Below are 111934 nucleotides of genomic sequence, written 5' to 3'. Positions count from 1 at the left end.
TGCTCGCGATGGTCGTCAACGATAACCCTGGAAGCCTGATGCTCCGCGGCGTTCTCAGGTCTATCGCGAGCAGGCTCGCTCCTACAGTCTCAGCAGCTGAGTTATCGCTGAAATAAAAAAATGCCCCGAACCGAAAGGTCCGGGGCATTTTTTTGATCAGTGCAAAAACCTGTGGGAGCGAGCTTGCTCGCGATGGTCGTCAACGATAACCCTGGAAGCCTGATGCTCCGCGGCGTTCTCAGGTCTATCGCGAGCAGGCTCGCTCCTACAGTCTCAGCATTACTTCGCTTTTACACCTTCAAAGGTCACGTACATCTCAACCGCATCGGACGATGGGCCCAGGTCTTTCTGCTTGCCGAAGTCGGAACGCTTGAGGCTGAAAGTACCCTCGAAGCCTGCACGGTAGCCGCCCCATGGATCCTTGCCTTCACCCAGGAAAGTAGCCTTGACCACGATTGGTTTGGTTACACCGAGGATAGTCAGGTCGCCAGCTACATCGGCAGTGTCCTTGCCAGCGGCGTTTTTGCCGGTGGGTTTGACGCTGGTGGAAACGAACGTGGCTTTGCTGCCGTTCAGGAAGTCTTTGCTGGAGATGTGCTTGTCACGCTCGGCGTTGTTGGTGAAAACGCTGGCGGTGTTCACGTTGAACTCGATCTTGCTGTCTTCAGGCTTGGCAGCGTCGAAGCTGAACTTGCCGTCGATGTCCTTGAAAGTACCGGTGATGAAGCTGTAGCCCAGGTGGCTGATCTTGAAGTCAACGAAGGCGTGCTGGCCTTCTTTGTCGACCACATAGTCAGCGGCCATTACGTTACCGGCGGACAACAGGGCGGAACCGATTGCCAGAGCGGCCAGAGACTTTTTCAACATGCTTTGTTTTCCTTTGGAGTCGAGGTTGAACTTCAGGCTTTGCGACCCAGCATTCGCTTGAGGGTCACATCACGGTCGATAAAGTGGTGCTTCAATGCTGCCAACGCATGGAGGCCGGAAAAAATTACCAGCACCCACGCCAGGTAGAGGTGGATCACGCCAGCGGTATCTGCCTGGTCCGGCAGTCCGGATACCAGCGCAGGGACTTCAAACAAGCCAAACACCGGGATACCGACACCTTCTGCGGTGGAAATCAGGTAACCGGCAATCAACACGGCAAACAGACTGAGGTACAGAAAGCCATGGCCGAACCTGGCGCCGAGGCGCGTCATGCGGCTGTAGCTGGCCAGGGTTGGCGGCGGTGGACTGATGAAGCGCCACAGCACCCGCAGCAGCATCACACCCAGCAACACCAGGCCGATACTCTTGTGCAGGTCCGGCGCGTCTTTGCGCCAGGTGCTGTAGTAGTCGAGCCCGACCATCCACAGCCCAAGCGCGAACAGACCGAAGACCGCCAGTGCCACAACCCAGTGAATGACGATACTGACCCAGCCATAGCGGGAGGTAGAGTTACGTAGCTGCATTGCCTAGATCCTGTAAGTGCTGGCCCAAGACTATCGAGTTATCTATCGAATTAAAGCGGAAAAATTTGCTTTGAAATATCGAAAAATGCGATCAAGAGTCTGAAGCCTGCGAGTTAAGGAAAGATTAAAGGCGAAATTGTGAGAAAAAGTGAATACAAACCGGAGAACACCTGTATCAAAAGGTTTATTCGATTCTGGTCCCGGTTTTTCTCCAGGCAAAAAAAACGCGGCCCTTGAGCCGCGTTTTTTTCGCCTGAACGTTGCTGAGTCTTGGTGTCAGTGGCCCCACTGCTCTCCGGTTCAACATTTTTGACCGGTGCCGTCCTGGCAGGCTCCGCCCTCCCCGATCCAGACACCTGATGGCTGCCGCTTATCATTTAGCTCCGAATCTTTTGTGAGAAGCTTCTGATGCATCGCAGCAGCATGTAGGACCGCACAGCCAAACCGGATGGTTGATGTTTGATGGCAAAAAAAAGCGCGACCCTGGGGCCGCGCTTTTTTACACCTGAACGTTACTGAGCCTTGGTCACAGTGTCCGTTGCAGGTTTGGCCGCTGGCTTCTTCGCCGTCTCGGCTTTCTTAACCGGAGCCTTGGCCGGGGCCTTTTTCGTTTCGGTCTTGGCTGGGGCCTTGGCCGGTGCCTTCTTCGCAGGCTCGGTTTTCACCGGTGCCACAGGCTTCGGTGGTTCGACCGGTGCCGGTGCAGCAACCGGTGCTGGAGCAGGTGCCGGAGTTACCGGTGCTACCGGCTCAGGTGCCTTGACTGGTTCTGGTTTTTTCTCGTCATCCGAGCCGCCGAACAGGTTGCTGAAGAAATTGCCTTTCTTCGCCACCACCGCACCAGCGCCCGCCGCTGCGGCGGCCGGACCCACTTTCGCCGGTTCGAACGACTTGCCCGCCGCCAGGTCTTCAACCTGGCTGGCCGCACGCTGACCGGTGCGCAGCGCGCCTTCCAGGGTGCCCGGGTACAGGGTGTCGGTGTGTTCGCCAGCGAAGGCTACGCGCTGAATCGGGCGTTCCCACAGGCGCCAGAACTTGCTGATCTGGCCCGGGCCGAAGGCCAGGTAGGCACCGCCAGTCGACGGGTCGGTGCTGTAGCGACGGATTTCATAACCGGTGAACGAACCACGGGCCTGTGGATAAAAAGCGTGCAGGCGAATCAGTACCTGATCGGCCATCTGCTTGTCGCCGAATGCCTGCATGACGCGGGCGTTGTCGCCGGACAGGTTGATCACCACGTTGGCACCGCCCTTCAGGGCAGGCTCGACCCACAACATCCCCAGGCCGGTGTTGCTGTAGATCTCGCCGGACATACGCGCCTTGCTTTCCCACACCGGCGTCTTGAACTTGAGCATGATCTGGTCGCGCCAACCGTAGTTGGTGCCCTTGATCGCCGCCAGGTGCTGTGCGTCCAGCGCCGGGGTCATCTGGATCTTGTTCAGGGCGCGCAACGGCACAGCCAGCACCACGTAGTCGGCCTGGTAGCCGACGCTGCCGACCTTGACGGTGACGCCGTCCTTGTCCTGGCTGATGGCCGAGACCGGGGAAGCGGTCTTAATGGTTTTCAGCTGCTTGACGAAGGCCTGGGCCAGCACCGGGCTGCCACCAACCAGGCGCGAAGCACGCAGGTCACGATCGGAGACGCCACGGTAGACGCGACTCTGCTGCGCGAAGTACAGCAGCGACAAGCGCGAAGGTTCGTCGTAGCGGGTACGGATCTGCTGGTTGATCAACTGGCGGGCGGTGGCCGGCAGGTTCTGCTTGTCGAGCCAGCTCGACACGTTGATCTGATCCAGCGCGTGCAGGGTGTTGTTGGCGGCCGGGTTCAGCGGGTCGTCGATCGAGCGCGCCAGATCGTCCACGGTCTTGTCGAAACGCTTGAGCGCCTCGGCGGTGGCTGGCTGCTTGGTCGCCAGATCGGCGGCGGAGAAATACTCCCCATCGATCAGGTAGCTTGGGGTCCGCACGAATTCAGGGGCCGGCGTGGTGCTCAGCTTGAAGTTCGAGACGTACTTGTTCAGCACCGGCTGGGCCTTGTCATTGCCGATCCATTCGCTGGTGGCCATGCCGGAACGGCCGCCCAGGCTCGACTTGGCTTCCAGCAGGGTGACCTGCCAGCCCTTGTTCTGCAGCTCGTACGCGGCAGTCAGGCCCGACAGGCCGCCGCCGATCACGATCGCGGTTTTATCCTTGGCCAGCGCAGACACGCTGAACAGCCCCAACATCACCAGCGCACAGGCGCGCAGCCAACCGACAGACATTCAGCGAACTCCGGAATCACACGAGGAAAACAGTAGTTTTTGCGAGCCAGACGGCTCAAGAGCCGCGAAGGATACGTCAGCCTTCAGACGCCCGCCAGCAACGTCTATCGGCCTGTACAAAGTAGCTCATTCGACACAATGGGTTGTCCCCGCGGCACGCATTGCATAGGCTTGCGCGATTGTTTGTCCGCGCAGGTAACGGACCGCCTCCAGGAGAGTGAAAATGGGCCTGAATAATCAGTGGATGCAACGCGATCTCGCCGTGCTGTGGCATCCCTGCACCCAGATGAAAGATCACGAGCAACTGCCGCTGATCCCGATCAAGCGCGGGGAAGGCGTGTGGCTGGAAGACTTCGAAGGCAAACGCTACCTCGATGCGGTCAGCTCCTGGTGGGTCAATGTGTTCGGACACGCCAACCCGCGGATCAACCAGCGCATCAAGGACCAGGTCGACCAGCTCGAACATGTGATCCTGGCCGGCTTCAGTCATCAACCGGTGATCGAGTTGTCCGAGCGTCTGGTGAAGATGACGCCGGAAGGCCTGACCCGGTGCTTCTACGCCGATAACGGCTCGTCCTGCATCGAAGTCGCGCTGAAAATGAGCTTTCACTACTGGCTCAATCGCGGTCAGCCGAACAAGAAGCGCTTCGTCACCCTGACCAACAGCTACCACGGCGAAACCATGGCGGCGATGTCGGTGGGTGATGTGCCGCTGTTCACCGAGACCTACAAAGCGCTGTTGATGGACACCATCAAGGTGCCGAGCCCGGATTGCTACCTGCGCCCCGAAGGCATGAGCTGGGAAGAACACTCGCGCAACATGTTCGCCGCCATGGAGCAGACCCTCGCCGAAAACCACGACACGGTCGCGGCGGTGATCGTCGAGCCGCTGATCCAGGGCGCCGGTGGCATGCGCATGTACCACCCGGTGTACCTCAAATTGCTGCGAGAAGCCTGCGACCGCTACGGCGTGCACCTGATCCACGACGAAATCGCCGTCGGCTTCGGCCGCACAGGGACGATGTTCGCCTGCGAACAGGCTGGCATCCGCCCTGATTTCCTGTGCCTTTCCAAAGCCCTGACCGGCGGCTATCTGCCGCTGGCGGCGTGCATGACCACCGACGAGGTCTACAGCGCCTTCTACGACGACTACCCGACCCTGCGCGCCTTCCTGCACTCCCACAGCTACACCGGCAACCCGCTGGCGTGCGCGGCGGCCCTGGCGACCCTGGACATCTTCGAAGAAGACAACGTCATCGAGAACAACAAGGCCCTGGCGCAGCGCATGGCTACGTCGACGGCGCATCTGGTCGACCACCCGAACGTGTCCGAAGTGCGCCAGACAGGCATGGTGCTGGCCATCGAGATGGTCAAGGACAAGGCCAGCAAAGAGGCTTGGCCGTGGCAGGAACGTCGCGGCCTGAAGGTGTTTCAGCACGCCCTGGAGCGCGGTGCCTTACTGCGTCCATTGGGTAGCGTGGTGTATTTCCTGCCGCCGTATGTGATCACCCCGGAGCAGATCGACTTCCTTGCCGAAGTGGCCAGCGAAGGAATCGACATCGCGACCCGTGACAGCGTCAGCGTGGCGGTGCCGAAGGACTTCCACCCGGGGTTCCGTGATCCGGGCTGATGATGCGGTCAATGTGGGAGCGAGCTTGCTCGCGATAGCGGTCTTCCAGCCACCATCAATGGTGAATGTCAGATCGTCATCGCGAGCAAGCTCGCTCCCACAGAAGTCCCCACCGTTCCATGACCAACACCCTTTTTCAGAGACCCAGCATGAGACTGTCCCGCTTCTTCATCGACGCCCCCCTGAGCATCGGCGAGCACGAGTTGCCCGAAGCCCAGGCCCACTACATCAGCCGCGTGCTGCGCATGGCCGAGGGCGATGCGTTGCAGTTGTTCGACGGTTCGGGCCAGGAGTTTCGCGCCAGGCTGGTCGACGTCGGCAAAAAGCGCGTCGTGGTGCAGGTCGATGAATGCTTCGCCGGGCAGATCGAGTCGCCGCTGCAAATCCATCTCGGCCAGGGCCTGTCCCGGGGTGAACGCATGGACTGGGCGATCCAGAAAGCCACGGAACTGGGCGTCACTGAAATCACCCCGATCTTCACAGAGCGCTGCGAAGTCCGACTCAAGGACGAGCGCGCCGACAAACGCCTGCTGCACTGGCGCCAGGTGGCGATCAGCGCATGCGAACAGTGCGGGCGTTCAAGGGTGCCGGTGATTCATCCGCCGCTGTTGCTGACTGACTGGTTGAAGCAGACACAAGCCGAGTTGAAATTGGTGCTGCACCCGGTGGCCGAACCGTTGGTGAGCCACGCCAAACCTTCAAGTCTGGCATTCCTGATCGGCCCGGAGGGTGGTTTGTCCGATGCCGAAGTCGATCAGGCCAAGGCCGGCGGCTTCCACGCCGCCCGCCTCGGTCCACGGGTGCTGCGCACCGAAACCGCGCCGGTTGTTGCACTGGCGGTGGCCCAGCAACTCTGGGGTGATTTCTAGGCTACTGCACCGGATCACTCACCGGTTTGGCAATGATCGCCTTGAGTTCGCTGGTCATCGGGAACTCAAGGTTCAAACCCTTCGGCGGGATCGGCTGCTCGAACCAGCGTTTGTAGATGCCATTGATCTCGCCCGAGCTGTACAGATCCGCCAACGCGCCGTTGACCAGCGCCAGGAACTGCGGATCGTCCTTGCGCACCATGCAGCTGTAGATCTCCCGCGATTGCTCCTCCCCGACCACCACCCACTTGTGCGGGTCATTGGCCTTGGCGCGCTCACCGTAGAGCAGCGCGTCGTCCATGTAGAACGCCGCCGCCCGGCCCGACTGCAGCATCTGGAAGGCTTCGCCGTGGTCCTTGGCGCTGATCACGAACATGTCGATCTTGTGATCGACGTTGTAGCTTTTCAGGAAGCGCTCGTTGGTGGTGCCGGCGGTAGTCACCACGTTCTTGCCGCGCAGGTCAGCGAAGTTCTTGATCCCGCTGTCCTTCGCGGTCAGCAACTGGCCTTTGACATAGATGAAGCCATAGGAGAACGCCACCTGCTTCTGCCGTTCGGCGGTCACGCCGGTGGAGCCGCACTCCAGGTCCACGGTGCCGTTCTGCACCAGTGGAATGCGGGTCTGCGAGGTCACCAGGTTGTACTTCACCTTCAGGTCCGGCAGCGCCAGTTGCTGCTGGATGCGCTCGACGATCTTGCCCGCCAGATCCACCGAGTAACCCATCGGCTTGCCGCTGTGATCACCCACGTAGGAGAACGGCACCGAAGCATCGCGATAGCCCAGGGTGATGCTGTTGGCGCTGGCGATCTTGCTCAGGGTGCCGGTCAGTGGCGCTTCATTGGCCTGAACCTGACTGCCAAGCAACAGGCCAAGCGTACAAGCGAGCAACGTGATTTTTTGCATTGTTATTCTCCGTTGTGAGTGTTGGTTTATCAGACGCGTGCAGCGATGACGGTGATTTCCACCAGCACCTGCGGGCGGGCCAGTTCGGCCTGCACGGTGGTGCGGCTCGGTGCCTGCCCCGGCGATAGCCAGGCCGACCAGACCTCGTTCATCGCGGCGAAATCCTCTGTGATGTTCTTCAGGTAAATGGTCGCGCTGAGCAGATGATCCTTGTCGCTGCCCGCCTCCGCCAGCAAGGTATCGATTTTCGCCAGCACTTCGCGGGTCTGGCCGGTGGCATCCAGGGCATCGCCCGGCACCTGCCCGGAGAGAAACACCAGGTCGCCAAAGGTCACGGCGCCAGACAGGCGCGGGTTGCTGTGCAGTCGGGTAATGGTCATTGCAGTGTCCTTTTCAGAAATCAGTATTCAGGCGGCCCGGTGGCTGAAACCCTGAAGGTCAATGGAAGGCCGGCGCTCGCCGATCAGCTCGCTGAGCAAGCGCCCGCTGCCGCATGCTAGGGTGAAACCCAGCGCGCCGTGGCCGAGGTTGAGCCACAGGTTGCGATACGCCGTCGCGCCCAGTAGCGGCACGCCGCTGGGGGTGGCCGGGCGCATGCCGGCCCACTCGACGGCTTCGTCATAGGCGCCGGCATTTGGAAAGGTGTCATGGGCCTGACGCTTGATCAGCGCCAGACGCTTGGGGTCCAAAGCAGGGTCGAAGCCGACGATGTCGACCATCGCCGCCACTCGCAATTGCTTACCGATGCGGGCGTAGACGATCTTGCGGTCGTAGTCGGTGATGCTCACGTCCGGTGCCCGGTGACCGGCGCCGATCGGCACGGTCAGGCTGTAGCCCTTGAGCGGATAAAGCGGCAGTTGCAGCCCGGGTAGCGCCAATAACGGACTGCGGTGACCGGCGGCGATCACCAGTTGATCGACCGACAGCAATTGCCCGCCCAGTTCGATGGCGTTGACACTACCGTTGCTGTGGCGAATGCCGGTCACCGCTTGCCCGAGACGAAACTCGCAACGGCCGGATGCTTGCAGCCGCGCGGCCAGTTGCTGGCAGAAGCCGTGGCAGTCACCAACCTCTTCGTCCGGGGTGTAGATCGCCCCGACAAAGGGCGCATCGATCAGCGCCGGTTCCAGTTGCGCGCATTCGGCCGGCGACAACACTTGCTGTTGCTGCGGGTCGGCCAAGCCTTGGCGCGCATGCTCGAAGCTGCTGTTCTGGCGGAAAGTCACCAGTTTGCCATTTCGTCGCCACTGGAATCCCGCCAGTCCATCATCCTCGCGCCAGGACTTCAATGTGTCCTGGCTGAACAATGCCAGGCGCAGCAAGTGCGCGGCGTTCTCGCGGTTGACCGAGCGGCGGCAGGCGCCGAGGAACGACGCCATCCAGCGCCACTGGGCCGGGTCGAAGCGCGGGCGCAGCTTCAGCGGTGAGTCTCCGCGCAACATCCAGCCGATGGCTTGCAAAGGCACACCGGCGTCGGCCAGGGGCGCGACATAGCGATAGGACAACTGGCCGCCGTTGGCAAAGCTGGTTTCGCTGCCCAGCGAGTCCCGTGCCTCGACCACCGTCACCTCGAAGCCGTCGCGCACCAGCGCATAGGCCGTTGCCAGGCCAATCACGCCGCCACCGATGATGCACACACGCTGAGCCATGTCCGTCCTTAAAACCGTTGTGAAGACGACACCAAGGTTAGAGCCAGGTGACAGACGTTGAACAATGCATAAAGATGGCAAACCCATAAACAAAGGTTATGGACTTGCCATGCGCCTTCGCCATATCGAAATTTTCCAGGCCATCCGCCAGACCGGTTCAATCAGCGCCGCCGCGCAATTGCTGCATGTCTCGCAGCCGGCGGTGAGCAAGGTGTTGCAGCACGCCGAGCAGCAATTGGGCTTCCCGTTGTTCCTGCGGGTGCGCGGCAAGTTGCAGGCAACCCCGGAAGCGCTGGAGCTGGAGCGCGAAGTGGACAAGGTCAGCGAAAGCCTGCAAGGCGTACGACGCCTGGCGCAGAGCCTGCGCCGCGAACCTGGCCACAGCCTGCGCATCGGTGCCACCCCGGCGCTGGCCCTGTCATTGCTGCCACCGGCCATTCACGAATGGACCGGGCGTTACCCGGACATCGTTTGCGAACTCTCCAGCGCCCACAGTCGCGAACTGGTGCAGAACCTGTTGATGCGCGAAGTGGATGTCGCCCTGACCCTGCAACGCCCGGATCACCCGGGGCTCAAGGCCCAGGCGCTGGCGTCCGGCGTGCTGGTGGCGCTGGCGCCGAGTGGTTACTGGCCTCAGGAAGAGGTGGGTAAACCGTTGCCACTGATGGCGTTGGCGGATGCACCGCTGATCGGTTTATCCAGCGCCGATCCGCTGGCCGCGCGGCTCGACAGTTACCTGGAAGCGGTCGAACCCCCGCCCCGGGTACGCATCGCCGTGCAAACCTACTCACTGGCACGGGCGATGGTGGAATCTGGCGCGGGCCTGGCGGTGATCGATCCGTTCACCGCCCTTGGCGCCTCTCCCGCCACCACAACGATCCGCCCTCTGGCACCGCCGTTACCCATTACCCTGTACGCAGTGACCCGCGCCGCCGAACCACCGCCCCACACCTTGAACGATCTGTTGCAGGTATTCAGCCGGCGAGCCCGGGAGCAGTTGGATCGCCTGGTCCCGGTACAGCCTTAAAGGACATAAAACAAAATCGCCACAAAGTGCAGCAGGCTCCCGGCGATCACGAACAGATGCCAGATCCCGTGGGCATGGCGCAGGCGATGATCGAGGGCAAAAAAGATAATCCCCACGGTGTACAACACCCCGCCCGATGCCAGCCACGCAAACCCGGCGCCGCCCAGCGCCGCAAGCAGCGGCTTGACCGCCACCAGTACAATCCAGCCCATCACCGCATAAATCACGATCGACAGAATCCGCGCTTCCGAACGCGGCTTTATCTCTTGCAGGATGCCGATCAGCGCCAGTCCCCAGACAATCCCGAACAACGTCCAGCCCCACGGCCCGCGCAGGGTCACCAGACAGAACGGCGTGTAACTGCCGGCGATCAACAGGTAGATCGAAAAGTGATCGACCTTCTGCATGATCGCTTTCTTGCGCCCGCGCACGCTGTGGTACACGGTCGACGCGCTGTAAAGCACCATCAGGGTAAAGGCGTAGATCGCCATGCTGACAATCTTCCACGGACTGCCGTCGAGACTGGCCAGCACAATCAGCCACACCCCGCCGATAAACGCCGCCACGGCCCCGACAAGATGCGTCCAGGCGTTCAGTCTTTCCCCGTGATACATGCGTTGCTCACCTCGAAATTCGTTACCGCAGAGCGCAAGGCTCAGGCTTGAAGCGTAAAAGCGCAATGTTTCTGTACGACGGGCCCGGAGTAATTGGGCACAATCGAGTCATTCCAAAAAGAGTCCGCCCCATGCTGATCGATGAAGAGTTGACCCTGAAAAAACTCGAGGTGTTCCTGGCTTTCATGCGCACCGGCAACCTGGCGCGGGCCGCTGCCGAGTTGCAGACCAGTAACGTCAGCGTGCATCGGGCGATCCATTCCCTGGAAAGCGCCTTGCGCTGCCCCCTGTTCAAGCACGAAGGCCGCAGCCTGACGCCGCTGGAAAGCGCTTATGTGCTGGAAGAGCGGGCGCAGAAGCTGATTCAGGATGTCGTCGAAAGCGTGCGCCTGACCCGCGAAGCCGCCGGGTTCTCCGCCGAACGTTTCAAGCTGGGCTCGCTGTATTCACTGACGGTGAAGACCGTGCCGCAACTGATCATGGGTTTGAAGATCCGCCGCAGCGAGCTCAACATCGACCTGATTCTGGGCTCCAACATCGACCTGCTCTACAAGCTCAAGAACATGGAAGTCGATGCGGCCCTGGTGTCGCTGGACGACAGTGTCAACGACCCGGATTGCGAGCAGATCCCGCTGTTTTCCGACGACATCTTCCTCGCCACCCCCGCCGACTCGAAGTTTGCCCAGCGAACCGAAGTCGACCTGGCCGAGGTCCGCGACGAAACCTTCATCACCCTGACCCAGGGCTTCGCCACACATCAGGACGGCAAGCGGGTATTCGAGCAGGCAGGGTTCGAACCGAAGGTGGCGATGCAGGTCAACGACATCTTCACCCTGCTGAGCATGGTCAGTTCGGGCGTGGGTTATGCGTTGCTGCCGGGGCGGATTGCGGCGGTGTACGAGAACCGGGTGAAGCTGATCCCGTTGCAGGAAAAGTACCGGTTGCAGCAGCACATTGGCGTGGTGTTCCTGAAAGCCAAGGAGCGTGATCCGAATCTGCTGGCGTTGCTGGCGGAGTGTCGGATGTATGCCAATCGGCAGGCTTGAGACCTTATCGACCCCATCGCGAGCAAGCTCGCTCCCACATAGGAATGCGATTCCCTGTGGGAGCGAGCTTGCTCGCGATGACGTCTGAACATTCAATGACGATGCAGCGGACTACCCGACAATCCCGCGAACAATGAAGTACAACAACGAAGGCCCCAGCAAGCACCCAAGCCCGGTGTGGAAGGTCGCGGTCAGCGCGCCATAAGGCACCAGGCGCCGATCCGTCGCCGCCAAACCGGCAGTCACGCCACTGACCGTCCCGGCCAGCCCACCGAACACCATCGCCGAGCGCGGATTGTCCAGGCCCATCCAGCGCGCTGCCATCGGCGTGCCGACCATCACCAGAATCGCCTTGATCAGACCGGTGGCAATCGACAGCGCCACCACATCGGAACTGGCACCAATGGCCGCGCCGGTCACCGGCCCGACAATGTAGGTCACCGCCCCGGCACCGATGGTGGTCATGCTCACCGCATCGCGGTAACCGAAGGCCCAGGCCATGCACGCGCCGACAATAAACGGCAGCACCGTGCCCAACAGCAGCGCGATCACGCCGATCAAGCCGGCTTTTTTCGCTTCAGTGGCCTGCACCTCGAATGCCGTGGCGACGATAGCGAAGTCCCGCAGCATGGCGCCGCCCATCAGCCCGATGCCGGAAAACAGGGTCAGGTCCGCCAGGCCTTTTTGCCCGCCGGTCATCGTGCCGCCGACCCAGGCCAGTACCAGGCCGATGACGATGGCAATCGCCGAGCCGTGGATACGCCCGAAGGTCAGGCGTTTGGAGATCACTACCGACACCCACATGATCACGCCGACAAAGGCGAATGCGGTGACCAGACCGTTGTGTTCCAGACCGTTCTTGATGAGTTCCCACATATCAGCGACCTCCTGCCGGTGCGCCAACCGCCGTTACATCCACCGGTTCATCGGGCAAGGGTTCGCCTCTATGGGTCCGGCTGATCAGGGCAATGGTGCAGCCGCAGATCACCACCGAACCGATCGCTGCCAACACCGCCACCGGACCACCATGCAGCGCCGTGACCACGTTTTGTTGCGCCGCCATCGCCACCACCACCGGGATGTACATCGCGCCCCAGAAGCCGACGCCCATCTCGCAATCCTTGGTCATGCCGCCACGCTTGTGCATCCACAACCGTGCGCAAATCAGCAGGATCATCGCGATCCCGACACCGCCGACGTTTGACTTCACACCCAGCAACACCCCGAGCATGTCCCCCATGATCACCCCTGCCAGCGTACAGATCGCCAACAGCGCCACACCGTAAATAATCATTGCTGTAGTCCTCAAAGTGCATTTCGAATGTTGTTTTTGTTGTGCGAAGCCTTAAGTCAGATGATCTAAGGGTGGCGGCTTCCCTCCTCACGCATCAGCGCCTGCAAGGTGTCGAGCCGTGCACCGTCGAAGGCAATCACGGTGCCCTGCTCGAACACCCGGCGCGCCAGTCCGGTCAGCACCGCACCGGGCGGCAGTTCGATCTGTAGACGTACGCCGCGCTCGTAGCCGCTTTGTACCGTGCCGCGCCAATCGACGATGCGGCACATGTTGAAGGCCAGGTCGTCACGCAAGGCTTCAGGCTTGATCAGCGGACGCGCGCGACTGCCGCTCAGGTAGCCCATCTTCGGGGTGTGCAGCGGCACCTTGGCGAAGGCTTCGGCCAACCGTTGCGCGGGCGCCTCAAGCAATGGGCAGTGGGATGGCACGCTCACTGCCAGACGCTTGGCCAAGCCCGCTCCGCAACCTTTCGCCAACCCCGCCACCGCTTTCATCGCCGCGTCGCTACCGGCAATCACCACCTGGTTATCGGCGTTGATATTGGCCAGATAAACCGGCATTTGCGCGCTGTGCACCCGGGCCAGTAATTCTTCCACCGTGGCCAGGTCCAGACCGATGATCGCGGTCATGCCGTAGCCCTGTGGATAAGCCTGCTGCATCAACTCACCCCGCAGGCTGACCAGATGCAGCGCATCGCTGAAACCCAAGGCACCGGCCACCACCGCGGCCGGGTAAGCGCCGATCGACAAGCCGGCCACGTAGTCCGGGGCCATGCCCAACTGGCGTGAAGCAGCGACGCCGGCGATCAGCAGGCAAAGCTGAACCGCCCTCGTCGACTGCAACGCCTCGGCAGAATCCAGCTGCGTCACATCTTCACCGAGCAGGTCGCTCGCCTCGCTCAATGTCTCCCGAGGCAAACGCGCCAGCATTCCGGGCTGTTGCGCGCCCTGGCCGGGGAACACCAGCAAGCTGCTCATGCTGCTTGCTCCTGTGGATTCCACGGATCAGTCACCAGGGTGGCTTGAATGGCATTTTTCAGCAGGACCCGCGACGAAGCACCGGCCCATTCGCGCAAGGCAACGGCGCCCGACGGTGCCTGCAGTTGCAGGTCCACGCGGCACACGACGGCATCAAGAATGGCCACCAACGCCTGCGCGTCGACACGACTCAATGGACGTGGCGTACGCAGGATCAGGTCGAGGTCGCTGCCCTGGTGCAAAGCGGCAAACCCACTGGCCAACTCGAACCCGGCGCTGCCGCTGACACCCCAGACCCAGCCACTGCCATCGAGGTGCGAACGCAGTTGCGCCAAGGCACGCAGCGCCGGGAAATCGCGCTGGCCTTGAACATGGCGAAGCTCTTCCGGCTGCACCCGCCGGGTGATGGCGGCGACTTCCATCACCGCGGCAAATCGCTGTTCGCGCAACGGCCCGCGCACGCCCACGGCCACCTGCCCTGCCGCGCTCAAGGCGCGACGGACCACCACCGGCTGGCCGGCACTGATCGACTCGATCACCCACGCAGGCGCATCCGCCGGCAACTGCTGCGGGGTCATGCCCCACAGCAGGTCGTGTGCCAGTAGCGTGCTCACCACTGCGCTCTCAGCAATTGACGAACCTTGCTCGACGCCGCCCGATTGGCCGCACCCAGCCGACCGCTCAGATCACGGCCAGCGGTGGCCACATCGTCAATCGCCTGATGCAGGCACTCGGTCACCCGCGCCAGATCCGCCGCCGTCGGCTGCTCGATCTTCTCCACCGCCAAGGTTTCCCACAGCAACCCGAGGCTGGCATAGCTGTCGATGTCATAGGCCATCGGCGGCACGCTGGCAGCCAAGGCTTCGAGCTCTTCGACGCTGCGCAAGGTCACCCGCGCGGCCGACGCCTTGCCCATGGCGTGCACCATCACTCCCGGATCGCGCAGGGCGATCAAGCGATTGGCCTGATAGCCGTGGGCCAGAAACGCGCCCGACATCGCCTTGCCCACCAGCAAACCGATCACCGCATGACCGGCCAGACGGGCACGGGCATAACTGCCCGCCGCAGCGGCCAGCGCCTGATGAATGCCGAGGGCTTCCTCCCGGCGACCGTAAGCCTGGCTCGGCACGTCGACGATGGCGATCAGAGCGCGCTTGCGTGCCTTGTTTTGATCGGCGGCAATGACTTCATCCACGGCCTTGGCCAGGCCCCAGCCTTCGAGCAAACCCACTTCGCCGTTACGTGCACGGACGAAGCGGTTTTCCGGGTCGGCCACCACCGCGAGGAAACGCACAGGCTGATCGCCCAGCACGGCGTCCGCGACCTTCAGCGAAGCCGGCAAACCCTCGACCGCTTTCGCTCCGGCGCTCAAGGCGTTGAACCAGTTCAAGCCTCGCAGGGAATACGAACTCATGGGCGTTCTCCTTGGTACAGATCGCGAACCACGGACGGCTCGATTTGCGGTTCGGCATCCAGACGCGCCAACCGTTGCAGGAACAACCCGGCCTGTTGGCTACGCGGTTGCGTTGGCAATCCTTGCTGGAGTAACTCACCCACCTGCTGGCGGATCTGCGCCACGTCGTCGGCAACATAGCGATCCACCAGACCACTGGCGAAGCGTTGCTCGCCACCGGTCAGGCTCCAGATGAAGGGTCGGTCGCGGGAGTCGTACTCCTCAAGTCCGGCTTCCTGTTCGATCACCTGCGGGCCGTTCAGGCCGAGTCGCGCTTCCTGGGTCACCAACAGGTAGCTGCACAACCCGGCGGCAATCGACATGCCGCCAAAGCAACCGACGCTGCCCGCCACCACACCGACCACGGGTTGGTACTGCTGCAAATCGACAATCGCCGCGTGGATGTCGGCAATGGCCGCCAGGCCGAGGTTGGCTTCCTGCAAGCGCACACCGCCGGTTTCCAGCAGCAGTACGGCGCGGGTCGGGATACCGTTGCGGTTGTCTTCGGCGGCCAGTTCCAGCGCGCCGGCAATTTTTGCTCCGCCGACCTCACCGAGGCTGCCGCCCTGGAACGCGCCTTCGATGGCCGCGATCACCACCGGCAAACCATCGAGATTGCCCTTGGCGATCACCACGCCGTCGTCGGCTTGCGGCACCACGCCCTGGCGCGACAGCCACGGCGACATGATCCGTTGAAAGGGGTCGAGCAGTTCGCGGAAGGTGCCGGCATCGAGCAGGGCCTTGGCCCGTTGCCGGGCACCGAGTTCGACGAAGCTGTGCTTGTTGAGCAAAGATGCGCTGTCAGTCATGGCCGATCTCCTCGAAGCCCTGTTCCAGACGCAGACGCACCACGCCGGGTGTCGCGCCGAAATCGTGGATGTCGATATCCATGGCCGGGGGCGTCTGGCCGTCGAACATCCGTGCAAACAGGTGCCGCCAGCGTTGTTCGCTGCCGTTGACCGAGGTCTGCACATTGATCGTCAACTTGCCGGCCTGACCCGGTTCGATCAGCACTTCCAGATCGCCAGAGCCGACACAACCCACCAGGGTGCGACCGCGTGGCGGCTGCCCGGCGGGGAATTCAAAGGATAAGGTTTCCATCAAAACACTCCCTGGATAAGGCCGTCGCCAGACGCGATACGGTCGATGAACAGGCAGGCTGCGAGCAGGTCGGCAGCGCCACCGGGCGAGGCATTCAACGCGATGAGTTGTTGGTCCAGCTCATGCAGGCGGCGACGTCCGCCGAGGCTGGCGCTGCCGCCCGCATCGAGCACCGCCCGGGCGCCCAGTTGCATGGTGTTCAGGCCTTCTTCACCGGCGCGGTAAAGTACGCAGGTGTCGGCCAGACTCGTCATGATCGCCAACAGCGCGTCGAGCCGGGCGTTCTGCTCGCCATGACCGGCGGCGCGGCTGCGCAGCAGTTGTGGCAGTGCACGTTGGGTCACCGCCGGAAAACCCAGTTGCGCTTCTTCACGGGCGCCGCGAGCGCCGTAGCGTTGGGCGACTTGCGCACCGTGACTGAGCGGACGTGGCGCAAAACGGTCGTCGAGCAGGGCCAGCCGCGCCGCCCGCAACGCCACGCTATTGGCGTTGCAGGATTGAGGTTCCAGTGCAGCGGCAGTGATCAGCAAGCCCAAGGCCCAGATCGCCCCGCGATGGGTGTTCACCCCGCCGGTGGTGTCGAGCATGGCTTGCTCACCTTCGCGACCAATGCGGCCCACGGCTTCGCGCAGGGGCAAGCCGATCTCGCCGAACTCGATGGCGGCTTCCGCCATTTCTTTAAAGGCCGGCCACAAGGACAGAGCCGAGGCGTGCATCAGCCCCAGGTGCAAATCGGTGTGGGCGCCATTGCCGCGACGGTCGACCAGTGCCGGTTTCGGCGACAGATCAGCCTCGTCGATCAACGCATCCACTGCCAGGTCCGCCAGCCGTTCGGCCAGGCTCAGGCTCAGGCTTTTTGGTTGCAGGTTAAGTGCGTGCATTACCAGCTCCTGAACTTGGCGGGCGGGTTGTAGAGGCCACCGGACCACTCCACCAGATCGGCCACGCTTTTCGCCGCGAGCAGTTCGCGGGTGGCGTCGGTGCGGCGGATGCCGAGGTCTTCGGGCAAGGCGATCAGGCCTTCACGGCGCATGCGCGCGGTGTCCTTGGGGTTGTGACGCAGGCCGATGGCAGTCACCCCGGCGACGGCGGCGATCATCGCCTGGCGTTCTTCCAGCGAGCGCGCCTTGTACAGATAGGCGATGCCTTCTTCGGTCAACAGGTGGGTGACGTCGTCGCCGTAGACCATGATGGGCGCCAACGGCATGCCGCTTTTCTTCGCCACATCCACCGCATCGAGGGTTTCAACGAAGGTCGGTTTGCCGCCCTCCTGGAAGGTCTCGACCATCTGCACCACAAGTTTCTTGCCGCGTTCGAGCATCGGCTCGGCCACATCGGTATTGCGCATGTCGAGCCAGGCCGGCGTGCCATGGCGCCGACCGCGCGGGTCGTGGCCCATGTTCGGTGCGCCGCCGAACCCGGCCAGGCGCCCGCGGGTGACGGTGGACGAATGGCCGTCGCCATCGACTTGCAACGTCGCGCCGATGAACAGGTCCACGGCGTATTGCCCGGCCAGTTGGCTGAACATCCGGTTGGAACGCAGGGAGCCGTCGCGCCCGGTAAAGAACACATCCGGCCGCGCCGCAATATAGTTCTCCATCCCCAGCTCGGTGCCGAAGCAATGCACGCTTTCGACCCAACCGCTTTCAATCGCCGGGATCAGGGTCGGGTGCGGGTTGAGCGTCCAATTACGGCAGATCTTGCCTTTGAGGCCGAGGGATTCGCCGTAGGTCGGCAGGATCAATTCGATGGCAGCGGTGTTGAAACCGATGCCGTGGTTGAGCGACTGCACGTTGTGTTTTTCGTAGATCCCGCGAATCGCCATCATCGCCATCAGCACGTGCACAGGCTTGATGTGCCGAGGGTCGCGGGTGAACAGCGGTTCGATATAGAACGGCTTGTCGGCCACCACCACGAAGTCGACCCAGGACGCGGGGATGTCGACGCGCGGCAGGTCGCTGACGTCGTCCACCAACTGGTTGACCTGGACGATGACGATGCCGTCGCTGAAGGCCGCCGGTTCGATCAGCGCCGGGGTGTCTTCGGTGCTCGGCCCGGTGTAGATGTTGCCGGCGCGGTCGGCCATGAACCCGGCCGACAACACGACGTTGGGAATCAGGTCCACCACCAGCCGTGCGTAGAGTTCGATGTAGGTGTGGATCGCGCCGACTTCCAGCAGGCCGTCTTCGAGCAACTGGCTGATGCGCAGGCTCTGGGTGCCGGCGAAAGAGAAGTCGAGTTTGCGGGCGATACCCCGTTCGAACAGATCCAGGTGCTCGGAGCGTCCGACGCTGGGCATGATCATGTGCAGGTCATGCAGCCTCGCGGGGTCGGCCTTGGCCAGGGAGCGCGAAAGAAAATCCGCCTGCTTCTGGTTGTTGCCTTCGAGCACCACGCGGTCGCCGGGCAGAATCAGCGCTTCAAGCGCCGCGACGATGTTGTCGGTGGGCAACACCACACCGTCGGCAAGACCTCGCACCAGCTCGAGGCGCCGCTGCTTTTCGCTGCGCCGCCGCGTCCATCGCGAGTCGGGGGATATTGTTGTTGTCATGACCACTCCACGGGTTCGCTGTCGTGGGGGTCACCTTAGGAGTGTTGGTTGGGGGTATCAATCAAGCAGAGTGGTGGATCGTTACGCTCAGGGTAATGGTTGTCTGGACTGACGCCTTCGCGAGCAAGCCCGCTCCCACTTTGGAATGCGGTCCCCTGTGGGAGCGGGCTTGCTCGCGAAGAGGCCGGTGCAGTCAACGCAAGACCGCGATCAGATGGTCAATCCGGCATCCACCAACAACGCCTCCAGTGCCAACAAGTTCGGCACCTTGGCCACTTGCTCGCCCACCTGCACCGCTGCCTGCTCCAGCGGACACAACGGCACATCCACATAACTCAACTGGCTATCGAGCTTGCAGGAGCGCGGAATCCCCTGCACCAGCAGGGCGATGAATTTCAGCTCGGGGCGCCCGCCCAGGGCGTTGAGAATGACGATCCGCGCGCGTTCGCCGATGACGATTTTCTGCGCGCATGCCGACTCGAAACTCAGCAGCGGAATCTGCCGGTCACGCCATGTCACCAGGCCCAGGTACCACGGCGGCGTGTCGAGGTCGAACGTCCCCGGCTGCTGGTAATCGATCAGCTCGGCAACGGCGACGTTGGGCAGGATCAGGTTGCGGTCGGCCAACGGCAGCAGCAGGCCGGTGAGGTTGCTGGTGCGGTGCTCAAGCATGGGTCTTGCTCCACAAGGCGATGCTTTCGAGCAGCACCGATTCCTGGTACGGCTTGCCAAGGTAGTCGTTGACGCCAATGGCCATGGCGCGATCGCGGTGTTTCTGTCCGGTGCGGGAGGTGATCATGATGATCGGCAGGTGTTGCAGGCGTTCGTCGTTGCGCACCTGGGTCGCGACTTCGAAGCCATCCATGCGCGGCATCTCGATGTCCAGCAGCATCAGGTCGGGCATGTGCTCTTCCAGCAGCAGCATGGCATCGACTCCGTCCTTGGCGGTCAGCACGCTCATACCGTGGCGTTCGAGCAAGCGGCTGGTGACCTTGCGCACGGTGACCGAGTCGTCGACCACCATCACCAGCAGCGGCCGATGCGGTTCGACCTCGACCTCTTGCCCCGCCGGACGCTGGGGCACACGGGCCTGCATGGCGCGGATCGGCGCCAGCAAATCCAGAATCAGCACCACCCGGCCGTCCCCGAGAATCGTCGCCCCGGATACCCCTTGCACCGCCGCAAATTGCGGCCCCAGGCTCTTGACCACGATTTCGCGAGTGCCGGCCATGGCATCCACCAGCACCGCGATGTGCCGTTCGTTGCACTGCACCAGCAACACCGGCAATGGCAGGCTCTGGCCCAACAGCTTCGGGCGCGGGCTGGTTTTCAGCAGCTCACCCAGATAGCACAGCTCGTAATGTTGGCCGGCGTATTCGTAGGTTGGCGAATCGAAGCGGAAATACCCTTCGAGTTCATTGGGCAGAACGCGAACAATGCCGTCGATGGTATTGAGCGGGATCGCGTATTGGTCCTCACCGCACTGCACCATCAACGCCCGGTTGACCGATACGGTAAACGGCAGGCGAATGCGGAAATGCACGCCCTGCCCGGGCACCGAGTCGATGCTCATGGTGCCGCCCAGTTGTCGCACCTCTTCGTGCACCACGTCCATGCCGACGCCGCGCCCGGAGATCTGGGTGATTTTTTCGGCGGTGGAAAACCCCGGTTGCAGGATGAACTGCAACACGTCGTGATCACTGATGATGCTGTCCGGGGCGAGCAGGCCGCGCTTGATCGCCTTGCGCCGCACCGCGTCCAGCGGTACACCGGCGCCGTCGTCGCGGATGTCGAAAATGATGTCGCCGCCTTCGCGCAGCAGATCGAGGGTGATTTTCCCCTTGGCCGGCTTCCCCGCCGCCAACCGCACTTCAACGGACTCCAGGCCATGGTCGACGGCGTTGCGCAGCATGTGTTCCAGCGGCGCGGCCATGCGTTCAAGAACGTTGCGATCCATCTCGCCTTCGGCGTTGTCGACGATGAAGTCCACGTCCTTGCCCAGTTCGCTGGACACCTGCCGGACGATGCGCTGCAAACGCGGGAGCATGCGTTCGAACGGCACCATGCGCGTGCGCATCAGGCCTTCCTGCAATTCGGTGTTGATGCGGCCCTGCTGTTGCAGGAGGTTTTCCGTGTCCTGATTGCGTCGTTCGAGGGTTTCCTTGAGGTCGAGCAAGTCAGAAGCCGACTCGAACAGTGCCCGGGACAGTTGCTGCAACTGTGAGTGGCGGTCCATTTCCAGCGGGTCGAATTCCTCGTAGCCCAGGCGTTCGGCCTCGACTTGCTGGCGGCTGAGAATCCGCCCCTGGGTTTCGGTATCGAGGCGGCGCAACTGGTCGCGCATCCGCTCGATAGTGGTCTCCATCTCATTCAGGGCGATGTGCGCATCGTTGACCTGTTGTTCGATTCGGCCACGGAAGATCGATGTTTCACCGGCCAGGTTGACCAGATCGTCGAGCAGCTCCGCCGAGACCTTGACCATGTCCGCGCCGGCATCGGACGGCGGCGCCAGCGGCTCGGGCTTGGGCGTGGCCGACGGCGCAACCGACGCGGGCGTTTCCGGCACGGCCGGATGCCTAAAGTTCTTGATCGCATCGATCAAGCGATCGGCCGGCGGCATCGGCTCACCGGCGCGGGCCGCATCGAGCATCTGCGCCAGGCGGTCATGGCTGCGCTGCAACAGCGCGAACAACGGCTCCGTCGGTTGCAGCACGCCGGTGGACAGGCCTTCGTAGAGGAACTCCAGTTCATGGGCCAGATCACCAATCGCGGCGATTTCCACCATGCGCGCACCGCCCTTGAGGGTGTGCAGATCGCGCAGCAGGGTTTCCACTTCCTGACGACTCGAAGGCTGGGCCTGCCAGCGCTCAAGCGCCGCCCCGGAGCTTTCGATAATGTCGAAACCTTCCTCGAGAAAGATCTCCAGCAATTCAGTATCGTGCACAGCCGCGTCGCTGCCGGTCGCCTGCCGGGTCCCCTCGGCGACACCCGCATGCCCTTGACGGTAGGCACGAATGGCTTCGATCAGCTCACGGGAATCGTCCAGCGGCTGGTTGAGTTGCAACTGTTCAAGGTACAACGCCAGTCGCTCATGGCTCTGTTTGAGCAGCACCGCCAGTGAATCGCTGAAGGCATAACGACGGTCCACCAGACCCTGGTAAAGGCTTTCCAGCTCATGGGCCAGATCGCCGACCGACCCGACCCCGGCCATGCGTGCACCGCCTGTGAGGGTGTGCAAATCCCGTTGCAGGGACGACAGCGGCGCGGCGTTGTCCGAGTCGCGCAACCAGCGCTGCAAGGCCTGACCGGCGCTTTCGAGGATATCCACCGCTTCTTCAAGGAAGATCGCAACGATTTCCTCGTCCAGCTCGCGCCCCTCTCCTGTAGGAGCCAGCTCGCTCGCGATAGGCGTTAACGATGACGCGTTGTCATTGGATAAGCGCGGCGCATTTGAGTCCATCGCGAGCGAGCTCGCTCCTACAGGGGCAGGGGGTAGCGTGCGCTCAAGTTCCTCGGTGGCAGAACCCAGTTCGCGGATGCTCAGGCTTCGGCTGCCATCGCTGCGGATCAAGCCCATTGCCGACGGGTCAAGGCTCTCGTCGAGCAGCTCGCGCAAGGCCCTGATCCGTAGCGGCTGCGGGCTGACTTCCTGCCCGGCGGCCAGTTCGTCGAGCATGTTGATCAGTGCTTCGTGGGCACCCTGTGCTTCATGGAAAAACCGCTCGCTGACCGCCAGGCTGCTTTCTTCCACGGCACCGTACAGGTCGAGCAACGCTTCGCACAACTCGTCCACCGGGTGCAGGTCGGCCAGATGGGCGCCTTCGCCGAGGGTGGTCAATTCGTCCAGCAGCGCGCTGAGCTCCTGACGTTCGCCGGGGTGTTGCTGCCAACGTTGCAACAGGCTTTCGGCGTCCAGCAGGATGTCCATGCCCTGGGCGAGGAAGTTGTTGATCAGTTGCGGGTCGCGCTTGATTCGCAGCCCGGTGTTCGGTGTGCTCAGGAGGTTTTCCAGGCGCTCGGCCAGCTGCGCCCTGGCTCGCTCGGTCAAACCCCGGGCACCGGGAATTTCCGCCAGCGGATCGCGCTTGAGCTGGCGCAAGCCGAGGCGAAACAGTCCTTCTGCCTCCAGTAACAATTCGACTTCATCCAGATCCAGTGCGATCAGGTGCGCCTTGTATTCCCGAGCCAGTTGATCCAGCGGTGCGGCCAGTTCGGCAATCGGCAACACGCCCGCCATCGAGGCGCTGCCCTTGAGGGTGTGCAACGCGCGCTGCAATTCGTCGCTGGCCTGCAACGGCACATGCTCGGCGGCCTGATCAAGGAAGCGATTGAGGCTGCCCAAGTGGGTTTCGGCCTCTTTGCGAAAGATCTCCAGCAACAGCGGGTCGAGGGCCGCGACATCTTGCGTATCCTCATCGGACACCGGTTCATCGCCCTTGGCCAGGGCATGGGCGCGGGCGGCCAACTGATCGACATCGTTGCGCTGACGCTGGGCATTGGCGGCGTATTCAGCCACCAGCTCCGGCAGCAGATGCAGCACATCGCCGATCAGTTGCTGCACCGTAGCGCCCGGCTCCACACTGTTCTCCAGTACGCGATTGAGCAGGTTTTCCACGGCCCAGGCCAGCTCGCCCAGCACCAGGGCGCGCACCATGCGGCCACTGCCCTTGAGGGTATGGAAGGCGCGGCGCAACTCACTCAGGGCCGAGCGGTTGTCTGGGTTGGCGGACCAGCGCGGCAAGTAATCGCGCAGGATTTCCAGGACTTCGTCGGTTTCTTCGAGGAACACTTCGCGCAGTTCTTCGTCCACCGGCTCTTCGCCTGCGGGTGGCGGCAGCAGGCTGCCCGGAGTGTTCAGCGCGGGCGGATTCAGAGTCGAAACCGGACTGGCGAGCACATCGGCCAAGGTCTGGACGACCTGTGGATCCTCCAGCTCCTGCATCATCTGCATGACCTGCGCCTGGGTCGGGTTGAGCACATCATCAAGCACTGGCACATGCTGCTCACTGGGGAAAAAACCGAGGTTCGCCAGGCTTTTTTCCGCGACATCGAGCAGGTTTTCGCCCTGCGCTTGCGGGTCATCACCGAGGCGTTCGAGATAGTACTCGATGCTGGTGATCACATCGGCCAGGCTGTCCAGTTCCTGCCAGCCCGGTTGACCCGGCTCGAGCAACAGGTGCTCGCGAATAAAGTGGTTGCAGGTTTCGACCAGGCTCGCCGCCCGGCTCAACGGAATCATCGCCAGCGCCCCGCGCACCTGGGTGAGCAAGGCCGGCAGCGCCTGCAAGTGCTGGCGGTCCCAATCGGCGTCGATGTAGTCGACGATCATGTCCTTGGCCTGCTGCAAACAGATACGGGCCTCCTTGATCACGATCTGATGGATCTGCGTCAGGTCGGTGGTGGGCAGGCGGTTGTCGTCCTGGCTCTCCGGCTCCACGGTACCGACCATGCCGGCCAGCGTCGCTTCGACGTACAACAAGGCCCCTGCAACGTCCATGAGGATCGCATCGTTGGGTTCGCGCTGGCCCTGAGCGAGGCTGAGCACCACCGCCAATTGATCGATGATCACCTTGCGCGGCTGGCCGAAGCCCAGGACCGCCAGGGTGTCGGCGATTTGCCGCAGCGGCGCCAGCAGGCTGTCGAGGTCGGAAGTGTGCTGGCGGTCACTGCGCACGAACAGGTCCAGGCGCTCCTTGACCCGCACCAGCTCTTCGCACAGCGCAGCCAGCACCGAGCGCATGGCGTCGCGGTCGGGACCGGCCAGGCGCGCGCGTTCTTCATCGACCATCACGCTGTCGGGCAGCGCGTCGTCCAGTGAGTAGCGTTCTTTCATGGTCAGCATCTGCCCGGTGGGATGTTCGGCCTTGGCAATATAGAAGAGCAAACTCTTGAGCAGCTCCGGCGGGGCCGGCTGGTTGATGCCGGGCATGCCTTGTTCGAGCAGGCGCTTGAGTTCCTTGTCGGCATCCTTGAACAGGCTGCGCAAGGCCGGGCTATTGGCGATCGCACCGCCCTGCATGCCTTCGACCAGCGCCGATGCCACCTGCCATAACGGGCTCAGGGGGGCGTTGTCGCACAGTGCTTCAAGGCGGGTGAATACCTTGGCCAGGTAATCGAGGTTGGTGTCGTTGTCCTGTTCGCGCAAAAATCCGACCAGCGCCATTTGCAGCATCTGCCGCAGCTTTCGCAGCACACCGGGCAATTCGGCCGGTTCCAACTGCGTAAGCGCTTGTGCGTCCAACGCTGGCAACTCGGGCAATTGCGGGCTGAACAGGCTGGTTTCCGACAGCAGGCTTTCGCCGCGGGCGCTGCGCAGATCGTTGATCAGTGGCAACACCACCAGTGGCAGGTCGCGGCGCGCGCCTTGCACCCGGTCCAGGTAGATCGGCAACTGCCCCAGGGCCTGCATCAACAGGTGCAACGCCTCGTCGCGATGGCTGACACGGTTGCCCTGCAAGGCCATGGCCAGCTGTTCCATTTCTTCGGCGAGCAACGCCGCGCCGTAGAACTCGACCATCTGCAAACTGCCGTGAACCTGATGGATGCACGAAAGGCTTGCATCCAGCGCTTGCGTCGCCTGCGGGTCATCGAGCAGGTTTTCAATCGCGTGATGAGCCTGTTTCAGCGTTTCGGCAATCTCGCCCTTGACCCACTCGAGGGCCACATAGTCGTGCCGATCACCCATAACCACTCCAATCACAATTCAGATACCCATGGGCGGTTCAAGCTTTGTCCACAACCTGCGCCTTGGCATCCGGCAAGGTGAAACCGGACACCGAACGACGCAACTGACTGGCCATTTTCGCCAGGTTGCCGATGCTGTCGGCCGTAGCGGTGGAACCCGACGATGTCTGCGAGGTGATCTGCTGGATCACGTTCATTGTCAGGGAAATCTGACCGGCCGACGACGTCTGCTGTTGCGCCGCATTGGAAATACTCTGGATCAACGCCGCTAGAGTCTTGGAGACGCCTTCGATTTCTTCCAGGGCCACACCGGCATCCTGCGCCAGACGGGCGCCACGCACCACTTCGGTCGTCGTTTGTTCCATGGAGATGACCGCTTCGTTGGTATCGGTCTGGATCGCCCGCACCAGGGTTTCGATCTGCCGGGTGGCGGCGGACGAGCGCTCGGCCAGGCGCTGCACTTCATCGGCGACCACGGCGAAACCGCGACCGGCGTCACCGGCCATGGACGCCTGGATGGCCGCGTTGAGGGCCAGGATATTGGTCTGATCGGCAATGTCATCGATCAGGCTGACAATGTCACCGATTTCCTGGGAAGACTCACCCAGGCGCTTGATGCGTTTGGCGGTGTCCTGAATCTGCTCGCGAATGTTGTCCATGCCGTGGATGGTGTTGTGCACCACCTCGTTGCCCTTGTTGGCGATTTCCACCGAGCGTTCGGCAACCGCCGAAGATTCCGCCGCGTTGGCCGACACCTGGTCGATGGACTCGGCCATGTCGTTGATCGCCATCGACGCTTCGGAAATCTGCTGGGCCTGATGTTCCGAAGCTTGGGCCAGGTGCATGGCAGTGGCCTGGGTTTCCTGCACGGCGGCGGCAACCTGGCCGGCGGTGAGGTTGATGGTCGCGACCAAATCGCGCAACTGGTCGACGGAGTAATTGATCGAGTCGGCGATGGTGCCGGTAAAGTCTTCGGTTACCGAGGCCGTCACTGTGAGGTCGCCGTCGGCCAGGTCTTCGATCTCGTCGAGCAAGCGCATGATCGCGTTCTGGTTACGCTCGTTTTTCTCGGCGGTTTCGCGCAACTGACGATTGGTTTCGCGCACCATCACCAAACCGATCAGGATGATCGAAGCCAGCGCCAACAGGCCCAGCACATAGCCGCCAATGGTGTCGGTGGTTCGCCCGCCGACCATGTTTTCAAAACCGCTGGCCAGGTGTGAGGCTTCGTCGAGCAGGGTTTGCGACAGGCTGAAAATGTTCGAGGCCGATTCGCGGACCTTGAACAGTTCCGGCGAGGTTTCGAGGATCTCGTCCACCGAGCCCGAGACGAACTCGAACAGCTCGGAGATTTCCGCGAGTCGCGCACGGGCGTCGCGGTCTTCGACCTGGCTGACCTTGAGCGCCGGGTCGCCCTGGAGCATGCCGTTGAGCACCTTGCCGAACTGCGTTGCGTCACGCCCGAACGCATCGGCGGCCTGCTGTGAATTTTCGTCGCCGGCCAACACCGTGTTGACCGCGCCGAGGATTCGCTCGGCCAGCAGCGATTGGCGCTGAGCCATGGCCACCTGGGCCGCCGGGGCGCCCCGTTGCAGGAGAGTCTCGACGACTTTCTCGTACTCGACCTGCAATTGCGGCACGGTTTCGGCCAGGGTCGCGGCGACCTGATGCAGCGACAGTACGGTTTGCTCGCTGGAGAGAATCGCATCGGTGTTCTTCAGCAGCCGCTCCCAGTCCTGTTGCACCGCGCGCATCTCCGGACGCACGGTGGCGGGGGCCGGCGGCAGGCCCGTGGCCGGGTCACCCTTCTTCAGAAAACCCCAGCGCCGGGCAAAATCGTTGCGCGCATCGCTGAGCAACTTGAACGCGGCAGCCTTGCCGGCGGCGGCTTCGGTGGCGTTCTTGGCGATACGCTGGGACAGCACGCGCAGTTCGCCGGCGTGGCCGATGTACTGTTTGTCGTAGATAGCCTGGGTGTTGAGGTACGCGAAGTTGGCGAACAGCAGCATGATGAAGACGATCAGCGCGATGAACAGCACGATAATCTGCGACCGGCTGCGCGACCCTTCCATTGGCTTGCCTGCTTTTGCTTTTATCATCGGTCCTCGCCTGTTAACCCACACCTTCCAAGACTTGCCGAGGAACCTGTGGGAGCGAGCTTGCTCGCGATAGCGGTGTGTCAGTCGACATTAATGCTGGCTGCAAGTCCGTCATCGCGAGCAAGCTCGCTCCCACAAGGTTCTCTGTTGCTCCAACTACACCGCGACGCTCATGAACCCCTGGGACTGCGTCAACGCAAACGGGCTGAACACCTGCCAGCACTGCTCACGCTGAAACCGGCCTTTGACGAACGTCGCCACCGGCCCCTTCAATTCGTCTGCCGGCACCGGCTCCAGGCTGTCCTGGGCAAAGTGCTGGAGGCCGAAGACTTCATCGACCAGCAACCCGGCGAACACCTCTTCATGTTCCACCACCAATACCCGCCGCTGTCGGCGCACCGCCGAAAGCTCGTGCCCGAAGAAGCCGCACAAGTCCATGACCGGCAGCAAACGTCCGCGCAGGTTGGCGACACCCTTGACCCAGGGTTTGACCCCTGGTAGCTGAGTGCAGCGCGGCTCGTGCAAGACTTCGCTGACTTCGCTCATGGGCGCGACATACCAGTGCTCGCCCAGGCGAAAACCGATGCCGCTCCAACTGTCCCGCCGGGCCGGCTGGGACGGCAAGTCCGCCGCCAGCAAACGACAGCGCTGGTCGATCTGCAGCAGCAGTTCGAAAGCCGTCAGCGACTCGTTCATGGTCTGACGATCAACCGGCCAGCACGTTGTTCAGGGTCTTGATCAGGGTGTCTTCATCGACCGGCTTGGTCAGGTAGTCCTTGGCGCCCTGGCGCGTGCCCCAGACTTTGTCGGTTTCCTGATCCTTGGTGGTGATGATGATCACCGGGATGTGCCCGGTTTCCGGGTCCTTGGTCAACTGGCGGGTGGCCTGGAAGCCATTGAGGCCAGGCATGACGATGTCCATCAGCACCGCATCGGGCTTTTCCTGGCGGGCCAGGGCCACGCCGTCGGCACCGTTTTCGGCTTTCAACACTTCATGACCGTGCTTTTCCAGCATGCCGGTCAGTTTGTACATTTCGGTCGGCGAATCATCGACGATCAGAATACGTGCCATGGTCTTCCCCATTCTTGTCGACGCCTGGCCCGATGGCCGAGCGTCACTGTGCGTGTCCTACTGCGGCAAAACGGCGGCGAAGCCAGGAACATGGGCCTGGATCGCATCAAGCAATTCTTCCTTGCTGAAAGGCTTGGTCAAAAACTGGTCGGAGCCGACGATGCGCCCCTTGGCCTTGTCGAACAGCCCGTCCTTGGACGACAGCATAATCACTGGCGTGGACTTGAACGCGCTGTTGTTCTTGATCAGGGCGCAGGTCTGATAACCATCCAGGCGCGGCATCATGATGTCGACAAAGATGATGCCGGGATGGTTGTCGACAATCTTGGCCAGGGCATCAAAACCGTCGATGGCCGTGATGACCTCACAACCCACGTTCTTGAGCAGCGTTTCGGCGGTGCGACGGATCGTCTTCGAATCGTCGATCACCATGACCTTCAAGGCGCTGGGGTGCTGTTCCATAAAATGCTCTACCGTCGCCTTTGCGAAACAAATTGTCCGTTTGCCGGTTAACGCGGCGCGAAACCCTTGGTGCTCAAGGGCCGGCACGACATGGCAGCCTTTTTAGCACAGTCTCCAACACCAATCTATCGGCCGACCCGCAAGGTGGTTTTTCCTTGACCGGGAACACACTCAGCGCCACTCTGACGCCACTTTTATACGGCCCTTTGTAGGAGCGAGCTCGCTCGCGATGGTCGCTAACGATGACGCGTGCTGGCTGGATGAACGCGGTGCTCTGACATCCATCGCGAGCAGGCTCGCTCCTACAGATCGACACAAGCCCCCAAATTTTCGAGGAAAACCCAATGAGCGTTCGCGTCGGGATTGTCATGGACCCTATCGCCAGCATTTCCTATAAAAAGGATAGCTCGCTGGCCATGCTGCTGGCCGCGCAGAAGCGTGGCTGGGAGCTGTTCTACATGGAACAGCGCGACCTGTATCAAGGCGAAGGCCAGGCCCGGGCCCGGATGCGCCCGCTGCAGGTTTTTGCGAACCCGGAAAAATGGTTCGAACTGGGCGCCGAAAGCGACGCGCTGCTGAGCGATCTGGACGTGATCCTGATGCGCAAGGATCCGCCGTTCGACCTGGAGTTCGTCTACTCCACTTATTTGCTGGAACAAGCCGAGCGCGCCGGCGTGCTGGTGGTCAACAAGCCGCAAAGCCTGCGCGACTGCAACGAGAAGCTGTTCGCCACGCTGTTCCCGCAGTGCACGCCGCCGACCGTGGTCAGCCGCCGCGCCGACGTGTTGCGTGAGTTCGCCGCCAAACACGGCGATGTGATCCTCAAGCCGCTGGACGGCATGGGCGGCACGTCGATTTTCCGTCACCGCGCGGGCGATCCGAACCTGTCGGTGATCCTCGAAACCCTGACCGCCCTCGGCGCCCAGCAGATCATGGGCCAGGCCTACCTGCCGGCGATCAAGGATGGCGACAAGCGCATCCTGATGATCGATGGCGAGCCTGTGGATTATTGCCTGGCGCGGATTCCGGCCCAGGGCGAAACCCGTGGCAACCTCGCTGCCGGGGGGCGTGGCGAAGCCCGCCCGCTGACCGACAAGGACCGCTGGATCGCCGCACAAGTCGGCCCGACCTTACGTGAAAAAGGCCTGTTGTTCGTTGGCCTGGACGTGATCGGCGAGCACCTGACCGAGATCAACGTCACCAGCCCGACCTGCATTCGCGAGATTGATAACGCGTTTGGCACCGACATCGGCGGCATGCTGATGGATGCCATCGATCAGAAGCTCAAGGCACGTTGATTAGCCAAACCAACATTGCGTTATCATGCGCGGCCTGTGAAAACGCGATGTTGGTTTCCTTGTCATGACACTCCCGTCCGATCTGCCTGCCGAACTCGCCCACCGTGGCGTGCGCCCGGTCGATCGCCTCGGTTTTACCCTGTTTCTGGCAGCGCTGATCCACCTGGCCTTGCTGTTGGGTGTCGGGTTTGCAGTGGTCGAGCCCAAACAGATCAGCAAAACCCTGGAAATCACCCTCGCCACCTTCAAAAGCGAAAAAAAGCCCGAGAAAGCCGATTTCCTGGCCCAGGAGAATCAGCAAGGTAGCGGCACCCTGGATAAAAAGGCGATTCCCAAGACCACCGAGGTCGCGCCGTTCCAGGACAACAAGGTACAAAAAGTCACTCCACCGCCGGCTGCCAAGCCTGAAGTGCAGGAAGCCCCGCCCAAGGCTGCCGTGACCACCGTGGCGCCGAAGCCGAAAAAAGCCCCCGCCAAGACCGAGGAGCCCAAGACCGAGGTAAAAACCCAGGTCCAGGCGCCGACCTTCGACAGCGAGCAACTGTCCAGCGACATCGCCAGCCTGGAAGCGGAACTGGCCGCCGAACAACAGCTGTACGCCAAGCGCCCGCGCATTCACCGCTTGAGCGCGGCCTCGACCATGCGCGACAAGGGCGCTTGGTACAAGGACGAATGGCGCAAGAAAGTCGAGCGCATCGGCAACCTCAACTACCCCGACGAAGCGCGGCGCAAACAGATCTATGGCAACTTGCGCCTGATGGTGTCGATCAACCGTGATGGCTCGTTGTATGAAGTGCTGGTGCTGGAATCTTCAGGCCAGCCGCTGCTGGACCAGGCGGCGCAACGGATCGTCCGGCTGGCGGCACCGTTTGCACCGTTTACCGGGGATTTGTCGGATATTGACCGGCTGGAGATTATCCGCACCTGGAAATTTGCCCGCGGCGATCGCCTCTCCAGTAACTGACCACACACCCCCACCTGTAGGAGCGAGCTTGCTCGCGATAAACCTGAGAGCACAGCAGGGTGTCAACCTGGCAGTGTTATCCTTGACGACCATCGCGAGCAAGCTCGCTCCTACAGAATTGCGCTAATTCCTGTGCATCCCCAGCTTGTCAGTTCGCCCCTCGAACGCCACACTAGCGGTCATGAAAAACGTCAGCCCCAGCTACCTCAAGCATCAATTCCTGATCGCCATGCCGCACATGGCCGACCCGAACTTTGCGCACACCTTGACCTACATCGTCGAGCACACGGCCAATGGCGCCATGGGGCTGGTGGTCAACCGTCCGCAAGATCTGAACCTGGCCGATATCCTTGAGCAATTGCGCCCGGAAATCGAACCTCCAGCGCTCTGCCAGCATGTACCGATCTTCATCGGTGGCCCGGTGCAGACCGATCGCGGTTTCGTCCTTCACCCCAAGGGTCAGAGCTTCCAGGCGACCGTTGATCTGGAAGACGAGTTGGCCCTGTCGACCTCCCAGGACGTGCTGTTCGCCATCGCTGACGGCGTCGGCCCGGCAAAAAGCCTGATCGCCCTCGGCTACGCCGGTTGGGAAGCCGGGCAACTGGAGGCCGAACTGGCGCAGAACGCCTGGCTGAACTGCCCGTTCGACGCGGACATCCTGTTCAACACCAGCAGCGAACTGCGTCTGGAGGCGGCCGCCAAACACCTGGGCGTCAACCTCAGCCTGCTGACCAGCCAGGCGGGGCACGCCTGATGGCCCTGAAGCTGATTCTGGGTTTTGACTACGGCACCAAACAGATCGGCGTTGCGGTCGGCCAGGTGATTACCGGCCAGGCCCGCGAGCTGTGCACCCTGAAGGCGCAGAACGGCATTCCTGACTGGAACCAGGTCGAAGCCCTCATCAAAGAGTGGAAACCCGATGCCGTGGTGGTCGGCCTGCCGTTGAACATGGACGGTACGCCCAGCGACATGTGCGCCCGCGCGGAAAAGTTCGCCCGGCGCCTGAACGGCCGCTTCAACCTGCCCTTCTATACCCACGATGAACGTCTGACCACCTTCGAGGCCAAGGGCGAACGCCTGGCTCGTGGCGGCCAGAAAGGCAGTTACCGCGACAATCCGGTCGATGCCATCGCCGCCGCCCTGCTGCTGCAAGGCTGGCTCGACGAAAACACCGCACTGTTTGAATCCTGAAGAGCCGCTGTGCGTCTCTCTTAGCTACAACCCGAGCCACTTCCCGCACAGGCTGGCTCGGGCCCAAGAAGGAGCAACCATGAGCCTGCCCAATCCCGCCGAACTGATCAGCCAGATGGCGACCCGACTTGACGCCTATCTGGCCAAACGAGGCATCAGCGACCCGCGTTTCATCGGCATCCGCACCGGCGGCGTCTGGGTGGCCCAGGCTCTGCTCAAGGAGCTGGGCAGCAATGACCCCCTCGGCACCCTGGACGTGTCCTTCTACCGCGACGATTTCAGCCAGAACGGCCTGCACCCGCAGGTTCGCCCTTCGGCGTTGCCGTTCGAGATCGAAGGCCAGCATCTGGTGCTGATCGACGACGTGCTGATGAGCGGCCGGACCATCCGCGCCGCCATGAACGAACTTTTCGACTACGGCCGCCCGGCCAGCGTAACGCTGGTGTGCCTGCTGGACCTGGACGCCGGCGAACTGCCGATCCGCCCGAACGTGGTTGGCGCGACCCTGTCGCTGGCGGCCCACGAACGGGTGAAGCTGTCCGGTCCCGAGCTCGCGCTCGAACTGCAAGACCTCGCCCTTTAATTCGCCCTATTGAGAGTCCCCCTTGCGATGACGCCTCTAGAAACCAAGCGCCCGCTGCAGCTCAATGATCAGGGCCAGCTGCGCCACTTCCTCTCGCTCGACGGTTTGCGCCGCGAACTGTTGACGGAAATCCTCGACACTGCCGACTCCTTCCTTGAAGTCGGCGCCCGGGCCGTGAAGAAAGTCCCGCTGCTGCGCGGCAAGACCGTGTGCAACGTGTTCTTCGAGAACTCCACCCGTACCCGCACCACCTTCGAACTGGCGGCCCAGCGCCTCTCGGCGGACGTGATCACCCTCAACGTGTCGACATCGTCGGCAAGCAAGGGGGAAACCCTGCTCGACACCCTGCGCAACCTGGAAGCCATGGCTGCCGACATGTTCGTCGTGCGTCACGGCGATTCGGGTGCCGCGCACTTCATCGCCGAACATGTTTGCCCACAAGTGGCGATCATCAACGGCGGTGACGGCCGGCACGCTCACCCGACCCAGGGCATGCTCGACATGCTCACCATCCGCCGACACAAGGGCGGGTTCGAAAACCTTTCGGTGGCCATCGTCGGCGACATCCTGCACTCGCGGGTTGCGCGCTCGAACATGCTGGCCCTGAAAACCCTGGGTTGCCCGGATATTCGCGTGATTGCGCCGAAAACCCTGCTGCCGATCGGCATCGAGCAATACGGCGTGAAGGTCTACACCGACATGACCGAAGGCCTGAAGGACGTTGACGTGGTGATCATGTTGCGTCTGCAGCGTGAACGCATGACCGGCGGCCTGTTGCCGAGCGAAGGCGAGTTCTACCGCCTGTTCGGCCTGACCACCGCGCGCCTGGCCGGCGCCAAACCCGATGCCATCGTGATGCACCCGGGGCCGATCAACCGTGGCGTGGAAATCGAGTCAGCAGTGGCCGACGGCCCGCACTCGGTGATCCTCAACCAGGTGACCTACGGGATCGCCATTCGTATGGCGGTACTGTCCATGGCCATGAGCGGGCAGACTGCGCAACGCCAATTTGAGCAAGGCCAATTCGAGCAGGAGAAAGCCCAGTGAAGCTCAGCATTCTCGGCGCCCGCGTGATCGATCCGGCCAGCGGCCTGGATCAAGTGACCGATATCCACATTGAAGCCTGCAAAGTCGTCGCCCTTGGCGCGGCGCCAGCCGGTTTTGTCGCCGTCGACACGATTGACGCCAAAGGCCTGGTGGCCGCTCCCGGCCTGGTCGACCTCAACGTTGCCCTGCGCGAGCCGGGCTACAGCCGCAAAGGCTCGATTGTCAGCGAAACCCGCGCGGCGGCGGCTGGCGGCGTGACCAGCCTGTGCTGCCCGCCAAAGACCAAACCGGTGCTGGACACCTCGGCGGTGGCCGAACTGATCCTCGACCGTGCCCGCGAGGCCGGCAACACCAAAGTCTTCCCGATCGGCGCCCTGAGCAAAGGCCTGGACGGTGAACAACTGGCAGAGCTCGTAGCATTGCGCGATGCCGGTTGCGTGGCCTTCGGCAACGGCCTGGAGAGTTTCCGCAACACCCGCACCCTGTGCCGCGCGCTGGACTACGCAGCGACTTTCGACCTGACGGTGATTTTCAACTCCCAGGATTACGACCTGGCCGAGGGCGGCCTGGCTCACGAAGGCCCGACCGCCAGCTTCCTTGGCCTGCCGGGCATCCCGGAAAGCGCTGAAACCGTCGCCCTGGCCCGGGATCTGCTGCTGGTTGAACAGACCGGCGTGCGCGCGCACTTCAGCCAGCTCACCAGCGCACGCGGCGTAGAGCTGATCGCCCAGGCCCAGGCCCGGGGCCTGAAGGTGACAGCGGATGTCGCCCTGTACCAGCTGATCCTGACCGACGAAGCCCTGATCGACTTCAGCAGCCTGTATCACGTCCAGCCACCGCTACGCACCCGCGCCGACCGCGACGGCCTGCGCGCAGCGGTGAAGTCGGGCGTGATCTCGGCCATCTCCAGTCATCACCAACCCCATGAGCGTGACGCCAAACTGGCACCGTTCGGCGCGACCGAGCCGGGCATCAGCAGCGTTGAACTGCTATTGCCACTGGCAATGACCCTGGTCGAAGACGGCTTGCTGGACCTGCCGACACTGATCAACCGCCTGAGCGCCGGCCCTGCAGAGGCCCTGCGCCTGCCGGCAGGCAAACTGGCGGTAGGTGGCGCGGCGGACATCGTGCTGTTCGACCCTGCGGCCTCGACCGTGGCCGGTGAAACATGGCTGTCCAAGGGCGAAAACTGCCCGTTCATTGGCCACAGCCTGCCGGGTGTGGTGCGTTACACCCTGGTGGATGGACGGATCAGCCACCAGGCTTAAGACCGCGTCGCCTGCATTCGCGAGCAAGCCCGCTCCCACATTGGTTCTGCGATGAACACAGTATTTGTGTACACCGAAGATCAAATGTGGGAGCGGGCTTGCTCGCGAAGACGATTTAGAAGGCGCCTCTATTCTGAGCATTACGCACAGAAACCTGGTCGTTCAACGTCCAGAAGTCATACAGCACCCCGAGAAAGAACAACCCGCCCGTCAGCAGGTACAGCAACCCGCTGATCCATTTCCCCTGATACATCCGGTGCACGCCGAACACCCCGAGAAACGTCAGCAGGATCCACGCCACGTTGTATTCGACGGGGCCTGCGGTGAACCGCAGGTCCGCTTCACGGTCCATGGACGGGATCAGGAAAAGGTCGATCAGCCAACCGATCCCCAGCAAGCCGAAGGTGAAGAACCAGATCGTCCCGGTCACCGGCCTGCCGTAATAGAAGCGGTGAGCCCCGGTAAAACCGAAAATCCACAGCAGGTAACCGATCACTTTGCTGTGGGTGTCTTGCTGCTGGACAGCCTGTTGATAGGGGTTCATGAATGACCTCGATTCACACGATAGATAAATATTCTTTAATTCTTTGTGACTTTTTTACAGGCACCCGACGTATGGCAAGTGCTACCTTCACTCCCGTCAAAGCCTTGTAACACCGGACTCCTGTCCGACAATTGCACCATTTTGCCGCTTTTTTGCCACCATTGCCCCCCGAATTGAATCGACCAACGGCCTCGGAAGCGGCAAAAAAGCTGTTATAAAGTTGCGCGCTAACCTATTAAGAGCCTTGCCTAATGCGTTCATTTTTCAAGACATGGCTAACCATTTGCCTTTTGATGCCACTGGCCGCCCACGCCACCAATCGTGAGCAACGTCTTCCAAACGTTAATGGTTACACCCCAAAATCCCATGCCTCTGCTCCTTCGAGCAAAGACAAGAAATCCGCTAAATATGCTCCAAGCCTGGCCAGCAGCAAAAGCGGCCTGGTTCCACCGATGGGCACCAAGGAAAGCAGCGACGTGCTTAGCCGCGCGGTGAACGTCCTCGGCACTCCCTATCGTTGGGGCGGCAGCAGCCCAAGCAAAGGCTTCGATTGCAGCGGCCTGGTGAAATACGCGTTCAACGACGCCACGTTCGACCTGCCACGCACCTCCAACGCCATGGCCAGCGGTCATGGGGAGAAAGTCGATCGCAACGACCTGAAGCCGGGCGACCTGATTTTTTTCAACATCAAGAGCCGTCGGGTCAATCACGTTGCCATTTACCTGGGTAACGACCGCTTCATCCACGCACCGCGTCGTGGCAAGTCGGTGTCCATCGACACTTTGAAGAAACCGTACTGGGAAAACCACTACGTGGTTGCCAAGCGGGTCCTGCCGAAAGAACAGAATGCGTTGCGGGTTGTTCAGCGCTGATTTCATCACCCTGAATCTGCATCGAACATGATGGCCCCTTCGCGAGCAAGCCCGCTCCCACTTTGGAATGCACTCCCCTGTGGGAGCGGGCTTGCTCGCGAAGAGGCCCTTGAAAGCACCTCAAATCCTCCTCAAAAATTATCCGGCGACCGCGCCTTCTCCCGCGCATGGTCACGACTGACCAACCCCTTGGTCACCAGATCCTTCAAGCTCATATCCAGCGTCTGCATCCCCAACGACCCTCCCGACTGAATCGCCGAGTACATCTGCGCCACCTTGTCCTCGCGGATCAGGTTCCGGATCGCCGATGTTCCCAGCATGATCTCGTGGGCCGCGACGCGTCCGCCGCCGATTTTCTTCACCAGGGTCTGGGACACCACCGCCAGCAGCGACTCGGAGAGCATCGAGCGCACCATCGACTTCTCGTCCCCCGGAAACACATCGACCACCCGGTCGATGGTTTTCGCCGCCGATGTGGTGTGCAGCGTGCCGAACACCAGATGGCCGGTTTCGGCCGCGGTCAACGCCAGGCGAATGGTTTCCAGGTCGCGCATCTCCCCCACCAGGATCACATCCGGGTCTTCCCGCAGTGCCGAACGCAAGGCGGTGGCGAAACTACGGGTATCACGATGGACTTCACGCTGATTGATCAGGCATTTGCGCGACTCGTGAACGAACTCGATGGGGTCTTCGATGGTGAGGATATGGTGATGGCGATGGGTATTGAGGTAATCGATCATCGCCGCCAGCGTAGTGGACTTGCCGGAACCGGTCGGGCCGGTTACCAGCACCAGGCCACGGGGAGCGTCGGTCATCTTGCGGAACACGTCGCCCATGCCCAGCTCATCCATGCTCTGCACTTTCGCCGGAATGGTGCGAAACACCGCGCCCGCGCCACGGTTCTGGTTGAACACATTGACCCGAAAACGCGCCACGCCGGGTACTTCAAAGGAAAAGTCGGCTTCCAGATGCTTTTCGAAGTCCACCCGCTGGGCGTCATTCATGATGGCATGGATCAGAGTCTGCACCTGTTGGTGATCCAGGGCCGGCAAATTGATGCGTCGCACATCACCGTCGACGCGAATCATCGGCGGCAGGCCGGCGGACAAGTGCAGATCGGATGCCCCCTGTTTGGCGCTGAATGCCAGCAGCTCAGTGATATCCATAGCGCCTCTCAATTCCAGTAGAATGCCGCGAACCTTCAGACCGCTGGCGCCTCTTGATGTCCACCATAGCAGACAACATTCTTCAGGTTAGTTCGCGCATACATGCTGCAACACTTGCCGCGAACCGCGCCGAAAACAGCGTCCAGTTGCTGGCTGTGAGCAAGACCAAACCCGCTCAAGACCTGCGTGAAGCCTACGCCGCCGGCCTGCGCGACTTTGGCGAGAACTACCTTCAGGAAGCGTTGGGCAAGCAACTCGAACTGGCCGACCTGCCCTTGATCTGGCACTTCATCGGCCCCATTCAATCGAACAAGACTCGCGCTATCGCCGAGCACTTCGACTGGGTGCATTCCGTGGATCGCCTGAAAATCGCACAACGGCTGTCCGAACAACGTCCCGCCGATTTGCCGCCTTTGAACATCTGCATTCAGGTCAATGTCAGCGGCGAGGCCAGCAAGTCCGGCTGCACCCCGGCCGATCTGCCGGCCCTGGCCAACGCCATCTGCGCCCTGCCGCGCCTGAAACTGCGCGGGTTGATGGCAATCCCCGAGCCGACGGAAGATCGCGCCAGCCAGGATGCCGCTTTCGCTACCGTGCAAAGCCTGCAAGCCAGCCTGAACCTGCCGCTCGACACACTTTCCATGGGCATGAGCCACGATCTCGAATCGGCCATCGCCCAAGGCGCCACTTGGGTGCGGATCGGTACCGCCCTGTTTGGCGCCCGCGACTACGGCCAGCCTTGAAAAATGGCTGACTCTTCTCTTTATAAGGACCTGACATGAGCAAGACACGTATTGCCTTTATCGGTGCCGGCAACATGGCCGCCAGTCTGATCGGCGGCCTGCGGGCCAAGGGTCTGGAAGCAGCACAGATCCGCGCCAGCGATCCGGGCGAAGAAACCCGTGCCCGCGTGAGCGCTGAACACGGCATAGAAACCTTTGCCGACAACGCCCAGGCCATCGACGGTGCCGACGTGGTCGTGCTGGCGGTCAAACCCCAGGCGATGAAAGCCGTGTGCGAAGCCATTCGCCCAAGCCTCAAGCCCCATCAACTGGTGGTTTCGATTGCCGCTGGCATCACCTGCGCCAGCATGAACAACTGGCTCGGCGCCCAGCCGATCGTGCGCTGCATGCCCAACACCCCGGCGCTGGTGCGTCAGGGCGCGAGCGGTCTATTCGCAACGGCCGAAGTGTCAGCCGAACAGCGTCAGCAAGCCCAGGAACTGCTGTCCGCGGTCGGTATCGCCCTATGGCTGAATGACGAGCAGCAATTGGATGCCGTCACCGCCGTTTCCGGCTCGGGCCCGGCGTATTTCTTCCTGCTGATCGAAGCCATGACCGCCGCCGGCGTGAAACTCGGCCTGCCGGCGGACATCGCTGCGCAACTGACCCTGCAAACCGCCCTGGGCGCCGCACATATGGCGGTCTCCAGCGACGTCGACGCGGCCGAGTTACGCCGCCGTGTCACCTCGCCTGCCGGCACCACGGAAGCTGCAATCAAGTCGTTCCAGGCCAATGGCTTTGAAGCCTTGGTCGAAAAAGCACTCGGCGCTGCCGCGCATCGCTCGGCCGAGATGGCCGAACAACTGGGTCAATAAGGAGCTTTTCATGATTGGATTGAATACTGCAGCGGTCTACGTGCTGCAAACCCTCGGCAGCCTGTACCTGCTGATCGTGCTGATGCGTTTCGTACTGCAACTGGTGCGGGCGAACTTCTACAACCCGATTTGCCAGTTCATCGTGAAGGCCACCCAGCCGCTGCTCAAGCCGCTGCGCCGGATCATCCCGAGCGTATTCGGCCTGGACATGTCCTCGCTGGTGCTGGCGATCCTGGTGCAACTGGCGCTGATGGCCCTGACCCTGCTGCTGACCTACGGCACCATCGGCAACCCGCTGCAATTGCTGATCTGGTCGATCATTGGCGTGACCGCGCTGTTCATGAAGATTTTCTTCTTCGCCCTGATCATCAGCGTGATCCTGTCCTGGGTCGCCCCGGGCAGCCATAACCCGGGCGCCGAACTGGTGAACGACGTCTGCGAACCGGCCCTGGCGCCGTTCCGCAAGTTCCTGCCGAGCCTGGGCGGCCTGGATCTGTCGCCGATCTTTGCGTTCCTGGCACTCAAGCTGATCGACATGCTGGTGATCAACAACCTCGCCGCCATGACCATGATGCCGCAAATCCTCCGCGTGTTGATCTGACCCGGTGAGCTGGTTTCGCTGGGACGGTGACGACCTGATTCTGGAGTGTCACCTGCAACCGGCAGCCCGCAGTGATGACTTCTGCGGGCTGCACGGCGATCGCCTGAAGATCCGCCTGACCGCGCCGCCGGTCGAGGGCAAGGCCAACGCGCATCTGATGGCGTTTCTGGCCAAGGCCTTTGGCGTGTCCAAGAGCCAGGTCAGCCTGATCAGTGGCGAGTTGAACCGGCAGAAACGGGTGCGAATCTGCTCGCCGAAGAAGTTGCCGGACTTGCCTGATCTGGTGCGTCCGGCAGGCTGACCGCGTCATCGTTCATCGCGAGCAAGCTCGCTCCCACATGGACCGCATCAATCCTGTGGGAGCGAGCCTGCTCGCGAATGGCGCACTTCGATCTTATTGAATGAAATCAGGCCCGGCCTTTGCTTGCCGCTAACCCCAGCGGTCTTTAGACTTACGCCTCATTTCAATGAGAGCAGGGTCGATGCCAGCTGCCTTTCCCCCCGATTCTGTTGGTCTGGTGACGCCGCAAGTGGCGCACTTCAGCGAACCCCTGGCGTTGGCCTGCGGTCGCTCGCTCCCGGCCTATGACCTGATCTACGAAACCTACGGCACGCTCAACGCCACGGCGAGCAACGCCGTGCTGATCTGCCACGCCCTGTCCGGCCATCACCACGCCGCCGGCTACCACAGCGCCGACGACCGCAAACCCGGTTGGTGGGACAGCTGCATCGGTCCCGGCAAGCCGATCGACACCAGCAAGTTCTTCGTGGTCAGCCTGAACAACCTCGGCGGCTGCAACGGCTCCACTGGCCCGAGCAGTATCAACCCGGACACCGGCAAGCCGTTCGGCGCCGACTTTCCGGTATTGACCGTGGAAGACTGGGTGCACAGCCAGGCGCGCCTGGCAGATCGTCTCGGCATCGCCCAGTTCGCGGCCGTGATCGGCGGCAGCCTCGGCGGCATGCAGGCGATGCAATGGAGCATCACTTACCCTGACCGCATCCGTCACTGCCTGGCCATCGCCTCGGCACCCAAGCTGTCGGCGCAGAACATCGCGTTCAACGAAGTGGCGCGCCAGGCGATCCTCACCGACCCGGAATTCCACGGCGGTTCATTCCAGGAACACAACGTGATCCCCAAGCGCGGCCTGATGCTGGCGCGGATGGTCGGGCACATCACCTACCTGTCCGACGACTCCATGGGCGAGAAATTCGGCCGCGGGCTCAAGAGCGAGAAGCTCAACTACGACTTCCACAGCGTCGAGTTCCAGGTGGAAAGCTACCTGCGCTATCAGGGCGAGGAGTTCTCCGGGCGCTTTGATGCCAACACCTACCTGTTGATGACCAAAGCGCTCGACTACTTCGATCCGGCGGCGAACTTCGACGATAACCTGGCGAAAACCTTTGAAGGCGCCAAGGCCAAGTTCTGCGTGATGTCGTTCACCACCGACTGGCGCTTCTCCCCTGCCCGCTCGCGGGAACTGGTGGACGCGCTGATGGCCGCGCGCAAGGACGTCTGCTACCTCGAGATCGACGCTCCGCAAGGCCACGACGCCTTCCTGATTCCGATCCCGCGCTACCTGCAGGCATTCGGCAATTACATGAACCGCATTACGTTGTGAGAAAGCCATGAGAGCTGATCTGGAAATCATCCAGGAATGGATCCCCGCCGGCAGCCGCGTGCTCGACCTCGGGTGCGGCGATGGCGAACTGCTGACCTGGCTGCGCGATAACAAGCAAGTCACCGGTTATGGCCTGGAAAACGACGCCGACAATATCGCCGAGTGCGTGGCCAAGGGCATCAACGTCATCGAACAGGACCTGGACAAGGGCCTGGGCAACTTTGCCAGCAACAGTTTCGATGTCGTGGTCATGACCCAGGCGCTGCAAGCGGTGCATTACCCGGACAGGATCCTCGAGGAAATGCTGCGCGTCGGTCGCCAGTGCATCATCACCTTCCCCAACTTCGGCCACTGGCGGTGCCGCTGGTACCTGGCGAGCAAGGGCCGCATGCCGGTTTCCGAGTTCCTGCCGTACACCTGGTACAACACGCCGAACATTCACTTCTGCACCTTCGCCGACTTTGAAGCCTTGTGTCGCGAACGTGAAGCGAAGGTCATTGATCGGCTGGCCGTGGATCAACAGCATCGGCACGGGTGGGCCAGCAAGCTATGGCCTAATCTGTTAGGTGAGATCGGTATCTACCGCGTCAGCAGTCCGGGACTTTCCGACCACAAGGTCGCGGTCTGATCCACCCTACTTCAAGGAGAACGATCATGGGTCGTCTAGCGTTGTTTCTACTCACTGCCTGCCTGAGCGTCACCGCCATGGCCGCCGACGCCATCAAGAGCGAACGCAAGGAAACCTTCGGTGACGTGACGGTGCACTACAACACCTTCAACTCCACCTACCTGCTACCGGACGTTGCCAAGGCTGCCCAGTTGACCCGCAGCAAGGATCAGGGCGTGATCAACATTTCGGTGATCAAGGCCGGCACGCCGATGGCGGCCGACGTCAGCGGCACCGTCAAAGACCTGACCAGCCAAAGCTACACACTGAACTTCAAGCAGGTCACCGAGCAAGGAGCGATTTACTACATCGCCCAATACCCGGTACCGCAGCAGGAAATCCGCACCTTCAACATCAAGGTGCAGACCGGCGACAAGATCAACACCATCAATTTCAACCAAGAGCTCTTCCCTGGCCAATGATCAACTTCACGCAACTCGTACTGGCCAGCCATAACGCCGGCAAACTCAAGGAACTCCAGGCCATGCTCGGCGAGTCGGTGCATCTGCGCTCGATCGGCGAGTTCAGCAGCGTCGAGCCCGAAGAGACTGGTTTGTCGTTCGTCGAGAACGCCATCCTCAAGGCCCGCAATGCCGCGCGCATTTCCGGCCTGCCGGCGCTGGCCGACGATTCCGGGCTGGCGGTGGATTTCCTTGGCGGCGCGCCCGGTATCTACTCGGCGCGTTATGCCGATGGCAAGGGCGATGCGGCGAACAACGCCAAGCTGCTCGACGTGTTGAAAGACGTGCCTGAAGCCGAACGTGGCGCGCAGTTCGTCTGCGTGCTGGCACTGGTGCGCCACGCCGATGATCCGTTGCCGATCCTCTGCGAAGGTTTGTGGCACGGGCGAATCCTGACCCAGGCCAGCGGCGAACACGGTTTTGGCTACGACCCGCTGTTCTGGGTGCCGGAGCGCGATTGCTCCAGCGCCGAACTGAGCCCAGGCGACAAGAACCAGATCAGCCACCGCGCCCGTGCAATGGATCTGCTGCGCCAGCGTCTGGGCTTGAAATGACCCGTGAATCATCCGCGTCGCCGCTGATCTTCGGCGGCGATGCTCTATCGCCTCGGGCGGCCCTGCCTGTGCTGCCGCCGCTGGCGCTGTATATCCACATCCCGTGGTGCGTGCGCAAATGCCCTTATTGCGACTTCAACTCCCACACCGCCAGCCCCGTGCTGCCGGAAGAAGAGTACGTCGACGCATTGCTGGCCGATCTCGATCAGGACCTGCACGCCGTTTATGGTCGTGAGCTGAGCTCGATTTTCTTTGGTGGCGGCACGCCAAGCCTGTTCAGCGCTGATTCGCTGGGTCGTTTGCTCAAAGGCGTCGAACAGCGCATTCCGTTTGCCAGCGACATCGAAATCACCCTGGAAGCCAATCCGGGGACGTTCGAGCAAGACAAGTTCGTGGCGTACCGGAAACTGGGGATCAATCGCCTGTCGATCGGTATTCAGAGCTTTCAGCAAGAAAAGCTCGAGGCCCTGGGACGGATTCATAACGGTGACGAAGCCGTACGCGCCGCCGGTATGGCGCGGCAGGCCGGGTTCGACAACTTCAACCTGGACTTGATGCATGGCTTGCCGAATCAGTCCCTGGACGATGCCTTGGCGGACCTGCGCACAGCCATCGCCCTGAAACCGACTCACCTGTCGTGGTATCAACTGACCCTGGAACCGAACACAGTATTCTGGAACCAGCCACCGACTCTGCCGGAAGACGACACGCTGTGGGACATTCAGGAGGCCGGGCAAGCACTGCTGGCTGAACATGGTTACGTTCAATACGAAGTTTCGGCCTATGCCCTGCCCGGTCGCCCGGCGCGCCACAACCTCAATTACTGGAGTTTTGGCGACTTCATTGGCATCGGCGCCGGCGCCCATGGCAAGCTCAGCCATCCGGACGGGCGCATCATTCGTACCTGGAAGACCCGCCTGCCCAAGGATTACCTGAATCCGGCGAAAAGCTTTAAGGCCGGCGAGAAAGCGCTGACCAATGAAGAGATGCCGTTCGAATTCCTGATGAACGCGCTGCGCCTGACTGAAGGCGTCGAATCGCGGCTGTACCCGGAACGTACCGGCATGACGCTGGAAAGCCTCGCTGAAGGCCGCCGTGAAGCCGAACAAAGCGGCCTGTTGCAGGTCGAACCTTCACGTCTGGTAGCCACCGAGCGCGGACAACTCTTCCTCAACGACTTGCTGCAGAAATTTCTGACATAAGGAAATCGAATGGATTTGGTACTCGACCTGCTTGCCACTGTGTCTCGCTGGAGCCGCAGCAACCTCTCGGAAATCGCCCTGGCCCTGGTGGGCTGCCTGCTGGTGCTGTTTGGTGCGGATTTCAAAGGCTGGGTCGAGCAACGCCTGGGCAGCATCGCCGGCGCCTTGCGCGTGCCGCTGATGTCTCTGCTGTGCATGATCGGCAGCGGCGCGGCGCTGATCTATGCCACACCGTGGGTCGTGCGCGGCTTGAGCCAGTTCAACAACTACAGCCTGGCGCCGGTGTTGCTGGTGGTGCTGGTGTTGATTGGCGTGGTCGCTGACCGCCGCTGATCTCAGCCACACCCTAAAACAACTGTGGGAGCGAGCTTGCTCGCGATGAGGCCATAACATCCAACATCTCTGTTGACTGCCAGGCCGCCATCGCGAGCAAGCTCGCTCCCACAGGTTTTACGCCAGCTTCTCGAACTTCAAATCCCACACCCCATGCCCAAGACGCTCGCCACGGCGTTCGAACTTGGTGATCGGGCGCTCGGCCGGGCGTGGTACGCACTTGCCGTCTTCGGCAAGGTTGCGGTAACCCGGCGCGACGTTCATCACTTCCAGCATGTATTCGGCGTACGGTTCCCAGTCAGTGGCCATGTGCAGAATGCCCCCAACCTTCAACTTGCTGCGCACCAACTCAGCGAAGGACGCCTGAACGATACGACGCTTGTGGTGACGGCTCTTGTGCCACGGGTCCGGGAAAAACAGCATCAGGCGATCGAGGCTGTTATCGGCCACGCAGCGGTTGAGCACTTCGATCGCATCGCAATCGTAGACCCGCAGGTTGGTCAGGCCTTGTGTCAGCACGCCGTTGAGCAGCGCACCGACACCCGGACGGTGAACCTCAACGCCAATGAAATCCTGATCCGGCGCAGCCGCTGCCATTTCCAGCAGCGAATGGCCCATGCCGAAACCGATTTCCAGCGAGCGCGGTGCCGAGCGACCGAACACCTGGTCGAAATCCACCGGCGCATCGGCCAGCGGTAGCACGAACAGCGGAGTGCCCTGCTCCAGGCCCTTTTGCTGGCCTTCGGTCATGCGCCCGGCGCGCATCACGAAACTCTTGATGCGGCGGTGTTGGCGCTCGTCGCCTTCTTCCGTCTGGATAGGCGTGTCGTTCGATTCAGTCATCAATGGCTCTTACTTGATCAGACCATCCAGCGGCGAAGAGGCGCTGGCATAGAGTTTTTTCGGCATGCGGCCGGCGAGGTAGGCCAGGCGGCCTGCGACGATCGCATGTTTCATGGCTTCAGCCATCATGACCGGCTGCTGGGCGTGGGCAATGGCCGAGTTCATCAGCACGGCATCACAACCCAGCTCCATGGCGATAGTGGCGTCGGAAGCAGTACCGACACCTGCATCCACCAGCACCGGGATCTTGGCTTCTTCGAGGATGATCTGCAGGTTATATGGATTGCAGATCCCCAGACCGGAGCCGATCAGACCGGCCAGCGGCATCACCGCGATGCAGCCGATTTCCGCCAATTGACGGGCGATGATCGGGTCGTCACTGGTGTAAACCATCACGTCGAAGCCTTCCTTTACCAGCGTTTCGGCGGCCTTGAGGGTTTCGATCACGTTGGGGAACAGGGTTTTCTGATCCGCCAGCACTTCCAGCTTGACCAGGTTGTGGCCATCGAGCAGCTCACGAGCCAGGCGGCAGGTGCGTACGGCCTCGATAGCGTCATAGCAACCGGCGGTGTTCGGCAGGAAGGTGTAGCGATCCGGCGACAGCACTTCGAGCAGGTTCGGCTCGCCCTCGATCTGGCCAAGGTTGGTGCGGCGCACGGCGAAAGTGACGATCTCGGCACCCGAGGCTTCGATGGCCAGGCGGGTTTCTTCCATGTCACGGTACTTGCCGGTACCGACCAGCAAACGCGACTGGTAAGTACGACCGGCCAGGACGAAAGGCTTGTCGCTGCGAACGATGCTCATGGGAAATCCTCTGTAGGGGTGAGGTACTTGCAGAATTCTGTGGCCACTGGGGCGAGGCTGCTAGCCGCCGCCGATGGCGTGCACCACTTCGACGTTGTCGCCGTCGTTCAACGTGGTGTCTGCGTGCAGACTGCGCGGGACGATATCCAGATTGAGTTCGACCGCCACCCGGCGACCGGTCAGGTCCAGACGGGTCAGCAGGGCCGCAACGGTTTCACCGTCGGGCAGTTCAAAGGATTCGCCGTTCAACTGAATGCGCATGCCGGATGCCGCCATCATTTTTAGGGGCTGGCATTCTAGCCCGATCGTGACCTAAAGGTCAGCAATAAGCGTCAAGTGGTCAGCGGCAAGCGCCAGGCGGCGAGGCCCAGGCAGAGCCAGCCCGCGAGGAAGGCCAGGCCGCCGAACGGGGTGACAATGCCTAGCTTGCTGATACCGGTCAGCGTGAGCACGTACAGGCTGCCGGAGAACAGCAGGATGCCGATGGCAAAGGATGCGCCGGCCCACGTGAGCAAACGGCCGGGAATCTGCGTGGCCAGCAGCGCCACGCCCAGCAGCGCCAGGGTGTGCACCAGTTGGTAAGTGACGCCGGTATGAAAAATCGTCAGATACTCAGGTGTCAGACGGTTTTTCAGGCCATGGGCGGCAAAGGCCCCGAGGCCGACACCGGTGAAGCCGAAAAAAGCGGCCAGCATCAGAAAGCCACGCAGCATGCAGAACTCCAGTCAGTTTCGATCCAAAGGGTCTGTATAATGGCCCGCTCAACGGGTTCGGCCAAGCTATCTCTATGCTGCGTATCTATTTCCGTCATTTCTCCAAGGCCGTGCTCTGGTTCATGGGTGGCAGCGTATTGCTGGTGCTGATCTTTCGCGTGGTGCCGCCACCGGGGACGACGCTGATGGTCGAGCGCAAGATCGAATCCTGGTTTGACGGCGAACCCATCGACCTGCAACGGACCTGGAAACCCTGGGACGAGATCTCCGATGACCTGAAAGTCGCGGTGATTGCCGGCGAAGACCAGAAATTCCCGGAGCACTGGGGCTTCGATATCGGCGCGATTCAGGCGGCGTTTGCCCATAACGAGCGCGGCGGTTCGATCCGTGGCGCCAGCACCCTCAGCCAGCAAGTCTCGAAAAACCTGTTCCTGTGGTCGGGCCGCAGCTGGCTGCGCAAAGGCCTGGAAGCCTGGTTCACCGGACTGATCGAAGTGTTCTGGCCCAAGCAACGGATTCTTGAGGTGTACCTCAACAGTGTCGAGTGGGATGACGGCGTGTTTGGCGCCGAAGCGGCGGCCCGGCATCACTTTGGCGTGAGCGCCAGGAACCTCAGCCGTCAGCAATCGAGTTTGTTGGCCGCCGTGCTGCCCAACCCTCGCGTGTGGAGTGCGAGCCATCCGACCGCTTACGTGGCGCGACGCGCAGGCTGGATTCGGAGACAGATGAGCCAGTTAGGTGGCGACAGCTATCTGGTCGGGCTGAACGATTCGCGCCGGGCGCCTTGGGCCCAATAACTGATCCCAATTTTTCAGACCCTGAAAACCACTGTGGGAGCGGGCTTGCCCGCGATGACGGCCTGACATTCAACTTTTATATTGAATGTTCGGGCCTCATCGCGAGCAAGCTCGCTCCCACAGGATCAATGATCGGGGCGTTTTTTATTGCCTGCTCGCCAGTTACGCAGCGATCGACAACTTGAGCTTGTTCATCGCGCTTTTCTCAAGCTGACGAATACGCTCGGCCGACACGTTGTACTTCTGCGCAAGGTCGTGCAGCGTGGCTTTTTCTTCCGCCAGCCAGCGCTGGTAGAGGATGTCACGGCTGCGGTCGTCCAGCACTTCCAGCGCTTCGTGCAGGTTGTGGTTGGAGTTGTCGCTCCAGTCGGCATCTTCCAGTTGACGGGCCGGATCGTACCGGTGGTCTTCCAGATAGTTGGCCGGCGACTGGAATGCACTGTCGTCGTCCGCTTCGGCAGCCGGGTCGAAGGCCATGTCATGGCCGGTCAGGCGGCTTTCCATCTCGCGTACTTCCCGAGGCTCTACACCCAGGCTTTCCGCTACGCGATGGACTTCTTCGTTGTTCAGCCAGGCCAGACGCTTCTTCTGGCTGCGCAGGTTGAAGAACAACTTGCGCTGGGCCTTGGTGGTCGCGACTTTCACGATGCGCCAGTTGCGCAGGATGAACTCGTGGATTTCCGCCTTGATCCAGTGCACGGCAAAGGACACCAGGCGCACGCCCATTTCCGGGTTGAAGCGCTTCACGGCCTTCATCAGGCCGACGTTGCCTTCCTGGATCAGGTCAGCCTGAGCCAGACCGTAGCCGGAATAGCTACGGGCGATATGTACGACAAAACGCAGGTGGGCGAGCACCATCTGCCGAGCCGCCCCCAAATCCTGCTCATAATAGAGACTCTCGGCCAGTTCACGCTCCTGCTCCGGCGACAGCAATGGAATGCTGTTGACGGTGTGCACATAGGCCTCCAGGTTCGCACCCGGGACCAGAGCATATGCAGGTTGCAAAGAATTGGTCATACGAAAAAACCTCCGACTTACAAACTCGTGCAGTTCAGCACTGCGAAAATTGACCGGAAACCGAAAGACAAGTTCCCTAAAACCCATAAACGCTGAAAGGTCAATACGAGCAAAATGATACTACTTAGGCGCAAGCTCCCTCAGGTGGCGTGCGACTGCAATCCATGCACCGATATACCCCAACAGCACCGCGCCAAGCAAGAGAGACAGACCGTCGGCAACTGGCACTCCAGCCAGCGCAAAATCACTGCCGTACAAACCGGCCAGTCCCACCACTGCGTCGTTCAGCCAATCAAGGCCGAACGCCAGAACGCCCCAGGACAGAATCCCCGCACCGAAGCCATACAGCGCGCCCATATACAGAAAGGGCCTGCGCACATAGCTGTCAGTGCCGCCGACCAGTTTAATCACTTCTATCTCTGTGCGGCGGTTTTCAATATGAAGACGAATGGTATTGCCTATCACCAAAAGTAATGCAGAAACCAGAAGCACGGTCAGACCGAAGACAAAACGGTCACCCAGCTTGAGGATGGCTGCCAGACGCTCGACCCAGACTAAATCAAGTTGCGCCTGTTGTACCTTCGGCAGCTCGGATAGTTTTTGTCTTAATGCTTCAAGGGCCGGCTTGTCGACTTCAGTCGGCGTCACCAGGACCACGCCCGGCAGCGGGTTCTCCGGCAACTCCTTGAGCGCCTCGCCCAGCCCGGACTGTTGCTGGAACTCTTCCAGCGCCTGATCCCGGCCAACGTATTCGGCCTCGGCGACGCCAGGCATGCCCTTGATCTGATCGCGCAGCGCTTCGCCTTCGGCCGGCTTGGCCTCAAGGTCCAGATACAGGGAAATCTGCGCCGCACGCTGCCAGGAACCGCCCAGACGCTCGACGTTACTTAGCAAAAGTGACAGCCCCATGGGCAAACTCAGGGCCACCGCCATCACCATGCAGGTGAAGAAACTGCCGATAGGCTGCTTGCCCAGGCGGCGCAGGCTGTCCACCAGACTGGCGCGATGACTTTCGATCCAGGCGCGGAACAACGTGGCAAAGTCCGGCCCGTCGTCATCGTCGTGTTTTTTCTTTTGCGGCTGCGGATCGGCGGCCTTCGGGGCCACACGCTCGGAAACCTTGGGGCTACGTGTTGCACTCATACCGCAGCCTCCCCGTCACCGATCAATCGACCGCGTTGCAAGGTCAGCATGCGATGGCGCATGCGGGCGATCAGGGCCAGGTCGTGACTGGCGATCAGCACGCTGGTACCCAGGCGATTGATGTCTTCGAACACACCCATGATCTCGGCGGCCAGGCGCGGGTCGAGGTTACCGGTCGGCTCATCCGCCAGCAGCAAGGCCGGACGATGAACGATGGCGCGGGCGATGCCGACGCGCTGCTGCTGACCGGTGGACAGGTCACCCGGGTACAGATCGGTTTTATCCGACAGCGCCACGCGCTCCAGTGCCGAGTCCACGCGCTTGGCGATCTCGGCCTTGGACAGCCCCAGGATCTGCAAAGGCAACGCGACGTTATTGAACACCGTGCGATCGAACAGCAACTGGTGATTCTGGAACACCACGCCGATCTGCCGACGCAAGAAAGGAATCTGCGCGTTGCTGATGGTGCTCAGGTCTTGCCCGGCGAGCAGCAACTTGCCGCTGGTCGGGCGCTCCATCGCCAGCAACAGGCGCAACAGCGTGGATTTACCGGCGCCGGAATGGCCGGTGACAAACAAGAACTCGCCACGACGGACTCGAAAGCTCAGCTCATGCAAGCCGACGTGACCGTTCGGGTAGCGCTTACCGACCTGTTCGAAACGAATCATGAACGCTCCCGCTCGGCAAACAATGCCTGGACAAAGGGTTCTGCTTCAAAGGTACGCAAATCGTCGATGCCTTCGCCGACGCCAATGTAGCGGATCGGCAGGCCGAATTGCTTGGCCAGGGCGAAAATCACCCCGCCTTTGGCGGTACCGTCGAGCTTGGTCAGCGCCAGGCCGGTCAGTTCGACGGTCTGGTTGAATTGCTTGGCCTGGTTGATGGCGTTCTGGCCGGTACCGGCGTCAAGCACCAACAGCACTTCGTGAGGTGCGTCGGCGTCGAGCTTGCCGATCACCCGGCGAACCTTTTTCAGTTCTTCCATCAGGTTGTCTTTGGTGTGCAGGCGGCCGGCGGTGTCGGCGATCAGCACATCGATGCCACGGGCCTTGGCGGCCTGCACGGCGTCGAAGATCACCGAGGCCGAGTCGGCGCCAGTGTGCTGCGCGATCACCGGGATCTTGTTGCGCTCACCCCATACCTGCAATTGCTCCACCGCCGCGGCACGGAAGGTGTCGCCGGCGGCGAGCATGACTTTCTTGCCTTCCAGCTGCAGTTTCTTCGCCAGCTTGCCGATGGTGGTGGTCTTGCCGGCACCGTTGACGCCGACGACCAGAATCACGAACGGCTTGTTTTGCGAGGCGATTTTCAGCGGCTGCTCGACAGGCTTGAGCATCGCTGCCAGCTCGGCTTGCAGGGATTTGTACAGGGCATCGGCATCGGCCAGCTCCTTGCGCGCAACCTTCTGCGTCAGGCGCTGAATAATCACCGAGGTGGCTTCGACACCCACGTCGGCGGTCAGCAAACGGGTTTCGAGGTCTTCGAGCAACTCGTCATCAATGACCTTTTTGCCCAGGAACAGGCTGGCCATGCCTTCGCCGATACTGGCGCTGGTCTTGGACAGGCCCTGCTTGAGGCGGGCGAAGAAACCGGCTTTGGTTTCTTCGGTGCGTACCGGCTCGACCGGGGCTTCGACGGGCGCCGCGATCGGCTCAGGAATCGGAGCGGGTGCCGGTGCTTGAGCAACCGGAGCAACCGGAGCAACCGGAGCAACCGGAGCAACAAATACCGGAACCTCTGGCTGACTGACAACGGGCACAGGCTCGGCCACGACGACTGGCTGAACAATCGGTTCGACCACAGGCGTGTGAACCGGTGCAGGCGTAAACGCTGCCGGAGCCGGAATCGGTGGTGTCACGTGAGGAGCCAGGTCATTTTCGACCAATGCCACGGGTTCTTCGGCCACTGGCAGGGTCAACCACGGTTCGGCCGTCGGGGCCGGAGGCTGTTCGGTGACGATTTCGCTGACTGGTTCGGGAACGGCTTCAACCTTGGGTTGCAGCGACGGCTCGGCAATCGGCAGAACAACCGGCGCGGGCGTTTCTTCTATTACCGGGACCGGCGTCGGCGCTGGTTCAGGAATGGCTTGTGGCTGTTCGACGACGGGTTCCTGCGGCTTTTTGCGCAGCCATCCGAACAGGCTTTTCTTCTCGCCAGCCGCAGCTGGGGTCTTCTTGTCGTCGTTGGAACCAAACATGGAGGACGGCTATCTCACGGTAGCGACGCGCCAATGGCGCCCCGGCAAATAAATATTCGATGCAGAACAGACTGCGATTGACCCAGCTTGTTCACGCGCAACATTTTGTCGAGGTGCGAACGGCACCTCACGGAAACGTTTTTACGAAGGACTAAAGCAGCAAAATCGGCGAAAAAGCAGAGTTTAGTTGATAAATTCCAACCTTCTGCTGCAAACCCATACAACCTGATCAAACGCAAAGGCCTGATAGGCGTGGCCGCCAGTAAAACGGATCAGTATCCTAGCACCCTCTCGCCCGCTGACGCTAAGAACAAGCGGGCAGCCCCAAAGGTTTGAAAACGAATGAATGCTCTTGCCCGCCGCGCCGCAGGCCTGCTGCTCAGCACAGTTTGCCTGCCCCTTTCGGCCCTGGCTGCCGACCCGCAACCCACCCACGAATTCACTCTCGACAATGGCTTGAAGGTGGTCGTGCGCGAAGACCACCGTGCGCCCGTGGTAGTTTCCCAGGTCTGGTACAAGGTCGGCTCCAGCTACGAGACACCGGGTAATACTGGCCTGTCCCACGCCCTGGAACACATGATGTTCAAGGGCAGCGAGAAAGTCGGCCCCGGCGAAGCCTCGCTGATCCTGCGCGACCTCGGCGCCGAAGAGAACGCATTCACCAGCGATGATTTCACCGCCTATTACCAGGTGCTGGCCCGGGATCGCCTGGGCGTGGCCTTCGAACTGGAAGCCGACCGCATGGCCAGCCTGCGCCTGCCGCCCGACGAGTTCGCCAAGGAAATCGAGGTCATCAAGGAAGAGCGTCGCCTGCGCACCGACGACAAGCCGATGGCCAAGGCCTACGAGCGTTTCAAGGCCATGGCTTATCCGGCAAGCGGCTATCACACGCCGACCATCGGCTGGATGGCCGACCTTGAGCGGATGAAAGTCGAAGAGCTGCGCCACTGGTACGAAACCTGGTACGTGCCCAACAACGCCACGCTGGTGGTGGTTGGCGATGTCACCCCGGACGAAGTCAAAACCCTGGCCCAACGCTATTTCGGCCCGATCGCCAAGCGTGAAGTGCCTGCCGCGAAAAAACCGCTGGAACTGGCCGAACCGGGCGAGCGCCAGATCACCCTGCACGTGCAGACCCAACTGCCTAGCCTGATGCTGGCCTTCAACGTGCCGAGCATCGCCACATCCGAAGACAAGCGCCTGGTCAATGCCCTGCGCCTGATCTCGGCACTGCTCGACGGCGGCTACAGCGGACGTATCCCGACGCAACTGGAGCGCGGAGAAGAACTGGTGTCCGGTGGCTCGTCGAGTTACGACGCCTATACCCGTGGCGACAGTCTCTTCACCCTGTCGGCATCGCCAAACTCGCAGAAACACAAGACCATCGCCCAGGCGCAAGCCGGTTTGTGGAAGCTGCTCGACCAGCTGAAAACCACGGCGCCAACCGCTGAAGAGCTGGAGCGCGTACGCGCACAAGTCATCGCCGGCCTGGTCTTCGAGCGCGACTCGATCACCAGTCAGGCCACCGCCATCGGCCAACTGGAAACAGTCGGCCTGTCATGGAAACTGATGGACACCGAACTGGCCGATCTGGAAAGCGTTACGCCGGAAGATATCCAGAAAGCCGCCAAGCTGTATTTCACTCGCGAACGTCTCAGCGTCGCCCATGTACTGCCTCTGGAGACGACTCATGAGTGAGCGTAAACCCTCCCGCCTGGCCCTGATCGGCCTGATCGCCGTCACCGTTATCGGTTCCGCAGCGTTCTATTTGTCGCGCTCTGTCGAAACCAATGCCAGCGAAGCCCTCGACAAGGCCAAGGCCAGTCAGAAACTGCAGTCGCTGACCGAACTCAACGGCAAGGCACCGAACCACCGCAAGCTGGACGTGCAGACCTGGAACACCACCGAAGGCACCAAGGTGCTGTTTGTCGAAGCCCATGAGCTGCCGATGTTCGACATGCGCCTGATCTTCGCTGCCGGTAGCAGCCAGGACGGCGATGCACCGGGCGTGGCGGTGTTGACTAACGCCATGCTCAACGAAGGTGTGGCCGGCAAAGACGTCGGTGCCATTGCCCGGGGCTTCGAAGGCCTGGGCGCCGATTTCGGCAACGGCGCGTTCAAGGACATGGCAATCGCTTCGCTGCGTAGCCTGAGTGCCAAGGACAAGCGCGAGCCGGCCCTGAAGCTGTTCGCCGAAGTCATCGGCAAGCCGACTTTCCCTGCCGATTCGCTGGCCCGCATCAAGAACCAGATGCTTGCCGGTTTCGAATACCAGAAACAGAACCCCGGCAAACTGGCGAGCCTGGAGCTGATGAACCGCTTGTACGGTGATCACCCGTATGCACACGCCAGCGACGGCACGGCGAAAACCGTACCGGCGATTACCCAGGCACAGCTGCGTGCTTTCCACGAGAAAGCCTACGCAGCCGGTAACGTGGTGATCGCACTGGTCGGCGACCTGTCCCGCACGGAAGCCGAAGCGATTGCCGCCCAGGTTTCCGGCGCCCTGCCCAAAGGCCCGGCCTTGCCGAAAATTGCGCAACCCGCTGAGCCCAAGGCCAGCGTCGGCCATATCGAGTTCCCGTCCAAGCAGACCAACCTGATGCTCGCGCAATTGGGCATCGATCGCGATGACCCGGACTACGCGGCATTGTCCATGGGTAACCAGATTCTCGGTGGCGGTGGCTTCGGCACCCGCTTGATGAGCGAAGTGCGCGAGAAGCGTGGCCTGACTTACGGCGTGTATTCGGGCTTTACGCCGATGCAGGCGCGTGGCCCGTTCATGATCAACCTGCAAACCCGCGCCGAGATGAGCGAGGGCACCCTGAAACTGGTGCAGGACGTGCTGGCCGACTACCTTAAAACCGGCCCGACCGAAAAAGAGCTCGACGACGCCAAGCGCGAACTGGCCGGCAGCTTCCCGCTGTCCACCGCCAGCAACGCCGATATCGTCGGCCAACTGGGCGCCATCGGTTTTTACAACTTGCCGTTGAGTCACCTGGAGGACTTCATGCAACAGTCCCAGTCCCTGACCGTCGAGCAGGTCAAAGCCGCCATGAACAAACACCTGAGCACGAACAAGATGGTCATCGTCAGCGCTGGCCCGACCGTGCCGCAAAAGCCGTTACCGGCCCCTACTGATAAACCTTCCGAGCAGCCGCTCGGGGTTCCGGAGCATTAATGGCTACTCATTCGAAAAAACCTGCCCGCAACGTCCACAACGGCGTGAACCAGCTGCGCATCATCGGCGGCGAATGGCGCAGCCGGAAGCTGAGCTTCCCCGACGCCCCGGGCCTGCGCCCGACGCCGGACCGCGTGCGTGAAACCCTGTTCAACTGGCTCGCGCCTTACGTGCCGGGCGCCAAGGTGCTCGACCCGTTCACCGGCAGCGGCGCGCTGTTCCTCGAAGCCCTGTCCCGTGGCGCGGCCATGGGCCAGGCGCTGGACGCCAGCAGCATCGCGGTGTCCAGCCTGAAGGAACACTTGGGCACATTGCGCTGCACCAACGGCCAGGTCCAGACCGCCGACGCCCTGCGCTACCTGGAAACCCAGACCGCAACGGCCTACGACCTGGTGTTCCTCGATCCACCGTTCAACCAGAACCTGCTGCCCGCCGTTTGCAAGTTGCTCGAAGAGCGCCAATGGCTGGCCGAAGACGCCTGGGTGTACACCGAAAGCGAGTCGGCACCGTCGACCCTGGGCCTGCCGCAGAACTGGCGCCTGCACCGGGAGCAGAAATCCGGGCGCGTCTACTACTCGTTGTGGCAACGTATGGCAGAGATCGCCGGTTAACCGACCGGCCTGAAAAAGGTGCGTACCCGCTACGCACCGCTGCATCGAGAATGATCGTGTCTCATCCGCCAGAACGCTTCACCCCCGCCTTCGGCCTCGGCAATCCGCACTTGCAAACCTTGTGGGGGCCGCTGTGGCGTAAAACCGTGCACATCGGTCGCGAGCGCGAGCGTCTTTGGCTTGAAGACGGCGATTTTCTCGATCTCGACTGGCACGGCCCGCACAGCGCCGACGCACCGTTGGTGCTGGTATTGCACGGGCTCACCGGGTCCTCGAATTCGCCTTATGTCGCCGGCATGCAAAAAGCCCTGGGCGACCGAGGCTGGGCGAGCGTCGCACTGAACTGGCGCGGCTGTTCGGGCGAACCCAACCTGTTGCCGCGCAGCTACCATTCCGGCGCCAGCGAAGACCTGGCCGAAACCATCAGGCACTTGCGGGCCAAACGGCCTCTCGCGCCACTGTATGCGGTGGGTTACTCCCTGGGCGGTAATGTCCTGCTCAAGCATTTGGGCGAAACCGGCAGCGACAGCGGCGTGACGGGCGCCGTGGCGGTGTCGGTGCCGTTCCGCCTGGACCAGTGCGCCGACCGTATCGGGCAAGGCTTCTCCAAGGTTTACCAGGCGCATTTCATGCGCGAGATGGTCGCCTACATCAAGAACAAGCAGCGACAATTCCAGCATGACGGACGCGAGGAGGGCCTGGCAGCCCTGGCGGCCCTCGGATCCCTGGAAAACATGCGCACGTTCTGGGATTTCGACGGACGCGTCACTGCACCACTGCACGGTTTCGCCGATGCCGAGGATTACTATCGCCGCGCCTCCAGCCGCTATTTCCTTGGCGAAATTCGTACGCCGACCTTGATGATTCAAGCCGCCGACGACCCCTTCGTGTTTCCCCACAGCCTGCCGCAGGTCGATGAGTTGTCCGCTTGCACGCAGTTCGAACTGCAAGCCAATGGCGGGCATGTCGGCTTCGTCGACGGTACGCTCAGGCAACCGGGTTACTACCTGGAACGACGCATCCCCGAGTGGCTGGCCGCCATAGGGCGCTCTTGAATCATGGACGCTGACCAAGGCGAATCAATCCACTTCTGGCAAACCCCGCCACTGGCCGGGGTCGAGTTATTGTCCGCCCGCTACATCGACCATCGTTTCGCCCCACATGTGCATGACGGCTATGTGATCGGCATGATCATGGCCGGCGCCCAGCGTTATCGCTATCGCGGCGCCGAACACCTGGCGGGCAGCGGCACGCTGGTGCTGATCAACCCTGATGAACTGCACACCGGTCACAAAGGCACCGAGGATGGCTGGCTTTACCGGGCGTTCTATCCGGACAGCGGGCAGATGACCTCGCTGCTGGCCGAACTCGAACTGCCAACCCACCACTTGCCGGCCTTCGGTGCCACGCTGTATCGCGACCAGGATCTGGTGAACGGCTTCTGCCAACTTCACCGCTTGCTGGAAAGCCCCGCCAGCGCATTGCAGCAACAAACGGTCTGGCGTGAACTGGTGCTGTCGCTGTTGCAGCGTCATGCGGCGGTGCCTGATGCCGGAAAACCCGGCAAGGAACACCGGGCCGTGAGCCTGGCCAAGGAATTGCTGCACTCGCAATTGGCAGCACCGCCCTCACTGGAAGCGCTGGCGACGGCGGTCAATCTCTCGCCATTCCATTTCGCCCGGGTGTTCCGCCGGGCCACCGGTATGCCGCCGCACACCTGGCTGATGCAACAGCGCATCGCCCGGGCGCGGGCGTTGCTGCAAAGTGGTTGTCTGCCGCTGGAAGTCGCGATGCAACTGGGGTTTGCCGACCAGAGCCATCTGAGCCGGCAGTTCAAGCAGGTGTATGGGGTTGGACCGGGGGCGTATCGCAGTGCAAAGCGGGGACTTGAGGCTTGATGAGGTCTCACAAACCCCATCCATTCCCGTGGGAGCGAGCTTGCTCGCGATGGCGGCTTAACAATCAGCATCAATATTGAATGTAATGGCCCCATCGCGAGCAAGCTCGCTCCCACAAGGTTTCGTGGCGTTCATTCGCCGGTGGCGATGCCCCGCGCAGGCTCGTTGATCCACTCGCTCCACGACCCGGCATACAACGAACCCAACGGATAACCGGCCAGACACAACGCAAACAGGTTGTGGCACGCCGTCACGCCGGAACCGCAGTACGCCACCAGATCATTTGGCGAACGATCGCCCAGTTTCGCGGCGAAACGCTGCTTGAGCTGATCGGCCGGCAGGAAGCGCCCGTCACTGCCCAGGTTCTCGGTAAACGCAGCACACTGGGCACCTGGGATGTGCCCGGCAATCGGATCGATCGGTTCCACCTCACCCTTGAAGCGCGGCAGTGCGCGGGCATCGAGCAGGGTCAGTTCCGGCCGTGCAAGGCGCTTTTGCAGCTGCTCGGCACTGATCAGCAACGCCGTATCAGGACTGCCGGTGAAGGAACCACAGGGAATCGCTGGCGCATCCAGGCTCAGCGGCAAACCGGCTGCGTGCCAGGCCTTCAGACCGCCATCAAGGATGAACACACCGTCGCGCTTGCCCAACCATGCCAGCAACCACCAGGCCCGCGCCGCATAGGCCCCCGGACCGTCGTCATACAGAACCACTTCGCTATCGGCATTGATGCCGAAGGCTTGCAGGCGTTCGATCAGTTGCGCCGGCTCGGGTAACGGATGACGCCCGGTCACGCCCTTGACCACGGCGCCACTCAGGTCACGCTCGAGGTCGGCATAGCTCGAACCGGCGATGTGCCCTTCGGCATAGCTGCGCTGACCGTAATCCGGGTCTTCGAGGGCAAAACGACAATCCAGAATCACCAGCCCCGGCTGGTCCTTTTTCAGGTCCAGTGCTTGCGGGCTGATCAGTTGCGCAATGGGCATAGCGGGCTCCTGTGATTAACTCGGCCTTGATCCTACTGTACTTCTTCCAGTGCCTGGGCCAGGGGCACGTAAAACTCTTCGAACAAGGCGCTGACCGCATCGCGGGCCTGGTCCGTAACGAACCCGGCCTCCAGCACCAGCACCTGATACACCCCGCGTTTAATGGCCTGCTCGCTCAAGTGGCTGGAGTTCTCCCGCGTGGTGCACAGGAAGCGCACCCAGGACGTGAGGATGATCCAGGCATTGAGCGTCAAGGATTCGATCTGCACCTTGTCCATCTTCAGGATGCCGGCGGCGACGAAACCTTCGTAGATCGCCCCCCCCTGTATCAGGCAGCGCTGGGAGAAGCGTCGATAGCGGTCGGCCAGGTCCGGATCGCTGTCGAGCAAATGTTCGAGATCGCGATGCAGAAACCGGTAGCGCCACATCGCCGACAGCAGCTCCTTGAGGTAGAAGCGTTTGTCTTCCACCGTGGCGGCACGGCCCTGGGGCGGGCGCAGGAAGCTGTCCACCAGGCTTTCGTACTCGCTGAACAGCACGGCGATGATCGCCTGCTTGTTCGGGAAGTGGTAGTACAGGTTGCCCGGGGAAATTTCCATATGGGCAGCGATGTGGTTGGTGCTGATGCTGCGCTCGCCCTGCTGGTTGAACAGCTCCAGGCTGTTCTGCACGATGCGCTCGCTGGTTTTGATCCGTGGGGCCATGGCTTGAGCTTTAATTCAGAGTGCGTTGACGGGCATCTTAGATCTATCCGCGAGCGGATAAAACAAAGCTGTTCCAGGATGTCATTTGACTTTTTAGAGCATAGACTCTAAAAAGTGCTTCATTACAATAAATCCGGAGCCGACCATGACTGCTGAAATTTCCTACCTGCAGAACCTACAGCAGCCGCTGGAAGAGCTTCAGGCCCTGTTCGACGCCCAGCGTGCCGCGTACGCCGCCAACCCGATGCCACCGGCCGCGCAGCGCCAGCAATGGCTCAAGGCGCTAAAGGATTTGTTGAACAATGAACGCCAGGCCCTGATCGATGCGATCAGCCAGGACTTCAGCCATCGCAGCGCCGATGAAACCCTGCTCGCGGAACTGATGCCCAGCCTGCACGGCATCCATTACGCCAGCAAACACCTCAAGGGCTGGATGCGAGCCTCGCGACGCAAGGTGGGCGCCGCTTTCCAGCCGGCTTCGGCCAAAGTGGTTTACCAACCGCTGGGCGTGGTCGGGGTCATCGTGCCGTGGAACTACCCGTTGTATTTGGCCATCGGTCCGTTGGTCGGCGCGCTGTCGGCGGGCAATCGGGTGATGCTCAAGCTCAGTGAGTCGACCCCCGCGACCGGCTTGCTGATGAAGCAACTGCTGGCGCGAATCTTCCCCGAAGACCTGGTTTGCGTGGTCCTTGGCGAGGCTGATATGGGCGTGGCGTTTTCACGCCTGCCGTTCGATCACCTGCTGTTCACTGGCGCCACCAGCATCGGCAAACACGTCATGCGCGCCGCCGCGGAAAACCTGACCCCGGTGACCCTGGAGCTGGGCGGCAAATCCCCGGCCATCGTTTCCCGGGATGTGCCGCTCAAGGACGCCGCCGAACGCATCGCCTTCGGCAAGACCCTGAATGCCGGCCAGACCTGCGTGGCCCCGGACTATGTGCTGGTGCCGGAGAATCGCGTCGGAGGTTTCGTCGAGGCCTATCGCACAGCCGTCCGTGGGTTTTATCCGACGCTGGCCGACAACCCGGACTACACCGCGATCATCAATGAGCGACAACTGGCGCGTCTCAACGGTTACGTCAGTGACGCCACCAGCAAGGGTGCGTTGCTGATGCCGCTGTTCGACCAGGGCCAGGGCCGCCGCATGAGCCATAGCCTGCTGCTCAATGTCACGGACGAGATGACGGTGATGCAGGACGAAATCTTCGGGCCGCTGCTGCCGATCGTGCCGTACAAGGATCTGGAGCAGGCATTTGCCTACATCAACCAGCGCCCTCGCCCACTGGCGCTGTATTACTTCGGCTATGACAAGCGCGAACAACAGCGCGTGCTGCACGAAACCCATTCCGGCGGCGTGTGCCTGAACGACACCCTGCTGCACGTCGCCCAGGACGACATGCCGTTTGGTGGCATTGGTGCCTCGGGCATGGGCCACTATCACGGACATGAAGGGTTCCTGACCTTCAGCAAAGCCAAGGGCGTGTTGATCAAACAACGGTTCAACGCCGCGAAGTTGATCTATCCGCCGTACGGCAAGTCGATTCAGAAGCTGATCCAGAAGCTGTTCATCCGCTAACGATAATCACCGTCGGGTAATAACAATAATGACCCCCAGCCTGTCCGATACACCCGCGCTGTCACGGCGCGGGTTGCTTAAATTCAGCCTCGGCGCCACAGCTTTCCTCGCCACCGCCGGACTCGGAGCCAGCCTCAGCGGCTGTTCGTCGAGCGTCCCGGCCAATGGCTTCGTCACGTTACGCAGCGGCGACCTGCTGTTTTTGCGGGCGTTGATCCCGGTCATGCTCGAAGGTGCCGTGACCGCAGAACGGATGCCCGAGGCTGTCGGTGGCACGCTGAAAAGCCTGGATTACAGCCTGGCCCACCTGTCGCCGGAAATGCTCAAGCTGACTCAACAACTGTTCGATGTGCTGGGAATGGCCGTGACCCGCGGACCGCTGACCGGGATCTGGGGCAGCTGGGAAAACGCCAGTGCCAACGACATCCGAGCTTTTCTCGATCGCTGGGAAAACAGCTCGTTGAGCCTGTTGCGCATGGGCCACAGCTCCTTGCTGCAACTGGTGATGATGGCCTGGTACGGCCGCAAGGAATCGTGGGCGCATTGCGGGTATCCCGGGCCGCCAACCGTCTGAAAGCTCGCGATAGCGTCAGCCGCTTCACCGCCTACTCCAACAATAAAAAGAGAATCCGAAAATGCCCGTACCCGATCCGTTCCGCGAAGGCATGGCCCGAGGCTGGAAAACCTACAACGGCTCGCAACTGACCCAGGACCTGACACTCGAAGCGGACGTGGCGATCATCGGCAGCGGTGCCGGCGGCGGCACCACCGCCGAAATCCTCAGCGCAGCTGGCTACAAGGTACTGCTGATCGAGGAAGGCCCCCTCAAGACCAGCAGCGACTTCAAGCTGCTCGAAGACGAGGCCTACGCCAACCTTTATCAGGAAGGCATTGGCCGCATGAGCAAGGACGGCGCGATCACCATCCTCCAGGGCCGGGCTGTGGGCGGCACCACGCTGATCAACTGGACCTCAAGTTTCCGTACCCCGGAGCCGACCCTGGAACACTGGGCCAAAGAGCACAACGTCAAGGGCCACAGCCCGGCGGAAATGGCGCCGTGGTTCGAGAAAATGGAGCAACGCCTGGGCGTCGCGCCGTGGATGGTGCCGCCCAACGCCAACAACGATGTGATCCGCAAGGGCTGCGAAGCACTGAATTACTCATGGCACGTCATCCCGCGCAACGTTCGCGGCTGCTGGAACCTCGGATACTGCGGCATGGGCTGCCCGACCAACGCCAAGCAATCGATGATGGTCACCACCATTCCGGCGACACTGGAAAAAGGCGGCGAGCTGCTTTACCTGGCCCGCGCCGAAAAACTCACGATCAGTGGCGACAAGGTCACCGGCCTGCAATGTTCGGCGATGGATGAACGCTGCGTCGCACCGACCGGACGCACCATCACGGTCAAGGCGCGGCATTTCGTGCTGGCCGGTGGCGGCATCAACAGCCCGGCCTTGCTGATGCGTTCCGGGGCACCCGACCCGCACAAGCGCCTGGGCAAACGCACATTCCTGCACCCGGTAAACATGTCCGCCGCGTTGTTCGACGAAGTGGTCAACCCCTTCTACGGCGCGCCGCAGTCGATCTATTCCGACCATTTCCAATGGCAGGACGGCACCACGGGCAAAATGTCCTACAAACTGGAAGTCCCGCCTCTGCACCCGGCGCTGGCCACGACATTGCTCGGTGGTTTCGGTCAGGAAAACTCGCAACACATGGCCAATCTGGCCCATACCCACGCCATGCTGGCGTTGCTGCGGGACGGTTTTCACCCGGACAGCCCCGGTGGCAGCGTCGAATTGCGCAGCGATGACACGCCGGTGCTGGACTATCAGCTATCACCCTACGCCTGGGATGGATTGCGCCGGGCGTTCCATACCATGGCCGAGATACAGTTTGCCGGTGGCGCCAAGGCCGTGATGCCGATGCACGCCGACGCCCGCTACGTGAAGACCCTCGCCGAAGCGCGCACGCTGATCGACAGCCTGAGCCTGGAGTTGTATCGCACACGCCTGGGCAGTGCCCACGTGATGGGCGGTTGCGCCATGGGTGAAGACCCGACAATCGCAGTGACCGACAGCCTCGGCCGGCATCATCAACTGGGCAATCTGTCGATCCACGACGGCTCGCTGTTCCCCACCAGCATTGGCGCCAACCCGCAGCTGTCGGTCTACGGACTGACAGCGCAACTGGCGACATACCTGGCGATGCGTTTAAAAAACCCATGAAAATGACGATAATTCTCATCGTCTATAGTGCTTTCTTACCCAACAGGCGACTTGGCCGACCGGGAAGGCTGCGATACCATCCGACTCCCCAACGGATTCCCGCCAGGACGACGCGATGAACCGAGTGTTGTACCCAGGTACCTTCGACCCTATTACCAAGGGCCATGGCGATCTGGTCGAACGCGCCTCGCGCCTGTTCGATCACGTGATCATCGCCGTCGCCGCGAGCCCGAAGAAAAACCCGCTGTTTCCTCTGGAACAACGGGTAGAACTGGCGCGCGAGGTGACTAAACATCTGCCGAACGTTGAAGTCGTCGGCTTCTCGACGCTGCTGGCGCACTTCGCCAAAGAGAAGAATGCCAACGTGTTCCTGCGTGGTTTGCGCGCGGTGTCGGACTTCGAATACGAATTCCAGCTGGCGAACATGAACCGCCAGTTGGCGCCGGATGTGGAAAGCCTGTTCCTGACCCCGTCCGAGCGTTATTCGTTCATTTCCTCGACGCTGGTCCGTGAAATCGCAGCCCTGGGCGGCGATATCACCAAGTTCGTGCACCCTGTGGTGGCGGACGCACTGACCGAACGCTTCAAGAAGTAAACTGTAGGAGCGAGCCTGCTCGCGATGGACGTCAACGATAACGCGGGAAACCCGACACCCCGCGGCGTTCTCAGGTTTTTCGCGAGCAAGCTCGCTCCCACAGCGCCAATGCGGCACAATTAGACGCATTGGTTTATTGCGCCCGGGCCTGCCGCCCCGGCTGGAGTTAGCATGTCCCTGATCATCACCGACGATTGCATCAACTGCGACGTCTGCGAACCCGAGTGCCCGAACGCCGCCATTTCCCAAGGCGAAGAGATCTACGTGATCGACCCGAACCTGTGCACCCAGTGTGTCGGCCACTACGACGAACCGCAGTGCCAGCAGGTCTGCCCGGTGGATTGCATTCCACTGGACGAAGCTCATCCGGAGACTGAAGAACAGTTGATGGAGAAGTACCGGAAAATTACCGGCAAGGCTTGAATGATGCAGTGCTCTTTCGGGCCTCATCGCGAGCAAGCTCGCTCCCACACTGGAATTGCATCGTTCACAAAACCCCTGTGGGAGCGAGCTTGCTCGCGATGACGTCATCAGCCTCACTGAAAATCTGACTGACTGTCAGCTCTGGCAGCGCGGGCAAAAAACGCTGGCACGCTGCCCGAGTTTCACTTCCCGAAGGCCCGTGCCACAGACCTTGCAGTGCTCACCACCACGGCCGTACACGAACAGTTCCTGCTGAAAATAACCAGGCTGACCGTCGCCACCGATAAAGTCCCGCAGCGTGGTACCGCCGCGCTCGATGGCGGCCGCCAGGATGCGCTTGATCTCGATGGCCAGCTTCAAGTAACGCGCACGGGAAATGCTCTTGGCTTCGCGGCGCGGGTCGATCCCGGCAGCGAACAACGCTTCGGTCGCGTAGATATTGCCGACGCCCACCACTACCGCGTTATCCATGATGAACGGCTTGACCGCCATCGAACGCCCACGGGACAGCTGGAACAGGCGCTCGCCGTCGAACAGGTCGGTCAGTGGTTCCGGCCCCAGGCGGATCAGCAATTCGTGATTGAGCGGGTCGAGGCTCCAGAGCATTGCGCCGAAACGCCGTGGGTCGGTGTAACGCAGGGCCAGACCCGACTCCAGTTCGATGTCCACATGCTCATGCTTGGCCGCCGGCAGCCCGGCCTCCACCAGACGCAAATTGCCTGACATGCCCAGATGGCTGATCAAGGTGCCGACTTCGGCATTGATCAGCAGGTATTTGGCGCGCCGCTCCACCAGTACGATGCGCTGCCCGGACAACCGCACATCAAGGTCCTCGGGAATTGGCCAGCGCAAGCGGCGTTCACGCACGATCACCCGGCTGACCCGCTGGCCTTCCAGGAATGGCGCGATACCGCGACGGGTGGTTTCGACTTCTGGCAATTCAGGCATGGTGCTCTCGGATCAGGCGCATGGCCTGGAAGGTTCCGACACTCAGCGATGAGTGCCGAGGTCGCGGATCGTCTGTTTGAGGGTCTCGAAGTCGTAGTCCGAGAGGCCGACATAATCGAGCACCAGCGGCGCGATGCTGTTCCACTCGTGATCTTCGGCCTGATTGCCCAGCACCCGGTACGACGCGCAAATATGCTCGGCCATCTTCAGGATCGCCAACAGATTCTTCAACGAACTGTTGCGCGAAGATTCATCGCTGAATATCGCCAGGGCATTGTGATGATTGGCAATCGCAGCACTCACATGTTCCGGCAGACGCCAGGACTTGGCCGTGTAATACCCGACCACCGAGTGATTGGTATTGAACACCTGATTCTCCGTGTCCACCACCCGGCATTCGGCGCTGGCGTTGGCATAGGCCTGCTCCAGAACGCCCATGTAGTCGGGGAAACGCTGGAGCATCAAGGGCACGCCGCAGTCGTGGAACAAACCCAGGGCGTACGCTTCGTCGCCATTTTCAACGCCGATGCGCTTGGCCAGGGTCAGACAGGTCATTGCCACGTCCTGAGCGGTGTCCCAGAAACGGTTCAGGGTGACTATGGTGTCGTCATTCATCTCGCCCTTGATCGACTGTGCATTGATCAGGTTGATGACCGAGCGGCTGCCCAGCAGATTCACCGCACGCTGGATCGAGGCAATCTTGTTGCTCAGGCCGTAATACGGCGAATTGACGATTTTCAGCAAGGAACCGGAAAGGCCCGGATCCTGGGAGATCAGCTTGGCGATGACTTCCAGATCCGGGTCGGGCATGTACTGCTCCATCTGCAAATCCACCATGATTTGCGGCTGGGCCGGTACGCTGATGCCCTGCAGGGCTTGCTGGATCTGTTCGGAAGTCAGCTCTTGGGACATGTGTGCACACTCTGGGTGAGACGGCGATTCTAACCTTTATGAAGTTGGATCCGACATACCAAATCGCAAGACAACCCTCGCCACATGTCCACTTGCAGGCCAATCCGGGGCCTCAACACGCTATACTCCCGCTCTTTTTTCCGGAGCGACGACATGTCCCTGCCTAGCCTGCGCCTCAAAGCCAACGCCGACCGTCGTCTGCGCAACGGTCACTTGTGGGTCTACAGCAACGAAATCGATGTAGCCGCTACGCCTTTGCACGGTTTCAAGGCCGGCGACCAGGCGATCCTCGAAGCCGCCGGCGGCAAGCCGCTGGGCATCGTCGCCATGAGCCCGAACAACCTGATCTGCGCCCGTTTGCTGTCGCGCGACATCAAGCTGCCGCTGGACAAATCGCTGCTGGTGCACCGCCTGAACGTGGCCCTGTCCCTGCGCGAGCGCCTGTTCGACAAGCCGTTCTATCGCCTGGTCTACGGCGATTCCGACCTGCTGCCAGGCCTGGTGGTCGACCGTTTCGGCGACATCCTGGTGGTGCAGATCGCATCGGCAACCATGGAAGCCCATAAAGACGACGTGATCGCGGCGCTGACCCAAGTGCTCAAGCCAAGCGGCATTCTGTTCAAAAACGACTCCGCTGCCCGTGACGCCGAAGGCCTCAACCGCTACGTCGAAACCGTGTTCGGCCTGGTGCCGGAGTGGGTTGCCCTTGAAGAGAACGGCGTGAAGTTCGAAGCCCCGGTCATCCAGGGTCAAAAAACCGGCTGGTTCTACGACCACCGCATGAACCGCGCACGCCTGGCGCCTTATGCCAAGGGCAAGCGCGTACTGGACCTCTACAGCTACATCGGCGGTTGGGGCGTGCAGGCTGCCGCATTCGGCGCCAGTGAAGTGTTCTGCGTCGACGCATCGGCCTTCGCCCTCGACGGCGTCGAGCGCAACGCCGCGCTGAACGGTTTCGCCGAGAAAATGACCTGCATCGAAGGCGACGTGTTCGAAGCCCTCAAAGAGCTGAAAGCCAGCGAAGAACGCTTCGACGTGATCGTGGCCGACCCGCCGGCGTTCATCAAACGCAAGAAAGACATGAAGAACGGCGAAGGCGCCTACCGCCGCCTGAACGAGCAAGCCATGCGCCTGCTGACCAAGGACGGCATCCTGGTCAGCGCATCCTGCTCGATGCACCTGCCGGAAGACGACCTGCAGAACATCCTGCTGACCAGCGCCCGTCACCTGGATCGCAATATCCAGATGCTGGAACGCGGCGGCCAGGGTCCGGATCATCCGGTGCATCCGGCCATCCCGGAAACCCGCTACATCAAGAGCATTACCTGCCGGTTGCTGCCAAACAGCTAACAACACAGACCACTGTAGGAGCGAGCTTGCTCGCGATGGTCGTCAACGATAACGCGGGGAACCTGATGCCCCGCGGCGTTCTCGGGTTCATCGCGAGCAAGCTCGCTCCTACGGGGTTATTTCCTTCGGGATAATCCCGCATCAAAACGGGAAACTCCCTACAGCGCTTTTGATTGTATTCCCTGCGCCCCAGACTAGTATCGGTTTCTGGTTTCAAGCATGACCGCTTGATCACTCCGGAAAACAAAAACAATGTCTGAGTCCTCTTACCCAGCTCTAAGTGGCGACCTGAAACGCCAACGGGCCTCCCGCTTTATCCTCATTACCAATATTTCGTTAATCAGTTTTTTCCCGCTGAATATCCTCCTGCCTTCTTTTCCTGCCTTGGCCGAGGAATTCAACACTTCAACCGCAGAAATCGCCCTGTCCACCAGCCTGTTCACGCTGGTTTTTGCGATTTCTCAATTAATAACCGGCCCGCTCTCAGATAAGTGGGGGCGTAAGGAAGTTCTTCTTGGTTGCATCGTTGTTTCTACGCTCGGCTCGATAGGGTGCGTGCTGGTTACGAACTATCCGGGCTTCCTGCTATTTCGCGCCATCCAGGCAATCGGATGTGGTTTCTTTGTGCTGGGTCATGCACTGGTGGAAGACTTGTTCGAAGAACAGGATCGGGCCCGAGTGCGAATTTACTACATGACACTGAGCGGCTCCTTTGTTGCACTGTCGCCGCTATTGGGATCATGGTTGCAAACCACGTTCGATTGGCAGGGAAGCTTTTATGGTTTTGCACTCATGGCGCTCGGCATGTTCATCCATGCCCAAGTAATACTGCCCTCCAAAGCAGTCAGCCATCAAAGAACATCCGTTTCCGTGCTACGCACGCTGAAATCCATTGCTGGAAATCGAGACTTCATTCGCTACTGGTGGATTGCCGCATTAGTGTTTGCTTGTTATTTCGCGTTGATCAGCGTAACGCCGCTGATTTTCATGGATGAGTTCAAGTTATCCGAATACCAGTACGCGCTGGTGCTTATGGTGTATGGGTTGGCCTATTTCCTTGGCGGGATAGTTGCCAGCGCCGTGCAGAAACATATCTCCCTCACGCTGCAAATCAACACCGGGCTTGGATTGCTGGGTGTCGCCGGTGTGTTGTTAGCATTGATCGTCCGTTATGAAGCGATGACAACTATCACCCTGCTTATACCGATGCTGATCAGTGCCCTGGCAGTCACCCTGGTGCGACCTGCCGCTATTTCCGCAGCGATGTTGCTGTTCTCAAGCAGCGCCGGAACGGCAGCCTCTGCGGGCAATAGCATTATGTTCATCACCGCCGCGCTCAGCAGTGCTGCGCTCGCACAAACCGGGGACAATTTGCTGATGACCATCGCGGTTAGCTTCATCGCCTTCAGCCTTTTGGGGTTGCTGACGAATGCCAGGATAGGGCACTGACTGCAGGAGCAGCCTGTCGACGCTTGGTTGCTCGTGATGGTCGTCAACGATAACGCGGGATACCTGGCACCCCGTGGTGTTCTCGGGTTCATCGCGAGCGAGCTCGCTCCTACAGGGTGCACGACACATCCAGATCCACTGTCGAAGCGACAACCTCCCACCCCACGCCTACCGTTTCCCTTCTAACCACAGAAGAGGACAACGGAATGTCCAACAACCCGAAAGCCCATCGCTTACGCACAGGCCGCCGCTCGGAATCCGGTCGCATCTATCTCCTGACAGCAGTCACCCATGAACGGCAACCGATCTTCAATGATTTGTACGTTGGACGCTTGGTAGTGAGCGAATTCAGAAGAGCTCATGAAGCCGGCAATGCCACCTCAATAGCCTGGGTTGTCATGCCGGATCACTTTCATTGGCTGGTTGAATTGCACAACGGTGATTTGCCGAAACTGATGCAAGCGGCCAAATCAAGAAGTGCTCGCGCCATCAACCAGCAAAGAGGTCGCCACGAAACGCTATGGCAAAAGGGTTACTTCGACCGGGCCCTGCGTCGCGAGGAAAACCTGAAAGCAGCAGCCCGATACATCATCGCCAACCCTTTGCGTGCCGGACTCGTGACTCGGGTTGGAGACTACCCGCTGTGGGATGCCATGTGGCTCTGATGCACAACGCTAATCCCTGTAGGAGCGAGCTCGCTCGCGATGGTGGTCAACGATGACGCGGGAAGCCTGGCACCCCGCAGCGTTCTCGGGTTCGTCGCGAGCAAGCTCGCTCCTACAGGGGTGGTCGCCGAACGTCTTGTGAATGCTTGCAGCCATTCCCTCCAGCCGCCAGCCGTGTAGAATCGCGAACATTCATCGCCAATCATCCCCGGCGGGTTTATGAGCTCAAGCTGAAGCGCGCGGCGATCCCGCAAAGTTATCGGCAACTTCCGGACACGCGGCCATTTCTGAGTGTTCCAGACGTCAATAGAAGCTCACTTCCCTTTTGATACCTGATTAGCCGCCCGGAGTGCTTCATGCCTGATTACCGCTCGAAAACATCCACCCACGGCCGCAACATGGCCGGCGCCCGCGCACTGTGGCGCGCCACGGGGATGAAAGATGACGACTTCAAGAAGCCGATCATCGCCATTGCCAACTCCTTCACCCAGTTCGTACCGGGCCACGTCCACCTCAAGGACCTGGGCCAACTGGTCGCCCGCGAGATCGAACGCGCTGGCGGTGTTGCAAAAGAATTCAACACCATCGCCGTGGACGACGGCATCGCCATGGGCCACGACGGCATGCTGTATTCGCTGCCGAGTCGCGAGATCATCGCCGACTCCGTCGAGTACATGGTCAACGCCCACTGCGCCGACGCCATCGTGTGCATCTCCAACTGCGACAAGATCACCCCTGGCATGCTGATGGCGTCACTGCGCCTGAACATCCCGGTGATCTTCGTCTCCGGCGGCCCGATGGAAGCCGGCAAGACCAAACTCGCTTCCCACGGCCTCGACCTGGTCGACGCCATGGTGATCGCCGCCGACTCCAGCGCTTCTGACGAGAAAGTCGCCGAGTACGAGCGTAGCGCCTGCCCGACCTGCGGTTCGTGCTCCGGCATGTTCACCGCCAACTCGATGAACTGCCTGGTCGAAGCGCTGGGTCTGGCATTGCCGGGCAACGGTTCGACCCTGGCCACCCACAGCGACCGTGAGCAACTGTTCCTGCAGGCCGGCCGCACCATCGTCGAGCTGTGCAAGCGTTACTACGGCGAGAACGACCAGTCGGTACTGCCGCGCAACATCGCCAACTTCCAGGCGTTCGAAAACGCCATGACCCTGGACATCGCCATGGGCGGTTCCACCAACACCATCCTGCACTTGCTGGCTGCCGCCCAGGAAGCCGAGATCGATTTCGATCTGCGCGACATCGACCGTCTTTCTCGCAACGTGCCACAACTGTGCAAGGTCGCGCCGAACATCCAGAAGTACCACATGGAAGACGTGCACCGTGCCGGCGGGATCTTCAGCATCCTCGGTTCGCTGGCCCGTGGTGGCTTGCTGCACACCCAGCTACCGACCGTGCACAGCCGCAGCATGGAAGAAGCCATCGCCAAGTGGGACATCACCCAGACCAACGACGAAGCCGTGCATCACTTCTTCAAGGCCGGTCCTGCGGGCATCCCGACGCAAACCGCATTCAGCCAGTCGACCCGCTGGGAAACCCTGGACGACGACCGTGAAAACGGCTGCATCCGCAGTGTCGAGCACGCTTACTCGCAAGAAGGCGGCCTGGCCGTGCTCTACGGCAACATCGCGCTGGATGGCTGCGTGGTGAAAACCGCTGGCGTCGACGAATCGATCCACGTGTTCGAAGGCAACGCGAAGATCTTCGAAAGCCAGGACAGCGCCGTACGCGGCATCCTCGCCGACGAAGTGAAAGAAGGCGACATCGTCATCATTCGCTACGAAGGCCCGAAAGGCGGCCCGGGCATGCAGGAAATGCTCTACCCGACTTCGTACCTGAAATCCAAAGGCCTGGGCAAAGCCTGCGCCCTGCTCACCGACGGCCGTTTCTCCGGCGGTACTTCCGGTCTGTCCATCGGTCACGCTTCGCCTGAAGCGGCTGCCGGCGGCGCAATCGGCCTGGTACAGGACGGCGACAAAGTGCTGATCGACATTCCGAACCGCTCGATCAACCTGTTGGTCAGCGACGAAGAACTGGCCGCACGCCGAGTGGAGCAGGACAAGAAAGGCTGGAAACCGGTGGAAGTGCGCCCACGTAAAGTGACCACCGCGCTGAAAGCCTACGCCCTGCTGGCCACCAGCGCCGACAAAGGTGCGGTGCGCAACAAGGCGATGCTTGACGGGCTGTAAGGCTTAACCGTCGGACAAAAAATGCCCCGCCAAGTGCGGGGCATTTTTGTTTCTGCCGGTCACCTTTCACCTGTAGGAGCGAGCCTGCTCGCGATGGACTGGAGAACGCCGCTGGGTGTCAGGTTTCCAACGTTATCGTTAACGACCATCGCGAGCAGGCTCGCCCCTACAAGGGCAGAACTATTCCTGTGGATCGAGACTATCGAGCGCCTGGTTCACCGCCAACTCGCCAGCATGATGACCTGCGCAATCCCCAGCATCGTGCTGCGTTGAGAGCCTTCCAGCAGGCCGGCAAAATCGTTGGCCATGACATTGGCCGAGGCGAGTGATTCGCAGGCGTGGGCCAACAGGGTTTCGGTGTCGAGGCCCGGTGCGATGAGGAATGTTCGGCTGGGTTTTCGTGGGGTGGCGTTGATTTGGGTGGAAAGGTTGTTGGTGTCCGGCGGATCGGGGGTGATTTTCAGCATTGATGAAACTCCCAAATGTATAAAGAGGAGCCATCGACCTCGCTACCAAACGAAGGGTGATGGCCATACGCAGGTTGGTAGACCGGACATTTGGAAACCGGCGCACCCGAAGGCGCCCTACGCATGGCCACCATAAATCACGGGCTTCAAAGAAACCCTATATGAGGTGACGCAATGCGCCGAATGTCCGGGCTACCAAACCCGATCGCTGATGTTCAGCGACAGGTAGACGGTAGAGTCCGGGAGTAAGGCGCACAAGCCGGCGGATTCTGGCGTAGTCGTAGTCCCTTACGCAAGAAAGCGTAGGTTGCGACTGTCAGGAGATGGCGATCAAACAGAGGCTTTCATTGCACCGACTGGCCTCATCGCGAGCAAGCTCGCTCCCACAATGGATCTGCGTTGAACACTGGATTGGGGAACAACACCGATCAAACTGTAGGAGCGAGCTTGCTCGCGATGGACGCAAGGACACCGCGTCAAATCAGACAGCACGCGTCATCGTTAACGACCATCGCGAGCAGGCTCGCTCCTACAATTACTGGATTTCTTCAGGCTTGACGATCACCCAGTTCTTGTCGGCAGTCACCGTCATCCCTTCCTTGGCCTGGGCCGCGGCATTCTTGGCCATCATGCCGTTAATCTGGTTCATGTACTTGTCCTTGCGGTTGACCCACAGGTGGATGCCACCCTTGGCCACGTCAACACTGTGGAACAACATGTAACCATCACTGGTCGGGGTATCGCCGCCGACCAGCACCGGTTTTTTCCACTCGTCGATGTAGGTCAGGATTGCCGCGTGCTTGCCGGCCATCCAGGTCGCCGGGGTCCACAGGTACGGGGTCAGTTCAAGGCCGAGGTTGGCCTTCTCGTCATACTTGCCGGCGGTGATCTGCTTGCGCGCAGTGGTCAGCTCGCCCGTCTTCGGGTCCTTGAGCAGCAGCGACACGCCGATCACGTTCTGCGGCTTGACGTTGTAGCCGTACTTCGGATCGGCCGCGACCATGCGCACCAGTTCTTCGGAGGCGGCGGTCATCACGTAGACCTCGATGCCGTTCTCCATCAGTTTGTTGTACAGCTCTTGCTGGCCCGTGAAGATTTTCGGCGGGTTGACGTCGAGCTTCTTGACCACATCGCCTTCGTAATAGGTGGCCGGCACCGGTTTGCCCGACGCCATCATCTCGTCGACGTAGCCCTTGAGCTCCTTGAGCGTAAAGCCGGAGAACACCTGGGCGACCCATGGATAGCAAACCATGTCGTCGAGTTCACAGAGGCGGTAGTAGTAGCTGAACAGGCTTTCCTTGTGGTCGGCGGTGTCCTTGAACGGCATCAGTTTCAGGGAGGGATCGAGCTTGTCGCGGGTGATCAGGCCCTTGTTCTCCATGAACGGCAGCAACGACTCTTCCAGGTCATAGCGGTAACTGGTGTTGTCCATGTCGAACACCGCGTAGTTACCTTTGTTGGCGTTGGCGGCGATCATCGCGTCCAGTGCCTTGGCCTGATCGGCTGGCCAGTGTTTCAGATCCGTTGCGAAAACCTGGCCGGCAAGGCCCAGGCAAAGTGCTGCAGCCAGTAATTTCGGTGCGAACTTCATCGGCGTTTCTCCCTGAATGTGAAAGAGATCGACGCTAACAAATAAGTGTGACAGTCACCGCCTGTCAGCGACCGCCTGTGTCCATTTCGCGCCAGTTGCATTTCTGACAGCGACACCCACTTATTCCAAAAACGACGGACACCATGCGTTTTTGATATTAATTCATTAGTTTTCAAGCTGTTAGGCTTGCCGGTTCGCAGCTGCCCCGGAAGGCAGCTGGCAAAAGTCTAATGGGAGTTCCAATGAATCTGCCGCTGATTCTCAATCTGCTGGTGTTCCTCGCCCTGCTCCTGGGCCTGGCGCAAACCCGCCACACCACTTGGAGCCTGGCGAAAAAAGTCCTGCTCGCACTGGTGCTGGGCGTGGCGTTCGGTGTGGCGTTGCACACTGTCTACGGTGCCGGTAATCCGGTGCTGAAAGCCTCGATCGGCTGGTTCGATCTGGTGGGCAACGGTTATGTGCAATTGCTGCAAATGATCGTGATCCCGCTGGTGTTCGCCTCGATCCTCAGCGCCGTGGCCCGCCTGCACAACGCTTCGTCGCTGGGCAAGATCAGCTTCCTGACCATCGGCACGCTGCTGTTCACCACGGCCATCGCGGCGTTGATCGGCATCGGCCTGACCAACCTGTTCGGCCTGACCGCCGAAGGCCTGGTGGCCGGCACCCAGGAAATGGCGCGCCTGCAAACCATCCAGACCGATTACGCCGGCAAGGTCGCCGACCTGAATGTGCCGCAGCTGTTGCTGTCGTTCATTCCGCAAAACCCGTTCGCCGATCTGGCGCGAGCCAAGCCGACGTCGATCATCAGTGTGGTGATTTTCGCTGCGTTCCTGGGTGTCGCGGCGCTACAACTGCTCAAGGATGATGCCGAGAAAGGTCAGAAAGTGATCAACGCCATCGACACCCTGCAAGCCTGGGTAATGCGCCTGGTGCGCCTGGTGATGAAGCTGACCCCGTACGGCGTGCTGGCGCTGATGACCAAAGTGGTCGCCGGCTCCAACCTGCAAGACATCATCAAGCTCGGCAGTTTCGTCGTGGTGTCTTACATCGGCCTTGGCCTGATGTTTGTGGTGCATGGCGTGCTGGTGTCGGCCGCCGGGATCAATCCGCTGCGCTTCTTCCGCAAGATCTGGCCGGTGCTGACGTTTGCCTTCACCAGCCGCTCCAGCGCTGCGACGATTCCGTTGAGCATCGAGGCGCAGACCAGTCGTTTGGGCATCCCGCAGTCCATTGCCAGTTTCGCCGCTTCGTTCGGCGCGACCATCGGCCAGAATGGCTGTGCCGGTCTGTACCCGGCGATGTTAGCGGTGATGGTGGCGCCGACCGTGGGCATCAACCCGCTGGACCCGCTGTGGATCGCGACACTGGTGGCGATTGTCACGCTGAGCTCGGCCGGTGTGGCCGGAGTGGGTGGCGGTGCGACGTTTGCGGCGCTGATCGTACTGCCGGCGATGGGCTTGCCGGTGTCACTGGTGGCGTTGCTGATTTCGGTCGAGCCGTTGATTGATATGGGGCGTACGGCGTTGAATGTGAGTGGTTCGATCACGGCTGGGGCGATTACCAGTCAGGTGATGCAGCAGACTGATAAAGAATTGCTGGATGCGGATGAGCATTCGGCGTTGGCGCAGGCTTAAGTTCTTTAGCGACTGAGCGGGCCTCTTCGCGAGCAAGCCCGCTCCCACAGGGGATTTGTGTCGCTCACAGATCCAATGTGGGAGCGGGCTTGCTCGCGAAGCTTTTAGGCTTTTTCCCACACTTCGAAGCTGTACGCCGGTTTGTCACCTTCGGCCGGGTTCGGCACATTCGACACCAGCTTCCACTGGCCCAAATCAAACTCCGGAAACCACGCATCCCCTTCCGGGCTCAGCGCCACGCGAGTCAGGTACAACCGATCAGCCTGTGCCAAGCCTTGCGCGTACAACTGCGCACCGCCAATCAGCATCAACTCATCAACGCCCTGTTCCTTCGCCCATGCTTCGGCGCGGACAACGGCGGCTTCCAGCGACGGATAAACCTCCGCGCCTTCGAGCTGCAGATCCGTCTGACGGCTGACCACGATGTTCAAGCGGCCCGGCAACGGACGACCGAGTGAGTCCCAGGTCTTGCGCCCCATGATGATCGGCTTGCCCAGGGTGGTGGCCTTGAAATATTTAAAGTCCCCCGGCAGGTGCCAGGGCATGCTGTTGTCGACGCCGATCACACGGTTTTCACCGAGGGCTGCGATCAGGCTGAGGGGGAGTGATTTAGTCATGTCGGCGAGGATACCAGAGCCTCGCTTTCGCCGATAAGCGTCACAGCGGTTATGCTCACAGCTCAATTAAGCGACGGGATGCCGCGTGACTGAACTCAATACCCTCTGGCTGACAGAAACCATCCGACTGCGCGAAGAACACGCAGGCCCCCTGGAAGACCTTGAAGCCAACCGGCTGGCCCGCAGCGTCGGCGGTGATTTGCCGTCGCGCATTCAACGCCGGGCCCTGTGGCTGGCTGAACGTGATGGCTTGGTTACGGCCCTCAAACACTGGCTGCAAGGCGCACGACTGGCGCTGATCGTAATGGCGGTGCTGGCGGTGATCAGCGGCGCCGGCCTGGCCTTTGCCGCAATGGGCGATGGCCTGCACCCGGTGAATGTGTTCTGGGCCTTGGGCAGCCTGCTCGGGCTCAACCTGATCCTGCTGCTGAGTTGGGCCCTGGGCCTGGCGTTTGCCGGAGAACACGGCGCCAGCCTCGGGCGACTATGGCTGTGGCTAAGTGAAAAACTCGCCCGGGACGCCAAGGCCACGCAACTGGCCCCCGCCCTGCTCCTGTTGTTGCAACGGCAGAAGCTCAATCGCTGGGCCATCGGCGTAGTGGTCAACGGCCTGTGGTTGCTGGCGATGATCAGCGCCTTGGTCATTCTGCTGACACTGATGGCAACCCGGCGCTACGGCTTCGTCTGGGAAACCACCATCCTCAGTGCCGACACCTTTATTGCCGTAACCCAGGCGCTTGGCGCCCTGCCGGCCCTGCTCGGTTTCAGTGTTCCCACCGAGCAGATGATCCGTGCCAGCGGCGACGCCGCACTGAGTATCGAAAGCGCGCGCCAGGCCTGGGCAGCATGGCTGGTTGGCGTTCTGCTGGTCTATGGGATTTTGCCGCGCCTGCTGCTCGCACTGTTTTGCCTGTGGCGCTGGAAATCCGGGCAAACGGCGCTCCGCTTGGATTTGAACCTGCCCGGCTACGCACAGCTTCGCGAACGCTTGATGCCCACCAGCGAGCGTCTCGGCATCAGCGATGCGGCGCCTGAGCAACTGCATCGCGTGGAAAGCGGCGTCAGCGAACAACAAAGTGAAGGTGCTCTATTGGTCGCCATCGAGCTGGACGACGACCGCCCGTGGCCACCGCAATTGCCGAAAAACGTCAGCAACGCTGGCATCCTCGACAGCCGCGAATCGCGACACAAACTCCTCGAACAATTGACCCGCTTTCCCCCGGCACGCCTGGCCATTGCGTGCGATCCACGGCGCTCGCCGGATCGCGGCAGCCTGGCCCTGATTGCCGAACTGGCCCGCAGCGCCAGCGCCACCCGCGTGTGGTTGTTGCAGGCGCCCCCCGGTGAAGCGCTGGACGCCGAACGTCTGGGCGACTGGCACGTGGCGCTGCAACAGCTTGAGCTGCCGTTTGCCGATTGTGCACCGATGAACTGGCTGGAGACGGGTCATGACTAATCCCCTGAAACTCGCCGTGGTCGGCCACACCAACGTCGGTAAAACCTCACTGCTGCGCACCCTGACCCGCGACGTCGGCTTCGGTGAAGTGTCCCATCGTCCCAGCACCACGCGGCATGTCGAGGGCGCACGGTTGTCGGTGGACGGCGAGCCCTTGCTCGATCTCTACGACACCCCGGGCCTGGAAGACGCCATCGCCCTGCTCGACTACCTCGAACGCCTGGAGCGGCCTGGCGAACGCCTCGACGGCCCGGCGCGGCTGGCGCGTTTCCTGGATGGCAGCGAAGCCCGGCAACGCTTCGAACAGGAGGCCAAAGTGCTGCGCCAGTTGCTGGCGTCGGACGCCGGGCTCTACGTGATCGACGCCCGAGAGCCGGTGCTCGCCAAGTATCGCGACGAGCTGGAAGTGCTGGCCGGTTGCGGCAAGCCCTTGCTGCCGGTGCTGAATTTCGTCAGCAGCGCCAACCACCGCGAACCGGCCTGGCGTGAAGCGCTGGCGCGGCTGGGCTTGCATGCCTTGGTGCGCTTCGACAGCGTCGCGCCGCCGGAGGATGGCGAGCGTCGACTCTATGAAAGTCTCGCCCTGCTGCTGGAAACTGCCCGGCCGCAGCTCGAACGCCTGATCGCCGATCAGCAAGCCCAGCGTCTGGCTCGCCAACAAAGCGCAGAGCGATTGATTGCCGAATTATTGATCGATTGCGCAGCCTGCCGACGCAGTGTGGTCAGTGAAGCCGAGCAGGAACAACAGGCGATCAGCGAACTGCGCAAAGCCGTGCGCCAGCGTGAGCAGCGTTGCGTCGAGTCCCTGCTCAAGCTGTACGCCTTCCGCCCACAGGATGCCGCGGCCGGTGATTTACCGCTGCTCGACGGTCGCTGGGGCGATGACCTGTTCAACCCGGAAACCCTCAAGCAACTGGGCGTGCGCGTGGGTGGCGGTATCGCCGCGGGTGCTGCTGCGGGGGCCGGGGTCGACCTGCTGGTGGGCGGGATTACCCTGGGCGCAGCGGCTCTGGCGGGAGCCATCGCCGGTGGCGCGCTGCAAACCGCACGCAGTTATGGCAGCCGCTTGCTCGGCAAGATCAAGGGCCAGCGCGAACTGACTGTGGATGACAACGTGCTGCGCCTGTTGGCGCTACGCCAGCGGCAATTGCTGCAAGCGTTGAACGCCCGTGGGCATGCGGCGATGGACAGCATTCAGGTGGCCACGCCCCAGGACAAGAGCTGGCGCGAAGGCAAACTGCCCGAGGCCCTGAACAAGGCACGGGCACATCCGCAGTGGTCGTCGCTCAATCCTCATCCCAAACTGAATCAGGCGGAGCGGCAGGAGCAGGTTGAGGCCTTGGCGCAGCAGCTTTAGTGGCTTGATTGATGATGCATGGTGTCAGCGCTGGCCTCTTCGCGAGCAAGCCCGCTCCCACAGGGGATGTGCGTCGGTCACAAATCCAATGTGGGAGCGGGCTTGCTCGCGAAGGCAGCCACTCGGTGCCGAGACTTACGCAGCCAACAATCGCACCGCCTTGTCCTTCAACACCGCCAGATCAATCACCGGCACATGCACCTCCTTCGCCAGCTCATCCCACTGGCGCATGCGCAAGCTCACGGCACACAGCGGGTCCTGCTCGAACGCCTCAGCCTCTTCAGCCGTCATCACCCCGCCCTGATATTCCAGGGTTCGGCGACTGGCTTCACTCAAGCGCTCGTAGTATCCCGCCTCCTTGAGCGTCAGGTAACGCTTGGCCTGCACGTGGTATTCGACCAGCCGAGCCATACGCTCGCTGAAGCCGGCACGACGAAGAAAGTCCGCGCCCAGACGCTCATGGCTGACAACGCCGAAGCCGCCCATGTTCTCCGCGCTTTCTCCACAGATATGCCCGATGTCATGAAAGAACGCTGCCAGCACCACTTCATCGTCGAAGCCTTCGGCCATGGCCAGTTCCGCCGCCTGGGACATGTGCTCGATCTGCGAAACCGGTTCACCGATGTAATCGCTGTCGCCAAAACGCTCGTACAGACTGAATACTTCGGCGACGACTTGTTCATTGCGCCCCATCAGATTTCCCCCAACACAGCTGCGATGTTTCGTTCAGCCATCGCCGGCCCGACGCTCATGCCGACACCGGTGTGCATCAACGCCACGCTCAGGCCTTTTGCCGGGCGCAGGAACGAAAACGGTCCCGGCCCCCGTGAACCATAGACCCCCTGCCAGCGTTCGACCACTTGCACCTTGCAGCCCAGGGTCTGCTCAGCCAGCTCGATCATCCAGTCGTCGACCTGCTCGGCATTGAAGGGTGACGGATCGCTGCCGTAATGGTGCGAATCACCAATGATCAATTCGCCATAGGGTGTCGGGCTGATCAGCAGGTGGATACCGTTTTCGTGCAGGTGCGGCGCGTACTGCAGGATTTCTGCCTGTACCGCCGCGGCCTCCGGCAAGTCGGCGAAGGCGCCGTAGTGCACGCAGCTCAAACCGGTGAGCAACGCGTGTTGCAGGTTGAGGTGGATTTGCGGTCGGGCGCGGAGCATTTGCAGGCGGCAAATTTGCGGCTCGAGTTCAGCGATCTGTTCGGCCAGTAACGTCTGATAATCGTGGCCGGAGCAGACAATGATCTGCTCGGCACTGAAGCTGCCAGCGGTGCTGTGCAGGCGACCCGGCTCGATATCGCGCACCAGGGTAGAAAAGTGAAACTTGACCCCCAGGTCGCGGCGCAGGAAATCGATCAACGCCGGAATCGCTTCGCGGGAATACAACTGCTGATCGTCCATGCCATGCAACGCCGCACGGTGATGACGGAACTGACCGTCGTACAAATCGCGTAACGCTGCGCCGCGCAACAGGTCGACACGGTAACCGTGCTCCACCGCGCGGCCGTCGCAAAAGGCTTGCAGCAGCTGTTCTTCCGCCTCGGTGCGGGCAAACAGGTACGAGCCATTGCGCTTGAGTTGCAGGCCGGCGAGCTGGGCCCAATCACCCCAGATTCCGCGACTGGCGCGGGCCAGCTCCAGCATAGGCCCCGGCGGCTGGCCGGTGACCAGTGCCTGGCCGAAGTTGCGCACCGAAGCGCCGAGGGGCGTTTCGCTGCGCTCGAAAACCGTGACCTTGAGACCGCGCTTGGCGGCAGCATATGCGTGGGACAAGCCCAGGATGCCGGCGCCGACGATCAGCATGTCGTTGTGTTGTGTCATGGGGTCTTGTCCTGAATTTGAAACCGCTTTCGCGAGCAAGCCCGCTCCCACAGGAGACCGCATGCCTTATGTGGGAGCGAGCTTGCTCGCGAAGAGGCCCTTTCAGCCGATAAAAATCTTACTTGGCCGCCACTTTCTCGGACTTGCCGTCATAGCGCTTGCGCCACTCGGTCAGGATCTCGTCGCGGTTCTTCGAGGCCCAGGCGAAGTCGTTCTTGATCAGGCGTTGTTCGTAGTCGGCCGGCAGTTCGGTCTGTGGCTTGGCGATGCCAGGCTGGGCGAGCACGGCGAAGTTTTCCTTGTAGAGCTCCATCGCCTCAGGGCTAGCCGAGAAGTCGGCCAGTTTCTTCGCCGCCTCTTCGTGGGCAGTGCCCTTGATCACCGCAGTCGCTTCGATCTCCCAACCCAGGCCTTCCTTCGGCAGGATGATGTCCAGCGGTGCGCCCTGGCGTTTCAGTTGAACAGCCGGGTACTCGAAGGAAATACCGATTGGGAATTCACCAGCAGCCGCCAGTTTGCAAGGCTTGGAACCGGAGTGAACGTACTGGCCGATGTTCTGGTGCAGGCCATCCATGTAGGCCCAGCCCTGCTTCTCGCCGAAGGTTTGCAGCCAGGCGCTGACGTCGAGGAAGCCGGTGCCGGACGATGCCGGGTTTGGCATGACGATCTTGCCTTTGTACTCAGGCTTGGTCAGGTCCTGCCAGCTCACGGGCTTGGTCAGGCCCTGCTTCTCGGCTTCGACGGTGTTGAAGCAGATGGTCGCGGCCCACACGTCCATGCCGACCCAGGCTGGTGGGTTGGCCGCGTCGCGGTAGTTGGCGCCGATCTTGCCCAGGTCTTTCGGCGCGTAGCTTTGCAGCATGCCTTGCTGATCGAGAATCGCCAGGCTCGAAGCGGCCAGACCCCACACGGCATCAGCCTGCGGACGGGCTTTTTCGGCCAGCAGTTTGGCGGTGATGATGCCGGTGGAATCACGCACCCATTTGATTTCGACGTCCGGGTTGGCCTTTTCGAACGCTTGCTTGTAGGTCTTCAGTTGTTCGGCTTCGAGAGCGGTGTACACCGTCAACTCGGTTTTCGCCGCAAAGGCGTTCAGGCTGAAAGCGGTGAGGACAGCAGCGGCCAGGGCCATAGGCTTGAACATGATCTTTTCCTGTTTTTGAGTTGAGGGGTTGTGCAGATTCAATGACCGGGTGTGGTCTGCCGCCAGGCCTGGGAGCGGCGCAGCAAACCGCGCGAGGCCCAGGCCAGTAGCATGGACACGCCCGCCGAGGTAATCAGGATCAGGGTCGACATCGCTGCCGCACCGCCGACGTTGCCGGCGTCATCCATGTTCAGCACCGCCACTGCCGCGAGGATGGTGTCGGGGCTGTAGAGGAAGATCGCCGCCGAAACGGTGGTCATGGCCGAGACGAACAGGTAGCGCACGATGTCCAGTAGCGCCGGCAGGCAGATCGGCACGGTGACGCGCAGGTAATGGCGGTACAGCGGCGCCTTGAGCGACAGCGCGGCGGCTTCGAACTCGGCATCGAGTTGACGCAGCGCGGTGGTGGCGGTCATTTGTGCGGTGGTCAAATAGTGAGCAATGGTGCAGACAATCAGCAGCGTCATGCTGCCGTAGAGCACGTGCAGCGGGTTGCCGGTGAGATTGAAGAAGAAGACGTAACCCAACCCCAGCACCAGGCCTGGCACCGCCATCGGCACGAAACTGAGCATGCGCAGGGTCAGGTTCAGGCCGCGCTGACCCTTGGTTTTTTCCATCAGGTAGGCGCCGGTGAAGATCAGCAGGCTGCCGATCAACGCCGTGCCCAAGGCCATCTTCAGGCTGTTGCCATAGGCCAGCCAGCCACCGCCGGCGGTTTCGTTGAACTGATAATGGTTGAGCGACAGCGACAGGTTGTACGGCCAGAACTTCACCAGGGACGAGAACACCGCCATGCCGAACACCAGCAGCAACGCGGCGCAGATCAGCAGGACGATAGCCAGGTAGCAGCTGTCGCGCAGCTTCGACGGCGCGGGTTTGAACACCTGGGCACGACCGCTCATGGAATCACCGTGACGCCGACGCAACCAGGCATCGACCCCGAAGCTGAACAGCGCCGGTAGCAGCAACACCATGCCGATCAACGCGCCACGACCGAACTGTTGCTGGCCGACCACCGCCTTGTAGGCCTCCAGCGCCAACACTTGATAGTCGCCACCGACAACCACTGGTACGCCGAAGTCAGTGATGGTCAGGGTGAACACCAGACAGAATGCGGCGAACACGGCCTGACGGGTCGCCGGCCAGGTGATGCTGCGGAAGGCTTTTGCAGGACTCGCGCCCATGCTGGAGGCGGCATCGAACAGTCGCGCATCGGCCAGGGACAGGGCCGACAGAAGAATCATCAAGGCGTGCGGGAAGGTGTAGATGACTTCACCAAGCACAATGCCCCAGAAGCCGTAGATGTTGTCCGAGAGCAGGCCACGCAGCATGCCCTGGTTGCCGAACAGATAAACCAGCGCGATGCCGGGCAACATCGACGGCGCCATCAATGGCAGCAGGGAAATGCCACGCCAGATGCCTTTGGCGGGAATCAAGGTTCGTTGCAGCGCGTAGGCAAACAGGTAGGCCAGCGGTACGACAATGGCCGCGACACTGAGGGAAACCTTCAGGCTGTTACCGAGCAACCAGTGGAAGTTCTCGCTGGTCACCAGCTCTTTCGCTGCGACCCAGCCACCGCCCTGCCCGGCCTCGGCGCTGAAACCGCGCCAGAAGATCGCCAGCAACGGCATCAATACGGCAACGCCCAACAACACCAGCATGAGGACTTTGCCGCCGACCACGAACAACCGGTCACCGATCTCGGCGCGGGTGGTCTGCCGAACCTGCTTGTGCGGCAGCGGCAGCGCGATGTTCGCGCTCATCAGGCAAACACCTGCAGGCTACGCGGCGGCAAGGCGACCATGATCTGCTGGGCACCAAGGCGCGGCATGGCTTCTGGCGCCAACTCCGCCAACAGCGGGTGCCCCGGCAACTGATCGAGCTCGAAGCTCATGCGGCAGCGATTGCCGAGGAAGGTGATTTCACGAACCTTGGCCGGGAACAGGTTTTCCTCGTGCACCAGCGGGTTGACGTTGATCGCTTCCGGTCGGCAGAACAAACGGCCCGACGCGGACTTGGCGCTGCCTTCGGCCAGACGCATGTTCATCCCGCCGACCTGGGCGTGGCTGTCGCTGTTGCGCTGGAAGGGTAGCCAGTTACCCTGGCCGACGAACTCCGCCACGAATGGCGTGGCCGGGCGGTTGTAGATTTCCTGCGGCGTGGCGTACTGCTCGACCTTGCCGTTGTTCATCACGGCGATACGGTCGGCCATCAGCATGGCCTCGTCCTGATTATGGGTGACCATCAGGGTAGTGATGCCGAGGTTGCGTTGCAGTTGGCGCAGTTCGGTACACAGATGCTCGCGCACCCGGGCATCGAGGGCCGACATCGGTTCGTCCAGCAGCAACAGCGAAGGTGCCGGGGCCAGGGCGCGAGCCAGTGCAACCCGCTGCTGCTGGCCGCCGGACAACTGGCCGGGATACTTTTTCTCGCTGCCGACCAGGCCGACCAGTTCCAGCATCTGGCCGACTCGACGGCGCACTTCGTCACGACCGCTGCCGGCAAGGCCGTAGGCAATGTTCGCTTCGACGGTGAGATTGGGAAACAACGCGTAGGACTGGAACAGAATGCCGTAGTCCCGCGCCTGGGGCGCCAGGTGGGAAACGTCGCGATCGCCCAGGTACAACTCGCCGCTGTCCTGTTTCTCCAGACCGGCGATGCAGCGCAGCAAGGTGGTCTTGCCACAGCCCGACGGCCCCAGCAGACACACCAGCTCACCGGCCGCTACGTCGAGGGACACGTTATCCAGCGCGGTGAAGGCGCCAAAACGCTTCTGTACACCGCGCACTTTCATCGGTGCGCCGGGGTTGGTCAGGGCAGTTGCGATCGAGTTGTTCATGGACGGACCTCATCGAGCAGATGGGGGCCATCCTAGAGTTGTAATGAGTCCGTCATGTGGCAGTAAGGCAAAAACTGCCGATAGTGGTATTCGAGGATTTTGGTTTAAGTCTTGTGTTGCCTGAACTGGCCTCATCGCGAGCAAGCTCGCTCCCACACTGGGTTTGAGGTGAAACACAGATTGTGTGAACACCCAAAATTCCTGTGGGAGCGAGCTTGCTCGCGATGAGGTCGGTACAGGCACCACAGAATTCAGGCCGGCGACATTTCCTGCGCCAACCCCAGAAACGCCGCCGGCAGCCGCGCGTTTTTGCGTTCCTTGAGGCAGTACAGGTATTCGGGAATCTGCGGCGCATTCTCGATAGTCAGCACCCGCAACTGCGGATCGTGCGGCACTTCCTGACGGGCAATGATGCTGATACCGATGTTGCGCAGCACTGCTTCGCGGATCGATTCACGACTGCCGATCTCCAGCAGCGGACCGAAGCACACGCCAGCACTGGTCAGTAACTCTTCGGTCAAACGACGGGTGGTCGAGCCCGGCTCACGCATCAGCAAGGTATGTCCGGCCAGCGCGCTGAGCGGTACGTGATCGTGAACCGCCAGCGGATGATTGCGATGCACCGCCAGCACCAACGGATCGCTGCCGAGCACCCGGCGAATCAGTCGTGCGTCATCGAGCAACTGCGACGAGGCGGCGACATCGACACGGTAATCCTCCAATGCTTCGAGCACTTGTTGGGAGTTACCGATTTCCACCGACACCTCCACCTGCGGCAGGCGCTCGCGGAACGTTTTCACTAGGTCGAGGATGTAATACGGCGCCGTGGCGGCAATACGCAATGTGCCCTGGACCTGGCCGCAGTTACGCAGGAAAAACTCGATGTCGGCTTCTTGCTGCATCAGCACCTTGACCATCGGCAGCAGCCGCGCGCCCTCCTCACTGACGCTGAGACGCCGGCCGCCGCGATAGAACAGCTCGACCGAGTACTGACTTTCGAGGTTGCGGATCTGTGTCGTCACCGTCGGCTGGCTCAGGCCGAGCTTTTTGGCAGCCTGGGTAATGCTGCCCAGGCGGGCCACCATGTAAAACGCCTTCAGCTCGGCACTCAGCACAACCGTCCCTCGTCCTTTACTTGCGCAGCAGGCGCAAACCGTTGAACACCACCAGCAAACTCACGCCCATATCGGCGAACACTGCCATCCACATGGTAGCGATCCCGGCAAAGGTTACCCCAAGAAAGATCGCCTTGATGACCAAAGCCAGGGCGATGTTCTGTTTGAGGATGCTCGAAGTCTGCCGGGACAGGCGAATGAATGCCGGAACTTTGCGCAGATCGTCGTCCATCAGGGCGACATCGGCGGTTTCGATCGCGGTATCGGTGCCCGCAGCGGCCATGGCGAAGCCGATTTCGGAACGTGCCAGTGCAGGCGCATCATTGATGCCGTCGCCGACCATGCCGACCCGATGCCCTTGAGCATAGAGAGTTTCGATAGCCTGCAATTTGTCCCCCGGCAACAGGTCGCCCTTGGCCTCGTCGATGCCGACTTGTGCTGCAATGGCCTGCGCGGTGTGGACGTTATCGCCCGTGAGCATCAGGGTTTTGATACCCAGGTCATGCAGTTGCCGGATCGCTTCGCGGCTGGACTCTTTTACCGTGTCCGCCACGGCAAACAGCGCCAACGGGCCGGACGAATCAAGCAGCAGCACCACCGACTTGCCCTGCTTTTCCAGGGCAAACAGCTTTTCTTCCAGCGCTGGCGAACACAGGCCCAGATCCTCCACAAGACGATGGTTGCCCAGATGGTAGAGCTGGCCGTTGATCTCGCCACGCACCCCGCGCCCGCCCAGCGCTTCGAAGTTATCCACAATCAGCGTCGCGGTCTGTTTATCCACAGCCGCCTTGGCGATGGCCAGGGAAACCGGGTGATCCGAGCGCCCGGCCAGCGCGGCGGCAATGGCGGGCGCCGAGTCGTCGGCGGTCGGGTCCAGCGACAGGTAATCGGTCTGCACCGGTTTGCCGTGGGTGATGGTGCCGGTCTTGTCCAGGGCCAGGTAGTCGAGCTTGTAACCGCCCTCCAGATAAACGCCGCCCTTGACCAGAATGCCTTTACGCGCCGCCGCCGCGAGGCCGCTGACGATGGTCACCGGCGTGGAGATCACCAGCGCACACGGGCAGGCCACCACCAGCAGCACCAGCGCCCGGTAGATCCAGTCGAACCACAACTCGCCCATGAACAATGGCGGGATCACCGCCACGGCCAGGGCCAGGACGAAAACTGCCGGGGTGTAAATTTTCGAGAAACTGTCGACGAAACGCTGGGTCGGCGCCCGCGCGCCCTGGGCTTGCTCGACGGCGTGGATGATGCGGGCCAGGGTCGAGTTATCCGCCGCGGCGGTCACCTCGTACTCCAGGGACCCAGCCTGATTGATGGTGCCGGCGAAGACTTTGTCGCCGACGGTTTTTTCCACCGGCAGGCTTTCACCGGTAATTGGCGCCTGATCGATGGTCGAGCGACCGGACAGCACTTCGCCGTCCAGGCCGATACGCTCGCCGGGGCGCACCCGCACCCGCGCGCCGAGCCCAATGTTTTTGACATCCTGCTCAAGCCAGACACCGTCAGCCTGCAACACCGTTGCCGTATCCGGCGTCATCTGCATCAAACCGCTGATGGCATTGCGCGCTCGGTCAAGGGACCTGGCTTCGATCAACTCGGCCACGGTGAACAGGAACATCACCATCGCCGCTTCCGGCCACTGGCCGATCAGCACCGCGCCGGTCACGGCAATGCTCATCAGCGCGTTGATGTTCAGATTGCGGTTTTTAAGGGCGATCCAGCCTTTTTTGTAAGTACCGAGGCCACCACTGAGAATCGAGACCAGCGCGATAACCGCCACCACCCAGTTCGGCGCGAAACCGGTGAAGTGGATAACTTCTGCCAGCAATGCACCAACACCGGACAGTGCCAGGGGCCACCACGGCTTTTTCCGGGGCGCGGGCGCCGGGGTTTCATCACCCTGGTCCATCGGCTCGGCCTGCATGCCCAAGGATTTGATGGCCTCGACGATCGGCTCGATACCTGGCAAATCGTGGGTTACGCCGAGCACCCGATTAATCAGATTGAACTCAAGCTGCTGCACGCCGGTCAGTTTGCTTAGCTTGTTCTGAATCAGCGTCTGTTCAGTTGGACAGTCCATTGCCTCGATGCGGAAACTGCTCAGTCGGGCTCCGGGCGTCGGCGATTCGCTCAGTTTTACCAGCGCAGGCGCTGCCGCTTTAGATGAGCAGCAGGCATCGCCGTGACCGCCGTGGCCATGTTTTTGCACGGGCTTGAGCTTGTGGCTGTGCTCGTGCTCAGCCCCGGGTTTGTGGGAGTGCAGGGAATCGCTCATTGGTTGCGTCCATAAGAGTGCCTGTTGCCAAGTAAAGACCCTGTAGCCACTATAGGGTCAAGCACCCTTTCTGGAGTTTTGGAGATTGGCGTCATGAAAATTGGAGAGTTGGCGAAACTCACGGACTGCGCCGTGGAAACGATCCGCTACTACGAGCGCGAGAACCTTCTGCCGGAACCGGCCCGCAGTGACGGCAATTATCGCGTCTATACCCAGGCCCACGCCGAGCGCCTGACCTTCATCCGCAACTGTCGTACCCTCGACATGACGCTCGAAGAAATCCGCAGCCTGCTGGCGTTTCGCGACAGTCCGCAGGATCAGTGCGAAAGCGTCAACGCGCTGATTGACGAACACATCCACCATGTAAAGGCGCGGATCGACGGCTTGCTGGCCTTGCAGACGCAACTGCTCGACCTGCGCCAACGCTGCGGCGAAGGGCCAAGTATCGATCAATGCGGGATTTTGCAGCGGCTGGAAGTGAGCGGCGGGGTGGTGGCAACGGAGGTGGAGCATTCCCATGTGGGCCGTAGTCACGGCCACTAGAAACACCACCGACCCTGTGGGAGCGAGCTTGCTCGCGATGGCGTCTGTTCAGCCAACATGGATGTCGACTGATACACCGCTATCGCGAGCAAGCTCGCTCCCACAGGGTCGGTGGTGTTTTTTCAGACCGCCATCGGCGCGGTCATCGGCGCGTGGTGTTCGTAGCCTTCCAGCGAAAAATCGCCCGGTTCCACCAGCTCCAGCCATTCCGGCTGGTAAACACCCGTCTTGGCAAACTCCGGCACACGGTCGGAAATCACCAGTTTCGGCATCGGGAACGGCTCGCGCTTGAGCTGTTCGTTGAGCATGTCCAGGTGGTTTTCGTAGACGTGGGCATCACCGATGAAATAGGTGAACCAACGCGGCGTGTAGCCGGTCAGGCGACCGATCAGGCTCAGCAGCGCAGCGCCTTCGGTGAGGTTGAACGGCGTGCCCAGGCCCAGGTCGTTGGAGCGGATGTAGAGGGTCAAAGAGATCTCTTTGGTCTCGACATTCGGGTGGAACTGGTACAGCAGGTGGCACGGCGGCAGGGCCATTTCATCGAGCTGGGCGCAGTTCCAGCCGTGGAACAGGATGCGGCGGCTGCCCGGGTCCTTGATGATGGTATCGACGCACTGGCGAACCTGGTCGATGGCCTTGTACAGCACCACGTAGGCCTGACCGTCTTCCTCGCCTTCGGCAATCTGGCGATAACCCTGGCTCAGGGTCTGTTCGATGGCAGCCGGGTTGCTGACCGGGATCTGCTTGTACGCCGGCCATTTGCGCCATTGCACGCCGTAGATTTCGCCGAGGTCGTCTTCGCCCTGACGGAACGGGTTGGCCAGCCACTGGGCGTTTTCGTTGGCGTTCTGGTCCCAGACCTTGCAGCCCAGGGCGCGGAATTCGGCAGCGTTATTTACGCCACGCAGGAATCCGCACATTTCGCCGATGGCCGATTTGAAGGCCATCTTGCGCGTGGTGATCGCCGGGAAACCTTCCTTCAGGTCATAACGCAGCATCGCACCGGGAAAACTGATGGTGTTCACGCCGGTACGGTTGGCCTGTTTGGTGCCGTTCTTGATGACGTGAGCGACCAGTTCGAGATATTGCTTCATGAATTACCTGTGTCCTTGAACCCGCAACCATCGCTGCGGGGTTCGAATTTTATACGGCTGCCGCTGGAGTCGCCGGGGCGCGGTGATACGCCAGCCAGATCAGGAACAGCCCGCCGACGATCATCGGCACGCACAGTACCTGCCCCATGGTCAGCCAGTTCCAGGCCAGATAGCCCAACTGGGCGTCCGGTACGCGGACGAACTCGACGATGAAACGGAAGATGCCATAGAACAGCGCGAACATCCCCGATACCGCCATAGTCGGCCGTGGCTTGCGCGAGAACAGCCACAGGATCAGGAACAGTGCCACGCCTTCGAGGGCGAACTGGTACAGCTGCGACGGATGACGCGCCAGTTGCGCCGGATCGGTCGGAAAGACCATCGCCCACGGCACGTCGGTTGCCTTGCCCCACAACTCGGCGTTGATGAAGTTGCCGATACGCCCGGCGCCCAGGCCAATCGGCACCATCGGCGCAACGAAATCCATCAGCTGGAAGAACGACTTGTTGTTCTTCTTGCCGAACCACAATGCCGCCAGCATCACGCCGATGAAACCGCCGTGGAACGACATACCGCCCTTCCACACTTCGAAGATCAGCGTCGGGTTGGCCAGATAGGCGCCCAGATCGTAGAACAGCACATAACCCAAGCGCCCGCCGACAATCACCCCCATCGACATCCAGAACACCATGTCGGAGAGTTTTTCCTTGGTCCAGGTCGGGTCGAAGCGGTTCAACCGGCGGGAGGCCAGCAGCCAGGCGCCGCCGATGCCGATCAGGTACATCAGACCGTACCAGTGGATTTTCAGCGGACCGATGGCCAGGGCCACCGGGTCGATCTGCGGGTAAGGCAGCATTGCGACTCCTCGTTAGAGTTCAAATCTTAAAAATTCCCGGGCGACGCTGCCACCTCAGGATTAAGCCAGGATTGCGCTGCCCGTCAGAGCAGATGCTTCAGACTAGAAAGTTCAGGCCAACGCAGAACAGCAAAGCGGCAAACAGCCGTTTCAGCAACCTCGGCGACAACCTGTGGGCCAATCGCGCGCCCAAGCGGGCGAACACCATGCTGGTCAGGGCAACGCCCAGCAACGCCGGCAAATAAATGAAACCGAGACTATGGGCCGGGAGCAACGGATCGTGCCAGCCCAGAATCATGAAACTTAATGCACTGGCCAGGGCAATCGGCAGACCGCAGGCCGATGAAGTGGCCACCGCTTGCTGCATCGGCACACTGCGCCAGGTCAGGAACGGCACGGTCAACGAACCGCCGCCAATGCCGAAAATCGCCGAAGCCCAGCCAATCACGCTGCCGGCCACGGTCAGACCGAGTTTGCCCGGCACGGTTCGGCTGGCCTTAGGTTTGACCTCCAGTGCCAGCTGAGCGGCGATCACCAGGGCGAAAACACCAATGAGCTTCTGCAGGTTGGGGCCGGAAATCGCTTCGGCCGTCAGCGCGCCAAACCCGGCACCGACCAGAATGCCAACGGTCATCCACATGAAGATCGGCCAACGCACGGCGCCACGGCGATGATGCTCGCGTACCGCGTTGACCGAGGTAAAGATGATCGTCGCCAGGGAGGTACCCACCGCCAGGTGCGTGAGGATCGACGGATCGAACCCTTGGGCCTTGAAGCTGAACACCAGCACCGGGACGATGATGATCCCGCCGCCCACGCCAAACAGCCCGGCGAGTACACCTGCACAGGCGCCGAGCGCCAGATAGAGCAGAAATTCCATGTCGTCCCGCCCGCATCCCCAAAACCGGAGCGGCATGGTAACGGATGCATGGCCTCAAGCTCCACTGCGCAAGGCGATGGATCGATGAGCGATGTCTGCGTAGAGTGAGCAAAAAACACACAAGGACAGCCTGATGTGCCTGATTGTTTTTGCCTGGCGACCGGGTCATGCCCAGCCGCTGGTCGTGGCGGCCAATCGCGATGAATTCTACGCCCGCCCCAGCCTGCCCCTGGCGCCATGGCCCGAAGCCCCGCATGTGCATGCCGGGCGCGACCTCGAGGCCGGTGGCACCTGGCTCGGTGTCGGTGCCAACGGACGATTTGCGGCGCTGACCAACATCCGCGATCCCCATCGACCGCCGGGACGCAAGTCTCGTGGGGAGCTGGTCGCGCGATTCCTCGAGGGCGATTGCTCGATTGATGACTATTTGGCCGACGTTGTCAGACGTTCGCCTGAATATGGCGGTTTCAATCTACTGGTTGGCAACAGGAACGAGCTCTGGCACTTCAACGCCCGGGAATCGGAAGCCGTAATGCTGCAACCGGGAGTCTACGGCGTGTCGAACGCCGGGCTGGATACGCCGTGGCCGAAGCTGCTCAAGGCCAAGGCTGCATTGAGCGAGGTGCTGGATGATCCGCAGCCTCAGGCGCTGCTGGCGTTATTGAGCGATGCGCAGACCGCGCCGTTTGCCGAGTTGCCGGATACCGGAGTGGGGCTGGTCACCGAAACGTTGTTGTCGAGCGTGTTCATTGCCAGCCAGAGTTATGGAACGCGGGCGAGTACGGCGTTGATTGTGCAGGCGGATGGGGCGCTGCATATGGTCGAAAGGAGTTTCGGACCGTATGGCGGGCATCTTGGGGAAGTGGAGATCAGGCTTTAGTCTTGTGTTGCCAGCACAGGCCTCATCGCGAGCAAGCTCGCTCCCACAGGGGATTTGCGGCGTTCACAGATCCAGTGTGGGAGCGAGCTTGCTCGCGAATGGGGCGCCGCAGCTCTAGAGGGGCTTGATTGCTGCCGGATTGATCATCCGCGCCAACCCGAGGTTCTTCAGTGCCAGCTGCAACGAGCTGTGAATCACTTGCGGGTTATCGATGGTCATGAGCTCAGCCAGCAATTCCCTGGCCTTGCTCAGGTTGATCTGGCGCAGCATCCACTTCACTTTCGGCAAGTTGGTGGCGTTCATCGACAGGCTGTCGAACCCCATCGCCATCAACAGCACCGCCGCCGCCGGATCACCGGCCATTTCACCGCAGATGCTCACTGGCTTGCCTTCGGCGTGGGCATCACGCACCACGTTCTGCAGCGCCTGAAGCACCGCCGGGTGCAGGTAATCGTAGAGGTCGGCCACTCGCGGGTTGTTGCGGTCCACGGCCAGCAGGTACTGGGTCAGGTCGTTGGAACCGACCGACAGGAAATCCACTTGCCGCGCCAGTTCTTTGGTCTGGTACACCGCCGCCGGAATCTCGATCATCACGCCAATCGGCGGCATCGGCACGTCGCAGCCTTCGTCGCGTACTTCGCCCCAGGCGCGGTGGATCAGGTGCAGCGCTTCTTCCAATTCATGGGTGCCGGAGATCATCGGCAGCAGAATCCGCAAGTTGTTCAGGCCTTCGCTGGCCTTGAGCATGGCACGGGTCTGCACCAGGAAGATTTCCGGGTGGTCGAGGGTGACGCGAATGCCGCGCCAGCCGAGGAACGGGTTATCTTCCTTGATCGGGAAGTACGACAGTGACTTGTCGCCGCCGATGTCCAGGGTACGCATGGTGACGGGTTGCGGGTGGAACGCAGACAGTTGCTCGCGGTAGATCGCCAGTTGTTCCTTTTCGCTCGGGAAACGCTGGTTGATCATGAACGGCACTTCGGTGCGGTACAGGCCCACGCCTTCGGCACCACGCTTCTGCGCACGCGCCACATCCGCCAGCAGGCCGGTGTTGACCCACAGCGGCATGCGGTGGCCATCGACCGTCACGCACGGCAGATCGCGCAGCGCATCCAGCCCCAGGGCCAGTTGTTTCTCTTCCTCGACCACCTCGGCGAACTGCTTGCGCAGCACTTCACTCGGGTTGGTGTAGACCTCGCCGTGGTAGCCGTCGACGATCATCTGGATGCCGTCGACCTTGGAGTATGGCAGGTCGACCAGGCCCATCACGGTCGGGATGCCCATGGCGCGGGCCAGGATCGCGACGTGGGAGTTACCGGAACCGAGTACCGACACCAGGCCGGCCAGCTTGCCTTCCGGCACCTCGCCGAGCATCGCCGGCGTCAGTTCTTCGCTGACCAGAATGGTGTTGTCGGGGTAGACCAGGGTTTGCTGGCGCTCTTCCTGCAAATAAGCCAGCAAGCGACGGCCGAGATCCTTGACGTCGGATGCACGCTCGCGCAGGTAAGCGTCGTCCATCAATTCAAAACGATTGACGTGATCGGTGACCACCTGGCGCAACGCGCCCTGGGCCCACTGGCCGGTCTTGATCACGGTGGTCACTTCGCTGCCCAGCGCAGCATCGTCGAGCATCATCAGGTAGACGTCGAACAAGGCCCGCTCTTCCGGGCGCAACTGCGTGGCAAGCTTGGCGGACAAGGTGCGCATGTCGGCGCGCACGCCCTCGATGGCGGTCTTGAACAGCCCCAGTTCAGCGTCGATGTCGGTGATGGTCTTGTCCGGCACCACGTCCAGGTCAGCGGGCGGCAGCATGACCACCGCAGTACCGACCGCGGCACCCGGCGAGCCCGGCACGCCGACGAACTTGGCTTCCTGGATGCCCTTGCCCTGACGACCCAGGCCACGGATGGAGCCTGTGGCCTCGGCATGGGCGATAACGCCGGCCAACTGCGCGCTCATGGTCACGAGGAAGGCTTCTTCCCCTTCATCGAACTGGCGACGCTCTTTTTGCTGGATGACCAACACGCCGACGACGCGACGGTGGTGGATGATCGGCGCCCCGAGGAACGAAGCGAAACGCTCTTCACCGGTTTCGGCGAAGTAGCGATAGCGCGGGTGGTCCGCGGCGTTTTCGAGGTTCAGGGGTTCTTCACGCGTGCCGACCAGACCCACCAGACCTTCGTTGGGGGCCATGCTGACCTTGCCGATCGAGCGCTTGTTCAAGCCCTCGGTGGCCATCAGTACGAACCGGTTGGTCTCCGGATCAAGCAGGTAGACCGAGCAGACCTGGCTGCCCATGGCCTCTTTGACGCGCAACACAATAATCCCCAACGCCGCCTTGAGATCCTTGGCGGAGTTAACTTCCTGGACGATCTTGCGCAGCGTATTGAGCATGGCTCGGGGTCGAACTCCGTCGTCAGTCGCGCGCTAAAAGGCGCGGGGCAAGCTCTTTGAGAGCGCGTCGATACACCTCGCGCTTGAATGTCACCACCTGGCCCAACGGATACCAATAGCTGACCCAGCGCCAGCCATCGAATTCCGGTTTACCGGTCAAATCCATCCGCACCCGCTGCTCGTTGGAGACCAGGCGCAGGAGAAACCATTTCTGTTTCTGGCCGATGCACAGCGGTTGGCTGTGGGTACGTACCAGACGTTGCGGCAAACGATAGCGCAACCAGCCCCGGGTGCAGGCGAGAATTTCAACATCTTCGCGCTCAAGGCCCACTTCTTCGTTCAGCTCGCGGTACAAGGCGTCTTCTGGCGTCTCTTCGGGGTTGATTCCCCCCTGCGGAAACTGCCAGGCATCTTGATTGATTCGGCGAGCCCATAGCACCTGGCCGGCGTCATTCGTCAGAATGATCCCGACATTGGGGCGAAAACCATCGGGGTCGATCACGGCAACAACCTCGCAAACGCATGTCGCCGCATTGTTCCACAAAGGTTGTGAAGGCGGCAACGAAGGTTCCTACCTTATGTGCACTCTTGTGAAAAGACCGTATTCTTGTCGCCTTTTTACTGACTTTTCAGCGGGTAACTGCAATGCGCCTGGCTTTATTCGATTTGGACAACACCCTTCTGGGCGGTGACAGCGATCACGCCTGGGGCGATTACCTGTGCGAGCGCGGCTTTCTCGACGCCGTCGCCTACAAGGCTCGCAACGATGCGTTCTACCAGGATTACCTGGCCGGCAAACTGGATAACGCTGCTTACCTGAACTTCTGCCTGGAAGTACTCGGCCGCACCGAAATGGCCACGCTGGATCAGTGGCACAGCGATTACATGCGCGACTGCATCGAACCGATCGTGCTGCCCAAGGGACTTGAGCTGCTGAAGAAGCACCGCGACGCCGGCGACAAACTGGTGATCATCACTGCGACCAATCGCTTCGTCACCGGGCCCATTGCCGAGCGCCTGGGGGTCGAAACCCTGATCGCCACAGAATGCGAAATGGTCGATGGCCGCTACACCGGGCGCAGCACCGACGTGCCGTGCTTCCGCGAGGGCAAGGTAACGCGCTTGAATCGCTGGCTGGAGGAAACCGGGTTTACGCTGGAAGACAGCTACTTCTATAGCGATTCGATGAATGATTTTCCGTTGCTGGAGCAGGTGACCCATCCGGTGGCGGTCGATCCGGATCCGAACCTGCGGGCCGAGGCCGAGAAGCGTGGCTGGCCGGTGATCAGCCTGCGCGGTTGATATCGCCTTACTGTAGGAGCGAGCTTGCTCGCGATGGTCGTTAACGATAACGCGGGGCACCTGATGCCCCGCGGCGATCTTGAGTTTTTCGCGAGCAATCGAGCGTCGACCGGCTGCTCCTACACAGGCTTGGCGCCCATCAACCCCGCAATGGCGACAAAGCAGACAAAGCTGAACAACGCCAAGGCAAAGGTGAATTTCCCCACGCCACCCGGTGTCTTGCGCAGTTTGTTGAGCCGCACCAGCAGCCAGAACCACGCCAGTGCCGCCACGGTGTACAGCACGCTGGAGGCCAGCAACCAGGTCTGCCCCAGCGGCCAGCCCACCAGGTGCACCATCCACCAGCCGGTAAACGGCATGCTCAGCAGCGCCAGGCCCATCAGCAGCCAGACAAACACCCTTGGCCGCTGCAAGGTGCGACTACCCGCCGTCGCGTCACCCTTGCGCCGCGCCAGCAAAACCCAGACTCCCAGCCCCAGCGCACAAGCCAGCAGTACAACTGTCGCCACCATGTGCGCCGCTTTCAGAGCAGTTAACGTTTCCATTGTCAGATTTCCTTATTGCCTTGCCCGTCAGCGTAGCCGTTCAGCCAAGAAACAGCTGATAGGCCGGGTTGTCGCTTTCGTCCCAGTACGGGTAACCGATTTCTTCCAGCGCCGCCGGCACCAGGTGGCGCTCGTCGTGGGGCACCTGCAGGCCCGCGACGACCCGGCCATCCGCCGCGCCATGGTTGCGGTAGTGGAACATTGAGATGTTCCAACGCCCGCCCAGCTTGTTGAGGAAGTTGAACAGCGCGCCCGGACGCTCCGGGAATTCGAAACGCAGAATCACTTCGTCGACCACATGCGCCGCACGCCCGCCGACCATGTGGCGGATGTGCAGCTTGGCCAGTTCGTTGTCGGTCAGGTCCAGCACCGGGAAACCCTGCTCGCTCAGGCTGGCGATCAGCGCGCTGCGCGGGTCGTTTTCCGGATGGGTCTGCACGCCGACAAAGATGTGCGCTTCGCTGCCGGTGTTGTAGCGGTAGTTGAATTCGGTGATCTGGCGCTTGCCTATGGCCTCGCAGAACGCCTTGAAGCTGCCCGGTTTCTCGGGAATGGTCACGGCGATGATCGCTTCGCGGCCCTCGCCCAGCTCCGCACGCTCGGCGACGTGGCGCAGGCGATCGAAGTTGACGTTGGCCCCGGAGTCGATGGCCACGAAGGTCTGGCCGCTGACGCCGCGTTGCTCGACATACTTCTTGATCCCGGCCACGCCCAAGGCGCCGGCAGGTTCGGTGATCGAGCGGGTATCGTCGTAGATATCCTTGATGGCGGCGCAGATTTCATCGGTGCTGACGGTGATCACTTCGTCGACATGGTCTTTGCAGATGTCAAAGGTGTGCTGACCGATCTGGGCCACCGCAACACCGTCGGCGAAGAGGCCTACGGTCGGCAGTACCACGCGCTCGCCGGCCGCCATGGCCGCTTGCAGGCAATTGGAGTCATCCGGTTCGACGCCGATGATCTTGATGTCCGGGCGCAGGTACTTCACGTACGCCGCGATGCCGGCGATCAGGCCGCCACCACCCACCGGGACGAAAATCGCATCCAATGGCTGCGGGTGCTGGCGCAGAATCTCCATCGCCACGGTGCCCTGCCCGGCAATGGTGTGGGGATCGTCGTACGGGTGAATGTAGACGTAGCCTTTTTCGTCGACCAGTTTCAGCGAGTAGGCCAGGGCTTCCGGGAACGAGTCGCCGTGCAGCACCACTTTGCCGCCACGGGAGCGCACGCCTTCGACCTTGATCTCCGGGGTGGTCTTGGGCATGACGATGGTCGCTTTCACGCCCAACACCTTCGCCGCCAGGGCCAGGCCCTGGGCATGGTTGCCGGCCGACGCGGTGACCACGCCGCGAGCGCGCTCTTCGTCGCTCAACTGGGTCAACTTGTTGTAGGCGCCGCGAATCTTGAACGAGAACACCGGCTGCAAGTCTTCGCGCTTGAGCCAAATGCTGTTGCCCAGCCGCTCGGAGAGCTGGCGGGCAGACTGCAACGGAGTTTCTACGGCAACGTCATAAACGCGCGAGGTGAGGATCTTTTTGACGTACTGTTCAAGCATCGGAAAGCATCACTGAGCGGGTTGGGCAGGACCACGGAGTCTAACCCGGCTTTTGTCCGTACGACCACCTGTTGTCGGAGCGAGCTTGCTCGCGAGAAACCCAAAGGCGCCGCGGGGTACCTGGTTTTACGCGTTATCGTTCAAGTCCATCGCGAGCGAGCTCGCTCCTACAGGAATCGGGAACGCACCTGATCTGCCAATCGGGCAATGACCTTCCCCGCCCCGAAGCCTATAATGCCGGCCTTTCGTCCCCTCCCAGGCACCCCGGAGCCCGCATGAACCAGGATCAACTCAAACAGGCAGTGGCTCAGGCCGCCGTCGACTTCATCCTTCCGAAACTCGACGACAAGAGCATCGTCGGGGTCGGCACCGGCTCCACCGCCAACTGCTTCATCGACGCGCTGGCTAAGCACAAGGGCGCATTCGACGGCGCCGTCGCCAGTTCCGAAGCCACCGCCGCGCGTCTCAAGGGCCACGGGATTCCGGTGTACGAACTGAACACCGTCAGCGATCTGGAGTTCTACGTCGACGGCGCCGATGAAAGCGACGAGCACCTGAACCTGATCAAGGGCGGCGGCGCTGCCCTGACCCGCGAGAAGATTGTCGCGGCCGTGGCCAAGACCTTCATCTGCATCGCCGACGCCAGCAAACTGGTGCCGGTCCTCGGTACTTTCCCGTTGCCGGTGGAAGTGATCCCGATGGCCCGCAGCCACGTGGCCCGCGAGCTGGTGAAGCTCGGCGGCGACCCGGTTTACCGCGAAGGCGTGCTGACCGACAACGGCAACATCATCCTCGACGTGTTCAACATGCAGATCACCAATCCGGTGGAGCTGGAGACGCAGATCAATGCGATCGTCGGCGTGGTCACCAACGGTTTGTTCGCGGCACGTCCGGCGGATCTGTTGTTGCTGGGGACCAGCGAAGGCGTGAAGACCCTGCGCGCTGAGTAACCAAGACCGCCCACATTTTTTGTGGGCAGATGAAAAACCTGTGGGAGCGGGCTTGCTCGCGAAAGCGGTCTCTCAGTTGATATCTCTGTCGACTGACACGACCCCTTCGCGAGCAAGCCCGCTCCCACAGTCGTTTTGGGGTGTTAGTTAGAGTTGCGTGGGTTTCTTGAACACGTAGAACAGGTTCGGCTCGCTGACGATGTACAGCGTACCGTCGTCGTCCACGGCGATCCCCTCCGCTTGCGGCACGGTTTTTTGCAGGCCATGGCGTCCCTTGCTCAATGACATTGTGCTCAGCGGCCGCCCATCCACATCCAGCTCCAGAATCAATCGCGACTCATCCGACAGCGCCAGCAAATGCCCGCTGCGCTCATCGTATTGCAGGCTCGACAGATCCCGCACGAACATCCCGGCATCACGCTTGGGGTCGTTGATCACGTGCACCGAGTAGGATTCTTCAGGATTGAAGCGCGGAAAACCGTGCACCTCGTAGATCAGCATCGGGTTGCGCTCCTTGGCGACGAACAGGCGCTTGCCGACTGAATCGTAAGCCAGGCCCTCGAAGCCCTTGTTGCCGCCCATGTGAACGCCAATGGTCATCTGCTCGGCATCTGCCGCATCAACGAAAGTGGTGTCCTGCTCCAGACGAATCTTGATCAGCCGCTGCTGACTTTCGTCAGTGACCACGTAGATATCTTCGCTGATGAACTCCACCGCCTCCGGATCGCCGAAACCGACCAGCGCCACACGACGCAAGATCCTGCCGTTGAGCGACAACTCGATCAGCTCGCTTCGTTTGTTGGTGACGGTGAACAGGCTTTTGCGTACCGGGTCGTAGGTCAGCGCTGAAACGTTGTCGGCCAGGCCATCGATCACCTGCGCCTCGGTCACGACCTGGTATTGGTCCAGGCCCATCGACCGGGAACTCACCGGCTGCCACAGCGTATGCAGATTGAACCAGGTACGCTCGAACAGGCGCATGTACTGGGCGATCGCTATCAATGCGATCAGCAAGATCACCGACAGGATCAGGATCAGGGATTTGGGGCGGGCAAATCGACGCATTCGGGTGGGCTCGGGGTCAAAACAGGCGGATGAAATATCACGCCCGTCTGAACTGAAGCTTAATGGCCGCTGGCCTTTTACGTACAGGCAATCAGCGCAGGCGTTGGTTACTTCTGTTTTTCGAAGCGATAAAACAGGTTCGGCTCACTCACCATGTACAGCGTGCCCGCTTCATCCATGGTCACGCCTTCGGCACGGGGAATGGTTTTTTTCAGGCCGTTGAAGCCACGCAGCAGGGTGATAAAACTGACCTGCTCACCCTTCTTGTCCAGCTCCAGCAACAGGTGCGAGTCGGCGGACAACACCAGCATGTGGCCAGTCCGCGGGTCGACGGCCAAGGCAGACAGGTTGCGCATGTCCAGTGCATGGCTGGCCAGCTTCAGCTTGTCGCCGGTCAGGACCTTGCCGTCACCTTTCCAGGCAAACAATGCCGGCGGGCGCTCTTCGCCCAGCAGCAGTTGCTGATTGCTCGGGTCCCAGGTGACACCCTCGAACGCCTTGTTCTGGTCGCTGGAAGGCCCGAGGTCGTATTTCGGGAAGTCGGCCATATTCAATTCGCGGGTATCGGCATCGACCTTGACGATAGAGATCAGATGCTCGCGCTCATCGACAATGGCCAGCCGGCCGTCGCCCAGCACGGTGACGCCCTCAGGGTTGCTCCAGCCCACCAACGGCATTTTGCGCAGCACATCGCCCTGCAAGTTCAATTCGACCAGGAACGGGTTCTTGCCCATGACCGAAAACAGAGTCTTGGCCTGAGGGTCGTAGACCATGTCCGATGCTTCATCCTTCTCCATGCCCGGCAACGGCTTGGCGTCGATCACCGCACGATAGTCCGGCAGCCAGATGCTCGCCTGTCGCTCGGCCGGGCTCTTGAATTGCTCTTTCACCCAGAGCACGGCCCGCGCATCCCAGTGCATGGCAAATGCAACGCCGTAGGCGACAACGGCCACCAGCAGTAGCCAGGTGTGCCAACGCAGGGCGAAGCGCGAACGGCGGACAGGTTCAAGCGTGGAAAGCGGAGAAGTGGCCATCGGGGAATGCGTTCCAGAAATTCAGGCTAGGGGTAATAGCACAGTTTGGGGCCGGCTCAGAGGCCGAAAGCCCTGAAATTATCCAGACTGGATGTGAAAAAAACGGGAAATGACAGGGTGAGCCATCTACAGGCCACCACAAAACCAATGTGGGAGCGGGCTTGCTCGCGAAAGCGGTGTGTCAGGCAACACTTAGTCGACTGTCACGCCCTCTTCGCGAGCAAGCCCGCTCCCACAGGGTTTGGCGGTGCCTGGACTAGCGAACGCTGCTGGTGAAACTGCTGGCGCCCGTCAATTCAAGAACGATCTCGTCACCGACATTCAGCGGGCCAACGCCCACTGGCGTGCCGGTGAGGATCACGTCCCCGGCCTGCAACGAGAAGCAGCCGGCCATGTGCTGGATCATCGGCACGATCGGGTTGAGCATCGCGCTGCTGTTACCGTCCTGGCGCACTTCACCGTTGATGGTCAGGCGGATGCCGATGTCGGTCAGGTCGGCAAACGTGCTGCCGGACACGAACGGAGCAAGCACTGCCGCGCCGTCGAAGGACTTGGCGATTTCCCAGGGCAGGCCCTTGGATTTCAGCTCGGCCTGCTTGTCGCGCAGGGTCAGGTCCAGGGCTGGAGCGAAACCGGAGATGGCGTCGAGCACTTCTTCGCGGCTCGGTTTGGTCGACAACGGCTTGCCAATCAACACCGCGATTTCTGCTTCGTAATGCACCGAACCGCGCTCGGTCGGAATGCTGAAACCACCTTCCAGCGGCACCACGCAACTGCCCGGCTTGATGAACAGCAGTGGCTCGGTCGGCACCGGATTGTCCAGTTCCTTGGCGTGTTCGGCGTAGTTACGGCCGATGCACACCACTTTCCCCAACGGGAAGTGAATGCGCGTACCGTCGACATACTGGTGCTGATAGCTCATTACCGACTCCTGCTTCGTTGGCTCTTAAAGTTCGAAAATCAAACAGCGAAAATCTTGCCCGGGTTCATGATGCCGTTCGGGTCGAACACCGCCTTGACCGCTTTCATGTACTCGATCTCGACCGGCGAGCGGCTGTAGGTCAGGTAGTCACGCTTGGTCATACCCACGCCGTGCTCGGCGGAGATCGAACCGTTGTACTTCTCGACGGTTTCGAACACCCACTTGTTGACGGTGGCGCACTTGGCGAAGAACTCATCCTTGCTCAGGTTATCCGGCTTGAGGATGTTCAAGTGCAGGTTGCCGTCGCCGATGTGGCCGAACCAGACGATTTCGAAATCCGGGTAGTGTTCACCGACGATCGCGTCGATTTCCTTCAGGAATGCCGGAACTTTCGATACGGTGACCGAAATGTCGTTCTTGTACGGCGTCCAGTGGGAAATGGTTTCGGAGATGTATTCGCGCAGCTTCCACAGGTTCTGCAACTGGGTTTCGCTCTGGCTCATCACGCCGTCCAGCACCCAGCCCTGCTCGACGCAGTGCTCGAAGGTTTCCAGGGCGTGGTTGGCCACTTCTTCGGTGGTCGCTTCGAATTCCAGCAGCGCGTAGAACGGGCAATCGGATTCGAACGGCGCCGGCACATCGCCACGGGCCATGACTTTGGCCAGGGCTTTGTCGGAGAAGAATTCGAAGGCGGTCAGGTCAAGCTTGCTCTGGAAGGCGTGCAGCACCGGCATGATCGAGTCGAAATCGGCGGTGCCGAGGACCATGGCGGTGAGGTTTTTCGGCGCGCGGTCCAGGCGCATGGTCGCTTCGACCACGAACCCGAGGGTGCCTTCGGCGCCGATGAACAGCTGACGCATGTCGTAGCCGGTGGCGTTCTTGATCAGGTCACGGTTCAGCTCCAGCACGTCGCCCTTGCCGGTGACCACTTTCATGCCGGCAACCCAGTTTCGGGTCATGCCGTAGCGAATCACCTTGATCCCGCCGGCATTGGTGCCGATATTGCCGCCAATCTGGCTCGAACCTGCCGAAGCGAAGTCCACCGGGTAGTACAGGCCGTTTTCTTCGGCCACGTTCTGCAGGTGCTCGGTGACCACGCCAGGCTGGCAAACGGCCGTGCGGTCAGTGAGGTTCACGTCGAGGATCTGGTTCATGTAGTCGAACGACACGACCACTTCACCATTGGCCGCCACCGCTGCCGCGGAAAGACCGGTACGACCACCCGACGGCACCAGCGCCACCTTGTGTTTGTTGGCCCACAGGACTATGGCCTGGACCTGCTCGGTGGTCTTGGGGAACACGATGGCGGTCGGGGCCGGGGCGAAATGCTTGGTCCAATCCTTTCCGTAAGCATTCAGGGAGTCGGCATCGGTCAGCACCTTGCCAGGCTCAACCAGGGTCTTCAGCTCTTCAATCAGGGCAGGATTGGTCATCGACAGAACTCTCGAACAATTCATGGTCATCCTGAGAACGCTTCACGTCGCAGGAATGAGTGTTTAGCGGGGTGCATATGCTAGCATAACGACCCCGCAGGATAGTGCCCAAGGGCTGTTCTGCGGTGACGGCTTTCCTGCCGTGCGGGTCAGCTCCGGGCTGCTCCCTTTCCTGCCATTTTTCTCCGGGATACAGGTTTACGCAGATGAGCAAGACTTCTCTCGATAAGAGCAAGATCAAGTTCCTTCTTCTCGAAGGCGTCCACCAATCGGCTGTCGACGTCCTCAAGGCGGCGGGCTACACCAGCATCGAGTACCTCACTGGTTCTCTGCCGGAAGCCCAGCTCAAGGAAAAGATCGCTGATGCTCACTTCATCGGCATTCGCTCCCGCACTCAACTGACCGAAGAGATCTTCGATCACGCGAAGAAGCTCGTGGCTGTAGGGTGTTTCTGCATCGGCACCAACCAGGTCGACCTGGACGCGGCCCGCGAACGCGGCATCGCGGTGTTCAACGCACCGTACTCCAACACCCGTTCCGTAGCGGAGCTGGTGCTGGCCGAAGCGATCCTGCTGCTGCGCGGCATCCCTGAGAAGAACGCTTCCTGCCACCGTGGCGGCTGGATCAAGAGCGCGGCCAATTCCTTCGAGATCCGCGGCAAGAAGCTGGGCATCGTCGGTTACGGCTCGATCGGTACTCAACTGTCGGTCCTGGCGGAAGGCCTGGGCATGCAGGTGTACTTCTACGACACCATTACCAAGCTGCCACTGGGTAACGCCACTCAGGTAGGCAACCTGCACGAGCTGCTGGCGATGTCCGACATCGTTTCGCTGCACGTACCGGAAACCGCCGCCACCCAGTGGATGATGGGCGAGAAGGAAATCCGCGCCATCAAGAAAGGCGGCATCCTGATCAACGCCGCCCGCGGCACCGTGGTCGAACTGGACCACCTGGCGGCTGCCATCAAGGACAAGCACCTGATCGGCGCGGCCATCGACGTATTCCCGGTGGAGCCACGCTCCAACGACGAAGAGTTCGAAAGCCCACTGCGTGGCCTGGACAACGTGATCCTGACCCCGCACATCGGTGGCTCCACCGCTGAAGCCCAGGCCAACATCGGCCTGGAAGTGGCGGAAAAACTGGTCAAGTACAGCGACAACGGTACGTCGGTATCGTCCGTGAACTTCCCGGAAGTGGCCCTGCCGGCTCACCCTGGCAAGCACCGCCTGCTGCACATCCACGAAAACATTCCGGGCGTGCTCAGCGAGATCAACAAAGTCTTCGCCGAAAACGGCATCAACATCTCCGGTCAGTTCCTGCAGACCAACGAGAAGGTTGGCTACGTAGTGATCGACGTCGACGCCGAGTACTCGGACCTGGCGCAAGAGAAGCTGCAACACGTCAAGGGCACCATCCGTAGCCGTGTGTTGTTCTGATCGCGACTTGAGCGACAAAAAAGGGAGCCTTCGGGCTCCCTTTTTCATTCACGCTACAACGTTACTTGACGTTGACGGTGATCTTCTCGGAAACGATCGGCGGATCGAACGGCATGTGGTTGCTATCGCCCAGTTCAAGCTGCAAGGTGTGTTTGCCCGGCGTGAGCGTTACTTCAGCCTGGGTCTGCGCGTTGCCGAAATGCTGGTGGTTGGCATCTTTGGGAATCGGCGCACCGGCGGCTGGCAGTTCGTCGACGTCGATCAGCAAGTGGTGATGACCGGTGTTCTTGGTGGTATTGCCCGCCGGTGCCAGGGCAACGTTCTCGACAGCGAACTTGACGACGACCGTCTGTGGAACCGTCGCGCCATCCTTGGGAGACACGATGGACACTTCGGCGCCCTTCGGAGCCGGCGTTGCACTGGCCAGCACCGAAACACCCATCAACAGGCCAGCCAAAGCAGCACGTGACATAAAGGTTTTCATTCTCTTCTCCAGTTTTTCCGTAAAATTCGCGTGACCATGACAACTTCACGGCCATTCGTTGTCGAAGGCACTCGACAACCATAGCAAAGCGAGCCTGAATCAGAGGATCGCGATAATAAATTCAAAGGAGTGACCATGCGCTTTCTGCCTGGCCTGATCTGCCTGCTACCCCTTCTGAGCCCTTTGGCTCATGCCGAATTGATTGATGACGTCAACGACCGGGGCGAATTGCGCATTGCCGTTGAAGCCAACACTCCCCCGTTCAATTTCAAGGATGACGACAAGCTCACCGGCTTCGAAATCGAGTTGGGCCAACTGCTCGCAAGTGAACTCGATGTCCGGGCCGACTTCGTCGTCACCGACGGCAGCGATCTGCTGACCGGCGTCGAAAGCGGCAAATACGACATCGCTATCAACCACATAGCAGTGACCCCGAATCTCAAGGATCGTTTCGACTTCAGCGAACCTTACATTCAAACCAATGCGCAATTGATCGCGCAGAAAGAAGAGCCTCGCTCCATTTTGCTGGTCCAATCGCTGACGGAAGAGAAGCCCAAAACCAACCCGGCCGTGAACCTGGCGATTCCGTTTCAGAAGGGTAATCCGGCGTTCCAAGCCAGCCTGGAAAACGCATTGCAACGGATCAAGGATGATGGGCGACTGCAAGCGCTGGAACAGAAGTGGCTGGGGGCGGATGCGGGTGTGACACCCAAGCCGAAAGAACAATGAAACCCAACTGTGGGAGCGGGCTTGCTCGCGAAGGCGGTGTATCAGTCAGCATCCCTTTCTACTGACATGCCCCCTTCGCGAGCAAGCCCGCTCCCACATTGGTTTTGTGTTGGTTGTCAGTCCAGCGTCAATAAAGCCTGTGCCGCCTGCGGCAACTCCAGCTCACTGAACACCTGCACCCCGTGACGGTTGAGTAGCGCCGCCGTCACGCCCTCGCCACTGACTTTCACGCCGCTGAACGTTCCGTCATAGGTCAGCAAATTGCCGCAGGACGGGCTGTTGGCCTTGAGGACGGCGATGCGGATGCCATGCTTTTTTACCAGTTCCAGTGCCTGATACGCCCCCGACAGAAACTGCGCACTAACGTCCTCGCCCTCGGTGGTGATCACCAACGCCTGGCCATCGAGGACTTGCGTGCCCTGCCCGCCTGGAATTTCCGCCGCCGCCCGAGGTGTTGGCAATCCACCAGCCACCTCGGGGCACAACGGTATGACCCGACCCTCATCAAGCCACTGCTGAAGCTGATCGAACGGCCCACTGGCCCCGCCGTCGTAACGAACCCTGTGGCCCAACAGGCAGCGGCTGACGAGAATTTTCTGCATGATCAGAACGGCTCGTTGCCGCGCCGGCGGAACCAGCCGGTCAGCGACAGGCGATCCCGGGTCGCGGGCAAGACTTCGTGGGGAACCTCGCCGGAGAGAAACACCACCAGGCAGCCACCGACAGGTTCCACGTCGTAGACGCGATCATTGTCGAGGTACATGCGCAACTGGCCGCCGTGTTCGGGAAGCCAGCCGTCATTGAGATAAACCACCGCCGAAACCATGCGCCGGTCGTCATCGCGAAAACGGTCGACGTGCTTCAGGTAGAAGGCGCCGGGCGGGTACATCGCAAAATGGCTTTCGAAATCCTCCAGGCCGAGAAACAGACCGCGATTGATCGCCTCGCGCAGGCTGTCCATCAAACTCAGATAGCTGTCGCACGCCTCGGCCTGGCCGGGGTCGATCCACTGGATATGGTCGCCACGAATCCCTTCGCGGATCTCCGATGACGGCCCACGGCCCACGGCGGCCGGAGCCAGCTGACCCTCGGCAGCACGTTTGCGACACTCGGCCGCCAGCTCTCGGGTCAAGTCCTGAGGCAGGAAAATATTCTGCTGCGACCAGCCGTGCTCGGCCAGGTCGTCGACGATTCGTAGCAGCAGCGGGTGATCAGAGGATATTTGCATGGCGCGCATAGTATTCCTGTGCCCGGAAATCCGACAGAGCCGCGCAGCGGGTTGATACGAATTCTCGACAAGCAGGGGTGCCACACGGAGAATAGTCGCCTGCTGACTGGAGTCCCTATGCGCCGTTTGCTTTTATCCCTGCTGATGTTTTGCGTTTTGCCCGCCTGGGCAGACGGCCACGATCAGTTGTACAAGGTCGCCGGCTGGCCGGAACAACGCGCGCATTTCAGCGATGCCCTTTCGGCTGCTCAGCAACGCTACCAGGGCAGCCTGCCCCCGGCGGTGTTTCAGGCACTGGTCAGCAACAGCAATCAGCGTTTTTCCCCCCAGGCCGTGGACCAGCGCGCCGAAGCGCAATTGCGCAAGAACCTCGCTGACCCCAAACCCGCGCTGACGTTTTTCCAGTCGCCCCTGGGCAAGAAAATCGTCGCCGCCGAGTTGCTGGCGACCCGTCGCGACCAACTGGCAAAAAACGCCAAGGGTCTGCCGAAGATGCAGGCCAGCGACAGCCGCATGTTGATCATCGGCCATTTGGCACAAGCCCTGCCCGCACGCGAGGCCGGCGCGGAAGTCAGCCTGGCGATTGCCGGGGTTGCCGCCGACAGCCTGAGCTCGATGATCCCGGGATTGCTCGGTGCCGGTCAGGCCCAGGGTATGCTCAACGGCCAGCGCCAGCGCCTGATGGAGCAGATCGGTAGCGACCTTAACAACACACTGCTGTATGTCTATCGCGACCTGTCGGACAACGAACTGGAAGAGTTCGCGACCTTTGCCGAATCGGCGGAAGGCCAGGCTTATTATCAAGCGGCGCTGGCGGCGATTCGGGCGGGGTTGGCGGTGGGGCAGAGCAATTCGAACTTGACCCAGTGATTTTCGTTTCGACCGCTTTCGCGAGCAAGCCCGCTCCCACATTGGATCTGTGCACACCGCCCCTCTGTGGGAGCGGGCTTGCTCGCGAAGGGGCCAGAACAGGCGCTAGGAATTACGGCCTTTTATCCGCCTGGTCAAAAACCCGAAATACTCCTGCCGCATCACCAGCGTCTCATTCGCCAGATGATGTCGTGCCTCGGGCAGCATCAGCACCTGCGGCCGATCAAACTTGCCCCGCAACACTTCCAGGTTGTGCTCCCAATCCACCGTCATGTCGGCCTGCCCCTGCACGATCAGCGGCCGGCGGGTGCTCATGGGTGCGGCCTCGATGCGTTTGATCCAGCGCGCCAACGCACCCACCCAGGCTGTCGGCAGGCGCAACGGCTGCAACGGATCGGCCTGCAGAAACGGCAGAAAGGCCGGGTCGTTGGAGTTCTCGCTGAAACGCCGGGCGATGGCTTTGACGAAAGGCTTGAGCAGGTAGTAACTCAGTTGCGACCAACCCCACGCCCGCGGCCGCACCAGCGGCGACAGCAAAATCACCTGGCCCTGGGCCGGGCTGCTCGCCCCCGCATTCAACACATGATCGATCACGATCGCCCCGCCGGTGCTCTGCCCGCACAAGTGCCACGGCTGCGGCAAGTCGAGGGATTGCGCCTCGCGGAACAACCCTTGCAATGCGTCCTGATACTCGGCGAAATCCTTGATGCTCGCCCGTTCGCCACTGGACAGGCCATGCCCCGGCAAGTCGCAGGCAATCACCGCAAAGCCCTGGTCCAGCGCCCACTCGATCACATGCCGATAGAGCCCGGTGTGGTCGTAGAAACCGTGGATGACAAACAGCGTCGCCTTGGCTCGCTCGGGCCACCAGAACTGGCTGACCAGCTCATAACCGTCGACCTCGAATCGCCCAAGGCCGCTGCGCACCTGACGCGGGGCAAAATCCAGCCCGTAGAATCGCTGGTAAGCCTGTGCCTGCGCCGACAACGGCTGCCCGGCAGCCAATGGCAGCAGGCTTGCACGTAGAAGATCAGGGTCGAAAGTAGCCGGCATGGACGATTCCAGAACGTGAAACGGACTTTATAGGCCTGCGATATTCATCTGTCGCGGCAAGCATGGCAAGCTAGCCACCCTTCGAGGATTGAACCGATGCGCTCGCCCCTTCGCGCCCCCCTGTTTGCCAGCCTGCTCGCCGTGGTGTGTGCTGGCGTATTGTGGGCGGCCTACGACTGGTTTCAGGGGCGTTACCTGCGGGCGTTCAGCGAGCACACCGCGATGTTTTCCGGTGATCCGCTACGCCTTCCCGAATCCCTCGCCGGCCCTGGCGCCATCCGCCTTGTGCATTTCTGGGACCCGGCCTGCCCGTGCAATGTCGGCAATCAACAACACCTGACCGAACTGGTGGAGCGCTACCTACCCCATGGCGTGGAATTCTATGCCGTGCAAAAACCCGGTAGCCACGGCCAATTGCCGAGCACCTTGAGCAGCCTCAAAACCATCGACATCCTGCCCGGCTCAGAACAGATCCCCGCCAGCCCGGCCGTGGCGATCTGGGATCGCAGCGGCAAACTGGCGTACTTCGGCCCCTACAGCGAAGGCCTGACCTGCAACTCGAGCAACAGCTTTATCGAGCCGATCCTGCAAGCGCTGGATGAAGGCCGTGCGGTGAGTGCCACACACACACTGGCGGTGGGGTGTTACTGCCCGTGGCCTGTCGATCCAACTAAATAGGGAAAGACGGGGTAATACGAATCCCTCCTACGGGCGATGCGCCAAATCGGCACCCCGTGTTACACAGTGGCATCAGGAATCACAATAACAACAAGGACTCTTATGAAACGCAGCCTGACCGCTCTCGCTCTGTTGATCGTCGTGCTGGCCTCCGGAGCCGGCTGGTACCTCTACAGCAAGCAGCCGTCACGCCAGGGCATGGTGGAACTGCAACACCTGCAAGGCTCCGTCACCGTGCGCTACGACGAACGTGGCATCCCGCACATCCGCGCCGACAACGAAACCGACCTGTACCGCGCACTCGGCTACGTGCATGCCCAGGACCGCCTGTTCCAGATGGAAGTCCTGCGTCGCCTGGCCCGTGGCGAACTGGCTGAAGTGCTCGGGCCGAAGCTGCTCGACACCGACAAACTGATGCGCAGCCTGCGCATTCGCGAACGCGCAGAAACTTACCTGGCGAACCTCGACAAGCAGTCGCCCTCCTTCATCGCCTTGCAAGCCTATCTGGACGGCATCAATCAGTATCAGGACAGCCACGCCAAACCCGTGGAGTTCGAAGTGCTGGGCATTCCAAAACGCCCGTTCACGGCCCAGGACACCATCAGCATCGCCGGCTACATGGCCTACAGTTTTGCTGCGGCATTTCGTACCGAACCCTTGCTGACATTCGTGCGCGACCAACTGGGGCCCCAATACCTGAACATCTTCGATCTCGACTGGCAGCCCAAGGGCGTGCTCAACGGGACCGGCACCACCTTGGCCAGCGCCGACTGGAAAGACCTCAACGCCCTCGCCCGCTTGAGCGAACAAGCCCTGGCTGACAACGGCCTGCCACAGTTCGAGGGCAGCAACGCCTGGGTCGTCGCGGGCAGCCGGACCCAAAGCGGCAAGCCGCTGCTGGCGGGTGATCCGCATATCCGTTTTTCCGCGCCGTCGGTGTGGTACGAAGCGCAGCTCTCGGCGCCCGGCTTCGAACTCTACGGCCACTATCAGGCCTTGATGCCGTTTGCGTCGCTGGGCATGAACCACGACTTCGGCTGGAGCATCACCATGTTCCAGAATGACGACCTCGACCTGATCGCCGAGAAGGTCAACCCGGACAACCCCAATCAGGTCTGGTATCGCGGCAAGTGGGTGGACATGACGACCAGCGAGCAGCAGATCGCAGTCAAGGGCCAGGCGCCAGTCACCCTGGTGTTGCGTCAGTCGCCCCACGGGCCGATCGTCAACGATGCCTTGGGCAGCGGCGTCGGTAAAACGCCGATTGCCATGTGGTGGGCATTTCTCGAAAGCCAGAACCCGATCCTGGAGGGTTTCTACCAGC

109 protein-coding genes and 1 pseudogene (1 of these 110 cut by a window edge) are annotated in these 111934 nt (G+C 61.2%); 49 read left to right on the top strand and 61 right to left on the bottom strand.

The genetic code is table 11. The features are described 5' to 3' along the window. Positions 1–279 precede the first annotated feature (279 nt). From ABIE16_RS20110 to ABIE16_RS20100, 3 genes are all read right to left on the bottom strand, one after another. Positions 280–867, bottom strand: coding sequence for a YceI family protein (locus ABIE16_RS20110; RefSeq protein ID WP_429521785.1), 588 nt, complete (start codon positions 865–867; stop codon positions 280–282). 32 nt (positions 868–899) lie between these two features. Further along, a complete protein-coding gene (locus tag ABIE16_RS20105; protein ID WP_407516184.1) occupies positions 900–1451 on the bottom strand; it encodes a cytochrome b in 552 nt (183 codons plus the stop codon). Between the two features lie 512 nt (positions 1452–1963). Beyond that, a complete protein-coding gene (locus tag ABIE16_RS20100; RefSeq protein ID WP_429521784.1) occupies positions 1964–3712 on the bottom strand; it encodes a flavin monoamine oxidase family protein in 1749 nt (582 codons plus the stop codon). Positions 3713–3935: 223 nt separating this feature from the next. On the opposite strand from ABIE16_RS20100, the gene ABIE16_RS20095 reads away from it, so the two are divergent. Continuing rightward, positions 3936–5342, top strand: coding sequence for an adenosylmethionine--8-amino-7-oxononanoate transaminase (locus ABIE16_RS20095; RefSeq protein ID WP_057712946.1), 1407 nt, complete (start codon positions 3936–3938; stop codon positions 5340–5342). 149 nt (positions 5343–5491) lie between these two features. Then, complete coding sequence (locus tag ABIE16_RS20090; RefSeq protein ID WP_090451906.1) at positions 5492–6211, top strand: 16S rRNA (uracil(1498)-N(3))-methyltransferase; 720 nt, start codon at positions 5492–5494, stop codon at positions 6209–6211. 1 nt (position 6212) lies between these two features. Here ABIE16_RS20090 and ABIE16_RS20085 read toward each other — a convergent pair whose 3' ends face one another. From ABIE16_RS20085 to ABIE16_RS20075, 3 genes are read right to left on the bottom strand one after another with little or no spacing between them, the layout of a single operon-like run. Then, complete coding sequence (locus ABIE16_RS20085) at positions 6213–7115, bottom strand: transporter substrate-binding domain-containing protein (protein ID WP_090451909.1); 903 nt, start codon at positions 7113–7115, stop codon at positions 6213–6215. Between the two features lie 29 nt (positions 7116–7144). After that, on the bottom strand, positions 7145–7495 hold the full coding sequence (locus ABIE16_RS20080; protein WP_057712943.1) for a RidA family protein: 351 nt from the start codon (positions 7493–7495) through the stop codon (positions 7145–7147). Positions 7496–7522: 27 nt separating this feature from the next. Next, on the bottom strand, positions 7523–8764 hold the full coding sequence (locus tag ABIE16_RS20075) for a D-amino acid dehydrogenase (RefSeq protein WP_154909917.1): 1242 nt from the start codon (positions 8762–8764) through the stop codon (positions 7523–7525). Positions 8765–8873: 109 nt separating this feature from the next. Between ABIE16_RS20075 and ABIE16_RS20070 the strand changes: the two genes are divergently transcribed. Next, the gene (locus tag ABIE16_RS20070) at positions 8874–9791 is read left to right on the top strand and encodes a LysR family transcriptional regulator (protein WP_429521783.1); all 918 of its coding nucleotides are present in this window, start codon (positions 8874–8876) and stop codon (positions 9789–9791) included. On the opposite strand, the gene trhA is transcribed toward ABIE16_RS20070, so the two are convergent. Continuing rightward, on the bottom strand, positions 9788–10405 hold the full coding sequence (trhA, locus tag ABIE16_RS20065; protein WP_057712940.1) for a PAQR family membrane homeostasis protein TrhA: 618 nt from the start codon (positions 10403–10405) through the stop codon (positions 9788–9790). The genes ABIE16_RS20070 and trhA overlap by 4 nt on opposite strands. Positions 10406–10536: 131 nt before the next feature. Here trhA and ABIE16_RS20060 point away from each other — a divergent pair, with 131 nt between their 5' ends. Beyond that, positions 10537–11451, top strand: coding sequence for a LysR family transcriptional regulator (locus ABIE16_RS20060; RefSeq protein WP_057712939.1), 915 nt, complete (start codon positions 10537–10539; stop codon positions 11449–11451). Between the two features lie 111 nt (positions 11452–11562). Here the strand turns inward: ABIE16_RS20060 and madM are convergent, their stop codons facing one another. The 15 genes from madM to pilG form a co-directional block, all read right to left on the bottom strand. Further along, positions 11563–12327, bottom strand: a complete 765-nt coding sequence (gene madM, locus ABIE16_RS20055; RefSeq protein ID WP_057712938.1) for a malonate transporter subunit MadM — start codon at positions 12325–12327, stop codon at positions 11563–11565. Between the two features lies 1 nt (position 12328). Beyond that, positions 12329–12745, bottom strand: a complete 417-nt coding sequence (gene madL / locus ABIE16_RS20050) for a malonate transporter subunit MadL (RefSeq protein WP_154909919.1) — start codon at positions 12743–12745, stop codon at positions 12329–12331. Positions 12746–12810: 65 nt separating this feature from the next. After that, complete coding sequence (gene mdcH, locus ABIE16_RS20045) at positions 12811–13722, bottom strand: malonate decarboxylase subunit epsilon (protein ID WP_429521782.1); 912 nt, start codon at positions 13720–13722, stop codon at positions 12811–12813. Further along, a complete protein-coding gene (locus ABIE16_RS20040) occupies positions 13719–14339 on the bottom strand; it encodes a malonate decarboxylase holo-ACP synthase (protein ID WP_429521781.1) in 621 nt (206 codons plus the stop codon). Before ABIE16_RS20040 ends, mdcH begins: the two co-directional genes overlap by 4 nt. Continuing rightward, positions 14333–15136 (bottom strand): biotin-independent malonate decarboxylase subunit gamma, encoded by an 804-nt coding sequence (gene mdcE, locus ABIE16_RS20035; protein ID WP_429521780.1) that lies wholly within the window; start codon positions 15134–15136, stop codon positions 14333–14335. Before mdcE ends, ABIE16_RS20040 begins: the two co-directional genes overlap by 7 nt. Then, entirely contained in the window at positions 15133–15984 is an 852-nt protein-coding gene (locus tag ABIE16_RS20030) for a biotin-independent malonate decarboxylase subunit beta (RefSeq protein WP_429521779.1), read from the bottom strand. The genes mdcE and ABIE16_RS20030 overlap by 4 nt, the downstream gene beginning before the upstream one ends. Beyond that, on the bottom strand, positions 15977–16276 hold the full coding sequence (locus ABIE16_RS20025; protein ID WP_057712932.1) for a malonate decarboxylase subunit delta: 300 nt from the start codon (positions 16274–16276) through the stop codon (positions 15977–15979). Before ABIE16_RS20025 ends, ABIE16_RS20030 begins: the two co-directional genes overlap by 8 nt. Then, positions 16276–17157, bottom strand: coding sequence for a triphosphoribosyl-dephospho-CoA synthase (locus tag ABIE16_RS20020; RefSeq protein WP_090451929.1), 882 nt, complete (start codon positions 17155–17157; stop codon positions 16276–16278). Before ABIE16_RS20020 ends, ABIE16_RS20025 begins: the two co-directional genes overlap by 1 nt. After that, the gene (mdcA, locus tag ABIE16_RS20015; protein WP_154947419.1) at positions 17157–18827 is read right to left on the bottom strand and encodes a malonate decarboxylase subunit alpha; all 1671 of its coding nucleotides are present in this window, start codon (positions 18825–18827) and stop codon (positions 17157–17159) included. The genes ABIE16_RS20020 and mdcA overlap by 1 nt, the downstream gene beginning before the upstream one ends. Before the next feature lie 210 nt (positions 18828–19037). Next, positions 19038–19499 (bottom strand): chemotaxis protein CheW, encoded by a 462-nt coding sequence (locus ABIE16_RS20010; RefSeq protein ID WP_218494701.1) that lies wholly within the window; start codon positions 19497–19499, stop codon positions 19038–19040. After that, a complete protein-coding gene (locus ABIE16_RS20005; protein WP_429521778.1) occupies positions 19492–25512 on the bottom strand; it encodes an Hpt domain-containing protein in 6021 nt (2006 codons plus the stop codon). Before ABIE16_RS20005 ends, ABIE16_RS20010 begins: the two co-directional genes overlap by 8 nt. 37 nt (positions 25513–25549) lie before the next feature. Beyond that, complete coding sequence (locus tag ABIE16_RS20000) at positions 25550–27610, bottom strand: methyl-accepting chemotaxis protein (protein WP_057712927.1); 2061 nt, start codon at positions 27608–27610, stop codon at positions 25550–25552. A 156-nt stretch (positions 27611–27766) separates the two neighbouring features. Further along, positions 27767–28306, bottom strand: a complete 540-nt coding sequence (locus tag ABIE16_RS19995; RefSeq protein WP_090451935.1) for a chemotaxis protein CheW — start codon at positions 28304–28306, stop codon at positions 27767–27769. A gap of 10 nt (positions 28307–28316) precedes the next feature. Then, positions 28317–28682 carry a twitching motility response regulator PilH gene (pilH, locus tag ABIE16_RS19990; RefSeq protein ID WP_007897961.1) on the bottom strand — a complete coding sequence of 122 codons (366 nt, stop codon included), beginning with the start codon at positions 28680–28682 and terminating at the stop codon, positions 28317–28319. A 57-nt stretch (positions 28683–28739) separates the two neighbouring features. Beyond that, positions 28740–29144 carry a twitching motility response regulator PilG gene (gene pilG / locus ABIE16_RS19985; protein WP_090451937.1) on the bottom strand — a complete coding sequence of 135 codons (405 nt, stop codon included), beginning with the start codon at positions 29142–29144 and terminating at the stop codon, positions 28740–28742. Positions 29145–29488: 344 nt separating this feature from the next. Between pilG and gshB the strand changes: the two genes are divergently transcribed. The 7 genes from gshB (at position 29489) to ABIE16_RS19950 (ending at position 35495) form a co-directional block, all read left to right on the top strand. Next, complete coding sequence (gene gshB, locus ABIE16_RS19980) at positions 29489–30442, top strand: glutathione synthase (protein ID WP_150814825.1); 954 nt, start codon at positions 29489–29491, stop codon at positions 30440–30442. 64 nt (positions 30443–30506) lie between these two features. Next, a complete protein-coding gene (locus ABIE16_RS19975; protein WP_057712923.1) occupies positions 30507–31406 on the top strand; it encodes an energy transducer TonB in 900 nt (299 codons plus the stop codon). A 181-nt stretch (positions 31407–31587) separates the two neighbouring features. Further along, complete coding sequence (locus tag ABIE16_RS19970) at positions 31588–32160, top strand: YqgE/AlgH family protein (RefSeq protein WP_057712922.1); 573 nt, start codon at positions 31588–31590, stop codon at positions 32158–32160. Further along, on the top strand, positions 32160–32597 hold the full coding sequence (gene ruvX / locus ABIE16_RS19965; protein WP_056726497.1) for a Holliday junction resolvase RuvX: 438 nt from the start codon (positions 32160–32162) through the stop codon (positions 32595–32597). The genes ABIE16_RS19970 and ruvX overlap by 1 nt, the downstream gene beginning before the upstream one ends. A 79-nt stretch (positions 32598–32676) precedes the next feature. Further along, the gene (pyrR, locus tag ABIE16_RS19960) at positions 32677–33180 is read left to right on the top strand and encodes a bifunctional pyr operon transcriptional regulator/uracil phosphoribosyltransferase PyrR (RefSeq protein ID WP_057712921.1); all 504 of its coding nucleotides are present in this window, start codon (positions 32677–32679) and stop codon (positions 33178–33180) included. A gap of 27 nt (positions 33181–33207) precedes the next feature. Then, complete coding sequence (locus ABIE16_RS19955) at positions 33208–34227, top strand: aspartate carbamoyltransferase catalytic subunit (RefSeq protein ID WP_046039254.1); 1020 nt, start codon at positions 33208–33210, stop codon at positions 34225–34227. Further along, positions 34224–35495 carry a dihydroorotase gene (locus ABIE16_RS19950; protein WP_218494698.1) on the top strand — a complete coding sequence of 424 codons (1272 nt, stop codon included), beginning with the start codon at positions 34224–34226 and terminating at the stop codon, positions 35493–35495. The genes ABIE16_RS19955 and ABIE16_RS19950 overlap by 4 nt, the downstream gene beginning before the upstream one ends. Positions 35496–35610: 115 nt before the next feature. Here the strand turns inward: ABIE16_RS19950 and ABIE16_RS19945 are convergent, their stop codons facing one another. Continuing rightward, on the bottom strand, positions 35611–36039 hold the full coding sequence (locus ABIE16_RS19945; RefSeq protein ID WP_057712919.1) for an NINE protein: 429 nt from the start codon (positions 36037–36039) through the stop codon (positions 35611–35613). A gap of 251 nt (positions 36040–36290) precedes the next feature. On the opposite strand from ABIE16_RS19945, the gene ABIE16_RS19940 reads away from it, so the two are divergent. Next, positions 36291–36911: a C40 family peptidase gene (locus ABIE16_RS19940; RefSeq protein ID WP_057712918.1), complete on the top strand. Its 621-nt coding sequence runs from the start codon at positions 36291–36293 to the stop codon at positions 36909–36911. Positions 36912–37042: 131 nt separating this feature from the next. Here ABIE16_RS19940 and ABIE16_RS19935 read toward each other — a convergent pair whose 3' ends face one another. Next, entirely contained in the window at positions 37043–38077 is a 1035-nt protein-coding gene (locus tag ABIE16_RS19935; protein ID WP_429521777.1) for a type IV pilus twitching motility protein PilT, read from the bottom strand. A gap of 56 nt (positions 38078–38133) precedes the next feature. Here ABIE16_RS19935 and ABIE16_RS19930 point away from each other — a divergent pair, with 56 nt between their 5' ends. The 10 genes from ABIE16_RS19930 to ABIE16_RS19885 all read left to right on the top strand — a co-directional run bounded on the left by ABIE16_RS19930 (position 38134) and on the right by ABIE16_RS19885 (position 45114). Then, a complete protein-coding gene (locus tag ABIE16_RS19930) occupies positions 38134–38820 on the top strand; it encodes a YggS family pyridoxal phosphate-dependent enzyme (protein WP_429521776.1) in 687 nt (228 codons plus the stop codon). A gap of 35 nt (positions 38821–38855) precedes the next feature. Continuing rightward, positions 38856–39674, top strand: coding sequence for a pyrroline-5-carboxylate reductase (gene proC, locus ABIE16_RS19925; RefSeq protein WP_340312868.1), 819 nt, complete (start codon positions 38856–38858; stop codon positions 39672–39674). 10 nt (positions 39675–39684) lie between these two features. Beyond that, positions 39685–40275 (top strand): YggT family protein, encoded by a 591-nt coding sequence (locus ABIE16_RS19920; RefSeq protein ID WP_057712914.1) that lies wholly within the window; start codon positions 39685–39687, stop codon positions 40273–40275. Between the two features lie 4 nt (positions 40276–40279). Continuing rightward, the gene (locus ABIE16_RS19915; protein ID WP_090451949.1) at positions 40280–40576 is read left to right on the top strand and encodes a DUF167 domain-containing protein; all 297 of its coding nucleotides are present in this window, start codon (positions 40280–40282) and stop codon (positions 40574–40576) included. 181 nt (positions 40577–40757) lie between these two features. Continuing rightward, complete coding sequence (gene metX, locus ABIE16_RS19910; protein WP_008046479.1) at positions 40758–41897, top strand: homoserine O-succinyltransferase MetX; 1140 nt, start codon at positions 40758–40760, stop codon at positions 41895–41897. A gap of 7 nt (positions 41898–41904) precedes the next feature. After that, a complete protein-coding gene (metW, locus tag ABIE16_RS19905) occupies positions 41905–42525 on the top strand; it encodes a methionine biosynthesis protein MetW (protein ID WP_056726485.1) in 621 nt (206 codons plus the stop codon). A gap of 26 nt (positions 42526–42551) precedes the next feature. Further along, positions 42552–42986 carry a DUF4426 domain-containing protein gene (locus ABIE16_RS19900; RefSeq protein ID WP_057712913.1) on the top strand — a complete coding sequence of 145 codons (435 nt, stop codon included), beginning with the start codon at positions 42552–42554 and terminating at the stop codon, positions 42984–42986. Then, complete coding sequence (gene rdgB, locus ABIE16_RS19895) at positions 42983–43579, top strand: RdgB/HAM1 family non-canonical purine NTP pyrophosphatase (RefSeq protein ID WP_007987823.1); 597 nt, start codon at positions 42983–42985, stop codon at positions 43577–43579. Before ABIE16_RS19900 ends, rdgB begins: the two co-directional genes overlap by 4 nt. After that, entirely contained in the window at positions 43576–44781 is a 1206-nt protein-coding gene (gene hemW / locus ABIE16_RS19890; RefSeq protein ID WP_256353203.1) for a radical SAM family heme chaperone HemW, read from the top strand. The genes rdgB and hemW overlap by 4 nt, the downstream gene beginning before the upstream one ends. A gap of 9 nt (positions 44782–44790) precedes the next feature. Further along, positions 44791–45114 carry a DUF3392 domain-containing protein gene (locus ABIE16_RS19885; RefSeq protein WP_007987827.1) on the top strand — a complete coding sequence of 108 codons (324 nt, stop codon included), beginning with the start codon at positions 44791–44793 and terminating at the stop codon, positions 45112–45114. A gap of 117 nt (positions 45115–45231) precedes the next feature. On the opposite strand, the gene trmB is transcribed toward ABIE16_RS19885, so the two are convergent. The 4 genes from trmB to ABIE16_RS19865 form a co-directional block, all read right to left on the bottom strand. Then, a complete protein-coding gene (gene trmB / locus ABIE16_RS19880; RefSeq protein WP_057712910.1) occupies positions 45232–45957 on the bottom strand; it encodes a tRNA (guanosine(46)-N7)-methyltransferase TrmB in 726 nt (241 codons plus the stop codon). 9 nt (positions 45958–45966) lie between these two features. Next, complete coding sequence (locus tag ABIE16_RS19875) at positions 45967–46761, bottom strand: thiazole synthase (protein WP_007975390.1); 795 nt, start codon at positions 46759–46761, stop codon at positions 45967–45969. A 60-nt stretch (positions 46762–46821) separates the two neighbouring features. Then, positions 46822–47022 (bottom strand): sulfur carrier protein ThiS, encoded by a 201-nt coding sequence (gene thiS, locus ABIE16_RS19870; protein ID WP_198530228.1) that lies wholly within the window; start codon positions 47020–47022, stop codon positions 46822–46824. A gap of 71 nt (positions 47023–47093) precedes the next feature. Beyond that, positions 47094–47474 carry a DUF423 domain-containing protein gene (locus tag ABIE16_RS19865; RefSeq protein ID WP_057712909.1) on the bottom strand — a complete coding sequence of 127 codons (381 nt, stop codon included), beginning with the start codon at positions 47472–47474 and terminating at the stop codon, positions 47094–47096. A gap of 74 nt (positions 47475–47548) precedes the next feature. Between ABIE16_RS19865 and mtgA the strand changes: the two genes are divergently transcribed. Continuing rightward, positions 47549–48271, top strand: coding sequence for a monofunctional biosynthetic peptidoglycan transglycosylase (gene mtgA / locus ABIE16_RS19860; RefSeq protein ID WP_057712908.1), 723 nt, complete (start codon positions 47549–47551; stop codon positions 48269–48271). A gap of 162 nt (positions 48272–48433) precedes the next feature. On the opposite strand, the gene rpoH is transcribed toward mtgA, so the two are convergent. The 4 genes from rpoH to ftsY all read right to left on the bottom strand — a co-directional run bounded on the left by rpoH (position 48434) and on the right by ftsY (position 52628). Further along, complete coding sequence (gene rpoH, locus ABIE16_RS19855) at positions 48434–49288, bottom strand: RNA polymerase sigma factor RpoH (protein ID WP_007975386.1); 855 nt, start codon at positions 49286–49288, stop codon at positions 48434–48436. A 120-nt stretch (positions 49289–49408) separates the two neighbouring features. After that, on the bottom strand, positions 49409–50431 hold the full coding sequence (ftsX, locus tag ABIE16_RS19850; protein ID WP_057712907.1) for a permease-like cell division protein FtsX: 1023 nt from the start codon (positions 50429–50431) through the stop codon (positions 49409–49411). Then, complete coding sequence (ftsE, locus tag ABIE16_RS19845; protein WP_007975383.1) at positions 50428–51099, bottom strand: cell division ATP-binding protein FtsE; 672 nt, start codon at positions 51097–51099, stop codon at positions 50428–50430. The genes ftsX and ftsE overlap by 4 nt, the downstream gene beginning before the upstream one ends. Then, positions 51096–52628, bottom strand: a complete 1533-nt coding sequence (ftsY, locus tag ABIE16_RS19840) for a signal recognition particle-docking protein FtsY (RefSeq protein ID WP_429521775.1) — start codon at positions 52626–52628, stop codon at positions 51096–51098. The genes ftsE and ftsY overlap by 4 nt, the downstream gene beginning before the upstream one ends. A gap of 342 nt (positions 52629–52970) precedes the next feature. On the opposite strand from ftsY, the gene ABIE16_RS19835 reads away from it, so the two are divergent. From ABIE16_RS19835 to ABIE16_RS19815, 5 genes are read left to right on the top strand one after another with little or no spacing between them, the layout of a single operon-like run. Beyond that, positions 52971–54326: a M16 family metallopeptidase gene (locus ABIE16_RS19835; protein WP_429521774.1), complete on the top strand. Its 1356-nt coding sequence runs from the start codon at positions 52971–52973 to the stop codon at positions 54324–54326. Continuing rightward, entirely contained in the window at positions 54319–55809 is a 1491-nt protein-coding gene (locus tag ABIE16_RS19830; RefSeq protein ID WP_429521773.1) for a M16 family metallopeptidase, read from the top strand. Before ABIE16_RS19835 ends, ABIE16_RS19830 begins: the two co-directional genes overlap by 8 nt. After that, on the top strand, positions 55809–56420 hold the full coding sequence (gene rsmD / locus ABIE16_RS19825; RefSeq protein WP_429521772.1) for a 16S rRNA (guanine(966)-N(2))-methyltransferase RsmD: 612 nt from the start codon (positions 55809–55811) through the stop codon (positions 56418–56420). The genes ABIE16_RS19830 and rsmD overlap by 1 nt, the downstream gene beginning before the upstream one ends. A gap of 56 nt (positions 56421–56476) precedes the next feature. Continuing rightward, entirely contained in the window at positions 56477–57475 is a 999-nt protein-coding gene (locus ABIE16_RS19820; protein WP_057716541.1) for a hydrolase, read from the top strand. A gap of 3 nt (positions 57476–57478) precedes the next feature. Then, positions 57479–58318, top strand: a complete 840-nt coding sequence (locus ABIE16_RS19815) for an AraC family transcriptional regulator (protein WP_057712902.1) — start codon at positions 57479–57481, stop codon at positions 58316–58318. Between the two features lie 131 nt (positions 58319–58449). On the opposite strand, the gene ABIE16_RS19810 is transcribed toward ABIE16_RS19815, so the two are convergent. Beyond that, positions 58450–59304 (bottom strand): sulfurtransferase, encoded by an 855-nt coding sequence (locus ABIE16_RS19810; RefSeq protein ID WP_090451962.1) that lies wholly within the window; start codon positions 59302–59304, stop codon positions 58450–58452. 32 nt (positions 59305–59336) lie between these two features. Beyond that, entirely contained in the window at positions 59337–60008 is a 672-nt protein-coding gene (locus ABIE16_RS19805; RefSeq protein WP_057712900.1) for a TetR/AcrR family transcriptional regulator, read from the bottom strand. 145 nt (positions 60009–60153) lie between these two features. Between ABIE16_RS19805 and ABIE16_RS19800 the strand changes: the two genes are divergently transcribed. From ABIE16_RS19800 to ABIE16_RS19780, 5 genes are all read left to right on the top strand, one after another. Then, positions 60154–61584, top strand: coding sequence for a coniferyl aldehyde dehydrogenase (locus ABIE16_RS19800; protein ID WP_057712899.1), 1431 nt, complete (start codon positions 60154–60156; stop codon positions 61582–61584). A gap of 28 nt (positions 61585–61612) precedes the next feature. Further along, the gene (locus ABIE16_RS19795) at positions 61613–62158 is read left to right on the top strand and encodes a twin-arginine translocation pathway signal protein (protein WP_090451964.1); all 546 of its coding nucleotides are present in this window, start codon (positions 61613–61615) and stop codon (positions 62156–62158) included. Positions 62159–62219: 61 nt separating this feature from the next. Further along, complete coding sequence (locus tag ABIE16_RS19790) at positions 62220–63815, top strand: GMC family oxidoreductase N-terminal domain-containing protein (protein WP_429521771.1); 1596 nt, start codon at positions 62220–62222, stop codon at positions 63813–63815. Positions 63816–63930: 115 nt separating this feature from the next. Continuing rightward, positions 63931–64410 carry a pantetheine-phosphate adenylyltransferase gene (coaD, locus tag ABIE16_RS19785; protein WP_046039203.1) on the top strand — a complete coding sequence of 160 codons (480 nt, stop codon included), beginning with the start codon at positions 63931–63933 and terminating at the stop codon, positions 64408–64410. 171 nt (positions 64411–64581) lie between these two features. Further along, the gene (locus tag ABIE16_RS19780; RefSeq protein WP_003195146.1) at positions 64582–64833 is read left to right on the top strand and encodes a YfhL family 4Fe-4S dicluster ferredoxin; all 252 of its coding nucleotides are present in this window, start codon (positions 64582–64584) and stop codon (positions 64831–64833) included. Between the two features lie 135 nt (positions 64834–64968). Here ABIE16_RS19780 and mutM read toward each other — a convergent pair whose 3' ends face one another. Further along, the gene (mutM, locus tag ABIE16_RS19775) at positions 64969–65781 is read right to left on the bottom strand and encodes a bifunctional DNA-formamidopyrimidine glycosylase/DNA-(apurinic or apyrimidinic site) lyase (protein ID WP_057712896.1); all 813 of its coding nucleotides are present in this window, start codon (positions 65779–65781) and stop codon (positions 64969–64971) included. Between the two features lie 42 nt (positions 65782–65823). Continuing rightward, positions 65824–66693: an HDOD domain-containing protein gene (locus ABIE16_RS19770; protein WP_090451968.1), complete on the bottom strand. Its 870-nt coding sequence runs from the start codon at positions 66691–66693 to the stop codon at positions 65824–65826. Positions 66694–66846: 153 nt separating this feature from the next. Between ABIE16_RS19770 and ABIE16_RS19765 the strand changes: the two genes are divergently transcribed. The 4 genes from ABIE16_RS19765 (at position 66847) to ilvD (ending at position 72355) form a co-directional block, all read left to right on the top strand. After that, the gene (locus tag ABIE16_RS19765) at positions 66847–68043 is read left to right on the top strand and encodes a class I SAM-dependent rRNA methyltransferase (protein WP_057712894.1); all 1197 of its coding nucleotides are present in this window, start codon (positions 66847–66849) and stop codon (positions 68041–68043) included. Positions 68044–68295: 252 nt separating this feature from the next. Further along, positions 68296–69492 (top strand): MFS transporter, encoded by a 1197-nt coding sequence (locus ABIE16_RS19760; RefSeq protein WP_429521770.1) that lies wholly within the window; start codon positions 68296–68298, stop codon positions 69490–69492. A gap of 206 nt (positions 69493–69698) precedes the next feature. Beyond that, positions 69699–70157 carry an REP-associated tyrosine transposase gene (locus ABIE16_RS19755; RefSeq protein WP_429521769.1) on the top strand — a complete coding sequence of 153 codons (459 nt, stop codon included), beginning with the start codon at positions 69699–69701 and terminating at the stop codon, positions 70155–70157. A 356-nt stretch (positions 70158–70513) separates the two neighbouring features. Then, positions 70514–72355 carry a dihydroxy-acid dehydratase gene (gene ilvD / locus ABIE16_RS19750; protein ID WP_057712890.1) on the top strand — a complete coding sequence of 614 codons (1842 nt, stop codon included), beginning with the start codon at positions 70514–70516 and terminating at the stop codon, positions 72353–72355. A gap of 180 nt (positions 72356–72535) precedes the next feature. Here the strand turns inward: ilvD and ABIE16_RS19745 are convergent. Further along, a pseudogene (locus ABIE16_RS19745) lies at positions 72536–72822 on the bottom strand (DUF6124 family protein). Positions 72823–73357: 535 nt separating this feature from the next. Beyond that, positions 73358–74413, bottom strand: a complete 1056-nt coding sequence (locus tag ABIE16_RS19740) for a haloacid dehalogenase-like hydrolase (RefSeq protein ID WP_429521768.1) — start codon at positions 74411–74413, stop codon at positions 73358–73360. 242 nt (positions 74414–74655) lie between these two features. Between ABIE16_RS19740 and ABIE16_RS19735 the strand changes: the two genes are divergently transcribed. Next, entirely contained in the window at positions 74656–76047 is a 1392-nt protein-coding gene (locus ABIE16_RS19735; protein WP_429521767.1) for an L-cystine transporter, read from the top strand. A 104-nt stretch (positions 76048–76151) separates the two neighbouring features. Here ABIE16_RS19735 and ABIE16_RS19730 read toward each other — a convergent pair whose 3' ends face one another. Continuing rightward, the gene (locus ABIE16_RS19730) at positions 76152–76664 is read right to left on the bottom strand and encodes a dihydrofolate reductase (protein WP_429521766.1); all 513 of its coding nucleotides are present in this window, start codon (positions 76662–76664) and stop codon (positions 76152–76154) included. 85 nt (positions 76665–76749) lie between these two features. Here ABIE16_RS19730 and ABIE16_RS19725 point away from each other — a divergent pair, with 85 nt between their 5' ends. Next, positions 76750–78120: a DUF2868 domain-containing protein gene (locus ABIE16_RS19725; RefSeq protein WP_429521765.1), complete on the top strand. Its 1371-nt coding sequence runs from the start codon at positions 76750–76752 to the stop codon at positions 78118–78120. After that, positions 78113–79477 (top strand): GTPase/DUF3482 domain-containing protein, encoded by a 1365-nt coding sequence (locus ABIE16_RS19720; RefSeq protein WP_429521764.1) that lies wholly within the window; start codon positions 78113–78115, stop codon positions 79475–79477. Before ABIE16_RS19725 ends, ABIE16_RS19720 begins: the two co-directional genes overlap by 8 nt. A gap of 135 nt (positions 79478–79612) precedes the next feature. Here ABIE16_RS19720 and ABIE16_RS19715 read toward each other — a convergent pair whose 3' ends face one another. The 7 genes from ABIE16_RS19715 to ABIE16_RS19685 all read right to left on the bottom strand — a co-directional run bounded on the left by ABIE16_RS19715 (position 79613) and on the right by ABIE16_RS19685 (position 88679). Next, the gene (locus tag ABIE16_RS19715) at positions 79613–80170 is read right to left on the bottom strand and encodes a phosphonate degradation HD-domain oxygenase (protein WP_429521763.1); all 558 of its coding nucleotides are present in this window, start codon (positions 80168–80170) and stop codon (positions 79613–79615) included. After that, the gene (locus ABIE16_RS19710) at positions 80170–81303 is read right to left on the bottom strand and encodes a TIGR03364 family FAD-dependent oxidoreductase (RefSeq protein ID WP_429521762.1); all 1134 of its coding nucleotides are present in this window, start codon (positions 81301–81303) and stop codon (positions 80170–80172) included. Before ABIE16_RS19710 ends, ABIE16_RS19715 begins: the two co-directional genes overlap by 1 nt. 118 nt (positions 81304–81421) lie before the next feature. After that, positions 81422–82447: a putative 2-aminoethylphosphonate ABC transporter substrate-binding protein gene (locus tag ABIE16_RS19705; protein WP_057712880.1), complete on the bottom strand. Its 1026-nt coding sequence runs from the start codon at positions 82445–82447 to the stop codon at positions 81422–81424. A 38-nt stretch (positions 82448–82485) separates the two neighbouring features. After that, positions 82486–84210, bottom strand: coding sequence for a putative 2-aminoethylphosphonate ABC transporter permease subunit (locus ABIE16_RS19700; RefSeq protein WP_429521761.1), 1725 nt, complete (start codon positions 84208–84210; stop codon positions 82486–82488). Next, a complete protein-coding gene (locus ABIE16_RS19695; protein ID WP_429521760.1) occupies positions 84210–85286 on the bottom strand; it encodes a putative 2-aminoethylphosphonate ABC transporter ATP-binding protein in 1077 nt (358 codons plus the stop codon). Before ABIE16_RS19695 ends, ABIE16_RS19700 begins: the two co-directional genes overlap by 1 nt. Before the next feature lie 251 nt (positions 85287–85537). Next, positions 85538–86401, bottom strand: coding sequence for a LysR family transcriptional regulator (locus ABIE16_RS19690; protein WP_090451991.1), 864 nt, complete (start codon positions 86399–86401; stop codon positions 85538–85540). Between the two features lie 16 nt (positions 86402–86417). After that, entirely contained in the window at positions 86418–88679 is a 2262-nt protein-coding gene (locus ABIE16_RS19685) for a heavy metal translocating P-type ATPase (protein ID WP_429521759.1), read from the bottom strand. Between the two features lie 93 nt (positions 88680–88772). On the opposite strand from ABIE16_RS19685, the gene cadR reads away from it, so the two are divergent. Continuing rightward, positions 88773–89222, top strand: coding sequence for a Cd(II)/Pb(II)-responsive transcriptional regulator (gene cadR / locus ABIE16_RS19680; protein ID WP_057712875.1), 450 nt, complete (start codon positions 88773–88775; stop codon positions 89220–89222). Between the two features lie 122 nt (positions 89223–89344). Here cadR and ABIE16_RS19675 read toward each other — a convergent pair whose 3' ends face one another. The 3 genes from ABIE16_RS19675 to ABIE16_RS19665 form a co-directional block, all read right to left on the bottom strand. Continuing rightward, positions 89345–90316: a thymidylate synthase gene (locus ABIE16_RS19675; protein ID WP_407516150.1), complete on the bottom strand. Its 972-nt coding sequence runs from the start codon at positions 90314–90316 to the stop codon at positions 89345–89347. A gap of 49 nt (positions 90317–90365) precedes the next feature. Beyond that, positions 90366–91172 (bottom strand): prolipoprotein diacylglyceryl transferase, encoded by an 807-nt coding sequence (gene lgt / locus ABIE16_RS19670; RefSeq protein ID WP_057712873.1) that lies wholly within the window; start codon positions 91170–91172, stop codon positions 90366–90368. 97 nt (positions 91173–91269) lie between these two features. Then, the gene (locus ABIE16_RS19665; protein ID WP_057712872.1) at positions 91270–92052 is read right to left on the bottom strand and encodes a sulfite exporter TauE/SafE family protein; all 783 of its coding nucleotides are present in this window, start codon (positions 92050–92052) and stop codon (positions 91270–91272) included. A gap of 133 nt (positions 92053–92185) precedes the next feature. Between ABIE16_RS19665 and ABIE16_RS19660 the strand changes: the two genes are divergently transcribed. Beyond that, entirely contained in the window at positions 92186–92932 is a 747-nt protein-coding gene (locus tag ABIE16_RS19660; protein WP_218494675.1) for an NRDE family protein, read from the top strand. A 114-nt stretch (positions 92933–93046) separates the two neighbouring features. Here the strand turns inward: ABIE16_RS19660 and ptsP are convergent, their stop codons facing one another. Together ptsP and ABIE16_RS19650 are read right to left on the bottom strand one after the other, a co-directional pair. Continuing rightward, complete coding sequence (gene ptsP, locus ABIE16_RS19655; protein WP_057712870.1) at positions 93047–95326, bottom strand: phosphoenolpyruvate--protein phosphotransferase; 2280 nt, start codon at positions 95324–95326, stop codon at positions 93047–93049. Between the two features lie 22 nt (positions 95327–95348). Further along, positions 95349–95828 (bottom strand): RNA pyrophosphohydrolase, encoded by a 480-nt coding sequence (locus tag ABIE16_RS19650; protein ID WP_053163553.1) that lies wholly within the window; start codon positions 95826–95828, stop codon positions 95349–95351. A 143-nt stretch (positions 95829–95971) separates the two neighbouring features. On the opposite strand from ABIE16_RS19650, the gene ABIE16_RS19645 reads away from it, so the two are divergent. Continuing rightward, on the top strand, positions 95972–96628 hold the full coding sequence (locus ABIE16_RS19645; RefSeq protein ID WP_150813768.1) for an HAD family hydrolase: 657 nt from the start codon (positions 95972–95974) through the stop codon (positions 96626–96628). Between the two features lie 119 nt (positions 96629–96747). Here the strand turns inward: ABIE16_RS19645 and ABIE16_RS19640 are convergent, their stop codons facing one another. Both ABIE16_RS19640 and ilvA read right to left on the bottom strand, forming a co-directional pair. Then, complete coding sequence (locus tag ABIE16_RS19640; protein ID WP_057712868.1) at positions 96748–97173, bottom strand: DUF2269 domain-containing protein; 426 nt, start codon at positions 97171–97173, stop codon at positions 96748–96750. 40 nt (positions 97174–97213) lie between these two features. Beyond that, a complete protein-coding gene (ilvA, locus tag ABIE16_RS19635) occupies positions 97214–98728 on the bottom strand; it encodes a threonine ammonia-lyase, biosynthetic (protein WP_057712867.1) in 1515 nt (504 codons plus the stop codon). Positions 98729–99003: 275 nt separating this feature from the next. Between ilvA and rpiA the strand changes: the two genes are divergently transcribed. After that, positions 99004–99678: a ribose-5-phosphate isomerase RpiA gene (gene rpiA, locus ABIE16_RS19630; protein ID WP_046039153.1), complete on the top strand. Its 675-nt coding sequence runs from the start codon at positions 99004–99006 to the stop codon at positions 99676–99678. Positions 99679–99825: 147 nt separating this feature from the next. Here rpiA and ABIE16_RS19625 read toward each other — a convergent pair whose 3' ends face one another. From ABIE16_RS19625 to ABIE16_RS19610, 4 genes are all read right to left on the bottom strand, one after another. Next, the gene (locus tag ABIE16_RS19625; RefSeq protein WP_429521758.1) at positions 99826–100743 is read right to left on the bottom strand and encodes an SdiA-regulated domain-containing protein; all 918 of its coding nucleotides are present in this window, start codon (positions 100741–100743) and stop codon (positions 99826–99828) included. A 107-nt stretch (positions 100744–100850) separates the two neighbouring features. Next, positions 100851–101777 carry an SdiA-regulated domain-containing protein gene (locus ABIE16_RS19620; protein WP_429521757.1) on the bottom strand — a complete coding sequence of 309 codons (927 nt, stop codon included), beginning with the start codon at positions 101775–101777 and terminating at the stop codon, positions 100851–100853. Between the two features lie 256 nt (positions 101778–102033). Beyond that, positions 102034–102699 carry a fumarylacetoacetate hydrolase family protein gene (locus ABIE16_RS19615; RefSeq protein WP_429521756.1) on the bottom strand — a complete coding sequence of 222 codons (666 nt, stop codon included), beginning with the start codon at positions 102697–102699 and terminating at the stop codon, positions 102034–102036. A gap of 38 nt (positions 102700–102737) precedes the next feature. Further along, positions 102738–104132: an FAD-binding oxidoreductase gene (locus ABIE16_RS19610; protein ID WP_032829505.1), complete on the bottom strand. Its 1395-nt coding sequence runs from the start codon at positions 104130–104132 to the stop codon at positions 102738–102740. Positions 104133–104338: 206 nt separating this feature from the next. Between ABIE16_RS19610 and serA the strand changes: the two genes are divergently transcribed. Next, positions 104339–105568, top strand: a complete 1230-nt coding sequence (gene serA, locus ABIE16_RS19605) for a phosphoglycerate dehydrogenase (protein ID WP_007976393.1) — start codon at positions 104339–104341, stop codon at positions 105566–105568. A gap of 61 nt (positions 105569–105629) precedes the next feature. Here serA and ABIE16_RS19600 read toward each other — a convergent pair whose 3' ends face one another. Beyond that, positions 105630–106052, bottom strand: coding sequence for a DUF4399 domain-containing protein (locus tag ABIE16_RS19600; RefSeq protein ID WP_057712864.1), 423 nt, complete (start codon positions 106050–106052; stop codon positions 105630–105632). A gap of 135 nt (positions 106053–106187) precedes the next feature. On the opposite strand from ABIE16_RS19600, the gene ABIE16_RS19595 reads away from it, so the two are divergent. Beyond that, positions 106188–106781, top strand: coding sequence for a transporter substrate-binding domain-containing protein (locus ABIE16_RS19595; RefSeq protein ID WP_429521755.1), 594 nt, complete (start codon positions 106188–106190; stop codon positions 106779–106781). A gap of 116 nt (positions 106782–106897) precedes the next feature. Here ABIE16_RS19595 and ABIE16_RS19590 read toward each other — a convergent pair whose 3' ends face one another. Both ABIE16_RS19590 and ABIE16_RS19585 read right to left on the bottom strand, forming a co-directional pair. Next, positions 106898–107383: a DUF523 domain-containing protein gene (locus tag ABIE16_RS19590; protein WP_429521754.1), complete on the bottom strand. Its 486-nt coding sequence runs from the start codon at positions 107381–107383 to the stop codon at positions 106898–106900. Positions 107384–107385: 2 nt separating this feature from the next. Continuing rightward, entirely contained in the window at positions 107386–108018 is a 633-nt protein-coding gene (locus ABIE16_RS19585; protein WP_218494670.1) for a 2OG-Fe(II) oxygenase, read from the bottom strand. A gap of 108 nt (positions 108019–108126) precedes the next feature. Between ABIE16_RS19585 and ABIE16_RS19580 the strand changes: the two genes are divergently transcribed. Next, positions 108127–108879: a DUF2059 domain-containing protein gene (locus tag ABIE16_RS19580; protein ID WP_223500734.1), complete on the top strand. Its 753-nt coding sequence runs from the start codon at positions 108127–108129 to the stop codon at positions 108877–108879. Positions 108880–108984: 105 nt separating this feature from the next. On the opposite strand, the gene ABIE16_RS19575 is transcribed toward ABIE16_RS19580, so the two are convergent. Then, positions 108985–109932 (bottom strand): alpha/beta hydrolase, encoded by a 948-nt coding sequence (locus tag ABIE16_RS19575; protein ID WP_429521753.1) that lies wholly within the window; start codon positions 109930–109932, stop codon positions 108985–108987. A gap of 96 nt (positions 109933–110028) precedes the next feature. Between ABIE16_RS19575 and ABIE16_RS19570 the strand changes: the two genes are divergently transcribed. Further along, a complete protein-coding gene (locus ABIE16_RS19570; protein WP_057712858.1) occupies positions 110029–110610 on the top strand; it encodes a DUF6436 domain-containing protein in 582 nt (193 codons plus the stop codon). 102 nt (positions 110611–110712) lie between these two features. Continuing rightward, a protein-coding gene (locus ABIE16_RS19565) for a penicillin acylase family protein (RefSeq protein ID WP_429521752.1) crosses the window boundary here: on the top strand, positions 110713–111934 show its 5' portion. The gene runs 1178 nt beyond the window's last position; 1222 of the gene's 2400 nt are visible here — the first part of the coding sequence; the start codon lies at positions 110713–110715; its stop codon lies off the right edge, out of view.

It is taken from the genome of Pseudomonas sp. 2725 (genome assembly GCF_050434585.1).
Taxonomy (GTDB): Bacteria; Pseudomonadota; Gammaproteobacteria; order Pseudomonadales; family Pseudomonadaceae; genus Aquipseudomonas; species Aquipseudomonas jessenii.
The sequence above is the reverse complement of the archived record's forward strand: the minus strand, read 5'-3'. Positions and strand labels throughout refer to the sequence as shown.

Coding starts and splice junctions, on each gene's coding strand:
- ABIE16_RS20110 (WP_429521785.1), bottom strand. CDS start 867: ATGTTGAAAAAGTCTCTGGCCGCTCTGGCAATCGGTTCCGCCCTGTTG.
- ABIE16_RS20105 (WP_407516184.1), bottom strand. CDS start 1,451: ATGCAGCTACGTAACTCTACCTCCCGCTATGGCTGGGTCAGTATCGTC.
- ABIE16_RS20100 (WP_429521784.1), bottom strand. CDS start 3,712: ATGTCTGTCGGTTGGCTGCGCGCCTGTGCGCTGGTGATGTTGGGGCTG.
- ABIE16_RS20095 (WP_057712946.1), top strand. CDS start 3,936: ATGGGCCTGAATAATCAGTGGATGCAACGCGATCTCGCCGTGCTGTGG.
- ABIE16_RS20090 (WP_090451906.1), top strand. CDS start 5,492: ATGAGACTGTCCCGCTTCTTCATCGACGCCCCCCTGAGCATCGGCGAG.
- ABIE16_RS20085 (WP_090451909.1), bottom strand. CDS start 7,115: ATGCAAAAAATCACGTTGCTCGCTTGTACGCTTGGCCTGTTGCTTGGC.
- ABIE16_RS20080 (WP_057712943.1), bottom strand. CDS start 7,495: ATGACCATTACCCGACTGCACAGCAACCCGCGCCTGTCTGGCGCCGTG.
- ABIE16_RS20075 (WP_154909917.1), bottom strand. CDS start 8,764: ATGGCTCAGCGTGTGTGCATCATCGGTGGCGGCGTGATTGGCCTGGCA.
- ABIE16_RS20070 (WP_429521783.1), top strand. CDS start 8,874: ATGCGCCTTCGCCATATCGAAATTTTCCAGGCCATCCGCCAGACCGGT.
- trhA (WP_057712940.1), bottom strand. CDS start 10,405: ATGTATCACGGGGAAAGACTGAACGCCTGGACGCATCTTGTCGGGGCC.
- ABIE16_RS20060 (WP_057712939.1), top strand. CDS start 10,537: ATGCTGATCGATGAAGAGTTGACCCTGAAAAAACTCGAGGTGTTCCTG.
- madM (WP_057712938.1), bottom strand. CDS start 12,327: ATGTGGGAACTCATCAAGAACGGTCTGGAACACAACGGTCTGGTCACC.
- madL (WP_154909919.1), bottom strand. CDS start 12,745: ATGATTATTTACGGTGTGGCGCTGTTGGCGATCTGTACGCTGGCAGGG.
- mdcH (WP_429521782.1), bottom strand. CDS start 13,722: ATGAGCAGCTTGCTGGTGTTCCCCGGCCAGGGCGCGCAACAGCCCGGA.
- mdcE (WP_429521780.1), bottom strand. CDS start 15,136: ATGAGTTCGTATTCCCTGCGAGGCTTGAACTGGTTCAACGCCTTGAGC.
- ABIE16_RS20030 (WP_429521779.1), bottom strand. CDS start 15,984: ATGACTGACAGCGCATCTTTGCTCAACAAGCACAGCTTCGTCGAACTC.
- ABIE16_RS20025 (WP_057712932.1), bottom strand. CDS start 16,276: ATGGAAACCTTATCCTTTGAATTCCCCGCCGGGCAGCCGCCACGCGGT.
- ABIE16_RS20020 (WP_090451929.1), bottom strand. CDS start 17,157: ATGCACGCACTTAACCTGCAACCAAAAAGCCTGAGCCTGAGCCTGGCC.
- mdcA (WP_154947419.1), bottom strand. CDS start 18,827: ATGACAACAACAATATCCCCCGACTCGCGATGGACGCGGCGGCGCAGC.
- ABIE16_RS20010 (WP_218494701.1), bottom strand. CDS start 19,499: ATGCTTGAGCACCGCACCAGCAACCTCACCGGCCTGCTGCTGCCGTTG.
- ABIE16_RS20005 (WP_429521778.1), bottom strand. CDS start 25,512: ATGGGTGATCGGCACGACTATGTGGCCCTCGAGTGGGTCAAGGGCGAG.
- ABIE16_RS20000 (WP_057712927.1), bottom strand. CDS start 27,610: ATGATAAAAGCAAAAGCAGGCAAGCCAATGGAAGGGTCGCGCAGCCGG.
- ABIE16_RS19995 (WP_090451935.1), bottom strand. CDS start 28,306: ATGAACGAGTCGCTGACGGCTTTCGAACTGCTGCTGCAGATCGACCAG.
- pilH (WP_007897961.1), bottom strand. CDS start 28,682: ATGGCACGTATTCTGATCGTCGATGATTCGCCGACCGAAATGTACAAA.
- pilG (WP_090451937.1), bottom strand. CDS start 29,144: ATGGAACAGCACCCCAGCGCCTTGAAGGTCATGGTGATCGACGATTCG.
- gshB (WP_150814825.1), top strand. CDS start 29,489: ATGAGCGTTCGCGTCGGGATTGTCATGGACCCTATCGCCAGCATTTCC.
- ABIE16_RS19975 (WP_057712923.1), top strand. CDS start 30,507: ATGACACTCCCGTCCGATCTGCCTGCCGAACTCGCCCACCGTGGCGTG.
- ABIE16_RS19970 (WP_057712922.1), top strand. CDS start 31,588: ATGAAAAACGTCAGCCCCAGCTACCTCAAGCATCAATTCCTGATCGCC.
- ruvX (WP_056726497.1), top strand. CDS start 32,160: ATGGCCCTGAAGCTGATTCTGGGTTTTGACTACGGCACCAAACAGATC.
- pyrR (WP_057712921.1), top strand. CDS start 32,677: ATGAGCCTGCCCAATCCCGCCGAACTGATCAGCCAGATGGCGACCCGA.
- ABIE16_RS19955 (WP_046039254.1), top strand. CDS start 33,208: ATGACGCCTCTAGAAACCAAGCGCCCGCTGCAGCTCAATGATCAGGGC.
- ABIE16_RS19945 (WP_057712919.1), bottom strand. CDS start 36,039: ATGAACCCCTATCAACAGGCTGTCCAGCAGCAAGACACCCACAGCAAA.
- ABIE16_RS19940 (WP_057712918.1), top strand. CDS start 36,291: ATGCGTTCATTTTTCAAGACATGGCTAACCATTTGCCTTTTGATGCCA.
- ABIE16_RS19935 (WP_429521777.1), bottom strand. CDS start 38,077: ATGGATATCACTGAGCTGCTGGCATTCAGCGCCAAACAGGGGGCATCC.
- ABIE16_RS19930 (WP_429521776.1), top strand. CDS start 38,134: ATGTCCACCATAGCAGACAACATTCTTCAGGTTAGTTCGCGCATACAT.
- proC (WP_340312868.1), top strand. CDS start 38,856: ATGAGCAAGACACGTATTGCCTTTATCGGTGCCGGCAACATGGCCGCC.
- ABIE16_RS19920 (WP_057712914.1), top strand. CDS start 39,685: ATGATTGGATTGAATACTGCAGCGGTCTACGTGCTGCAAACCCTCGGC.
- metX (WP_008046479.1), top strand. CDS start 40,758: ATGCCAGCTGCCTTTCCCCCCGATTCTGTTGGTCTGGTGACGCCGCAA.
- metW (WP_056726485.1), top strand. CDS start 41,905: ATGAGAGCTGATCTGGAAATCATCCAGGAATGGATCCCCGCCGGCAGC.
- ABIE16_RS19900 (WP_057712913.1), top strand. CDS start 42,552: ATGGGTCGTCTAGCGTTGTTTCTACTCACTGCCTGCCTGAGCGTCACC.
- rdgB (WP_007987823.1), top strand. CDS start 42,983: ATGATCAACTTCACGCAACTCGTACTGGCCAGCCATAACGCCGGCAAA.
- hemW (WP_256353203.1), top strand. CDS start 43,576: ATGACCCGTGAATCATCCGCGTCGCCGCTGATCTTCGGCGGCGATGCT.
- ABIE16_RS19885 (WP_007987827.1), top strand. CDS start 44,791: ATGGATTTGGTACTCGACCTGCTTGCCACTGTGTCTCGCTGGAGCCGC.
- trmB (WP_057712910.1), bottom strand. CDS start 45,957: ATGACTGAATCGAACGACACGCCTATCCAGACGGAAGAAGGCGACGAG.
- ABIE16_RS19875 (WP_007975390.1), bottom strand. CDS start 46,761: ATGAGCATCGTTCGCAGCGACAAGCCTTTCGTCCTGGCCGGTCGTACT.
- thiS (WP_198530228.1), bottom strand. CDS start 47,022: ATGCGCATTCAGTTGAACGGCGAATCCTTTGAACTGCCCGACGGTGAA.
- ABIE16_RS19865 (WP_057712909.1), bottom strand. CDS start 47,474: ATGCTGCGTGGCTTTCTGATGCTGGCCGCTTTTTTCGGCTTCACCGGT.
- mtgA (WP_057712908.1), top strand. CDS start 47,549: ATGCTGCGTATCTATTTCCGTCATTTCTCCAAGGCCGTGCTCTGGTTC.
- rpoH (WP_007975386.1), bottom strand. CDS start 49,288: ATGACCAATTCTTTGCAACCTGCATATGCTCTGGTCCCGGGTGCGAAC.
- ftsX (WP_057712907.1), bottom strand. CDS start 50,431: ATGAGTGCAACACGTAGCCCCAAGGTTTCCGAGCGTGTGGCCCCGAAG.
- ftsE (WP_007975383.1), bottom strand. CDS start 51,099: ATGATTCGTTTCGAACAGGTCGGTAAGCGCTACCCGAACGGTCACGTC.
- ftsY (WP_429521775.1), bottom strand. CDS start 52,628: ATGTTTGGTTCCAACGACGACAAGAAGACCCCAGCTGCGGCTGGCGAG.
- ABIE16_RS19835 (WP_429521774.1), top strand. CDS start 52,971: ATGAATGCTCTTGCCCGCCGCGCCGCAGGCCTGCTGCTCAGCACAGTT.
- ABIE16_RS19830 (WP_429521773.1), top strand. CDS start 54,319: ATGAGTGAGCGTAAACCCTCCCGCCTGGCCCTGATCGGCCTGATCGCC.
- rsmD (WP_429521772.1), top strand. CDS start 55,809: ATGGCTACTCATTCGAAAAAACCTGCCCGCAACGTCCACAACGGCGTG.
- ABIE16_RS19815 (WP_057712902.1), top strand. CDS start 57,479: ATGGACGCTGACCAAGGCGAATCAATCCACTTCTGGCAAACCCCGCCA.
- ABIE16_RS19810 (WP_090451962.1), bottom strand. CDS start 59,304: ATGCCCATTGCGCAACTGATCAGCCCGCAAGCACTGGACCTGAAAAAG.
- ABIE16_RS19805 (WP_057712900.1), bottom strand. CDS start 60,008: ATGGCCCCACGGATCAAAACCAGCGAGCGCATCGTGCAGAACAGCCTG.
- ABIE16_RS19800 (WP_057712899.1), top strand. CDS start 60,154: ATGACTGCTGAAATTTCCTACCTGCAGAACCTACAGCAGCCGCTGGAA.
- ABIE16_RS19795 (WP_090451964.1), top strand. CDS start 61,613: ATGACCCCCAGCCTGTCCGATACACCCGCGCTGTCACGGCGCGGGTTG.
- ABIE16_RS19790 (WP_429521771.1), top strand. CDS start 62,220: ATGCCCGTACCCGATCCGTTCCGCGAAGGCATGGCCCGAGGCTGGAAA.
- coaD (WP_046039203.1), top strand. CDS start 63,931: ATGAACCGAGTGTTGTACCCAGGTACCTTCGACCCTATTACCAAGGGC.
- ABIE16_RS19780 (WP_003195146.1), top strand. CDS start 64,582: ATGTCCCTGATCATCACCGACGATTGCATCAACTGCGACGTCTGCGAA.
- mutM (WP_057712896.1), bottom strand. CDS start 65,781: ATGCCTGAATTGCCAGAAGTCGAAACCACCCGTCGCGGTATCGCGCCA.
- ABIE16_RS19770 (WP_090451968.1), bottom strand. CDS start 66,693: ATGTCCCAAGAGCTGACTTCCGAACAGATCCAGCAAGCCCTGCAGGGC.
- ABIE16_RS19765 (WP_057712894.1), top strand. CDS start 66,847: ATGTCCCTGCCTAGCCTGCGCCTCAAAGCCAACGCCGACCGTCGTCTG.
- ABIE16_RS19760 (WP_429521770.1), top strand. CDS start 68,296: ATGTCTGAGTCCTCTTACCCAGCTCTAAGTGGCGACCTGAAACGCCAA.
- ABIE16_RS19755 (WP_429521769.1), top strand. CDS start 69,699: ATGTCCAACAACCCGAAAGCCCATCGCTTACGCACAGGCCGCCGCTCG.
- ilvD (WP_057712890.1), top strand. CDS start 70,514: ATGCCTGATTACCGCTCGAAAACATCCACCCACGGCCGCAACATGGCC.
- ABIE16_RS19740 (WP_429521768.1), bottom strand. CDS start 74,413: ATGAAGTTCGCACCGAAATTACTGGCTGCAGCACTTTGCCTGGGCCTT.
- ABIE16_RS19735 (WP_429521767.1), top strand. CDS start 74,656: ATGAATCTGCCGCTGATTCTCAATCTGCTGGTGTTCCTCGCCCTGCTC.
- ABIE16_RS19730 (WP_429521766.1), bottom strand. CDS start 76,664: ATGACTAAATCACTCCCCCTCAGCCTGATCGCAGCCCTCGGTGAAAAC.
- ABIE16_RS19720 (WP_429521764.1), top strand. CDS start 78,113: ATGACTAATCCCCTGAAACTCGCCGTGGTCGGCCACACCAACGTCGGT.
- ABIE16_RS19715 (WP_429521763.1), bottom strand. CDS start 80,170: ATGGGGCGCAATGAACAAGTCGTCGCCGAAGTATTCAGTCTGTACGAG.
- ABIE16_RS19710 (WP_429521762.1), bottom strand. CDS start 81,303: ATGACACAACACAACGACATGCTGATCGTCGGCGCCGGCATCCTGGGC.
- ABIE16_RS19705 (WP_057712880.1), bottom strand. CDS start 82,447: ATGTTCAAGCCTATGGCCCTGGCCGCTGCTGTCCTCACCGCTTTCAGC.
- ABIE16_RS19700 (WP_429521761.1), bottom strand. CDS start 84,210: ATGAGCGCGAACATCGCGCTGCCGCTGCCGCACAAGCAGGTTCGGCAG.
- ABIE16_RS19695 (WP_429521760.1), bottom strand. CDS start 85,286: ATGAACAACTCGATCGCAACTGCCCTGACCAACCCCGGCGCACCGATG.
- ABIE16_RS19685 (WP_429521759.1), bottom strand. CDS start 88,679: ATGAGCGATTCCCTGCACTCCCACAAACCCGGGGCTGAGCACGAGCAC.
- cadR (WP_057712875.1), top strand. CDS start 88,773: ATGAAAATTGGAGAGTTGGCGAAACTCACGGACTGCGCCGTGGAAACG.
- ABIE16_RS19675 (WP_407516150.1), bottom strand. CDS start 90,316: ATGAAGCAATATCTCGAACTGGTCGCTCACGTCATCAAGAACGGCACC.
- lgt (WP_057712873.1), bottom strand. CDS start 91,172: ATGCTGCCTTACCCGCAGATCGACCCGGTGGCCCTGGCCATCGGTCCG.
- ABIE16_RS19665 (WP_057712872.1), bottom strand. CDS start 92,052: ATGGAATTTCTGCTCTATCTGGCGCTCGGCGCCTGTGCAGGTGTACTC.
- ABIE16_RS19660 (WP_218494675.1), top strand. CDS start 92,186: ATGTGCCTGATTGTTTTTGCCTGGCGACCGGGTCATGCCCAGCCGCTG.
- ptsP (WP_057712870.1), bottom strand. CDS start 95,326: ATGCTCAATACGCTGCGCAAGATCGTCCAGGAAGTTAACTCCGCCAAG.
- ABIE16_RS19645 (WP_150813768.1), top strand. CDS start 95,972: ATGCGCCTGGCTTTATTCGATTTGGACAACACCCTTCTGGGCGGTGAC.
- ABIE16_RS19640 (WP_057712868.1), bottom strand. CDS start 97,173: ATGGAAACGTTAACTGCTCTGAAAGCGGCGCACATGGTGGCGACAGTT.
- ilvA (WP_057712867.1), bottom strand. CDS start 98,728: ATGCTTGAACAGTACGTCAAAAAGATCCTCACCTCGCGCGTTTATGAC.
- rpiA (WP_046039153.1), top strand. CDS start 99,004: ATGAACCAGGATCAACTCAAACAGGCAGTGGCTCAGGCCGCCGTCGAC.
- ABIE16_RS19625 (WP_429521758.1), bottom strand. CDS start 100,743: ATGCGTCGATTTGCCCGCCCCAAATCCCTGATCCTGATCCTGTCGGTG.
- ABIE16_RS19620 (WP_429521757.1), bottom strand. CDS start 101,777: ATGGCCACTTCTCCGCTTTCCACGCTTGAACCTGTCCGCCGTTCGCGC.
- ABIE16_RS19615 (WP_429521756.1), bottom strand. CDS start 102,699: ATGAGCTATCAGCACCAGTATGTCGACGGTACGCGCATTCACTTCCCG.
- ABIE16_RS19610 (WP_032829505.1), bottom strand. CDS start 104,132: ATGACCAATCCTGCCCTGATTGAAGAGCTGAAGACCCTGGTTGAGCCT.
- serA (WP_007976393.1), top strand. CDS start 104,339: ATGAGCAAGACTTCTCTCGATAAGAGCAAGATCAAGTTCCTTCTTCTC.
- ABIE16_RS19600 (WP_057712864.1), bottom strand. CDS start 106,052: ATGAAAACCTTTATGTCACGTGCTGCTTTGGCTGGCCTGTTGATGGGT.
- ABIE16_RS19595 (WP_429521755.1), top strand. CDS start 106,188: ATGCGCTTTCTGCCTGGCCTGATCTGCCTGCTACCCCTTCTGAGCCCT.
- ABIE16_RS19590 (WP_429521754.1), bottom strand. CDS start 107,383: ATGCAGAAAATTCTCGTCAGCCGCTGCCTGTTGGGCCACAGGGTTCGT.
- ABIE16_RS19585 (WP_218494670.1), bottom strand. CDS start 108,018: ATGCGCGCCATGCAAATATCCTCTGATCACCCGCTGCTGCTACGAATC.
- ABIE16_RS19580 (WP_223500734.1), top strand. CDS start 108,127: ATGCGCCGTTTGCTTTTATCCCTGCTGATGTTTTGCGTTTTGCCCGCC.
- ABIE16_RS19575 (WP_429521753.1), bottom strand. CDS start 109,932: ATGCCGGCTACTTTCGACCCTGATCTTCTACGTGCAAGCCTGCTGCCA.
- ABIE16_RS19570 (WP_057712858.1), top strand. CDS start 110,029: ATGCGCTCGCCCCTTCGCGCCCCCCTGTTTGCCAGCCTGCTCGCCGTG.